At 40.4% G+C, this 115,343-nt stretch carries 84 protein-coding genes, 1 tRNA gene and 1 riboswitch (1 of these 86 only partly in view); of the genes, 66 read left to right on the top strand and 19 right to left on the bottom strand.

Annotated elements, in window-relative coordinates; genetic code table 11:
* The 4 genes from carB to I7804_RS14160 form a co-directional block, all read left to right on the top strand.
* Positions 1 to 541: the 3' portion of a carbamoyl-phosphate synthase large subunit gene (carB, locus tag I7804_RS14175; protein WP_248403956.1), read on the top strand. The gene continues 2,684 nt to the left of window position 1, outside the view; 541 of the gene's 3,225 nt are visible here — the last part of the coding sequence; the start codon falls outside the window, past its left edge; it ends in the stop codon at positions 539 to 541.
* A 197-nt stretch (positions 542 to 738) separates the two neighbouring features.
* Positions 739 to 981 (top strand): AbrB/MazE/SpoVT family DNA-binding domain-containing protein, encoded by a 243-nt coding sequence (locus I7804_RS14170; RefSeq protein WP_022752569.1) that lies wholly within the window; start codon positions 739 to 741, stop codon positions 979 to 981.
* Positions 978 to 1,289, top strand: coding sequence for a type II toxin-antitoxin system PemK/MazF family toxin (locus I7804_RS14165; protein ID WP_022752568.1), 312 nt, complete (start codon positions 978 to 980; stop codon positions 1,287 to 1,289). The genes I7804_RS14170 and I7804_RS14165 overlap by 4 nt, the downstream gene beginning before the upstream one ends.
* 199 nt (positions 1,290 to 1,488) lie before the next feature.
* Positions 1,489 to 1,908, top strand: a complete 420-nt coding sequence (locus I7804_RS14160) for a cytidine deaminase (protein ID WP_110073129.1) — start codon at positions 1,489 to 1,491, stop codon at positions 1,906 to 1,908.
* 124 nt (positions 1,909 to 2,032) lie between these two features.
* On the opposite strand, the gene I7804_RS14155 is transcribed toward I7804_RS14160, so the two are convergent.
* On the bottom strand, positions 2,033 to 2,872 hold the full coding sequence (locus I7804_RS14155) for a pyridoxamine kinase (protein ID WP_248403955.1): 840 nt from the start codon (positions 2,870 to 2,872) through the stop codon (positions 2,033 to 2,035).
* Positions 2,873 to 3,239: 367 nt separating this feature from the next.
* Between I7804_RS14155 and I7804_RS14150 the strand changes: the two genes are divergently transcribed.
* Together I7804_RS14150 and I7804_RS14145 are read left to right on the top strand one after the other, a co-directional pair.
* On the top strand, positions 3,240 to 4,955 hold the full coding sequence (locus I7804_RS14150; protein WP_248403954.1) for a PLP-dependent aminotransferase family protein: 1,716 nt from the start codon (positions 3,240 to 3,242) through the stop codon (positions 4,953 to 4,955).
* Positions 4,956 to 5,106: 151 nt separating this feature from the next.
* A tRNA-Lys gene (locus tag I7804_RS14145) sits at positions 5,107 to 5,179 on the top strand.
* 183 nt (positions 5,180 to 5,362) lie between these two features.
* Here I7804_RS14145 and I7804_RS14140 read toward each other — a convergent pair.
* Both I7804_RS14140 and I7804_RS14135 read right to left on the bottom strand, forming a co-directional pair.
* Positions 5,363 to 6,511 (bottom strand): tRNA dihydrouridine synthase, encoded by a 1,149-nt coding sequence (locus tag I7804_RS14140; protein WP_248403953.1) that lies wholly within the window; start codon positions 6,509 to 6,511, stop codon positions 5,363 to 5,365.
* 22 nt (positions 6,512 to 6,533) lie between these two features.
* Positions 6,534 to 7,472, bottom strand: a complete 939-nt coding sequence (locus tag I7804_RS14135) for a D-2-hydroxyacid dehydrogenase (RefSeq protein WP_022756150.1) — start codon at positions 7,470 to 7,472, stop codon at positions 6,534 to 6,536.
* A 283-nt stretch (positions 7,473 to 7,755) separates the two neighbouring features.
* Positions 7,756 to 7,871: riboswitch (FMN riboswitch) on the top strand.
* Positions 7,872 to 8,122: 251 nt separating this feature from the next.
* Here I7804_RS14135 and I7804_RS14130 point away from each other — a divergent pair.
* Together I7804_RS14130 and I7804_RS14125 are read left to right on the top strand one after the other, a co-directional pair.
* Positions 8,123 to 8,887 carry an ECF transporter S component gene (locus tag I7804_RS14130; protein ID WP_248403952.1) on the top strand — a complete coding sequence of 255 codons (765 nt, stop codon included), beginning with the start codon at positions 8,123 to 8,125 and terminating at the stop codon, positions 8,885 to 8,887.
* 348 nt (positions 8,888 to 9,235) lie between these two features.
* The gene (locus I7804_RS14125; RefSeq protein WP_248403951.1) at positions 9,236 to 10,084 is read left to right on the top strand and encodes a DUF6033 family protein; all 849 of its coding nucleotides are present in this window, start codon (positions 9,236 to 9,238) and stop codon (positions 10,082 to 10,084) included.
* A 127-nt stretch (positions 10,085 to 10,211) separates the two neighbouring features.
* On the opposite strand, the gene I7804_RS14120 is transcribed toward I7804_RS14125, so the two are convergent.
* Positions 10,212 to 11,168, bottom strand: coding sequence for an ion transporter (locus tag I7804_RS14120; protein ID WP_248405977.1), 957 nt, complete (start codon positions 11,166 to 11,168; stop codon positions 10,212 to 10,214).
* A gap of 14 nt (positions 11,169 to 11,182) precedes the next feature.
* Positions 11,183 to 11,428: a hypothetical protein gene (locus I7804_RS14115; protein ID WP_248403950.1), complete on the bottom strand. Its 246-nt coding sequence runs from the start codon at positions 11,426 to 11,428 to the stop codon at positions 11,183 to 11,185.
* 313 nt (positions 11,429 to 11,741) lie between these two features.
* Here I7804_RS14115 and I7804_RS14110 point away from each other — a divergent pair, with 313 nt between their 5' ends.
* From I7804_RS14110 to I7804_RS14090, 5 genes are all read left to right on the top strand, one after another.
* Positions 11,742 to 12,035: a hypothetical protein gene (locus I7804_RS14110; protein WP_022756022.1), complete on the top strand. Its 294-nt coding sequence runs from the start codon at positions 11,742 to 11,744 to the stop codon at positions 12,033 to 12,035.
* Positions 12,036 to 12,039: 4 nt separating this feature from the next.
* Positions 12,040 to 12,294, top strand: a complete 255-nt coding sequence (locus I7804_RS14105) for a hypothetical protein (protein ID WP_027218146.1) — start codon at positions 12,040 to 12,042, stop codon at positions 12,292 to 12,294.
* Positions 12,295 to 12,332: 38 nt separating this feature from the next.
* On the top strand, positions 12,333 to 14,024 hold the full coding sequence (locus I7804_RS14100) for a GspE/PulE family protein (RefSeq protein ID WP_027205884.1): 1,692 nt from the start codon (positions 12,333 to 12,335) through the stop codon (positions 14,022 to 14,024).
* 44 nt (positions 14,025 to 14,068) lie between these two features.
* Positions 14,069 to 15,280 carry a type II secretion system F family protein gene (locus I7804_RS14095; RefSeq protein WP_248403949.1) on the top strand — a complete coding sequence of 404 codons (1,212 nt, stop codon included), beginning with the start codon at positions 14,069 to 14,071 and terminating at the stop codon, positions 15,278 to 15,280.
* Positions 15,281 to 15,569: 289 nt separating this feature from the next.
* Positions 15,570 to 16,085, top strand: a complete 516-nt coding sequence (locus I7804_RS14090) for a type II secretion system protein (protein ID WP_248403948.1) — start codon at positions 15,570 to 15,572, stop codon at positions 16,083 to 16,085.
* 209 nt (positions 16,086 to 16,294) lie between these two features.
* Here the strand turns inward: I7804_RS14090 and I7804_RS14085 are convergent, their stop codons facing one another.
* Positions 16,295 to 17,659, bottom strand: coding sequence for a GGDEF domain-containing protein (locus I7804_RS14085; protein ID WP_248403947.1), 1,365 nt, complete (start codon positions 17,657 to 17,659; stop codon positions 16,295 to 16,297).
* A 239-nt stretch (positions 17,660 to 17,898) separates the two neighbouring features.
* Here I7804_RS14085 and I7804_RS14080 point away from each other — a divergent pair, with 239 nt between their 5' ends.
* From I7804_RS14080 to I7804_RS14060, 6 genes are all read left to right on the top strand, one after another.
* Positions 17,899 to 19,875, top strand: coding sequence for an EAL domain-containing protein (locus tag I7804_RS14080; protein WP_282570422.1), 1,977 nt, complete (start codon positions 17,899 to 17,901; stop codon positions 19,873 to 19,875).
* Positions 19,869 to 20,264: an EAL domain-containing protein gene (locus tag I7804_RS18985; protein ID WP_282570421.1), complete on the top strand. Its 396-nt coding sequence runs from the start codon at positions 19,869 to 19,871 to the stop codon at positions 20,262 to 20,264. Before I7804_RS14080 ends, I7804_RS18985 begins: the two co-directional genes overlap by 7 nt.
* Positions 20,265 to 20,707: 443 nt before the next feature.
* Entirely contained in the window at positions 20,708 to 21,031 is a 324-nt protein-coding gene (locus tag I7804_RS14075; RefSeq protein WP_242829457.1) for a PilZ domain-containing protein, read from the top strand.
* A 73-nt stretch (positions 21,032 to 21,104) separates the two neighbouring features.
* Positions 21,105 to 23,642 carry a hypothetical protein gene (locus I7804_RS14070; protein WP_248403946.1) on the top strand — a complete coding sequence of 846 codons (2,538 nt, stop codon included), beginning with the start codon at positions 21,105 to 21,107 and terminating at the stop codon, positions 23,640 to 23,642.
* A 221-nt stretch (positions 23,643 to 23,863) separates the two neighbouring features.
* Complete coding sequence (locus I7804_RS14065; RefSeq protein WP_092043407.1) at positions 23,864 to 24,406, top strand: histidine phosphatase family protein; 543 nt, start codon at positions 23,864 to 23,866, stop codon at positions 24,404 to 24,406.
* A 2-nt stretch (positions 24,407 to 24,408) separates the two neighbouring features.
* Positions 24,409 to 24,969: a hypothetical protein gene (locus I7804_RS14060; RefSeq protein WP_248403945.1), complete on the top strand. Its 561-nt coding sequence runs from the start codon at positions 24,409 to 24,411 to the stop codon at positions 24,967 to 24,969.
* Between the two features lie 31 nt (positions 24,970 to 25,000).
* Here the strand turns inward: I7804_RS14060 and I7804_RS14055 are convergent, their stop codons facing one another.
* Positions 25,001 to 25,759 carry a hypothetical protein gene (locus tag I7804_RS14055; protein ID WP_248403944.1) on the bottom strand — a complete coding sequence of 253 codons (759 nt, stop codon included), beginning with the start codon at positions 25,757 to 25,759 and terminating at the stop codon, positions 25,001 to 25,003.
* A gap of 258 nt (positions 25,760 to 26,017) precedes the next feature.
* On the opposite strand from I7804_RS14055, the gene I7804_RS14050 reads away from it, so the two are divergent.
* The 7 genes from I7804_RS14050 (at position 26,018) to I7804_RS14020 (ending at position 34,457) form a co-directional block, all read left to right on the top strand.
* Positions 26,018 to 27,016, top strand: a complete 999-nt coding sequence (locus I7804_RS14050) for an asparaginase (protein ID WP_022756095.1) — start codon at positions 26,018 to 26,020, stop codon at positions 27,014 to 27,016.
* 30 nt (positions 27,017 to 27,046) lie between these two features.
* Positions 27,047 to 28,189, top strand: coding sequence for a glycerate kinase (locus I7804_RS14045; protein ID WP_248403943.1), 1,143 nt, complete (start codon positions 27,047 to 27,049; stop codon positions 28,187 to 28,189).
* Between the two features lie 243 nt (positions 28,190 to 28,432).
* Positions 28,433 to 28,750 carry an SCP2 sterol-binding domain-containing protein gene (locus I7804_RS14040; RefSeq protein ID WP_248403942.1) on the top strand — a complete coding sequence of 106 codons (318 nt, stop codon included), beginning with the start codon at positions 28,433 to 28,435 and terminating at the stop codon, positions 28,748 to 28,750.
* 77 nt (positions 28,751 to 28,827) lie between these two features.
* Positions 28,828 to 29,139 carry a glutaredoxin gene (locus I7804_RS14035; RefSeq protein ID WP_022756098.1) on the top strand — a complete coding sequence of 104 codons (312 nt, stop codon included), beginning with the start codon at positions 28,828 to 28,830 and terminating at the stop codon, positions 29,137 to 29,139.
* Between the two features lie 796 nt (positions 29,140 to 29,935).
* Entirely contained in the window at positions 29,936 to 32,188 is a 2,253-nt protein-coding gene (locus I7804_RS14030; protein WP_248403941.1) for a WG repeat-containing protein, read from the top strand.
* 72 nt (positions 32,189 to 32,260) lie between these two features.
* A complete protein-coding gene (locus tag I7804_RS14025; RefSeq protein WP_248403940.1) occupies positions 32,261 to 32,665 on the top strand; it encodes a (deoxy)nucleoside triphosphate pyrophosphohydrolase in 405 nt (134 codons plus the stop codon).
* A gap of 583 nt (positions 32,666 to 33,248) precedes the next feature.
* Positions 33,249 to 34,457 carry a sugar-binding protein gene (locus I7804_RS14020; RefSeq protein WP_248403939.1) on the top strand — a complete coding sequence of 403 codons (1,209 nt, stop codon included), beginning with the start codon at positions 33,249 to 33,251 and terminating at the stop codon, positions 34,455 to 34,457.
* Here the strand turns inward: I7804_RS14020 and I7804_RS14015 are convergent.
* Positions 34,440 to 36,179, bottom strand: coding sequence for an ABC transporter substrate binding protein (locus I7804_RS14015; RefSeq protein ID WP_248403938.1), 1,740 nt, complete (start codon positions 36,177 to 36,179; stop codon positions 34,440 to 34,442). The genes I7804_RS14020 and I7804_RS14015 overlap by 18 nt on opposite strands.
* 254 nt (positions 36,180 to 36,433) lie before the next feature.
* Here I7804_RS14015 and I7804_RS14010 point away from each other — a divergent pair, with 254 nt between their 5' ends.
* From I7804_RS14010 to I7804_RS13995, 4 genes are all read left to right on the top strand, one after another.
* On the top strand, positions 36,434 to 38,491 hold the full coding sequence (locus tag I7804_RS14010; protein ID WP_248403937.1) for a M13 family metallopeptidase: 2,058 nt from the start codon (positions 36,434 to 36,436) through the stop codon (positions 38,489 to 38,491).
* 120 nt (positions 38,492 to 38,611) lie between these two features.
* Complete coding sequence (locus I7804_RS14005) at positions 38,612 to 41,614, top strand: response regulator (protein WP_248403936.1); 3,003 nt, start codon at positions 38,612 to 38,614, stop codon at positions 41,612 to 41,614.
* Between the two features lie 28 nt (positions 41,615 to 41,642).
* Entirely contained in the window at positions 41,643 to 42,095 is a 453-nt protein-coding gene (locus tag I7804_RS14000; protein WP_248403935.1) for a hypothetical protein, read from the top strand.
* Positions 42,092 to 44,035 (top strand): hybrid sensor histidine kinase/response regulator, encoded by a 1,944-nt coding sequence (locus I7804_RS13995; RefSeq protein ID WP_248403934.1) that lies wholly within the window; start codon positions 42,092 to 42,094, stop codon positions 44,033 to 44,035. The genes I7804_RS14000 and I7804_RS13995 overlap by 4 nt, the downstream gene beginning before the upstream one ends.
* Before the next feature lie 106 nt (positions 44,036 to 44,141).
* Here the strand turns inward: I7804_RS13995 and I7804_RS13990 are convergent, their stop codons facing one another.
* A complete protein-coding gene (locus I7804_RS13990; RefSeq protein ID WP_248403933.1) occupies positions 44,142 to 45,560 on the bottom strand; it encodes an MATE family efflux transporter in 1,419 nt (472 codons plus the stop codon).
* 287 nt (positions 45,561 to 45,847) lie between these two features.
* Here I7804_RS13990 and I7804_RS13985 point away from each other — a divergent pair, with 287 nt between their 5' ends.
* The 12 genes from I7804_RS13985 (at position 45,848) to I7804_RS13930 (ending at position 68,876) form a co-directional block, all read left to right on the top strand.
* Complete coding sequence (locus I7804_RS13985) at positions 45,848 to 46,462, top strand: LexA family protein (protein WP_248403932.1); 615 nt, start codon at positions 45,848 to 45,850, stop codon at positions 46,460 to 46,462.
* A 53-nt stretch (positions 46,463 to 46,515) separates the two neighbouring features.
* Positions 46,516 to 46,731 carry a hypothetical protein gene (locus I7804_RS13980; RefSeq protein ID WP_022753028.1) on the top strand — a complete coding sequence of 72 codons (216 nt, stop codon included), beginning with the start codon at positions 46,516 to 46,518 and terminating at the stop codon, positions 46,729 to 46,731.
* A 144-nt stretch (positions 46,732 to 46,875) separates the two neighbouring features.
* The gene (locus tag I7804_RS13975; RefSeq protein WP_248403931.1) at positions 46,876 to 48,825 is read left to right on the top strand and encodes an EAL domain-containing protein; all 1,950 of its coding nucleotides are present in this window, start codon (positions 46,876 to 46,878) and stop codon (positions 48,823 to 48,825) included.
* An 8-nt stretch (positions 48,826 to 48,833) separates the two neighbouring features.
* The gene (locus I7804_RS13970; protein WP_248403930.1) at positions 48,834 to 49,592 is read left to right on the top strand and encodes a prepilin peptidase; all 759 of its coding nucleotides are present in this window, start codon (positions 48,834 to 48,836) and stop codon (positions 49,590 to 49,592) included.
* A gap of 41 nt (positions 49,593 to 49,633) precedes the next feature.
* Positions 49,634 to 51,718, top strand: coding sequence for a pilus assembly protein PilM (gene pilM / locus I7804_RS13965; protein WP_248403929.1), 2,085 nt, complete (start codon positions 49,634 to 49,636; stop codon positions 51,716 to 51,718).
* A gap of 105 nt (positions 51,719 to 51,823) precedes the next feature.
* Positions 51,824 to 52,576, top strand: coding sequence for a hypothetical protein (locus tag I7804_RS13960; protein ID WP_248403928.1), 753 nt, complete (start codon positions 51,824 to 51,826; stop codon positions 52,574 to 52,576).
* 417 nt (positions 52,577 to 52,993) lie between these two features.
* Complete coding sequence (locus I7804_RS13955; RefSeq protein ID WP_248403927.1) at positions 52,994 to 54,322, top strand: prepilin-type N-terminal cleavage/methylation domain-containing protein; 1,329 nt, start codon at positions 52,994 to 52,996, stop codon at positions 54,320 to 54,322.
* 92 nt (positions 54,323 to 54,414) lie between these two features.
* Positions 54,415 to 56,829, top strand: a complete 2,415-nt coding sequence (locus tag I7804_RS13950) for a hypothetical protein (RefSeq protein WP_248403926.1) — start codon at positions 54,415 to 54,417, stop codon at positions 56,827 to 56,829.
* A gap of 45 nt (positions 56,830 to 56,874) precedes the next feature.
* The gene (locus tag I7804_RS13945; RefSeq protein WP_248403925.1) at positions 56,875 to 57,438 is read left to right on the top strand and encodes a pilus assembly FimT family protein; all 564 of its coding nucleotides are present in this window, start codon (positions 56,875 to 56,877) and stop codon (positions 57,436 to 57,438) included.
* Between the two features lie 79 nt (positions 57,439 to 57,517).
* Entirely contained in the window at positions 57,518 to 58,255 is a 738-nt protein-coding gene (locus I7804_RS13940; protein WP_248403924.1) for a type II secretion system protein, read from the top strand.
* A 117-nt stretch (positions 58,256 to 58,372) separates the two neighbouring features.
* The gene (locus I7804_RS13935) at positions 58,373 to 68,266 is read left to right on the top strand and encodes a DUF5057 domain-containing protein (RefSeq protein ID WP_248403923.1); all 9,894 of its coding nucleotides are present in this window, start codon (positions 58,373 to 58,375) and stop codon (positions 68,264 to 68,266) included.
* Positions 68,267 to 68,576: 310 nt separating this feature from the next.
* The gene (locus tag I7804_RS13930) at positions 68,577 to 68,876 is read left to right on the top strand and encodes a hypothetical protein (RefSeq protein ID WP_110073155.1); all 300 of its coding nucleotides are present in this window, start codon (positions 68,577 to 68,579) and stop codon (positions 68,874 to 68,876) included.
* A gap of 104 nt (positions 68,877 to 68,980) precedes the next feature.
* Here the strand turns inward: I7804_RS13930 and I7804_RS13925 are convergent, their stop codons facing one another.
* Entirely contained in the window at positions 68,981 to 70,465 is a 1,485-nt protein-coding gene (locus I7804_RS13925; RefSeq protein WP_248403922.1) for a diguanylate cyclase domain-containing protein, read from the bottom strand.
* 263 nt (positions 70,466 to 70,728) lie between these two features.
* Here I7804_RS13925 and I7804_RS13920 point away from each other — a divergent pair, with 263 nt between their 5' ends.
* The 12 genes from I7804_RS13920 (at position 70,729) to I7804_RS13865 (ending at position 88,104) form a co-directional block, all read left to right on the top strand.
* Entirely contained in the window at positions 70,729 to 72,861 is a 2,133-nt protein-coding gene (locus I7804_RS13920; RefSeq protein WP_248403921.1) for a hypothetical protein, read from the top strand.
* Between the two features lie 73 nt (positions 72,862 to 72,934).
* The gene (locus I7804_RS13915) at positions 72,935 to 73,885 is read left to right on the top strand and encodes a hypothetical protein (RefSeq protein WP_248403920.1); all 951 of its coding nucleotides are present in this window, start codon (positions 72,935 to 72,937) and stop codon (positions 73,883 to 73,885) included.
* Positions 73,882 to 75,687: a DUF2194 domain-containing protein gene (locus tag I7804_RS13910; RefSeq protein WP_248403919.1), complete on the top strand. Its 1,806-nt coding sequence runs from the start codon at positions 73,882 to 73,884 to the stop codon at positions 75,685 to 75,687. Before I7804_RS13915 ends, I7804_RS13910 begins: the two co-directional genes overlap by 4 nt.
* Before the next feature lie 13 nt (positions 75,688 to 75,700).
* A complete protein-coding gene (gene pelF, locus I7804_RS13905) occupies positions 75,701 to 77,104 on the top strand; it encodes a GT4 family glycosyltransferase PelF (RefSeq protein WP_248403918.1) in 1,404 nt (467 codons plus the stop codon).
* 29 nt (positions 77,105 to 77,133) lie between these two features.
* Positions 77,134 to 78,648, top strand: a complete 1,515-nt coding sequence (gene pelG, locus I7804_RS13900; protein ID WP_248403917.1) for an exopolysaccharide Pel transporter PelG — start codon at positions 77,134 to 77,136, stop codon at positions 78,646 to 78,648.
* Between the two features lie 150 nt (positions 78,649 to 78,798).
* Positions 78,799 to 80,586: a CotH kinase family protein gene (locus I7804_RS13895; protein ID WP_248403916.1), complete on the top strand. Its 1,788-nt coding sequence runs from the start codon at positions 78,799 to 78,801 to the stop codon at positions 80,584 to 80,586.
* Positions 80,587 to 80,665: 79 nt separating this feature from the next.
* The gene (locus I7804_RS13890; protein ID WP_248403915.1) at positions 80,666 to 81,409 is read left to right on the top strand and encodes a polyphosphate polymerase domain-containing protein; all 744 of its coding nucleotides are present in this window, start codon (positions 80,666 to 80,668) and stop codon (positions 81,407 to 81,409) included.
* Positions 81,410 to 81,464: 55 nt separating this feature from the next.
* Positions 81,465 to 82,136, top strand: coding sequence for a DUF4956 domain-containing protein (locus I7804_RS13885; protein WP_248403914.1), 672 nt, complete (start codon positions 81,465 to 81,467; stop codon positions 82,134 to 82,136).
* Between the two features lie 32 nt (positions 82,137 to 82,168).
* Positions 82,169 to 82,354: a hypothetical protein gene (locus tag I7804_RS13880; RefSeq protein ID WP_027203491.1), complete on the top strand. Its 186-nt coding sequence runs from the start codon at positions 82,169 to 82,171 to the stop codon at positions 82,352 to 82,354.
* A 491-nt stretch (positions 82,355 to 82,845) separates the two neighbouring features.
* Positions 82,846 to 83,895, top strand: a complete 1,050-nt coding sequence (gene pheS / locus I7804_RS13875) for a phenylalanine--tRNA ligase subunit alpha (RefSeq protein ID WP_248403913.1) — start codon at positions 82,846 to 82,848, stop codon at positions 83,893 to 83,895.
* 86 nt (positions 83,896 to 83,981) lie between these two features.
* The gene (pheT, locus tag I7804_RS13870) at positions 83,982 to 86,402 is read left to right on the top strand and encodes a phenylalanine--tRNA ligase subunit beta (protein WP_248403912.1); all 2,421 of its coding nucleotides are present in this window, start codon (positions 83,982 to 83,984) and stop codon (positions 86,400 to 86,402) included.
* 208 nt (positions 86,403 to 86,610) lie between these two features.
* Positions 86,611 to 88,104, top strand: coding sequence for an aminopeptidase (locus tag I7804_RS13865; RefSeq protein WP_248403911.1), 1,494 nt, complete (start codon positions 86,611 to 86,613; stop codon positions 88,102 to 88,104).
* 73 nt (positions 88,105 to 88,177) lie between these two features.
* Here the strand turns inward: I7804_RS13865 and I7804_RS13860 are convergent, their stop codons facing one another.
* The 5 genes from I7804_RS13860 to iorA form a co-directional block, all read right to left on the bottom strand.
* Complete coding sequence (locus I7804_RS13860) at positions 88,178 to 88,597, bottom strand: ACT domain-containing protein (RefSeq protein ID WP_248403910.1); 420 nt, start codon at positions 88,595 to 88,597, stop codon at positions 88,178 to 88,180.
* A 69-nt stretch (positions 88,598 to 88,666) separates the two neighbouring features.
* Complete coding sequence (locus I7804_RS13855) at positions 88,667 to 89,968, bottom strand: phenylacetate--CoA ligase family protein (protein ID WP_248403909.1); 1,302 nt, start codon at positions 89,966 to 89,968, stop codon at positions 88,667 to 88,669.
* A 19-nt stretch (positions 89,969 to 89,987) separates the two neighbouring features.
* Positions 89,988 to 90,395, bottom strand: a complete 408-nt coding sequence (locus tag I7804_RS13850) for a PaaI family thioesterase (protein WP_248403908.1) — start codon at positions 90,393 to 90,395, stop codon at positions 89,988 to 89,990.
* Between the two features lie 103 nt (positions 90,396 to 90,498).
* Positions 90,499 to 91,077, bottom strand: a complete 579-nt coding sequence (locus I7804_RS13845) for an indolepyruvate oxidoreductase subunit beta (RefSeq protein WP_110073174.1) — start codon at positions 91,075 to 91,077, stop codon at positions 90,499 to 90,501.
* Complete coding sequence (gene iorA, locus I7804_RS13840; protein WP_248403907.1) at positions 91,074 to 92,822, bottom strand: indolepyruvate ferredoxin oxidoreductase subunit alpha; 1,749 nt, start codon at positions 92,820 to 92,822, stop codon at positions 91,074 to 91,076. The genes I7804_RS13845 and iorA overlap by 4 nt, the downstream gene beginning before the upstream one ends.
* Before the next feature lie 300 nt (positions 92,823 to 93,122).
* Between iorA and I7804_RS13835 the strand changes: the two genes are divergently transcribed.
* The 3 genes from I7804_RS13835 to I7804_RS13825 all read left to right on the top strand — a co-directional run bounded on the left by I7804_RS13835 (position 93,123) and on the right by I7804_RS13825 (position 97,532).
* Positions 93,123 to 93,806 (top strand): response regulator transcription factor, encoded by a 684-nt coding sequence (locus I7804_RS13835; protein WP_027203482.1) that lies wholly within the window; start codon positions 93,123 to 93,125, stop codon positions 93,804 to 93,806.
* Between the two features lie 89 nt (positions 93,807 to 93,895).
* The gene (locus I7804_RS13830) at positions 93,896 to 94,951 is read left to right on the top strand and encodes a sensor histidine kinase (RefSeq protein ID WP_248403906.1); all 1,056 of its coding nucleotides are present in this window, start codon (positions 93,896 to 93,898) and stop codon (positions 94,949 to 94,951) included.
* A gap of 118 nt (positions 94,952 to 95,069) precedes the next feature.
* Complete coding sequence (locus I7804_RS13825; RefSeq protein WP_248403905.1) at positions 95,070 to 97,532, top strand: hypothetical protein; 2,463 nt, start codon at positions 95,070 to 95,072, stop codon at positions 97,530 to 97,532.
* A gap of 110 nt (positions 97,533 to 97,642) precedes the next feature.
* On the opposite strand, the gene I7804_RS13820 is transcribed toward I7804_RS13825, so the two are convergent.
* On the bottom strand, positions 97,643 to 98,446 hold the full coding sequence (locus I7804_RS13820) for an FRG domain-containing protein (RefSeq protein ID WP_248403904.1): 804 nt from the start codon (positions 98,444 to 98,446) through the stop codon (positions 97,643 to 97,645).
* Between the two features lie 385 nt (positions 98,447 to 98,831).
* On the opposite strand from I7804_RS13820, the gene queA reads away from it, so the two are divergent.
* The 3 genes from queA to I7804_RS13805 all read left to right on the top strand — a co-directional run bounded on the left by queA (position 98,832) and on the right by I7804_RS13805 (position 103,833).
* Complete coding sequence (gene queA / locus I7804_RS13815) at positions 98,832 to 99,920, top strand: tRNA preQ1(34) S-adenosylmethionine ribosyltransferase-isomerase QueA (protein WP_022752995.1); 1,089 nt, start codon at positions 98,832 to 98,834, stop codon at positions 99,918 to 99,920.
* 87 nt (positions 99,921 to 100,007) lie between these two features.
* Complete coding sequence (locus I7804_RS13810) at positions 100,008 to 100,979, top strand: hypothetical protein (protein ID WP_248403903.1); 972 nt, start codon at positions 100,008 to 100,010, stop codon at positions 100,977 to 100,979.
* A gap of 508 nt (positions 100,980 to 101,487) precedes the next feature.
* Positions 101,488 to 103,833 (top strand): glycoside hydrolase family 2 protein, encoded by a 2,346-nt coding sequence (locus tag I7804_RS13805; RefSeq protein ID WP_248403902.1) that lies wholly within the window; start codon positions 101,488 to 101,490, stop codon positions 103,831 to 103,833.
* A gap of 131 nt (positions 103,834 to 103,964) precedes the next feature.
* Here the strand turns inward: I7804_RS13805 and I7804_RS13800 are convergent, their stop codons facing one another.
* Positions 103,965 to 105,188, bottom strand: coding sequence for an AraC family transcriptional regulator (locus I7804_RS13800; protein ID WP_248403901.1), 1,224 nt, complete (start codon positions 105,186 to 105,188; stop codon positions 103,965 to 103,967).
* Positions 105,189 to 105,561: 373 nt separating this feature from the next.
* Between I7804_RS13800 and I7804_RS13795 the strand changes: the two genes are divergently transcribed.
* The 6 genes from I7804_RS13795 to I7804_RS13770 all read left to right on the top strand — a co-directional run bounded on the left by I7804_RS13795 (position 105,562) and on the right by I7804_RS13770 (position 112,232).
* On the top strand, positions 105,562 to 106,953 hold the full coding sequence (locus I7804_RS13795) for an MFS transporter (protein WP_248403900.1): 1,392 nt from the start codon (positions 105,562 to 105,564) through the stop codon (positions 106,951 to 106,953).
* 97 nt (positions 106,954 to 107,050) lie between these two features.
* Entirely contained in the window at positions 107,051 to 108,775 is a 1,725-nt protein-coding gene (locus I7804_RS13790) for a glycoside hydrolase family 3 protein (RefSeq protein WP_248403899.1), read from the top strand.
* A gap of 226 nt (positions 108,776 to 109,001) precedes the next feature.
* Positions 109,002 to 109,847 (top strand): HAD family hydrolase, encoded by an 846-nt coding sequence (locus tag I7804_RS13785; RefSeq protein WP_248403898.1) that lies wholly within the window; start codon positions 109,002 to 109,004, stop codon positions 109,845 to 109,847.
* Positions 109,848 to 110,177: 330 nt separating this feature from the next.
* A complete protein-coding gene (locus I7804_RS13780) occupies positions 110,178 to 111,338 on the top strand; it encodes a family 43 glycosylhydrolase (protein ID WP_248403897.1) in 1,161 nt (386 codons plus the stop codon).
* Between the two features lie 73 nt (positions 111,339 to 111,411).
* Positions 111,412 to 111,633, top strand: coding sequence for a hypothetical protein (locus I7804_RS13775; protein ID WP_248403896.1), 222 nt, complete (start codon positions 111,412 to 111,414; stop codon positions 111,631 to 111,633).
* 233 nt (positions 111,634 to 111,866) lie between these two features.
* A complete protein-coding gene (locus I7804_RS13770; protein ID WP_022752988.1) occupies positions 111,867 to 112,232 on the top strand; it encodes a PilZ domain-containing protein in 366 nt (121 codons plus the stop codon).
* Between the two features lie 211 nt (positions 112,233 to 112,443).
* Here the strand turns inward: I7804_RS13770 and aroA are convergent, their stop codons facing one another.
* Entirely contained in the window at positions 112,444 to 113,778 is a 1,335-nt protein-coding gene (gene aroA / locus I7804_RS13765; RefSeq protein ID WP_248403895.1) for a 3-phosphoshikimate 1-carboxyvinyltransferase, read from the bottom strand.
* Between the two features lie 187 nt (positions 113,779 to 113,965).
* Entirely contained in the window at positions 113,966 to 115,057 is a 1,092-nt protein-coding gene (locus tag I7804_RS13760) for a prephenate dehydrogenase/arogenate dehydrogenase family protein (protein ID WP_022752986.1), read from the bottom strand.
* Between the last annotated feature and the right edge of the window lie 286 nt (positions 115,058 to 115,343).

Raw genomic sequence — 115,343 nt, 5'->3', positions numbered from 1 at the left:
GTTCCCTGAAGTAGACCCTGTACTTGGACCTGAGATGAGATCTACAGGTGAAGCACTGGGCCTGTCTGAAGACTGGGGCAGAGCATTCTTCAAAGCTCAGGAAGGAACTAAGACGGAGCTTCCTACAGAAGGAACCGTACTTATCAGCGTCAATGACAAGGATAAGCCTGAGCTTGTAGAGGTTGCACAGAAGTTCCATGATGATGGTTTTAACATCCTTGCAACAGGCAGGACCTATACCATGATAAGTGAAGCAGGTATACCTGCAAAGAGGATCAATAAGATATTCGAGGGAAGACCTGATATCGTAGATGCTATCACCAATGGTGAGATTGACCTTATCGTAGATACTCCTACTACCAAAAAAGATGATGTAAGCGACAGCTACATCCGTAAGAATGCCATCAAGCATCATATCCCTTACATCACCACAATGGCTGCAGCAAGAGCATCAGCAGAAGGAATAGGAGCAGAGAAACTTGGCGAAGGAGTGCCTGTAAGATCACTTCAGGAGTATCATGCAAGTATTGAGGCGCTTTGATCTATTAAAATGAAATGGGATAGAGAAAGGCCTATTCGGGAGTGAATCCTGAATAGGCCTTTATACAATAACAAAATAACGATAAAGAGTTAAAGCGTTTAAAATACCGCATTTATAACGGATTAGAACTACAGCAGGTGATTGCATACACAAAGGATATACGGTATAATGTATATACATACGAAGGAGGTGATCCTATGGAACAGGTTGCAATAAGAAGCTGGGGTAATAGCCAGGGAATACGAATACCTAAGGATATACTGGAAAAATTGCAGTTAAAGGTTTCTGATGTGTTGGATATAGAAATAGAAAATGACAGTATTGTACTTAGAAAGCAGTTTGTTCATAAAACTTTTGAAGAACGACTTGCGGAGTTTAACGGTGAGATAACGGTTTGCGATTTTGATTGGGGTGAACCTGTAGGAAGAGAGATTTTATGAGCGGGTTTTGTCAGGGAGACATTATAAGAATATCAGGTTTCAAAAGACAGTTGTTTGTTATAGTTAGTAAAAATGCTTTTATAAAAGCAACTGGCATATTTCATGTATGTCCTATGCTTTCTAATATTAAGGCTGGGCCTATACATATTCCGGTGTGCGGGAAAAAGGGCGAGTCTGGAACTGTAATTTGCGAGCAGATTAAAGCGATAGATCCTGGGGCAAGAGAATGTAATAGGGTTGATTTTCTAGCGTATGAGGATATCATGAATGTTTCAGATGCCGTGCAAGGAATTTTTGAGTACGATTGATAACACAATTACTGTGAAAAACTACTAACATAATGTACTGATAAATAGTTTGGCTATTTTTGGAATATCTGATATTATATATGTGGGTGTCAAAATGACAGGGGTGTCATTTGGCACCTATTACTGACTTGAAAGATGAACTAATATATAGCAACCTTCAGGTTAGGTGGTAATATCAGCATAAAGGATGGTAAAAGGTATGGATTATACGAAGCTTTTAGATAAGGCCAAAGAGATGCGCAAGATGTCATATGTGCCCTATTCACATTTTCATGTAGGCGCTGCGCTTCTTACAAAAGAGGGTAAGATATATGGCGGATGTAATGTTGAGAACGCTTCATACGGCGCTACTAACTGCGCAGAACGTACAGCGTTTTTTACAGCTATTGCCAATGGGGAGAAAAACTTTAAAGCGATTGCCATAGTAGGCGGTCCTGAGGATGAGAATGGCAATATAGATAAACTCACTGATTCACAGCCATGTGGTATCTGCAGACAGGTAATGAGAGAGTTCTGCGGACCTGATTTTGAGATAATACTTGAAGGGGCTGATGGCAAGGTTACTGTTCAGACTCTTTCAGAGATGCTTCCTAACAGCTTTGGACCAGAAAACTTATAAATAATACAATTATTGTATGAAAGCCTTCGACATTGTCGAAGGCTTTATTGATATACAATCTTATGTAAATTTGATATTCCAATTTGGAAGTTCAAGTATATTTATTTCTATTAGTTTAATAGTATTAATTCTCATTTATGAGCTTAAGAAGATACGGTATCTCAGCTTCGAAGTTTACGGCATAGTTTACGCTGTAAGGGTCTTCGTATGTATTACGGATGCTGGCAGCTGTGAAGTCTGTAGCTATCTTAAGGGCAGTATATACACTCTTGCCAAGAGTAAGAGCACCTGTGAATGCGCTGGCGTATACATCACCTGTTCCGTGAGACTTATAAGGAACCTTGGTGGTGCCATAGCTTATGAATTCGCCATTTTCACTGTTAAGACCTATAAAACCAAAGCTTCCGTTATCAAGAGTAACACCTGTTATCACAGGGAACTTACATCCTGCATTAACAAGTTTTGTTAGAAGGCCTCTGACTACATCTTCATTTGCCTCTTCACCCGGGTACTCTTCACCAAGCATAAGAGCAGCTTCGGATATGTTAGGAAGTGTGATATCTGCCTTGGTGCATAGATTCAGCATCTCTTTGGCAAATGCCTCATCAAAACCAACATAAAGCTTGCCATTATCGGCCATGGCAGGATCGACTATAATGGCTGTGTTTTCACCTTTAAGTGAGTCAAAATATTCTTTTACTATATCTATCTGACGAAGGCTTCCCAGATATCCTGTATAGATTGCATCGAATTTAAAGCCTTCTTTCTTCCAATGCTCCAGAATTGGGAGCATATCATCTGTAAGATCTCTAAATGTAAATCCCTTGAACATAGTGTGTGTGGAGAGTACAGCGGTCGGCACGATCGATGTCTCAACTCCCATGGCGCTGATGATAGGAAGTGCTACAGTAAGCGAGCACTTGCCTACGCAGGAAATGTCTTGAATTGATACGATTCTCTTCATAGCGGGTCTCCAATCTGTCTGTATCTGAGTGTAGTAATTGTCCGGACCTATTCTGGAAAAAATAGAATGAGCCGGTGTGCTTGTAATGTCTAAAGGCAAATGACATTGCCATCACTGATTAAAGAGTATATTATAAAACTGGAATTATTATTATAACCATTTTATGAATTTTGAATAAGACCAGATATACACAAAATTAAAAGAAAAATTAGTAAAAAAACAAGTAAGAAAAACAAGTAAGAAAAACAAGTAAGAAAAACAAGTAAGAAAAACAAGTAAGAAAAACAAGTAAGAAAAACAAGTAAGAAAAACAAGTAAGATATATCGTAACCTGTTCATGTGGATAAGAAACAAGGGGGAAGAATATATGTATGATGTAGAAAAAAGAGGCAATGTACCAATTTATGAGTATCTGTATAAATGTATTCGAAATGATATAGTAAGCGGCAGGATTAGAAACGGCGAGAAGCTCCTTTCTAAGAGACGTCTTGCAAGGCAGGAGGGCGTTGCACTTATAACCGTTGAGAATGCATACGAACAGCTCCTTGTGGAAGGCTATATCGAAAGCAGGGAGAGAAGCGGATATTATGTAAGCTTTGACGCAGGACGATTTGTAATGAGTGACTATAGTGATGATAGCAGCAGATCGTCAAATGGTAATATATATCTTAATCATAGATATGCTAATAATAGTATTGGCAATATCAAAACTGATAATACTAGTAGAAAAGCCAATAATACCAATAGCAAAGCCAATAATACCAATAGTAGAGCCAATAATACTAATAGTAGAGCCAATAATACTAATAGTAAAGCCAATATTACTAATAGTAACAATAATATATCTGGTGTTATTGAAAGAGATATTCCCCAAGTTCCTGATATAGCAGATTTTGTATCGCAGCGTCTTTTTGATGATGCCTTCCCGTTTGATATATGGTCCAAACTCATGCGCAAAGTCTTGTCTGACAGAAATCCGGAATGCCTTGCACCACCAGATCCTTGCGGACTTCCCGTTCTTAGATATGCAATCGCCGGTTATCTTATGAGAAGCAGGGGTATAGATGCAGATCCTGATAATATCATAGTAGGACCGGGTACGGAATATTTAGAAAATATACTTTTGATATTGTCAGGCGGAGGTGCACTTACAGCTGTAGAAGATCCCGGATACAAGAAGATGGGCCTTCTGTGTGAGAGAGCCGGGCACAAGTGTCTTCATATACCTGTTGATAGGGACGGCCTGGATGTATCTGTGCTGGAAGGAACAAGCGTAAGACTTGTTAATATCTCGCCATCTCACCATTTCCCTACAGGTGTTGTCATGTCTGCCGGCAGGAGGGCTCAGCTTGTAGACTGGGCTGAAAGGGAAGATGCCTATATAGCAGAGGATGACTACGATTCAGAGTTTAGATTTTCAGGAAGGCCTATTTCTCCTATTGCTGCTGCATATCCTGAAAGGGTCATTTACATGAATACATTTACAAGAACCCTGGCTCCGTCTATAAGGATAGCCTTCATGGTCCTTCCGGATAAACTAATGGATCGTTACAGGCAGAAATTATCGTTTTACTCAGGGACGGTTTCTTCTTTTGAACAGCTGGTTCTGGCAGAATTTATAAATGGAGGATACTATGAACGTCACCTTTCCAGAATGAGGAATTATTATGGCAAAAGGCGTGAAAGCATCATGAGATTATTTGAATCCAAAGAAAAGGGTTCTATCAATAGGAATGATACTAAAGAAAAATATGATGATACTAAAGAGACTCATGACAATACTCATGCTGACAGATCCTATATCCAAAAACAAAAAGAAAACAGTGAAACAGGTATATTTGTACCGATAAAGGATGTTGCAGGTCTTAGAATAGTCCTAAAGGCTCCTGATAGCCTTGATGATGAGAAGTTTATAAAAGCATTGTCATATAAGGGAATAAAGCTGTCTTGCATAAACGACTATTGTTATAGCCATAACAGCCAATATGATCACCATTTCCTTGTAAGCTTTGGCGCAGCTAGTGAAGCTGATTTTGCAAAAGCTCTACCCTTAATGGAAAAGGCGGCAATGGAATGCATGTAGAAGAATGAATGATCATGAACAATATATATCACAAAAACGTTTGTTATGAATCGAATAAAAGATTTTTCAAAAAAGTACTTGCATTTATCTTAAGGTTGTAGTAAAGTATCTTTTGTTGCAAGGAACGACAGCAACAAAAGATAATAAAGATGCGCTGCTAGCTCAGTTGGTAGAGCACCTGACTCTTAATCAGGTTGTCCAGGGTTCGAGACCCTGGCAGCGCACGCCGAGTACTGTTTCATGAGTATAGCTCATGGGGTGGTACTTTTTTTTTCATGTTTGAGGATTGTCTGAGCTTCTGAGAAACGGAACAATCCGGTAGTCATATGGCGTCAATAGGAACTTTTGACACCTACATCATATTATTAGGTCAATTTAAAAAATCCCAAATGAAAAATCCCCGGTCCTTAGAAGGATACCGGGGATGCATTTGGTCCGCTTTTAATATCACAGTTACCTTCCAGCGTGTTGGCTGCTGCCAGGTACTCTGCATATGATTTTGATTTTAGTATATTCTTTATGTAGCCTTCTGAACCTTCGAAAGACTGTGACATGTAGAACCACATCTCTTTCATCTTGTTGAAGACATTATTGCCGTCTTTAAGATTCTCTTTGTACATAGCTTCCATAGCGCGTCTGAACTCTTTGAACTCAGCCTTGTCCATGTGACTTCCGCCTTTGATCTGGCGAGCAAGAGAAGGATCAGCTACGATGCCTCTTCCGAGCATAACGGAAGATATTTTATTATCTGCAGAACCGGCTGTATTCATATGATAATGCAGAGTGATATCTTTTGATAGATCACCATTTATATCATGAATATCTAAGGTATCTTTGGTCATATCACCTATATCATGAAGACCAGAACCTTCCTTTAGCCCACCACTTACATCATGAAGATCTGAGCCTTCCTTATATCCATATCTATCATTGATATTATTGTAGTCATCCAGAGTAAATACATTGCCGTTGTAGCATACAGGGCAAGAGCTCATCATAAGAGCCTTTTCAAATACTTCCATATCAGGAACACCTTTATAGAACTGTTTCCTGATACGTGGGTGTATAGTCAGCTCCTTGATAGGGTATCTGGCATATATCTTGGACAGATGCTCCATCTCAGATGCGTCAAGATACCCGATCCTGGTCTTAACTGATAGTTTTCGTGCATCATCGCCTAGAGAATCGAATACTTCGTCAAAGAAGGTACCTAGCTTATCAGGCTCTTTTAAAAATCCTGAACCTCTACCCTTAGCTGTAACTGTGCCGGATGGACATCCAAGATTGAGATTGATTTCATCATAGCCCATGGAGGTGAGCTTTTTGAAGATCCATATGAGCTCTTTGGAACTGTTGGCCAGAACCTGAGGTACGACCCTCATCCCTTCGTTGTTGGCAGGATCTATCTCCCTCTCATCACGCTTTTTGATATAGTGATCGGGAAATACACTAATAAAAGGGGTGAAATATGTATCCACCCCTCCAAAATACTTATTGTGAAGCTGTCTGTACAGATATGTTGTGATGCCCTCCATGGGCGCATAATATATGTTCATCTATATAAATCCTAAAAATAACTTATTTACCGGCAAGGAACTTGTCGATGTGATCCTCAATGATCTTCATGAGTCTTGTTCTTGCTTCTACACTAGCCCATGCAATATGAGGTGTTATAAGAAGCTTAGTGCTGTCCTTGATCTTAAGAAGAGGATTGGACTCTTCGATTGGTTCAACAGAGAGTACGTCAAGACCCGCAGCACGGATAGTTCCGTTTTCAAGAGCATCAGCAAGATCCTTCTCGTTAACAATAGGACCACGTCCAAGGTTTAAGAGAATTGCAGATTTCTTCATCTTGGAAAGGGCGTCCTTATTAATCAGGTTGGCGGTTGCGTCATTAAGCGGTGCATGAATAGATATAATATCGGATGTTTCTAATAATTCGTCAAAAGAAACTTCCTTATATTCTGAGTCATGATTTTTACCAGAGGTTGAATAGTAGATTACATTGCATCCAAAAGCCTTGGCAACGCTTGCAACCTGTCTTCCGATAGCACCAAGACCGATTATACCATATGTCTTACCGCAGAGCTCTCCAAATCTTTTTTCAAAATGTGTGAACATAAAATCTTTGGTATATCCGTCTGTCTTAACATAGTTGTCATAGTATGCAAGGTTTTCAAAAAGATAGAACAAAAGAGCAAAGGTGTGCTGTGTAACTGTCTGAGTAGAATATCCTGCAACATTGCGCCATTCAATGCCTTTTGATGCAAGATAGTCAAGATCGAGATTATTGACACCTGTTGCTGTGACACATACAAGCTTTAGATTCTTGGCAGTTCCGATTGTCTTTTCATTGATCGGGACTTTGTTAAGGATGATAATATCTGCATCCTCGACCCTTGCAGGAACTTCCTCCGGCTTTGAGAAGTCATGTATCACAACTTCTCCAAATCTGTTAAAAGGGGTTAGATCAATATCTTCACCTATTGTTTTGCGGTCAAGAAATACGATTTTCATAAGTGGCCTCCATATTCTTAGATTGATATATTTACTTATCAATATTATTTTTAGATTTTGAAATAGACCTATGTCATTCATCATAATATATCGCCCTAAGACCTATTTCAAGATGAAAATACCTGTGGAGCAGTTGTATAAGTAAAAACTGAAAATTCGCCTTACCCCAAATGGTGGCGTATGTTTGGCAAGTGCTAAGTTTGAACAAAAATAAGTTGCAAAAAATTTATTTGACCTATTGACTCATATTACATTGCGTATTAACATAGCATTTGAAAACAAAATAAAACTTCGGGGTTGGGTGAGATTCCCTACCGGCGGTATAGTCCGCGAGCTTTGATAGCATGAACCGGTGTGATTCCGGTACCGACAGTAAAGTCTGGATGGAAGAAGGATATGCAGATCTTATGATCTGTAGGATTATGGATGAATTGTTAGCCCCGGATATATGCCGGAGCTTTTTTTGTATGTAACACAAAAGTCCGATATGTCCCAAACTGTGAATTTATGCTGGCAAAAGATGAAAATGCCCACAAAAATCACGCTTCTAAGGATACGCATTCATCCGGATTCCTAAATTCACAACGCAGGCGTAAAACCAATAATTCCCGAAAATAACACATGTGTACAGACATAGGAGGGATAAAGAAATGACCAATGGATTATTTGCTAGTATTGCAGAAAATGTAGAGTATTTGATAGGTTTTGCGATCATCATCGCAGCGGCCTTTGCAATCGCTATCGTATGTGAGAAGCTGGCACAGAAGATCAACGGAATTAAAGAGCCCATGCTCAGCACCAGAAAGGTAGTAGTTATAGGAACATTTGCAGCTATATCTGTTGTTCTTATGATGTTCGAGATTGCGCTTCCTTTTGCACCATCTTTCTATAAGCTGGATCTTTCTGATCTTCCTGCTCTTATCGGTGCATTTTCATTTGGGCCGATGGCAGGCGTTATGATCGAGTTTGTGAAGATTCTCTTAGAGCTTGTTATTAGAGGAACTTCTACAGCATTTGTAGGAGAACTTGCCAATTTTGTTATAGGATGCTGCTTCATACTTCCGGCATCTATTATCTATACTTTCAAAAAGACCCGCACTATGGCGCTTATATCCTGTATTATCGGAACACTTGTTATCACTATTGTAGGAAGCCTTATGAACGCATTCTACCTGCTCCCTGCGTATAGCGCACTGTACGGAATGCCTATAGATGCATTTGTAGGAATGGGTGCTGAAGCTAATAATAACGTTACAAGTATCTGGACACTTGTATTGTACTGTGTAGTTCCTCTCAATCTTATCAAGGGCGGTATTGATTCTATTATTACAGTATTTGTATATAAGAGGATCAGCGTAATCCTTAAGAATGTTACATTTGTACCGGCTTCAAGAAAGAAAACATATGCAGAATAATTTTTTTGGAGCTTATGATCTGAATTTGATAGATCATCTGTATAGTAGGCAGTGGCAGTTTATAATGTCACTGCTTATATTTTTAGTTAAAGAGAAAAAGGCAGTGTACAAATGCCCCCGGATATTGCACCTACTAAGCAGGAAGCTATAAATAAAGTCTTAGATAATTCCGATATACAAATTGAGATAGTGTCGTCGATTTAGTGTACGGATTCTTTTGTATTTAATTAAATGTGAATGATCCGGCACACTGGTAAAAGTAGTAGTTGCAAGGATGCGTATATAGAGATTGCTTCACCGGATATGATCAGTGATAGAAGCGTATATCTCTTAGGAAAGGAGTCTGTTATGGCATTATCAAATGATATCGCGCGTATAAGCGCGGCACAGTCTATGTATGACACTTCGTCATACAATAAATCCGTCAAAAAAGAAGAGCAGTCAGATAAAACCAAAGCAGCTGAAAACAAGAATACACCAAAGGTTACAGGCAGGACAGTAGGTGATGTTCAGTTAAGTGAAAAGGCTGCAAAGTTCTATGAGAAGTTTAAAGCCAAATTTCCCGGCATGGACTTCGTCCTGGTATCCAAGGATATGAAAGAACAGGTCGAGGCCAATGCTGCTGCATATGGCAAGGCCAATAAGACAGTAGTTCTTATCGATGATGAGAAAATCGAGAGAATGGCTAATGATGAGAAGTATGCAAGCAAGATAGAAGCAACTATCAAAGGTGCAGAAGCTCAGATCAAAGCCCTTAGTAGCGGTCTTGCATCTACAGGAGCAGATGTTCAAGGATACGGCATGAAGATTAATGATGACGGCACAGCTACACTTTTTGCAACATTAAAGAACTCTTCAAAGGCTCAGAAAGCCCGCATTGAGAAAAAAGCAGCCAAGAAGAAGGCGGAAGAAAAGGCAGCCAGGAAACTGGAAGAAAAGAAAGCCCATAAGAAGGATAAAGACAGGGATATCAGCAATAAACATATTAGCGATAAGGATGAAAAAGTTGCAGATAATACTAACAAAACAAGGGACAAAGATAGAATTCCTGATGAAGATGAGTATGTAACAATTACAGCAAATACCGCTGATGAACTCCTAAAAAAGATAGCAGATCAGGCTATGCTCTTTAGAAGCGACAGCGTCAGAACACAGGAAGAAATGATGGTAGGACAGCACTTTGATTTTAACATATAGACTACCGCCAGTATTTTGATTTTTAACTAATACTACCCAACTTGGACGGACCTGCCCCTGCAAAGACTTTGGAGATGCCGGTCCGTTCAAGTGGGTGGTTTTAGTTTTGCAAAAGCAGGGATTGCCTCTACAGATCAATCCCTGCTTTTGTTACGCTATATAGGAATAAGACATCGCCCTCCATAAGCACCAGATTGCCTCTTGGTACGAGGGGCCTATTACCACGTCTTATCATCACGATAAAAGTAGTTCTGGAGATATCAAGCTCATCAATCCTTAGGCCTATCCAGGAGTGCCCGTATTCAAGTTTCATCTCTTTGAAATTGATGAACTTGTCCTTCTGAAGCGGTTCAGATCCCAGAACGAGCTGGTCTCCTTCATGAATAAGGGTATTGCCTTTGGGGATGGAAGTTTTGTTATTTCTTTGAAGAGCAGCGATTATGATGTTGTCAGGAAGATGCAGGTCTTTAATATATTTGCCGGCCCAGTCATCGTTTTCGGTGATCTTGACCTGAATGAAGTTGAGCTCAGTATCAGTAGAATCTCCTACTGTGGATAGATGAGTATACTGCTCGACGAATCCGGCGCTTATGATACCTGTTGGGATAGCTACAATTCCTACCCCAAGAAAAGCAATGATGATACCAAAGAACTTACCAAGTGTAGTCACAGGATATATATCACCATATCCTACAGTCAGAAGTGTGGACATAGACCACCATACACCGGAGAAAGCGTTGGAGAATACTTCCGGCTGTGCGTCATGCTCCAGTGAATACATGCAAAGACTTGAACCCAGCATTAGTACCAGGATTATAAATACAGAAGACATAAGCTGCTGACTTTTACTCTTTATAACATCTGTGATAACATTCAGAGAATCATAATATGCATTGATCCTGAAGAGCCTCAAGATCCTGGCAACTCTGAACATCTTGAAGGCAACAGCGCCGTTTGGAAACATGAAGGGCAGATAGTAAGGAAGGAATGATAGGATATCAATTATTCCGTCCAGTGAAAAGATATATTTTTTTATAGCACCCGCTTCAGTTTCTTTGGGAAAATGGCACTTGGCAGTATATATTCTTAATATACAATCTATTGCAAAAAAGCTACAGTGACAACTTCAATAATATGGAATATGTCTCCATATTGAGCCTGCAGATTGTCAAAAGTCGCCATGACCGAAGCCCCAAGATTAAGTAATAGAGCAGATATGCTTAATATGTCATACATCTGATTGACCGGCTCATCGACAACACCAACCGATACCATCTTGAAGACCCTGTTTCTTATATTTCGCTTTCTTATCATACTTTCGTGTTTGGAATCTGTTTTTTTCACATCAAACCTCGTGTCTGGAAGTTTTAGTTTTATATAGAAAAAAGTATATGAAAAATTTTCTCTTGACTGTATATACTATAGTTTAGCATCTTTTGGACAACTATGATATGCGATAATATCAGATTGTTTGACCGGTACTGAGTTTTCAAATGTACATAAAAGCGATATAATTAAAGATGATAATTAGTTTTATGACTAATTGACCGATATTATCTGTATAAATTATCAACTGAAGCTACCACCTTTTTGTGAAACTGGGGAGTTATCAGATACCCGGTTGATCCATGTATAGCCATAAGTGGCAGGAGGGCGTATGTTTATCTGCATGTCATGTCAGGACAATTCCGAAAAGACTACAACAGAGATCTGTGAATTTCGCGGGATAAGGTATGATAATCGTTATAAGACCGCTGTGATATCAACAGAGCATGAGAACCACGATTACATCGTGCCTATGACTGAGACCAGATATGAACAGCTGGTTGATGAACTTGCCAAGGCTATGAATGAGCATCAGCTTATCTATCTGAAAAATGGTGTTATATTCAGGTGCCGAAAAGGTGAGATTCATAATAGTGAACCCCAGAATATTACAATAGGTTGGTAAGATCATGGTAGATATTCCTATAGAGGTGCAGCTGCGGCCATTTATATTGCTGCTGCTTATTTTATCTATTGTCAATATGGTCATCTTGTTCAATAAGACCAATGAGAATATAGGTAACAAGAGAGAAGTAAGAGCATTTCGCGGAATGCTCTTCTTTTTTATTTTTACCTTGGATATGTTCAAGATTTTAGGAAGTGATGCCGATATAGATATTAGAGTTTTTTGCATTAGTCGAAAGAAAGACCTTAATAAGATTTAAGCGTAGATTCAGTCGTAATGCGCTATGGAGGATAACTCATGGCTTTCATCAGAAAGCGTATCAGGATCGGAGAATGTCTCTTAAATGAGAATTTCATAACTCAGGAAAAACTGGATGAAGCCCTTGCTCTTCAGAAAAGCAGCGGAAAAAGGCTTGGAGAACTCCTGGTTGAGAACGGCTTCGTTACGGGTGAACAGCTTGCAACAGCTTTAAGTAATCAGATGGGTCTTGGAATTGTCAACCTGCAGCTTATAGAGATTCCGGATGACATTCTTAACATGGTCCCGCCCCAGATCCTTAGAAAACACAAGGTTATACCGTTTGAATATAAACCGGGTGCTCCCAATACCCTGCACCTTGCCATGTCAGACCCTATGGACACAGTAGCGATCGATGATATAGGAATCGTTACCAATCTGTCTATAGAGCCTGTACTTAGCACGTCCCAGAGCATCATGCTGGCGCTTGATAAGTATTATGGCAATACAGATCTCAAGAATGCAGCAGAGCAGTATGCCAAGGAAAGGACCCATGTACAGGAAGAGATCAATCAGGAGACTGCGGAAGTTACCAATTCACCTATAGTACAGCTGGTTACCACCATGATAGAGTCAGCTGTGCGTCAGCGCGCATCAGATATACATATAGAGCCCGGTGCAAGGAATCTTCGTATCAGGTTCAGAATAGACGGCGCGTTGTACGAAAGAGCCAATTATAACAATAACCTGCTTGGTGCTATAGTCACCCGTATCAAGATCGTCAGCGGGATGGATATATCTGAGAAGAGAAAACCCCTTGACGGACGTATGACACAGATAGTTGATAAGCTTGAGTACGATATCCGTGTATCCACCCTTCCAACCGTATACGGAGAAAAAGTCGTAATGCGACTTGCCTCCAAACAGGCTCTTAACAGAAGTAAAGATCAGCTGGGACTTAAGCCTGATGAGATGACAGTATTTGACAGAATTTTGTCCAATCCAAATGGAATACTTCTGGTTACAGGACCTACAGGATCCGGTAAATCAACGACCCTTTATACAGCTCTTTCAGAGCTGAACAGAGAAGACGTTAACATAGTAACTGTCGAAGATCCTGTGGAAGCTAATATCAACGGCATTAATCAGGTTCAGGTCAATCCTAAGGCAGAACTCTCTTTTGCCTCAGCACTTAGATCTATCCTGCGTCAGGACCCGGATATCATCATGATAGGTGAGATAAGAGATAGAGAGACAGCTTCTATAGCGGTTCAGGCATCTATCACAGGTCACCTTGTAGTATCGACACTTCATACCAATTCGGCAGCCAGCACAGTTACAAGACTTGAAGACATGGGACTTGAAGCTTATCTTATCGCTGACTCTGTTATAGGTATCATAGCCCAGAGACTTGTAAGACGCCTGTGCCCTGACTGCAAGCAGCCATATGAAGCTTCTGAGCAGGAAAAAAATCTACTGGGCGTAGACCCTGCTAAACCCCTTACTCTATACAAGAGAGTAGGATGCCCTAAATGCAGCGGTACCGGATTTGCAGGACGTACCGGTGTGTATGAGATCATGGAAGTTACGCATGACCTCAAATTGATAATAGAGAGAAAAGGAACTGCAGATGAGATCAAGAATCAGGCGCTCAAGGAAGGCATGAAGACGCTCAGAATGAGTGCTACCAAATATGTTCTTGAAGGAATCACTACAGTTGATGAGATGAAGAAGGTTTCGTTTGATGTATAGCAAATATATAGAAAGTATGATGATTCTATAGGGAAAGGAATACCATGCCTTCATTTGGATATGTTGCATTTGATGCTTCGGGAAAACAAGTTAAAGGCAGTATGGACGGCGACAGCCGTGAATATGTTCTTAGGGAACTCAAGTTTAAAGGCTTAACACCTGTCAAAGTTGAAAGTCAGAATCTTTTGACCAGAGATATAAACTTTGAAGTGGGAGGTGTTAAGACCAAAGAACTTGCTATGTTCTGTAGGCAGTTTGTGAGTATATCCAAGGCCGGAGTTCCTATCATTCAGAACATGCAGCTGTTGTCCGAACAGACTGAAAACAAGGCCCTTGCGAGTGCCATCAGGGAGATGGTTACGGATATTGAAAAGGGCGAGACCCTGACAACTGCTATGGAGAAGCACAAGAAGATCTTCCCAAATCTTCTGATAACTACAGTTGGCGCCGGAGAAGCGTCAGGTAACCTTGATATGGCCTTTGAGAGAATGGCTGTTCAGCTTGAGAAAACTGCCATGGTAGAAGATATGGTCAAAAAGGCCATGGTATATCCTATCATCGTCCTTATCGTAGCTATAGGCGTAGTAGGAGTAATGCTTGTAGTCGTAATCCCGTCATATACGGACATGTTCGATCAGCTGGGAACAGAACTTCCTGCTATCACTAAATTGGTAGTACGGATGAGCGACTTCGTAATATCCAAGTGGTATCTGATAATAGCTGTGGCAGCAGCTGTTATCATCTTCTTCAAGTGGTTTAGCTCTACTCCTGTAGGCCAGCTGACACTTGGAAGACTTCAGATGAAGCTTCCTATAATAGGAGATCTGACTCAGAAGAAAGCCTGTTCTAACCTGTCACGAACTATGTCGACCCTTTTTGCATCCGGTGTAACTATAGTGGATTCACTGGATATCACAGCTAAGACTATGGACAATGTCTTATATAAGAATGCTCTTAATGAGACCAAAGATGCCGTAATAGCCGGTCAGCCTATGTCACTGGCCCTTGAAAATACTAACATGTTCCCACCTATGATGTATCACATGATAAGGATAGGAGAAGAGTCCGGTTCTACAGATGAGATGCTTGAAAAGCTAGCCGAGTACTATGACCAGGAAGTAGAATCCGCAACTGCAGCTCTTATGGCAGCTATGGAACCTATGATCATCATAGTCCTTGCAGGAGTAGTAGGCTTCCTTATTGCAGCTATTATGTCACCAATGGTGACCATGTATCAGTCACTTGATAATCTATAAACATAAAAACTAAATAACGTGAAAAAGTTTCCAAAATTATGTATTGACAAAACGGGGAGGTGGTAATAATATAAATCATGCGCGAAGACAAAAGAAAATGTAAATCTGATTCAAATATATGATATATACGTTTTCTATAGCATGTCTTCATTCCATATTGCAGTTTGGATTTTTATGAAAGACCGATACGACTGATAGTACGGGTAAGAAATGAAGAGTGCCGTGTAAAAGGAATTACGGCGGGTTTGACACCTGCGGCATGTACCAGCAGGAGAAGGAGAAAAAACAAATGATCAAATTCATGCGCAACTACAAAAACAACACAGAAAACAATGAAGAAGATAACAAGGGATTTTCACTTGTTGAGCTTATTATCGTAATTGCTATCATGGCTATCCTGGTAGCTGTACTTGCACCTCAGTTCTTACAGTATGTTGAAAGATCCAGAAATTCAACAGATGCTACTAATGCTACAAGTATCGTATCTGCAGTTCAGACATATGTTGCTGATCCTAGCTATGATATCTCTTCTTGGACTAAGAATAGCAAGGGTATAGTTAAAGTTACAAGCGCCGGATTTAGTACAGATGAAACCGGAGCTGCTGTAATAACAGCTGCACTTAAAGCTGCAGGATATGGTAATACTTCTGATATAACATGTAAGAGCCGTACATCATGGACAGAGTATTCTATAACATTTACTCTTGAAGCAGATGGTTCAGTTGATATTCAGTATGGTACAGGCAGCGATGATTTTGCTAACTACATGGCAAAGGGCAGTGTATCTACAACTAAAGGCGAATAATCCCGGATTACCTCTGAATATATATTGTTAATAACAAGCGAGCCTCGAAAAACGATCATTTGTTTTTCCGGGGCTCGTTTTTTATTCACTATCAAGCTGCATCCCTGAAGGTTCTACAGTAAAGCAAGTACCAAGGGCAGCCAGAATATAAATAATTGCCGTGCTTTAATTGTTTTATAAAAATTCATGAGTATGATAGATGTCGCTTTTTATTCTGCAAAGGGTCCACCTGTTTGCATCTTCCCGCTTAGTTCCAGCATCCTTGAGAAGTAGATAAGATCAGAGAAGTCGGTCTCTGAGAATCTGCAGTTGCTGTTAACTCTGCTTACATACATAAGATATCCGCCATCGGGGACATTACGCATATAATAGACTACAATGATCCTGAAACTATTAAGAAGCATGAATTCAGAGAACTTCAGATAATTGGCCTTCTGAAGATCATACATATTGATGACCTTGATAGGATATGTCTCGAATAAAGGCTGATAGTCAGAAGGATTAAGACTTGACAGATCAATAGCAACATCCTTTCCATCACGCGATATTCCGAAGTTAGAACGACCTGTTTTTTTGTCTACAATATAGACAGTATCCAGCATATAAGTTTCTATTACTTTATTAAAAGCGTCTCTTAGAGATATCTTATTATTTAGAAGGAAACCCTCCATAAGATCCATGATAAGAGCATTCTTGATACGATTCTGCATCGCCCTTTGTGTGATTGTCACAACCTCTGTATCAACTTTGGCATCGCCGTGAACAGACGGTGTGTATATGATATACCGATCACGACCTTTGGCTTTAGCTATATATAGCATCTTGTCGGCAAGCTTGAACATATCCTCATAATTGGAGGCGTCTGTTGGGAACAGGGCTCCGCCAAGAGAAGTGGTTATAGTATAGTTGTTGTCTTCGTCAGCATATTTTTCCCTGACATCATATCTTATATTCCTAAGGACATCGCGAAGTTCCGGTTCTGTATGAATCTTTTCCAGTATCATAAGAAACTCATCTCCGCCGATACGTCCGACAACTCCTTTGTCACCGACACATTTTTTTAGTATACCTGCAACTTCGACTATAACATCATCGCCCTTCATGTGACCATATGTGTCATTGATAGATTTGAAATTATCAATATCCATCAGGAAAAAATAAAATGGCGGAGTATTAGTCTGTTCCATCAGCCTTTTGGCATGATCCGTTATAGCACTTTTGGACAAAAGCCCTGTCATCTCGTCGTAATAGCCTTCTGCCTTGTCTATCTCAAAGGAATGAAGATCGTAGATGTCGAGCTTTATAATAGAAGCATCATGTTTGGATCTATGTACGTTCGCAGACATCCAGTTAAGTCTACCATCTTGGCAGACTGTGCGAAAAACTACAAGAGTATTGTCCCCTTTCTCAAGCGAAGAGATAGCATCTTTAAGATTATTGATATCGCTATCCTTGATAATACTCTCAATATTAAGAAGCTCTTTCCTGCCTATATATACAAGAAAGTCATTACTGCATTTAAGAACCTGACAGTTGCTGTCTATCTCAACATAATAGCGTTTGATTCTGCTCATACTTAACCTCATGAATCCTTTTTTTACACAATACTTCCAATTATTATTATACACTAAAAACGTTTGTAATGATATTACAAATACGATAAGAAAGCATCTTGTTTGTGCCTGAATTAATTAAAGCTATAGTTTTTTTATAATTAGAAGACGTATATTATAATACGTGATACAATATTAATATCTATGAAGAATCGTTAATCAAGTTACCGGACAGATAACATCTTTAGCGGAGAGAATATATGGTTTTATACCTTACAAGTAGTTTTATCCCATATCAGGAACCGGGCGAATATAAGAAAACACCGCCTGAGGATTGTTATGGATTTTTTGATGATCTGAAAAAAGAATGGCCAGATTCTGCCAATGTTCTCTTCGTGCCGGCAGATCCCACACTTACCAAAGACAATGAAAACCAGATACAACAAGTGATCGACGCCTTTGAATACAAAGATCTTAAAGTGGCAGAAGTTAAGACACTAGATGATAACTGTAATGATGCCCTCAAAGGCCTTATCGTCTGGTCTGATGTCATATATATGGGAGGCGGTCATGCGCCTACGCAGCTGGCTTTCATGAAACGTATAGGACTCAAAGATGCGCTGACAGACTATCCCGGCATAATCATAGGACTTAGTGCCGGTTCTATTAATGCTGCATATGATGTATATCTTATGCCGGAACTTGAAGGCGAAGCTGCAGATCCTAACTATGTCCGCTTTACTGATGGACTCGATCTGACCAATATTGACATGATTCCTCATGCCAAGACTATGAAGGATGCAGTTATTGACGGCCTTAGATTCATAGAAGATATCGTACTTCCTGACAGTTATGGCAGGAGATTCTACCTGGTCGAAGACGGCAGCTATTTTAAATCCAAAAACGGCAAGACCAAATTCAAAGGAGTAGGACAGGTCATCGAAGACGGAACTATATCACCCCTCAAGGAAGGTCCGATCATCCCTTATATGGGCGTTATAGAACAGCCCGTTGTCAGAGCGCTTCTATCAGAAGGGTATGACATCGTTATGACTGTCAATACGACCAATGATGTCTGTGAGATATATCATCTTGATGAAAAGCTTCTTAGCGTATTTGAAGGAGCCAAGCTTACGTACAAGGATATCTTTTTCAGGATAGCTCAGAGGATAGTAGATGATGAGAGAGATGCCTTCGTCAATGAAAGCGACTTGTCTTTTATCAGAGATGAGCTTGCAGAAAGAGGCAATTTCGTACGAACGGTTCATATAGATACATCGCTTGGAAGACGTGCCAAGAATATCAGGGTAAAAGAGGTTCCTGGATATCCTGACTGGTTTTTATTTATGTTCCTTGATGTTACGACTGTAATAGATCATGACTGGATGACAGATGAGTATACAAGAACGGGATTCATGGATAGAGCAAGGCTCTTTATATCTGAGATATCACCACTTGGACACTTTTCACTGGTATATACCAATGTCAATGGATTTAAGGCTGTCAATGAACTGTTTGGTGATAAGAATGGTGACCTTGTAATATTCCAGACAAGGGATGTTATCAGACAATATCTAAAGCCTGTCATCATGGGAAGACTTGAAAGTGATCACTTTGTGTTTATCACAGAGGATAAGAACCTGAGCGAAGAAAACCTCAAAGCGCTGTGCAATCAGGTGTTCAGGATAGAGAACAAGGAATATAACTATGAGATCCGTTGTGGAATCTTCTCTATACATAATTCCAATATGGATGTAGCTCATCTCATAGCCGGTGCCAAGCTTGCTGAGAAGAACATCAAGACCGGCAAAGGAAGTCTTCTTTATGCGTATTATGATGACTTTATGAAGGAAAATTATGTTAAGCAGCGTTTCCTTCTGGCGGATTTTGAAAGAGGTCTGAACGAGAATGAGTTTGAACCATATTACCAGCCTATAGTTGATGCTAAGACCGGAGAGATAGTCAGTGCAGAGATGCTCATAAGATGGCATCACAAGGACTTTGGTATGGTATCTCCGGCAGTTTTTATCCCGGTCATAGAATCAGAAGGCAAGATATCGGTTCTTGATAATTTTATAGTCAATCGCGGCATGGAACTTATAGCAAGGAGAGCTTATCAGAAGAAAAAAGTGGTTCCATGTGCTATAAACCTGTCAAGGGTAGACTTCTACGATACTTTATTTATTGAAAGTATTATGAAAGGATCAATGATCTTAACATCAACCCTTCGATGGTAAGGTTTGAAGTAACTGAATCGGCATATACGGACCTTGAAGTTAAGTCTATGGAGTATCTCAACAACATGCAGTCGTATGGCATCAAGATACTTTTGGATGACTATGGTAGTGGAATGAGCTCCTTGTCCATGCTTGAAGATTTCAATTTCGATATTATCAAGCTGGATCTGGGATTTATCAGAAAGATTGGTATTAATGAAAAGGCAGAATCCATAATCATAACTACGATAGGTCTTGCCCATATGATAGGTGCTACGGTTACTGCAGAGGGTGTTGAGACCAAAGAGCAGCTTGATTTCCTTAAAAGCTACGACTGCGACTACATACAAGGCTACTATTTCTATAAACCGATGCCTGAAAAAGAATTTGAAGAAGTATTGGATAAATAAATAAAACTACCCACTTGGACAGGCCTGCCCCAGTAAAGACTTTGGGGATGCCGGCCCGTCTAAGTGGGTAGTTTTAGAAATCAAATACAAATATGCGATTCCCATCAGATGGTTAGAGGCTGATAGGATTTTTTATTGCTTTTGGAAGAAGATTATAATAGCTGTTTTTTAGGGAATGGTTGATTTGTGGAAAATAATTTTTGGAAGTTGAGATTTTAATAAAGTGATTATTACAGAGTTGTTTTTAGGAGATAGTGAGAATTTAAGGAAACTAAATATATGTATACAAGTTCCAAACTCGTAATAATACTGAATTGGCAGAAAACTCCAAAATATATTAAAAATCATCATAAAACACTAAATATTTGTAAATAATATCCGAAATATGATACAACAAACAGAGAATAAATCGTTTATTAGTGTGTGGTCGGAGGGAAGATAAGATGATCAAAGAAAGAAGACAGTTAAACAGAGTAGATTACGAAAGTAAAAGCGTTATAGTACTTCCGGATACAGCTGATAAATACATAGGAACCACAAAAAATATCTCTCCGCTTGGTATAGCAATAATAGTTCCTGAAGATACTCCTTCTCTTTTGGGCAAAAGTGTGATCATAGTAGCAGAGACGCTTATCATGTACGCTGATGCAGTACGTGAGGATCCGTCAGAAAATGGTCAAAGGGTAGTAGCCTTTACAGCCAAGAGATTCACACAGGATGTTCTAGAGTATCTATTCGAACACATATCACCGCAAGATACCAAGTGAGATGTAAGTAACAACTATTTTCTTCATAATGACAAAGTTTCATTATGCCGCCAATTATGAAAGGAGAGACACTATGATGAAGAACAAGAAGGATAACAAAATTATTTTCGCTTTGACTGTAGGAATCTCTACAATGATGGCCTTAAATACAGGGATCACTGCTTATGCAGAAAGTGAAGATGCTGTAGCAGATACTAATACTCCCAGTGAAACTGTAGAGCAGAACGTAGAAGCTCCCGTGACAGAAGTTCAGGAATCCGCTGAGCAGGTTGTAGAGCAGGTACAGGAGACTACAGAAGCAGTTGATACAGCAGCATCAAGTGCAGAAGAGATGATGACTCAGATGAGCGAGACAGTTACTCCTGATGATGGCGGCACTATCGCTTCTCCTGCAGTTGAAAATCTTGCAGAAGAAGTAGCACAGGCTCAGGAAGATCAGCTTGTAGAGAATATCCAGGAAGCTTTAGAGACAGTTGAAGAAGTCAGCACACAGGCCAGTGAAGCAGCAGTATATGATACAACTGCAAATGAAGCAGCAGTAGAGACAGTAGAAGCTGTCAATGAAGTTGTAACTACAGCTGATAACATGGCAGGTCTTGTAGAAGATACAAATGCCAAGGCAGATGAACTTGTTGAAACAATAGAGAATACAGATGACAAAGATGTGGCACGAGATACATATACAGAACTTGAGACTCTTGTAGCTCAGACTCAGGAAACAGTAGATCAGCAGCAGGCGTACATCGATGAGATGACACAGCAGTATGATGACGCTAAGCAAGCGCTCCTTGAAGCAGAAGCTAAGTATGAAGAAGCTGTAAATGCAGCAGAAGGAAACGTAGAAGAAGCAGAAGATGCTCTTGTACAGGCCAAAGAAACTGTTGAGAATATCGAAAGTGCTCTTGAAGAAGCGCAGGACAAGCTTGATTATGAGAAGGCAGCAGCAGATGCAATCAATGATGCAACACTTATATGTGATTGGGGTCCTCAGAGAGCTTATCTAAAGCTTCTGGTAGTTAATTATATCATTCCTCAGATGGAAGGAGAGATGATAGACCCTGATACAGTAGTTGTTAAAAGACCGAATTCTTTCGATACACAGGATTACAATTATTACTCTTTTACCTACACAGATTCTCAGGGCAATGAAGTTACAAGATTCTTCAATTACGACCGTGCTGACAAGAAGCTTTCCAAAAACAGATATAGCAATCTTGGAACCAGCGAGCAGATCGTAGTATATGAGAAGTCTCAAGATGAGATCGAAGCTAATAATCATCTCTTCGAGTATTATGACGGAGCATCTTTTACCAGAAATGAATTAACGAGCATGGCTAATTCAGGCCAATTAGATGTATTCGTATATGAGGATGCTGATAATAAAAAGACATACTGGGTAAGAGAAGAGCTGAATGCAGCTATAGAAAGTGGCGAAATAGTACAGACTTCTGATGGATATGTATTTACGCAGAAAAATGAAGAGCTGGCAGGAACTGTAGTTACAGAAGTAGTACAGGCAGCTAACAGCAAAGTTCGCGGCGGTGAATATATAATCGATACATCCAATGCTCCTGACCTAGAAACATTCCTTGCAAATGCAGATGCTACAGCAGATCAGTATCAGGCACTTAGCTCAGTAGTAACTGACACTAAAGAAGCTATAGAGTCGGCCCAGGATGAAGTAGACGAGCTCAAAGGAGCTATAGGAACACTTAAAAATAAGCATGGCAATCCTGTTCTCAAAGCAGTAGATGCTCTTGGCGTAAACGATGTGGCAACATATCTTGGAATCGAAGTAACACAGGATCAGGCAGATGTCCTTAACAACATGACAGTTCGTGAAGCTATAGCATACCTTGATGCAATGCTTGCAGGAGCAAGTGCAAAAGTAGAAGAGGCTACAGCTACACTTGATACTCTTAATGAAAAGCTTGATGAGATAGCACTTAGCCTTACAGATGATGAAGTTATAGTTGCTGGTACAATCCCCGGCACAGAAGCTCCAAGTGCAGAAACAGCAGGAACTGAAGTGGTTATAGAAGAAGTAGCAGTACCGATGGCAGCAGATGTGATCGCAGAAGATGTAATACCTGCAACACCAGCAGCACCTTCAGATGAGGCTGTTGCAGTAGCTATGACAGCTATAGCACCTTCTGATGAAACTCTTACAGCAGATAACATGGCAGTAGCAGATGCAGAAACCGCAGCACAGGAAGTAACAATAGACCAGGCAGCACTTGAGATGATAGCTATGACTCCTGTTACAGAAACATCGGTTATAGGAGACGCACAGCTAATTGGAGGAGCTACTACAATAGAAGATGGCGAAGCTATACTTGCAGCAGGTATAGAGATGCCTCAGATCGAAGATCTTAACTCTATCGAAGCCGCTATAGAAGAGACACAGACAGCACAGGCGCAAATTTCAGATGCAGTAGTACCAAGAACACCTAAGATCATAGACGACGAAGCAAGTGCTAAGACAGCATTCCCTACAACTCAGAATACTCAGAAGAAAGATCTGTTCTGGTGGTGGCTGTTGATCCTCGCAGGAGCTATAGCAGGATCCAGAAACGTATCTGAAAAGGTTAAAAGAGTCAATGAAAGGTAATATAAGATAGCAAAAGATCATAGAAGCTTATACTTCCCTCCGATAAAAAAGTAAACACACAAGGCAAACAGAATCTGCCGCGTGGCCCCTAGGCCGGCGGCAGATTCTGCGTTATAGTCTTATAAATTAATAAAACATCCTTCTGAACATCCTGGTTGTAAGTATAAGGCGGGCTGTGGTATGCTCATTAAATACAAAGCAAAGCTTTACAGGGAGGATCGATGGATCATTTTTATTTTATAAGACACGGCGAAACTGTCTGGAATGTTGAGAATAAGATATGCGGAGCTACGGATATTGAACTGACTCAAAAAGGGCATGAGCAGGCAATCGAGACCGGTAGGAAGATTCTTGAAATGGGAATAAAGGCAGATATAATACTTACATCACCTTTAGTTCGTGCCAAAGAGACTGCAAGGCATATATCAGAAATAACAGGAATCCCTATGGAAGTTGAGCCAAGACTCAAAGAGCAGAACTTTGGCAAGTATGAATCAACTCCAAGAGACGGCAAGGAGTTTCATGAAGCCAAAAAAGACATGGCAAGCAGGTTTGGAACAGGCGAATCAATGCTTCATCTTGCCCAAAGGATCTATAATCTCCTTGATGATATCAAAGAAGGAGACAGGGAAGTGATACTGGTAGCTCATAACGGGATAACCAGAATGGTCGAATCATACTTCCGCGAGATGAGTAATGAAGAGTTCTCATCATGTGGAATAAAAAACTGCGAAATAAAAAGATATGATTTCGGAGAAAACTGAAAATGTATTTCGAACCTGTAGAAGTATCGCTTGATGAGAACTGCCTGTCAGATCTCATCAGACGATACCATTTTAATGATAATGATAAAAAAGATATAGTGCGTCTCTACAAACAGCTTTATCCACGGGTGCATGCCATCTTCCATTATGTGATCGAAAAAGGCAGCATATATGTCATAGCCAGCCTTGGAAGAGGAATTGACAGCCTTCAGGACAGCTTCCTTAAAAAAGGAGATATCCAAAAGGCATATATCATTGATTGTCTTGGAATACAGCTTCTTGATAAAGCTTATGAGGGCATAGATGACAGAATCCATGAACTGACAGGCATGTATGTTGGAGATTACACCTTTGTGGGAGATGAGAGACTTCCGCTGCAGACTATGCCTGATATCATGCGAAAGCTAGGTCAGAAGAAGATAAGATACAATAATGCATATGTTCTGACACCCAAAAAGAGCGTTCTGTTCAAGGCAGGCCTAAGCAAAGATAAGGTTCACAAAAAAGGCATGTGCAGTATGTGTGGCAATAAGGACTGCGTTAATAGAAGTTGTCAGGTTTGATGCTATGCATGATGGGGATTTCTTTATATCATCATTTCTTTTTGACTTTATAGTCCGGTCTTGACGAGATGCATTTATTATAGAAATCGATTTTAGAATTATATCCAAATACGAAACTGTTGCCAAGAACGATAGAAGGGTTTTCATTCCATGTCTTGAAGTCGGATTGGACGCTGCCATCAGACATCAGCATTATGTTGGAAAAATAAAATGCTGGATAAGCTTCTACTGTTTCAACATCGCCGTTTTTAAGAGTTCTCCCCCATGTGACATGATATGCAAAATAGAGCATATTAGTATCATCATTTTTATTACACAAAAGGTATACTCCTATGCACTCCGGCTCGTCAACCATTGCGATAGTGTCCATAGTAGATAGATATATTGAAGATACTGCTTCTAAAGCCGTATCTTCAAAGCTGTTAAAGGTGTCTTCAGGGATTTCGGATAGTTTTGAAACATAACCTATTTCGTATATATTGGTACTAGCTTCTGTTCCGGTTGCATTCTCGCTATCAGAGAAGTTCATAGCCTGGGTTTTGGAATTAAAACAATAGTAATATATTAATAAGGCACATATGATACCGATAAGTATCCAGGAGACGAGCTTTTGTTTTTTCTGAACTTTGAATCCTTGAGCAGTTGCCTTTGGTTTCGAAATCTTTGTATCTTCAGGATTATACTCTACAGTTAATAGAGTATCACAGTATTTGCAACGCACTATCTTTCTATTGGTCTTAATAACATCTGATCTGCCGCAGCTAGGGCATATGAACTCTTCTGATCTCATGTAAATCTCCGGTAATGATTTTGGGCCAAGAACTATAGTACCACAAAAGTAGCAGAGAAGAAGAGAAGAATATAATTTTTGTTGTATATTTATTGTATAGCTGATTTCTTACATCGTTCGATAAAAGCTTCAGACAGATTTTTTATAAGAAACTCAACCTATTAAGTATTTAGTGGTTTGAAAGAAATGTATTTTTAAAAATCTATAGAATATGATAAAGTCAAGTAAATAGATAAGAAGAATCAAGAAGGATGATCTATGAGTAGAAAAATATTAATAATAAATACAGGCGGTACCCTGTCTTCTGTTATGAAGAAGAACGGGCTTATCCCTGGGCTGTCCATACATGATATGCAAAAAGAGCTTCAGATGGTGTCAGGAGACACTGACATAGAGATTGAAGATTTCTGCTCTGTGGACAGTGCTAATATTTTCCCGGAAGACTGGTGTGAACTTGCAAAGAGGATCAGTGAATGCAGGAATGATTATGACGGAATCGTAGTAATACATGGAACTGATACACTTGCATATACCTCATCCATGCTTTCATTCATGCTACGGAATATCAATATCCCTGTAGTTATCACAGGTTCGCAGCTGTCCATAACTAACCCTGTGGCTGATGCCATGGAGAATTGCAGATGTGCTATCCATATGGCAGCCAGTAGGATCCCCGGAGTATTTGTGGCATTCAACAGAAAAGTCATATTAGGATGCAGAGCTTCTAAAGTAAGGTCGCTTAGTTTCGATGCCTTTGAGAGTATCAATTATCCTAATATAGCAACCATCAGTTCTCTTGGTATGAAGATCGAGACAGCAGCTGTTCCTGAGCGAACAGGAATATTCAAGCTATCCAACACGTATTCTGATAAGGTCTGCATGCTCAAGATGTTCCCAGGTATCCATAGAAGTCTTATCGAATCTATCGCGGGTCAGGGCTATAAAGGCTTATATATCGAAGCTTACGGAATCGGAGGTATGCCATTTATAAAGCATGATTTTATAGGAGCACTTGATAAGGTCATACAGGAAGGCATGACCGTGGTAGTAGGTACCCAGTGCAGATACGAAGGCACCAAGATGGATGTATACGAGACCGGCAAAAGAGCTATGGCAATAGGTGCTCTCGAAGCTCGTGATATGACAAGCGAAGCCGCGCTTACAAAGCTTATGTGGATCTTGGGAATGACTGAGGACGTCAAGGAAATCCGTGACTATTACTCCATCAATATGGCTGGAGAGATGGCTAAGATTTAAAAAATAAAAAAGAAAACCGGGATATGGCCTATGAAAATAGTAGCAGCAATCGATTCATTTAAAGGGAGTATATCATCCCTTGAAGCCGGTTATGCGGTTTCAAGCGGCTTTAGAAGTGTAAATAATAGTGCAGAAGTAGTAGTATGTCCTCTTGCTGATGGCGGAGAAGGTACGGTAGAAGCTCTTGCAGAGGGCATGAATGGACGGCTTTATACGATAACAGTCACAGGTCCTTTGGGAACACCTGTAAGTTGTACTTATGCGGTGATAGAAGAGACGATGACTGCAGTTTTAGAGATGAGCGGAGCCGCCGGCATCACATTAATACCAAAGGATGATCTTGATCCGCTTCATGCAACTACATATGGCGTGGGTGAAGTGATCATAGATGCGATAGATAAGGGCTGTCGCAGATTCATAATAGGAATAGGAGGCAGCGCTACCAATGATGGTGGAGCAGGGATGCTCCAGGCGCTGGGATATGGACTCCTTGATGAAAAAGGAGATCAGATCCCTCGAGGCGCGATCGGCCTAAAAGACCTTAAGACCATTGATGAAGATGGCGTCATCCCTCATCTTAAGGAATGTCAGTTTATGATCGCCTGCGACGTGACCAATCCTCTATGCGGTCCTAATGGCTGCAGCGTGATCTATGGCCCTCAGAAGGGTGCAACACCTTCCATGATCGAAGACATGGATAGATGGCTAAGCCGCTATGCATCAATATGTCGTGATATTAAAGAAAATGCAGACCCGCAATATCCCGGTACAGGGGCAGCAGGTGGAATGGGATATGCCTTCAAGACATTTACAAATGCGACATTAAAGCCAGGTATAGACATAGTCATAGAAGAAACCAGACTTGAAGACTATATACAAGATGCCGACCTTGTAGTCACCGGCGAAGGAATGCTTGACCATCAGACAGCAATGGGCAAGGCTCCTATAGGAGTAGCCAGACTTGCCAAGAAATACAACAAGAAAGTAATAGCATTCGCAGGTGCGGTAAAAATGGACGCTGAAGAGTGCAATAAAAACGGAATAGATGCTTTCTTCCCGATAGTAAGAGGTATAACAACTCTTGAAGAAGCCATGAATCCTCAAAATGCCAAGGATAATCTGACAGCAACAGCCAAGCAGGTTATGAGGCTTATAATGGCATATTATTGCTAAAACGTGATATTGTTCGGAACAAAATCAAAAATACTTTGATATTGTTCCGAACAATGTTTCATAATGGTATTAACCATGTTAGTACCGCTAGCCAAGGGCGGTAGAATGGAGATTGTTATGAATGGTCGGTATATTCCATGGCTTTTCATTATAGTATAATACAAGTGTGGCAGGAAAGGGCGCTGAAGTATATAATAGATATACATGTTTGGGTATAGTAACTATACAAGGGGGTAACATAAAATGAATCTTGAAACTGTTATATCTAAGGTGCGTAAGCTGGCTGCAGATGCGGATGTATCTCATGTTGACTTTATGGCGGTGCAGGTTACTTTGACAGATTGTGATCCGGGTATGTTCTATGTTGAGGTTAAGGATCATAAGGTGAATGTAGAGCCTTATGATTATCATGATAGGAATTGTGCCATATCCATGAAGTCTGATGATTTTGATAAGCTTATATCGGGAGAGCTTGATCCTGTAGCTGCTTTTACTGTTGGTAAGCTCAAGGTCGACGGAGATATTGGTAAGGCACTGGAGTTTTCAAATCTGCTAAAATGATTCTTTTTCTCTCGCAACATGAGGTTAAAGATGTATGAAAATGGAACTGCAGCTATGATTGTGATAAGGAGGCCTATATGATTAAAATCTATGGAATGCCAACTTGCCCGTATTGTGATTTTGTACACGAACAGATCAAGGGTAGAGAAGATGAATTCCAGTATATAAATATTGGTGAGAATATCCGTAATATGAGCGCTTTTACAAGGCTACGTGATACCAATCCTGTGTTTGATCATTGCAAAGAGATTGGAGATGTGGGAATTCCTGCCTTTGTATTTGAAGATGGCAGGGTGTCGATCGATCCTGCAGATGCAGGACTTGTTGAGTATGGGTCTCCGGATGCCTGCTCTATAGACGATCATAAGAGTGGCAGAAAAGGCTGCTGATACAAAAAGAAGCTTAGATAAGACGTCAGGCTCCTGGTATGGTGAATTAATTATCACTATATCAGGAACTTTTGTTATGGCATAACGTAAAGTTGTAAAAAGCAGAAAGTTACGATAGAATATAATGGTTTTATTTATTTAAGTTTTATTGTGGGGACAGGATTTATAACAATGCAACAAAAGAATAATCGAATAGGTCTAATAATCTCTAATGTGGTATCTAAGTGTATTTCACTAATCTATGCCATATACATTCCAATTAGTTTTGTTTTGTACACATATCTCAGTATCACGGATAAGGGAAGCGTGTTGTACGGCTACATAATAGATATAGTAAGGATAATTGTTATCCTTCTTTTTGCGTATAATGTGCTATATGTATTCAGGGCAGATGAAAAGCGTATAAAGTCCAGCAAGTTTTTTATAGTCTACGCAGGTGTTTGTTTACTTGAATTTGTTTTTACAGTGTGTATGCATGGCAAGTACAACTACGGGGGAAATTTTCTATTAGTAGCATATAGTTTATTTTTTTAGTTGAATTTTTGACTGAATCATTGGCTTTATATGTAATGATCAATAAAACTGGTGGAGAATTAAAAGACTGTTTGTTTTTTTGTAATTTAATGGTCGCTCTTTTTTATTTTTGAAGATACTTGAAATAAATATAGATATAAATGATCTCGGCATATATATTGTTATTCTTTTTGCCTTCGCAGTTATTTGTATATTAATATGGCAAATTATAAGGTTATATTACTTGATACGCTATGTAGTGCAGAAAAACTGAGGTTAAAATATGAGTCAGATAAAAAAACAATTATTGGTAAATATAATAATATCGGTTTTTTTTATTATCGCAGCATTTATAATGGGCAGATTTCTGCTATATATGAATTCCTTTGATGCTGGAGAAGAAAGATACATACTTGATAGGGAAGGGAATATTATTGCTTCTATTTCAAGCGCTACTCCTTTGGATACAGAGAATTATCCCAATATAGGATATACTTATTCGAATCATTGGAAAGAAGGAAGTGAATTATACAGAGTTGTAAATGGTAGTTATGATATAGACTCCGATGAAAATAGTATACCTGAAAATATGTCAAATGCAGGATACATACGCTCTTTTTGGGATGATTTCTATTATAATTCCCCTAAGAAAGATGTTATATACCAGATGGCAAAGAAAATTAGTTTTAAATCAGAGGTGGTTGATAATAAATCCTTCGGTATGGATGATGGAAATCTTTTTTTATTTGACATAAAAACAGGGAGATATGGGATAGCTGATATACGCGGGAATTGGATTCTATCCCCGGAGTACCAGGGAATAGATGTCAGTTATGCAGACAAGGGAATCATAATAGTTAACAAAGGATCATATTACCGGAGAGAATTAGGAGTAATTGATCTTGATTATAATATACTGATCGAACCTGATTACGAATATATTGAACTTAAAGATGACTTTATTTTTGCTCATAGTTTTGAAGGCTACACATGCTTTTATTCATTATATGACTATAAAGGAAATGCAATAATAGGGCCGTATTACGGTAATATCGATTTTAAAGATGACTTTATGATTGTAGAAATAGATGATACAGATGGCTCTGATTATGTTGATCCAGAGGATAAACGTTATGGAATATATAATTATAAGGGGCAGGAGCTTCTTGAGCCGGTATATACAAGTATCTCGGTAGAAAAACAAGTTCGGAGAATTGTAGTAGAAGATAAAGAATCTAATTATAGACTTCTTGACTTTGAGCTTAATGATATTCTTGGAGCTTCTTACAAATCCATAAAGCTTGTAAATCAGGTAGAAGATAATGATATGCCATATATTTTCGTAATAGAAGATCAGAATGGTAAGTATTATTTCTGTGATCCGGATGGAAAATTGCTATCGGATAATAGTTATGACTATTTGGAAGATATAGATGGTTCTGGTGATTTTTATATTGCAAAAACTAATGACAAATACGGAGTAATTGATTGCTTTGGCAATATCCGGCTTGATTTCAAATATTCTGAACTTGAATCACAGCATTATGATCAAGGATACATGATTGCCGTCTTAGATGATCAATATGGTGTTATTGATATATGCGGAGAGACTTTGATTGATTTTAATTATAAAAAAATCTTAAGACATAACATGTATACTAAAGAGATGGGTGATAAATACATAGTCATTACGAATGATAACAGGACTGGTGTTGTAACTAAGGATGGTGAAAATGTTATTGAGCCGCAGGACTATAGGTTATATGAAGGCATAAAGGATAATTATGATAAAGGATCTTATCGATATGCTTCTGATGAAGATATGCTGTATTTCGAATTTGCCAATAATAAGTGGGTTGTCCTAAAGCCGGATAGCCTCCCGGAAGAATTCCATTTTGGTAGTTTGGAATATCTTGGAGGAGACCTTTTCTTGGGCAAGAATTATGTAGACTATAAAGAGAAAGATTATGTTATAGATGCAAGTGGAAATATCATTAAGGAATTCAATGACTTTTTATATAATGTGGAGGTAGCAACGGTTTACGACAAAACACTCCTGGTAATGCTCGAAAACAATCATCTGACTATTATGTATGATGGAAGTACAGTGGGAGAGCTTAATGATACAGTTAACTTCGCGCATATAAATAATAATATGATCGAAGTAAGTATTGATGGAATGAGTGGTTACAAGGTATATAACTACAAAGGAGAATACCTTGGAATTACTGATTCTGATATAAGTATGGAGATAGTAGCTGTTAAGGATGAGGCATCAGGATTGTATGGACTTTATGATCAGGACTGTAATCTGTTACTTGACTTTGAATATGAATATATTGAAGTGTTACATTCCGATAACTACAATAAGTTAGAAAAAGGCGAAGTTATGGCTGCTGTAAAGACTACAGATGGGAAATACGGAATAGTCGATGCCAAAGGAAACTGGATATATGAACCTCAATTTGAACTGGCATCTACGTCAAATGGAGTTATTCAAGTGACTTTAAGTAAAGGGCAGGAGATCATAAAATAACTATCTAACTAATCTAGAAAAAACGATATTATGCAAATAAGTTTAAAGAAAAGGCAGGAGACACAGTAGTATATGAAAACAGTAAACGTCGTAGCAGCTATAATCTGCGACAACTATGATAATATATCCAGAATATTTGCAACACAGCGTGGCTACGGCGAGTTCAAGGACGGCTGGGAATTCCCCGGTGGCAAGATAGAAGAAGGAGAGACTCCGGAAGAAGCTATTGTTCGTGAAATCAAAGAAGAACTTGGCGCAACAATAAAAGTTCACAAACTTGCCTGCGTAGTAGACCACGACTACGACACCTTCCACCTCCACATGAGCTGCTTCTATGTGGCAGTAGCTGAGGGCGAACTATCCCTCCTGGAGCACGAAGCCGCCAAGTGGCTTTCCTTAGATGAGCTCTACAGCGTATCCTGGCTCCCTGCAGATATAAAAGTGGTAGATGAAATCTGTAAACACATAGATCACTGATATATAAATAAGTTTACCAACATTCGGATTTGCCGGCGAGGGCTGTTTATAAATAGTTTTAGCATCTTTGAGAGTTTTATTTGCAGACTTCCCACTTGGACGGGCCGGCATCCCCAAAGTCTTTGCAGGGGCAGGCAGTATATAAATCATTTCCACGCTTTTTAATTGTTTTATAGAATTCATGAGCGTGATAGCTGTGGTTTTTTATTCTGCCAGGGGTTCACCTGTCTGAGCGAAGCGAGTTTGGACCCCAGAATAAAAAGCTACAGATATCATGCCATGAATTCATAAAACGATTAACAGCGTGGAAATGATTTATATACTGCCTGCCCCTGTAAAGACTGTGGGGATGCTGGCCCGTCCAAGTGGGAAGTCTGCAAATAAAACTATCAAGATGCTAAAACTATTACTAAACATCCCTCGCCGGCAAATACGAATGCCGCGATAACCTAAATACATACGAAATCTCCCCATAACCTACAGTTATTCGCGTATTAATCCGATATCCATAGCGGTATACTTTTTCTATTGATCATAAATGGAGTGCAAGATCCAGCTTCTTTTACAGAAAGGGTGATCGTATATGGTACTTTCTAATAGGCATTATACAAGATATCTGATAGCTCCCATTACATTAAGCCTTATGGTGTCAGCGTGCTCGACTGCTTCAAAGACTTCCGCGCCGGATAATACAGCACAGTCTGATACAGACGATACAAGAATAGCCGATACCCACTCAGAAGACGGCATAGACAAAATAGGCATAAGTATGCCCACACAGTATCTTGAGAGATGGACCCGTGATGGCAACAATCTAAAAGCATCATTTGAAGCACTTGGATATGAAGTTGATCTGCGCTATGCCGGAAACCTTATAGATACTCAGATTGACGCCATCTATGAGATGATAGATGATGGTGTTGATGTGCTGGTGATAGGTGCGGTTGATGGACTGTCTCTTGGTAAAGTCATGGAGAGAGCCTATGAAGCCGGGATCCCGGTTTTTGCCTATGACAGACTCATATGTAACACAGAGTATGTGAGTGCTTATGTATCTTTTGACAATTATCAGGTGGGAAGACTTCAGGGAGAGTATATAAAGAATGCTCTGGAACTTGATAAAGTTACAGGCAAGATCTATAACATAGAGTTTACAGCAGGAGATTCTGTTGATAATAATGCAAGATTCTTTTTTGACGGAGCAATGGATGTTTTAAGGCCCTATATAGACAATGGGACTTTGAATGTTCCCTCAGGCCAGTGTGATTTCTATACAGTATCAACTTCTCAGTGGTCAACAGAGACTGCTAATGTCAGATTTCAGATCCTGATAGGTTCTTATTATTCCGGTGACAGAAAACTTGATGCTGTGCTGTGTTCCAATGATTCTACATCTATTGGAGTACAGGATGCGATCAGAGACAGTTATAATGGTGGCAATGATGTGGTGATAACAGGTCAGGACTGTGATGTAGAGAACCTGCGCAGACTTATGGATGGAAGACAGTCTATGGATGTTTACAAGAATCTGGCATATGAAGCCTATGTGACTGTCATGGTCGTAGACTCTTTGTATCATGGGGAAGTGATGTCACAATCCTTGATCGATAGCTGGAATCTTGACTATGAATGTGTCTATGATACCCAGTCATATGATAATGGCAAGATAGTAGTTCCTGCATTTCTCCTTGAACCTGTAGAGATAACAAGTGACAATATGGTGCAGGAACTGGTAGACAATTACGGAACATATGTGCTATCTGAAGACGGAAGCTTACAGGTCGCCGAATAGTTTATAATCGTTTCTTCCGTTTTCTTTTACATAATACAGAGCCCTGTCGGCCAGAGCCATGATCTGAGTAGGATCGTTGGTATCAGAAGGATACAGAGCACAGCCTATGCTAAGGGTTATTTCCAGTTTTTTCTTATTAATGACAACTGCATTACGTATTATATTTTGAATCTGCCGGCATATATTGTCGGCATTGTCTATTTCGGGACCTGTTATGAGCATCATGAATTCATCACCACCTATTCTGGCGAAGGTGATATATTTGGATGCTATACTTGAAAATCTGGTACTTATCTCCACGAGAACTTCATCACCCACAAGGTGTCCATAGGTATCATTGATGTCTTTGAAGTGATCTACGTCTATCATGGCGAGTCCGTAAGGCGTGAAAGTAGAATTGAGCTGATCGATCTTCTGATTGATATAATGACGGTTAGGTATCTGAGTCAGATAATCGTTGTTGAGCATACGTTCGTGCTGGCGGTTGGCCTTGGCCTGAATGACTATTATTATGAACAAAAGTATGATAATAAGTATTATCAGGTTCAGGATAAGAGCATTCTCCTGATAGTAGCGGATAGGATTGAATCTTTCGTTGGCAATATAGCTATCTGCCGGAAGCTGGGATGACTTGATACCGAACTCATCCATCTTGTCCTGGTAGAAGTAGCTTTCGGTTATGGTATCACTGATAAGCGCGATATTGTCAGCACTTACACCATTTAATATCTTGCCTGCCATCTTGCCTGCAACTTCTCCGGCATGTGTATACGAATACGATATACCACCTAAGATGTTGTTTGTACAATTGGCCATAGTAAGTCTTATCACAGGCACATTTGTAACATTATTATCAACAAAAGAGGAAGCTGAGTTGATAGTATACAGGTTGCCATCTCCATCCTGAGAGAATTCAAGATAGTAGATTATATTGTTATTATCAAGCTCTGACAGAGCCCTTTTTAGCCCTTTTTGCGTATAATATGAAGCATTAAGGACTCTATAGCTGATCTCGGGGTGATTTTCCGTGAACTTCAAAAATTCCACATACTCGCCGGAACTTGTATTGGATCCGTCACATAATACTACGATCTCATTTCTGTCAGGAAAAAGAGCCTTCATAAGATCATAATTGGATTCGAAATCAAGAGTCTCTGATATACCTGTAACATTGTGAAGAGCAGCAGAAGTTGTGGCATCAGAAACAGAATTGATACCCATGAATACTACAGGAACGTCTCCAAAAAGTTCGCTCCTGTAATTGATCACAAATCTAAGTGCAGTATCATCTATTACGAAAATAAGATCATAGTGTGCATCTATCTTATCAATCTTATAAGAAAGATAGTTATAGAACTCCTGGATATCATCTGCTTCGTAGAATCTTTTGGCATCCATATTTTCATATGTGATCTCATATGAAAGATCGCCAAGTCCTGCTTCTATCCCTTGTATGTGCTGTGGAACAGTATCATAAGAATAGTTATAAGAACATATGCATAGGATGTTAAATGGAATTATAGTATCATTTGAACCTGACGCATGGACATGAGTGAAAGAATTCGAATCATAACTGTAGGCACTTTGTGAATTGCCATCTGAATTAATATTTGCATTTGGGGTAATGATACTATTGAAAACAGGCATGATCAAAAAACATGCTATAAATATACAGCATGTTATGATTACTAACATTGAAATGCCAGATGTGTTCTTTTTCATACGTAGTGTTCCTTTTGAGTGGACTTGGTACGTCTTATATCTATATCGTCATGAATCATAAAAAAATAAGTATCGTATTAAGATATGAATATCAGGCATTTGCTGCAGCAGATATTCAAAATGATTAAAAAGTTTAATTTTAATATACTTTTTTCTTGCAAGCCAATATATATATTGCTAAACTGTAGGTGTAGCGATTATCAATTAACATCTTATGATAGGATGTTATGACATTTTAGAAAGGACAAAGATATATGCTCAGATTATCTAAATCTAAATCACTATTATCAGTGATACTGGCAGCTTCCGTAATGATCGTGCCTCAGGCTTCGATCACAGCATTCGCTGATGAAGTTGCTACAACAAGCATTGAGACTCAGCTCGAAACTCTGTCTCAGGCTACGGGCACAAGCTACAAGGATAACTTCTATGACGTTGTTAATGCAACAACATTCGCTTCTCATGAAATCCCTGCAACAAGTGCACAGTGGTCATGGTTTGGAGAACTTTCTGATGAACAGGACGTTCAGATGGAAGAGATCTTCAATGAAATTAATTCAAAAGAAAATTATGGAAAGGGAACACCTGAGCAGAAGCTTCATGATCTGTATGAACTTTATGCTGATACAGAAGCAAGAAATGCTGATGGACTTGGAGAGTTCCAGTCATATCTGGATGCTATTGTAAATTCACAGAATCTTACAGAATATGTTACTGCTGTAATGAGCCTCTCTGTAGACTGTGGATATGGTTCAATCCTTCCTTCATTTGATGTATCACAGGACGATCTTGACTCTACACAGTATGTAGTTGTAGCTGACGCCGGCGACTCTTTAATGGGCAAGGATTACTATGAGACAGAAGGCTATGAAGCTTATATTGAACTTTATAATCAGTATCTTGGTAATCTTCTTGTTGTAAACGGATTCTCAGAAGCTGATGCTCAGAGAATGGTTGCCAATACTGATAAGGTTGCCAGAGACCTTGCTTCTGTAGAGCTTGAGAGAACTGACTACTATGATATTGAGAAGATATACAATGTATATACAGAAGCAGATATCATAGCTGCATTCCCATCTATTGATATGGCAAGCTATATGCAGGCTCTTGGATTTGCAGGTCAGGACAGATACCTTGTTCCTGATGAAGATAAGTTTGCAGAGTGCGCAAGCCTTCTTACAGAAGATAACCTTCAGGTGCTCAAGGACTATTCTGCAACTGTCCTCGTTTCTGACCTTGCTTCCATAACAACTCAGACAGCTTATGATCTTACAGTAGAGCTTAGCAACAAGCTCAACGGTATTACAGAGGCAAGACCTAACGAGTATTACTGGATGGCTCAGACTGCTGCAGCACTTGAGTGGAACTATGGACTTCTCTATACAGACAATTACTGCTCAGAAGAAGCCAAAAAAGAAGTTACAAACATGATCACAGAGATCATCACTGAGTACAAGAACATCATTGGTGCTCAGACTTGGATGAGTGATGTTACTAAGCAGGCAGCTATTGCCAAGCTTGATACACTTCAGGTTAAAGTTGGATATCCTGATGATTTCAGCTACTACTTAAGCCTTGAAGCTCCTATCGCCGGCAAGGAAGAGGGCGGATCACTTACAGCTAACACAATCACAATGCACCAGAGATACGTAGCTTATGAGCTTTCACTTCTTGGAAAGCCAGTTGATAAGACAAAGTGGATCGCTACACCTCAGACTATCAACGCTTTCTATGATCCTGCTAACAACGGTATCACAATCCTTGCAGGTATCATGCAGGATCCTTTCTACAATCCTGACGCTTCAGAAGCAGCTAACCTTGGTGCTATCGGTGTAGTAATCGGTCACGAGATCAGCCATGCATTTGATTCATCAGGATCACAGTATGATGCTAACGGCAACTACAACCCATGGTGGACAGAAGATGAATACATCACATATACCAATATGTGTCAGGATATCATCGACTACTATGATGTATTCCCTTCAGTAGAGACAGGTTCAACTGTTGATGGTGCTCTTACTATCACAGAGAACATCGCTGACCTTGGTGGTATGTATGCAGTAACTCAGATCATCGGTCATGACAAGGATGCCCTTCAGGAAGCATTTGTATCATATGCTAACATGTGGGCTGAGAAGATGACTTACGAATATGCAAGCATGCTCCTTATGATGGATGTACACTCACCGGGACGTGCCAGAGTTAATGCTGTATTATCCAGCATGGACGCATTCTATGAAGCTTTTGATATCCAGGAAGGCGACGGAATGTACGTAGCTCCCGAAGACCGTGTAGGTATTTGGAAATAATTTTTAATAACTGATGATTTATCAAGCAAACTGCTGTCAGGACGGAAGTTCTGGCAGCAGTTTTTTTGAGCATGTTTTATTATAAGTTTTCAAGTAAGATAAACCGATATATTGCTTGATATGATTAGTAAGACCAAATTCAGTTTTGAATCAATTATATGCTACGTCTTGCTGGTTTTAATTGCAGCTAAGCTCTTTTCAAGTGGTTTGTTTAAATCCAATGACTACATTGAAAATGAGCTTTCTTATAGTGTGCTGTCACAAGGATGGGAACAGGTACTTGCAGATGGAAGTATAGTGCCCGCAGAAGTCCCGGGCGATGCTGTGAAAGACGGAAGTAACAGATTCGAAATACAAAGCACACTCCCTGATTCTATTACAGAGCATTCCTGGTTATCTATAAGAAGCACCCGTCAGAATATCTACATCTATATAGATGGACAACTTAGAAAGTCCTATTACAGGACCTTTGAAGAGTATGGCAGGACTACTGTTCCAAGTTTCTATCTGTTCGTTCAGCTTCACAAAGATGACATAGGCAAAAACATCAGGATAGTCGGATCTTCTGCATACAGTTCTTTTGCCTATAATATCAATGAAGTAGTCATGGGCAATCAGATGGGAATCTGGTATTACTACGCTATCAAGGATTATTCCGGGTTTGTACTGCCTCTTATAGTATTTTTTATAGCGATCGGAGTTCTGAGTATCCTCATTATCGTGAGTATTTATAGTAAGACAAGTCGCAGGTTCATATTCCTGGGACTTGGCGTATTACTTTATTCTTCATGGGAAGTGTGTGATTCCCACCTAAGGCAGCTCCTGTTCTATAATATCAGCGTTGCATCCGATGCTGCCTATATGATCTTTTCACTGATCCCGATTCCTTTCTTATATAGTCTTGATATCCTTTTGCAAAAAAGGTATCACAAGTCCAATATGTTCTGTGCCCTTATGATCGCATCATTATCGTTGGTTACAGGTTATCTTAATGATATGGGGTATGTGGCCTTTATATTCACAATGCCTTATCTTGTAGCCGGAGCAGTCTTGTCTACAATCTACATGCTCATAACTATATTTATAGATATTTTCAAAAAAAGACTTGTGGAAAATAAGATCACGATATCCGGTTATCTTGGATTTGCCTTTTCCGGTATTATTGCGGGAGTATTTTTTGCCATAAAGCCTGACACACCTGCTACTCCTATAGTTAATCTTGGCATGATCATGATCATGGTATGCGCAGTTGTTGATATGATCCATTCTTATGTAATAGACAGAAGGGACAGGATAGTCGCAGAAGAAGTATCATCAGCCAAGTCCCAGTTCATCGCCAGTATGTCCCATGAGATCAGAACTCCCATAAACTCCATCATGGGTATGGATGAGCTGATCCTGCGCGAATCAAGAGAAGAAGAGATAACAGCCTACGCCAGGAATATAAGAGATTATGGTAAGTCACTTCTTAGGCTTGTCAATGAGATCCTTGATTATTCAAGGCTTGAATCAGGCAATGTCAATCTTATAGAAGAAACCTTTGATGCAGAGATAGCTATAACATCTTTGTACAAGATATTCGAACCTATTGCTGACAAAAAAGGTCTGAAAATGGAACTTAGGGAGCACGGCATAAAGGGAAGACTCCTTCTTGGTGACAATGAGAAGATCTGCAAAATGATAGGTGAGATCCTGACCAATGCCATAAACTACACAGATGAAGGTAAGGTTACGCTTGAGGCTTTTATAGAAGATCTGGACAAGACTGATGAGACAGGGCATGATCTTGTCATGCTTTCTATAAGAGTTACTGATACAGGCGTTGGAATAAGTGATACAGACCTTAAGAAGATCTTCGATCCTTTTGAAAACACAGGAGAGAAAGACGGTCAAAGCGGCATGTCCCTTGTTGTTGTTAATAGGATGTTAGAGGCAATGGGCAGCAGATTGAGCGTCAGGTCGAGACTTGGCAAGGGATCTGAGTTTTCTTTTGACATAATACAGAAAAAAGCTGGGGAGATAGAGATTGCAGGATGGAATACCAAGCCTATACAACCGGATCTTAGTATATTAAAAGAAAAAGGAAGATACTATTCGGAGAAACTAAACGTCCTGTGCGTAGACGATTCAACTATGAATCTGTCTGTTATAGAGGGACTTCTAAAAAGAACCGGAGCAAGTATAAAGACTGCAACATCCGGTGAAGAGGCAGTAAGCCTTGCTATATTAGAACAATATGATGTTATCTTCATGGATCATCGCATGCCAGGTATGGGCGGCGAGAAAGCCATGAATATGCTAAGAAAACACTACCAAAGGATTGATCGGAAAATAGTAATAATAGCTCTTACAGGCAATGAATTTGAAGGTGCAAGGAAAGAGTACCTGAAGATGGGATTTGATGATTATCTATCTAAGCCTGTTAAGACATTTGATCTTGAGAAGATGCTGTGGACATATTGTGAAGATATGGCCCAAAGCCCTCCTGAGGTAGTGGATGAGAGCTGCCCTTATGATGATGTCTTTGACAGTATCAAGGGTGTTGACGGAATTAATACTGATAATGGAATAAAATATTGCGGAAGCAAAGAGCTTTTTGTTAATGCTGTTAAGACTTTTGTAGATACTTCTGATGATAATATACAGATGCTTAATGATCTTATCAATTCTAAGGATCTTAAAAACGGTGTCATCAAAGTTCATGCTCTTAAGTCCAATGCAAGAGTCATAGGATGCGGCACCTTGTCAGAGCATGCTGCCTTTCTTGAAGAGCGCGGAGATCAGGGAGACGTGGAGACTTTCTGGAATGGTGTACCGAAGCTTCTTACAGAATATATAGAGCTTACAGACAGATTAAAAGCTATCTGTCAGGAACATGAAGTGGCGACTGATGAGGATAGTCTTATGGAGATAACTCCTGATGAACTAAAAGATGCGTATTCGGCCATAGAAGAGTGCGCCATAAGCCTTGACTATGACAGCATAGAGCAGATACTTAATGAACTTGCAGGATATAAGCTTGGTGATGAAGATAAAAAGAAGGTAGCTCTTATAAAGAAAGGACTTGCAGCAGTTGATAATGACAGAATAATCAAGGCGATCAAGGCGGAAGGATCTGAATAAAGATCTGAATAAGATATGAGGTTTTCGGATGATTACTGATATCAAGAAGACTCCAAAACTGAATTTATATCAGATATTGATGATAGGATGCGTTGTTGCTGTCGTATCTGTAGTTGTCATGCTGGTTGTACGCCAGAGTATAAGGTTCAATGACTTTGGCGACAATGAGTACGAGTTTGTACGCTATAACACCGGATGGAAGCAGGTACAGGATGATAGCTTGTCAGATATACAAGAGCTGCCGGCCAAATTCTCAACTCCTGATGGAAGGGTTGTGATAGTCAACAGACTTCCGGATACGATAGAAGAGGGAAAATGGCTTGCTGTAACAGGTTATATATCTATCGTAAAGATATACATAGAAGATGAATTAAGAACAGAATACTCGCTTAAACCCGGAGAGACCGGTATCGGATCAAGGACAAGTCCCACAGCACATGTTTTTGCCAAATTATATAAAAAGACGCCGGTAAAACTGTGACTATCGAATTCGAATCAGAGTCCATGTTCAAAGGCTGGGTTGGAGAAGTAATACTAGGCTCTCAGGGCGGAATATGGGGATATTATGCCAAGAATACAATGATGTCATCCATGATAACTCTGGTTTTGGGATCGATATCAATAATAACTATACTTATTTCATCATATTTTGCCTTTGTTACAAAGAGACCTTCGGCAGTTCTGTACCTTGCAATGGGAATCTTCTGCGTATGTTTGTGGAGGCTTGGTTCGACACCGTCCAGCAATACCTTTATGCAGTATGAATCTGCTGATTATGCCAGAATGTTTGAGACCTCATGCCAGATCCTTGTAGTTCTTCCGGTACCATTTCTTCTTTTTGCTGACTGTCTTCATGCCGGTAGATACACAAGATTCTATAAGATAATGGAAGATATGTGCTTCGTATATGCTGCTACGGTGTCATTTCTTCATTACACGGGGGTAGTATATTTTGCCGGGACACTTACTTACACCTTTATAGTGATATTGATGTCACTTTCAAGCGTTCTTTTTATCACGATCATAGATATAGTAAGTGGCAGGATCAAAGAGCATAAGGCGGTTATCATGGGACTTATCATCTTCATGATAATGATGGTAATAGAGCTTATAAGAGAGTTCAATGATATAGCTGCAACATCCTCCCTTGTATACGTATTGGGACTTATGCTCCTGCTTATCTCTGTAGTGGTTGAAGCTGCTGTCAGTATGATAAGAGTCCATAGCCAGAAGATAATAGCAGTGGCATCCGGTGAGAGAAAGTCTGAGTTTTTGTCTTTGATGTCACATAGGATCAGGACTCCTATCAATACCATATCCGGAATGGCAGAACTTATTGAAAGAGAGACTAAGAGCCCCGATATCAAAGCCTATGCAAGCAGTATAAGGAATGCTGTACGTATGCTCATGTCACTTATCAACGACATGCTGGATGTGGATAGATCTGCCAAATCCAAAGTTGAACTTGAGGTAGATGAATATAATCTTGCCCCGCTTCTTGTAGACTGTATAAGTCTTCTGATATCAAGAGCAAGACAGGACGGACTTGATTTTGAGAATAAGGTTAGTAAAGACCTTCCATCAATCCTGTATGGTGATTCTGTAAGGATCATGCAGATAATAACCAATGTCCTTACCAATGCTGTCAAGTACACTAACAGAGGTACCATTACCTTTGTGGCAGAAAAAAGATATATAGACGGCAAGTTCAATCTATGCATAATAGTCAAGGATACAGGAATTGGCATCAAACCAGAGGATATAGGAGAGATATTCAACAGTTATAACAGGGCCGATGAAAAAGAAAATCGTCATATAGAAGGAACAGGTCTTGGATTATCTATTACAAAGAGACTTGTGGATGCCATGGGTGGTCAGATAAGCGTAGAAAGCGTCTATGGTGAAGGGTCTACCTTTACAATATTATTGCCACAAGTAGTAATATCTGATGAACCGATAGGCGATCTTGAAGAAGCTATAAGAAAGTATACAGTAAATAATGCGACATACAAAGAACTTTTCAAGGCTCCGACTGCCAATGTTCTCGTTGTTGATGACAACAGGATGAATATTGAAGTGTTCGTAGGACTTCTTAAAAGGACCAAGATCAAGATAGATAGTGCAGGAGGCGGAACGGAAGCTATAGAGAAAGCCAAGAAGAAAAAATATGACATTATATTCATGGATCATATGATGCCGGAACCTGATGGTATACAGACGCTTCACCTTCTAAAGAATGACTATATGGCTCTTAGCTATGCAACCCCTGTTGTAGCTCTTACTGCCAATGCCACGCCAGGAGCTGAGAAGATGTATCTCAAGGAAGGATTCGTATCATATATGTCCAAACCTGTGGATTCTGAGGAACTTGAAAAGCTGCTGCTAAAGCTGCTACCGGAAGAGAAGATCGAACGCGGGTAGTGACCAAAGAAAAAGCCACCCAGCTCTCAGGCACCCGAGAGCTGGGTGGCTTTTTTCTTCGCCTGCCCGAGAGCTGGGACTTGTTTTGGGGGGCTACCGCCCGAAGCTAGTTCCCTGCGTATTTAGTAAGGTCGTGTATCCACTTACCCCTCATTACGATTATGAAACCAATCACAGATTTAAGCAGGTCCATAGACTGAACAGTTAGGAACATCCATATGATAGGCATGTTCGTATAGCGGGATAGTACAAATGCAACAGGAAAAGATACTACCCAGCAAAAGCAACTGTCGAAGAGGAATGTGATAAAAGTCTTGCCGCCGGATCTGATGGTGAAGTATGCGGAGTTTGTAAATGCATACAAAGGCATACATACTGCGTTGACGCGTAGTAGGCCCAAAGCTATGTGCTTGATATTATCTGTAGTGTTATATAGATCCGGGAATACAGGAGCTATTATAAATAACATCAAACCGGATATAGAGCTTAGTATCACAGAGAAGGTCGTAAGTCTTAGTGCATACAGCTTGGCGCCATCCAGTCTTCCTGCACCGAGTTCCTGACCAAGGAGTATGGATGTGGCACTTCCCATTGCTATAAATACTATATTGAATACATTGGCAAGGGAGTTGGATATGTTAAAAGCAGCTACTGCATTAAGTCCTCTTACAGAGTAGCACTGAACGAGCATAGTGGTTCCTATAGACCAGAGTGCTTCATTGGCAAGGAGTGGAGCACCTTTGATTATGAACTTAAATACAAGATCAGAAGGAATATACATACTGCTATAGCATCTTCTGATATAGGGGTTCTTATCAGGATTGTTATGTGTCCAAGAGACAACTATGAACATCTCTATAAATCTTGATATCACTGTAGCAAGAGCAGCACCTGTAACTCCAAGAGCAGGTGCACCAAACTTACCATAAATAAGGATATAGTTACCAATAAGGTTTACAAATACTGCTATGATTCCCGCACTCATGGGTACAAGAGTCTGGCCTGTCTCACGAAGAGTAGAGGCATAGACATTGGTGATAGCCATAGGAAGAAGTCCTGCGTACATTACGAGAAGGTAAGAGATGGCATGTTGCAATGTGAGCTCCAGATCCCCTGTGTCACCACCTTCATGAAGGAACATTCCGATAAGGGATGTTCTGAATATATACAGAACCAGTACGCCTATTATAGTGATTATGAATGCAAGGATCATCTTAGCGCGCATAGTGTACTGCATTCCTTTAAGGTCTTTCTTGCCCCAAAACTGGGCACTGAATATGCCGATTCCGGCAAGTCCTCCAAATATGCACAGATAGAATACAAATAGTAGCTGGTTGACGATTGAAACACCGGACATGGCTTCTGTACTGAGCTGACCTACCATGAGATTGTCCAGCATACCAACAAGATTGGTTATGCCGTTCTGAATCATGATAGGAACAGCAACGGCCAGAACATGGCCATAGAAAGGGCGTGGTGCGATTAGGGATTTTGAATTGTCTTTGTTTGAATAGGTATTAGCCATACAATTATTCTTCCTTGTAATGATTATTTTTAGATAGATGTTTTTGCTTCTGCCTTATATCAAAGAGTATATAAGTGCTGCCTATGATCTGTTCCAATAGGACCAGCCGTTTATAGGTTGCAGCTATCAGTGAATATAGCATAGACCATTATACGTTGTGCGTGATTTAATCGCAACAGTAAAAGAAGATATTGACTTTATATACAAGTATGGTATTATATTTCTATCAGCAACGGGTCGTTGCAGATAGAAAAAGTGTTGCAGTTAACAAAAGGCGGGTGCATTATATGAGATCAAAAAGCCCTGAACTAAAGGAGAAGATCAAGGACTTCATCATACAATTTCATAAAGAGAATATGCGTGATCCCTCTACTGCAGAGATTGGAAGAGGCCTTTCGATAGATAAGAGTACAGCCTACAGATATCTTGTGGCTATGAACAAAGAGGGAATGCTCGATTATAGTGAGGGGCGTATCAGTACAGATTCTACTATGAAGATGGATGAGAACATGACCTCAGCTCCTCTTATGCAGGATGGCATCACTTGCGGCGCTCCGGAGACTGAGAGCAGTGATATAGATAGTTATGTACAGCTTCCTACAGCACTTTTTGGAAGCGGAGAGCTTTTTATACTTCATGCAGTCGGAGATTCTATGATAGATGCAGGCATTGATTCGGGAGATCTTCTTGTAATCAGGAAGGCATCGACTGCAAGACAGGGAGATATAGTAGTAGCACTAAACGAGGATGGAGAGAATACACTTAAGAGACTTAAGTATGATGCGAATCTTAAGAGGCTGGTGCTTCATCCTGAAAATGTTCAAAGAGGATATGACGACATACGACCGGATAAGATCATCATTCAAGGTGTCCTTTCTTCAGTGATCAAGAGATTTGCTTAAAGTATCAGTATCATAGGTATTGGTGTTCTCATAAGAAAGAGGGGTAATAGATTATGAGAAATATTTATGTATCCAGAAGAGTATACAACCTTGTAATGCGTATCATCATGATCCTTACGATCACACTTCTTATCTTTACAATACGTAATCTGTTCGTAGCATCTGCCGGTATAAGGCATATCAATGCAGGAATCGAGACTTGTAGAGACAGTATGAATGATTATTATGCTAATCAAGGGATATTGCTGGCAGAGGATGTAGAATATTGATCCGGTTCAACATTATTATAGTGCAGATATACCATAAACAGACCTTTTAGTTATTTGCCATAAAGCTATTCTTTTTATCACAGTTTTAGCCGATATATTTACGTAAGATATGATAATAAGTTGATGCTTTTATGAGGTGAGCATATGCTATCTGCACTTATCGGGAATTTGGCATATAACGTAGATGTTGAAATAGCATTTTTTATAGTTTCATTTATTTTTTTTATAATGATGATCGGAACTAAGCCACGTAGGACTTCCAGCTATGTTTATGATTTCTTCGGAATGTTCTTCTGTATAGTGGCTCCCTTTCTTATGGTTCTGATCGTATATATGGCTTCTCATATCGAAATATATGGAATCGTAATGCTCCAATGTGTTATGATTGCATATATCTTTGTGTATTCTTTCATATTATTCAATTTGTCTATGTATCTGTGTACACTTCCCTATAGGAACAGGAGCAAGGAAGGAAACTACAGGATATTGTGCTTCTGCTTTGTATTCTTCATGGTTTTCTATTGCATGGTGGCTATCTTCAAAGGCACTATGTTTTCATACTATGGAGGAGAGGTTGCAGATATCTCATTTTTTGTCATCAAGATGGTCAACTGCGGTATGGTCAGCAGTACTGCTTCTATGATCTTCGCACTTACTGTTACCAAGGATATGCCCAAGGTTGTAAGGACTATCATATTTGCAGTATATCCAATTAATGTTCTGCTGCTTCTGGTACAAAGGTCCAATACAGATGACATCATAATCGCGATGACTTATGTTGTTCCGATGTGTATATTCTATATATTATTCCATTCCAATCCATATGATGAGATTCTGGGGCTTCAGAATACGTACTCACTTGAAAGTCGTTTCGAAGACGATATCTTATTAAAAAAGCCATTTTACATCGGTTATCTTATCATTCCATCTTTTAACAGATCGGATATATCCGGCCCGTCTTCCAAGATGGGGATAGGCTATGAAACAATCATAGATTATTGCAGGATGGCAGAATCCAAATATCCAAACCTGCATATATACAAGCAAAGCGCCGGAACCTACACCTTCATATATGAAGCCATGCAAAGTGATGAGCATGACAAGATACTTGACGCCCTTGCAGATCTTGCAGAAAAAAGGCTTAGTGAGATAGATGAACTTGCAAGGATCATAATGGTAGTTCTTCCTTGCTTTGAACAGATCAGATCTATAGCAATGGCCAGAGAGATGGTCAATCAGATTATAAGAAAGAAGCTTAATCCTCTTGAGAATTTTAGATATGTAGCGACCAAAGAAGATAACGAGAAGTTCCAGGAGAGATACAGAATAGAACAGGAGCTCATGGACATAAGATTTAAAAGGGATATGGATGATGCAAGGGTTGTATGCTACGCACAGCCTATATATGAGGTAGAATCAGAATCCTTCAGAACTGCGGAAGCTCTTATGCGACTTGAGCTTGATGGTCAGATTATAAGTCCGGGGCTCTTCATACCGATCGCAGAAGAGACAGACAGTATACATGTTCTGACTCTTATAATGCTCAGTAAGGTTTGCAAGGAACTCAAAGAATTGGAAAAAGAGTATGAATTCCAATGCATCAGTATCAACTGCTCTGCATCAGAGTTCACGCTTCCGGGACTTGCAGATGAGATCCTAAATATCCTTCAGCGATATGATGTTGAGCCACAAAAGATCAGACTTGAGCTTACAGAGAGTGCAGTTGCAGATGACAGCAACAAACTTAGGAACAACATGTATCTGTTAAGGGAAAAGGGTGTATCTTTCTATCTTGATGACTTTGGAACAGGATATTCGGCTATGGCAAGAGTCATAGACCTTCCGTTCAGGATCATTAAGTTCGATAAAACCCTTTTGTATCAGTCAATAGATGATGAGCGTATGGACGGCATTGTCTCAAATATGATAGAAACCTTGAAAAGCAGCGGAATCAATACCCTCGTAGAAGGCGTAGAGTCCGATGCTCACAAGGATTATAGTATCACTCATGGCTTTGACTATATTCAGGGATTCCATTATGCAAAGCCTGTGCCTATCAGCGATCTTAGAAAATACTTTTCCAAGAAAAAGTGAGGACTAATATGCAGGGGATGCTAGTGATATTCTACTTAATACTATTTGTATACGGTATTGTCATAGGCAGCTTTGTAAATGTTCTGATTTACAGGCTTCCTAAACACGAAGATTTCGTGAAGATACGTTCGCACTGCATGAGTTGCGGATACCAGCTTAGATGGTTTGATCTGATACCTATCGTATCATGGGTCATCTACAAAGGCAGATGCAGAAATTGTGGTCAGAAGATCTCAGTCCAATACCCACTTATAGAGGCTCTTAATGGAGTAGTATATGTGCTGGTTGGAATTGTATATGGAATAAGTGTAGATACAGTACTGATATGCCTTGCAGCGTCCGTGCTTATCGCAATATCAGTTATAGATCATCGAACAATGGTAATTCCGGCTGGGTTGAATTATACTATATGTATACTTGGAATTATTAGGATGGCGGTAGATTACAAAAATTTTGCAAATTATCTGCTGGGGTTTGTATCCGTAGCCTTTTTCCTGTTTATCTTGTATACGATATCAAAAGGGCGATGGATTGGAGGCGGAGACATAAAGCTTATGGCAGCAACGGGGCTGCTTGTAGGGTGGAAGCTTAATATTCTTGCTTTTTTCCTAGGATGTATATATGGAAGTGTCATACACATAATCCGTATGAGGGTAAGTCATAAAGGGCATGTTCTAGCGCTTGGACCGTATCTGGCAGGAGGCGTCATGACTGCGATACTTGTCGGAGATAGAATTATCAGTTGGTACTTTGGTAAGATCATGTAACTGTCACAGGTAGTAAACATATTATTCCGGAGGACAAAAGGATGGCAAAAGTCCTAAGTATCGAGATCGGATCTACATTAACAGAAATTGTTGAGATGGATTATAAGGTCAGAAATCCCAAAATCTACAAAAGCCTTATGTTGTCTACTCCCGAAGGAGTCATGGATGATGGAATGCTCTACGGCTTCGAGAACTATGCTCAGGCTCTTAGTAAGATGCTCAAAGCTAAGGGGTTTAAGGCTAAAAGAGCTATCTTCTCTGTATCTTCAAACAGGATAGCCAGCAGAGAAGTGGAGATTCCTTTTCTTAAAGAAAATCAGATAAGGGATTTCGTATTGGCCAACGCCTCGGATTATTTTCCTGTAAACATTGCAGATTATAGCATCACTTATACTGTTCTGGAGAAGCTTCAAAATGAAGAGGGAGCTAAGGCGCTTAGAGTCAATGCGCTTGCTATGCCTTCTGAAATGCTGGAAAGCTATAAGGAATTTGCAAAGGCAGCAGGACTTGAGCTGGAAGCGATTGACTATGATGGCAACTCACTGTATCAGGCTGTCAAAAAAGAATGCAGTGTCGGTAGCCAGATAGTTATCAAGATAGATGAGAAGAACTCTATAGTTACTGTTATGAAGGACGGAGTACAGAGCCTTACAAGAACTGTACCTTATGGAATTGAAGAAGCTGTGGATACTATCATCTACAGCCACGTATATTCAGATAATACGACATACTCTGAAGCTATAGGCTTCCTTAGAGGAATGAAGTGTGTCAATCCTGCTTTTGACATGGAAGCTTATAAAAAGGCTAAGGCAGAAGAGAGGATGAGATTGTTAGAACAGGCCAAAGCCGCAGAAGAAGGCGAAAGCGGTGATGGCGAAGCGGTAGACAATCCTGATGGTCAGGAACCTGGAGCTGATGCGGCAGCAGAACCTGCTACAGAGCCTGCTGCAGTAGCGCAGCAGTATGAGCCTATTCTTCCTCCCGAAGAAGAGGAGGAAGAGCTTTCACCCCAGATGAAAGAGCTCAGAGAGAATGTAACATTCTCTTTTGAAAATCTTGTAAGCGGTCTTTCTACTGTCCTGGATCTGTATTATTCGAGAACCAAAGGCCAGAAGGTCGACAGAGTGGTGATAACCGGTATAGGCGGAACTATCCAGGGAATAGATGATCTTATCGCCAATACTCTTGATGTGCCTGCTAAGCAGATAGAAACACTCGAAGGCGTGCAGCTTGGCAAGGTATTTAAAAACGGCGTATTTGGTGAATACATAGGATGTATAGGCGCTACTATAAGCCCTGTGAATTTCCTTATTACGGAGAAAAAAGCAAAATCCTCCGGAACAGATATAGTAGCTATAGGAAGACTGGTCCTGATAGGATGTGTAGGCTTATCTGCAGTGCTTCTGGCTGTATCGCTCCCGCCTTATATCAGTGCGGGGAACACCAATAAGTCGCTGCGAAGTCAGCTTCAGTCGGTAGTGTCCATCATACCTATATACCAGAAATATACATTGTCCAAACAGGCTTATGAATTTGTAAATGAAGCATATAGATTAAAAGATGAACCGACAGCTCATATAGTCGAATTCCTCGAAGAGATGGAAGAGAAGATGCCTGCAGATATTCTGGTACAAAATATCAGCAGCGATAATACTAGCGTATCCATCAAGATGACAGTTGGCACCAAGGAAGAAGCAGCAGATGTATACGAGCAGCTGTGCATGTTTGAATCAGTAGATAGTGTAGTCATAGACAGGATCTCAGATGATACCTCTGATGAGGGTCAAGGATACGTCACATTTACAGCCGTCTGCGTATATGCTGAAAGAAGTGAAGAAGATACATTAGATACCGTAGAAACTCAAAACGATACAGAAGATATCATACCGGAAGGCAATGAATCAGATAATGCCGGTCAGGAATCTACAGGAGATGATAGCAGCGCTGCTTCAAACGAGGCAACAGGCGATGAAGATGTATCAGGTGCAGGTACAACAGGTGATGAGAGCCCGGACGTATCCGGCGAAGAAGAAACAGACAGTGAAAACGGAGCATCAGAAGATGGAAATGCAGATGATGGAAGTACAGAAGATGCAGGAAGTAATAGCAGCGAGGCTGTAGGCTGATATCCTGCGATCACGTAATCTGATCTGGTGATGAAGTAGTAACGTTATAGTAAATGGTTTATTTCAAAGCTTATTTTGGCTATAGACAGAGATTCGGAGGTTATTATGGCATTAACAATCACTGAGAGAGATAAAGCTCTTCTTATGATATTCGGAGGCGTTGTGATCGCAGGTCTTACCTACTATTATGGCTACTATGGCCTTAATGAGAAGACCAAAGTCATAGAAGATGAGAATGTGACACTAAGCAATCAGGTTCAGCTTCTGACTACGGTTTCTGCCAATAAGGACACCTATGTCAATGATACAGACCGGTATATCCTGAATACCAACAAGATAATGGCAGGATATCCGTCTCTTGTGACTACTGCTGATAAGATCATGTATACAGAGCTTCTGACCAATATCCTTGTTCCTACCTATACCTATGAGGCAGTTTTGAATGAGCCTGTAGCTATGGATATCATGGTTCCGGAGAGAGAAGATCAGCTCTCAGGTGCAGGAGCAGATGTTACAGGTCTTATAGCCCTTAATCAGTACGAATCAGACGGGACCATACCTGATGTTACCGGTCTTATGTTCTATGATTCTGTAGAAGTTATGACCTTTGATACAACATATAACGGACTTAAGCAGATCATCCTGAATGTGATAAACCATGAAGATTTTAAAAATGTTACTGAGCTTGATGTAAGCTACGATTCATCAACAGGACGACTTTCAGGAGAGCTGACGATAGATTATTACTATCTTGAAGGCACTGACAAAGAGTACACTTTCCCAAGTCCTGGCCTTATCAATCATGGAACTGACAATATATTTGGAGACGTGACAGACATTCAGAGCAGCGGACAATGAGCCTTTGCTTATACTTATAAAATTCAAACTTCGCACTTGCCAAACATACGCCACCCTCTGAGGCAGCGCCGATACGGCCCGTTTATAATACATTTTCGTATCTTGAAGGTATTATAATTCAGGGCAAGATATCTGGATCTTTATATTCTAGGGTCCAAACTCGCTTCGCTCAGACAGGTGGACCCTAAGAAGAATATAAAGATCCAGATATCTTGCTCCTGAATTTAATAACACCTTCAAAAGATACGAAAATGTATTATAAACAGGCCGTATCGGCGCTGCCTCAGAGGGTGGCGTATGTTTGGCAAGTGCGAAGTTTGATTTATAAAAATAATATGACACTCATGATATAGGCAGTTATAAGAGAACTTAGTAAAGGAACTTATACTGATCATGGTCGAAGATAAAAGAACTGACATGAGGTTAAAAGATGACAATAGCGGCTTTTCTCTAATAGAAGTCATCATAGCAGTCATCATAGTTGCGATTCTGGTAGTTCCTCTTATGAGGGGCTTTGTAGTCACGCAGAAGCTTAGTAAAAGAGCCGGAGAACTCGAAGAGTACGAAACACTGTCACAGACCATATTCGAAGGAAGCTGGAATTTTACGATAGAAGATATCGCGCTTATGTTCAATGAGGATGCGCCATCACCTTTTATCATCCCAAGTTCCCAGTATTCTAAGTTCAGACCTCTTGGAAACTACTACGCCGAAGATGGAAGCTTTATAGGTTCGGACAATAACATATATGAGTTCGCCATCAATGATCTTATGGTATCTTCCGGCAGTGACAAAAAGTACGATGTCATTGTGAAGTACGATGCCAGTCACTATATGGGCGATGGATCTTCTTCTGCAGCAAGAGACTCATCAGCTTATAATTACAATGCCTTTGAATATAGTACTGCTGCTGTCTATGATGAGAACTTCGACTATATGTTTCTTATGAATGAAGAAGATGATGAGGATGCATATGAAGCTATAAGGGTACTTTTAGATGACAGCACTATTCCAGATGAAGAGCTCAAGAAAAATGTCAGAAGAGAGATAACTATAACAATTGATGATAACTCATCATCCGGAAGCTCTACAGTTACCGCCAATATTAAGTACTACTATCCTGGGGATGCTACGCAGCCATCTTCCGTACTGACATATGCCGGTGGCACCTATCGTCAGAATGCTAAGAATCCTGAAGTTCCGTACCCGAGGAATGTCTTTATATGTTATTATCCTGACTATTATTCTGATTATTCTGCAAGAAATCTGTTGGATTATATCGTTGTTAATAACGATACCAGTCAGAAAATGTCTCTTGTAGTAGCTATGCAGAAAAAAAATGATCAAGATGGAAGCGCTATGACAGCTATAGGTGCGGACAATTATTGGATGCACCTTATTGTCAATGATCCAAACTGCAAGTCCCCGTCAGAAAGTTCCCCTAATGTAACACTCAGAACCAATCTTGGATACAATATCGTGAATCTATCGCAAAGAAGTAAAGACACCAATCAGGCCTTTCTTGAATATTATTACAATTCAGGCTCCATGAATCTTAACTGCTGGCTTAGTGATATGAACCTTATGGAGGTACTGCCTCTTGATGGAGGCCAGGCTATAGGCAATGTTGTCTATGATACTACAGTTGAGTTCTACGAAGACGGCGAGTATGAGAAGTTTACTGAGAATTACAGCCGATCGGTTACACCTGTTGTAGTCATGACAAGTGATGAAGAAGAAAACTGAGATTTAATCAACCTATATGGTGGCAAAAGATACTTTTGACAACTTCTACATATGATCAAAGACGAACATATTAGCATAGATGGGTACAAGATATGAAAGACAGATTCTCATTACATAAATATAATAGTCGTATTCTTTCTTCACTTCAAAAAGTTAAGGATGATGATCGCGGTATGTCCATGGTAATGGCGATAGTAGTTCTTTCATTTGTAGGACTGCTGCTGTCTATTATCATGTATATGTCCTTGTATAACTTTGAGATGAAAAGTCAGCAGTTCAAGATTCAGGAGAACTACTATTCTGCAGAAGTAGCCATGGATGAGATTGCTGCAGGCCTTCAGAAGGAAGCTTCGATCTGCTTCTCCGATGCATATATATCAATAATGCAGAATTATTCGGAATCGTTAACAGACAAAGAGAAGGAAGAATCTTCAAAACTTGTATGGCAAAAATATAAGACAAGCCTTATGTCAAGTCTCTCTACCAAGGATTTCACCAAATTTGTTACAAGAAGTAAAGCTTCAGAGCCAGAGCCGCCATATGTACAGGTTACAAGCCCCTCTGAAATTACTGAATTTGAGGATTTTATCAGAATATCAGGTGTTAAGGTTACCTATACTGATGAGACAGGTGACGTATCTATAATCGAGACTGATATTAATATAAAGTGTCCGGATCTTGGCTTTAATACTAAGTTCTCACTTCCTATAGTGGTAGGATATGCGCTTGTTGCGGACAATTCTATCGAGGTTACAAGCGGAACTACCAAGATATCAGGAGTCAGCGTCTATGCAGGAAGACATGATACAGGAGCTGCTGCTAGTCAGGCTGGTGATGACTATTCTATCAAAATAGATAGCGGAGCAGGACTTGAGATAGTTAATTGTCCTTATATCGTTGCAGGAGGGGACAGAAAAGCGGATGCTGCAGATCCCTATAATACGGTAGGCGGCACTATCGTGACTATAGGAAACGGCTTCTTCCATGTAGATCGTGAGGATAATAGCGCATCTTCAAGTGGCGTTCCTTCTAATGTATGGGCCAGAAATATTAAAGTTGGTGACAGGGATGAAAAGGCATTTCCTGCCAGCAATGGAGCCTATAATTTAGAGCTTCTTGGCAATACTTATGTCAAGGATGATCTTACTATAGGAGGTCGAAAGACTTCCGTGAAACTTGCGGGCAGCTACTATGGTTATGGTCATAGTCAGGATATCGACTCTTCACGCAGTAGTTCCATTATCTTCAATGGAACTGGGGTGAGCGCCGATTTTTCCAAGATTGATAGTTTTGAACTTCTTGGAAATGCATACATCGGTATATCCTATCTTGATGACAAAAAAGACAATCTCCCTATGGGAGAATCCATGACTTCCAAGGCAGGGCAGATCGCTTATCTGGTTCCTTATGAATGTGTGGGCTGGTACTCTTATGTAGATGGTGGGACGACTTACTATTCACCTGTCCTTCAAAGAAATCCGCTGCCTTATGCTGATTATTATGAATACTATACAGATTACAGCGCAGCTACAGGTAAAACTATGCTTCCTGTATATTACGGCGCTACAGTTAGAAGCCTTGGATCGTCTTTGATGGACGAATCTTCATATGGACTAAATGACAAGGCATACTCTACTGTCATCAATCAGGACGGATGGATGTATTTCTATATGGATTTTGGTAAGTCAACTGCAACTGACCCTATGAAGGCAGCAGGAGATTTCTTCAAAGCATATTATGAAGCTAACCCCCAGAAGATGAACAGGTATCTAAGTGCGTATGTGTCTGATTTTAAGTTCCCGACAGGGTCAGATTTTATAAGGCTCAATCTCGCTGGCAATATCCTGATACCTCAGATGGATAGCGCTGGAGGTGTGATAAAAGATGAAAACGGCTATGTATCCTGGCAGATGGTTGATGATTCATATGCTACTTCCGGTCAGTACAGCAGTATCGATACAGACATAGAATCAGAGATATATGAGAAGTCCTACTATACCCTGTGTACCAATCTATCGGTCAATTATGAAGGTCTTACCGGAGATGAGAAGGACAGCGTATATCAGAATCTTATAAGTCAGAAGAATATTGAGAAGTTAAGATCAAGTACCAGTAAAAGCGGTAACTATGTTGTCTTTAAAGATGAGGCTGGCAAGGACAGAGTCAGAGTATATTACGGAGACTGCAATTATAGTTCCGATGTTGACGGACTTAACATGATAATCACTGTAGGCGGAGATGTGAATATCAGTACCAGTTTTACAGGTACCATCATCTGCGATGGCAAGATCACTATGACAGGTGTAAGTGAGATAAAAAATGATCCGGACGCTCTTAGCAGCGTATTTACATTACAAGATGAGTCAACAGGCCTGTGCGTTGCTAACCTTTTTACCTCCGGAGAAGATTTCTCTCTTTTGGAAAAATCAGACAATGCAGATGCTATGGGCGATGCGATCTTCAATACAGCGGATCTTATCACTTATAGCGGATGGAAGAAGTACTAAAACTTTGGGAAGTGTCTGTCAAATGATTGTAATTGGTGACGAGAAATGCATAAGAATCCTTATATTAAAAATAAGAATAAATGCATAAATGATAAAGGTGTATCCCTGGTAGAGCTGATTATTATCATTGCTATTATGGCTGTCTTATCTACAGGTCTTATATCCATGATCGGCATCTTGAACGGCCGGGCAGCAAGAGAGTGTGCGCAGGATACCCTTTCGGCTCTGTCCAAGGTCAGAGTATTAACACTTAGTAAGTCAACCGGCGCGCCGGAATCAGGACTATCAGCTGATGCAGATGTATATCTTGAGATAAAACCTGACGGCGGTGGCCGCATATTGATAATGCAGGTCAATAAGAACAAAGAAGGAGAGACAATAGTAGATCAGATAAGTGTAGGCGCGGCCAATGTAGATATCATAGCAGTTGTAGGCGGAAACGAAGTGAACCTTACAGGAACTGACATAAAAATAGCTTATGACAGAGCCACAGGAGCTTTCCTTAAGTATTCAGATGAAGGCTACATGACTAAACTAACATTCAAACAGGGCAAGAGCTATACCATCTACATGACTCCTGCAACAGGCAAGGCTACGATGGAACAGTAGTAGAGGTGTACAAGGAATGCATCAATAAAGAGCAGGTTATAAATGATTTGCAGTTATAAACGGATGAGCATAGTCACTTATGAATAATAACGATAGAACAGATGAACTGAATAAAGGTTTTTCCCTCGTAGAGCTTGTTATAGTGATCGCGATATTGGCTATAGTGGGCCTGATCCTGGGAACGCTCATAACTACAGGAATCAATCTGTATCAGAGACAGAACAAGGATCTAAACCTACAGACAAGGTCCCAGCTATTGCAAAGTCAGATCACGACTTATATAACTAATGCCGATCTTGGCCTTTATATGCCGGAAGGTGCAGATGAAAGTTCTACTATGTTTGCAGTATTGTCAATTGATAATGATTACTATGATAAAAACGTAGGTTCTGCCCAGAAACAGAGCGATTTTGAAAACGGGACGATTCATGCAAGAGCTGCGATCATCGCATATGACAGTGAACAAAGCAAAATCTATTATGTTGCGGGAGCTGACGGTTCAGCAGATGGAATCCCTGTAATAGCAGAATTTGAAGATGGTAAGGTCAAAAAAGTTACTATTACAGATTCCGAAAGTATGTATTCTGACGATATGACTACCTGGCCTGTACTGTCTGATTATGTTTCTGATTTTAAGGTCAAAGTCGTTGATGATGCTAAGGTTGTAAATGTTGAGATGGCACTTGAGTATTCAGAGAGAATCTATACGTATGACTTCACAGTAGCTCTTAGAAATGATACGAGTATGTATGGGCCTAAAAGCAGTGAAGAATCTGAAGGCAGCACAGAAGGATCTGAAAGTGAATATCGGTATTGAGAGTAGAAAAATATGATAATGGAGAAATAAATATACATAAGAAAATCAGAAGGCTAGTGGCATAAATATTCATAACATTTTCTGATAAGACAATTAATGGCCGGGAGGAAGACGGATTTGAAGTATACCTTTAGTCATATTAAGTCATATATTAAGAAGAATCTTAATAAGAAAGTTGTAAAAAGACGCTCTGCCAAAGTACTTGCAACTGTTGTCGCAGGTAGCGTGGTTGCTGTGCTGCCATTTAGTTCTATGAACAGGTCGCTGGCAGCAGCCGACACCTTCATGGATCTTGATGACAGAATTGCAGGATCGTCTGATTTTAGTCTTGTGGAGATAGCAGATGACTACGAACAGGCTTCCATGGGATATTTTGCTTCCGGGTATGAGCCTTTCAGAGAGTATAAGGATGTTAAGGATCAGACTGATGGTTATGAATACAATCCGACAGTTGGTATAGGAGATGTAGTAACTGCGCTTCAGGAAGAGAGCATCATGTCTGCAGATCCTGATGCAGGTGAGACTGACTATCCTATGACTTATCAGCTCAAAGCTTACAATCATGGTGAGCCTCCTTATGTCATCAATGATGCAAATGGCAATCCTGATGATGACTATTATATCCTTAATGCAGGAGCCGGTCTTATCGGCAGAGAACTTGTGCCGGGTTACTATGTCCAGAGTAATAGCGGATACTATTACGAGGATAAAAGTGTAATTGATATACGTGATGCCAAGACTTCCGATAAGACAGATCTTGAGATGACAGGAACCGGAGCAGGGATTAAAGCTACTGTTGTGGGCAAAGGTAATACCATAACCTTCAGCCTTCCTGAAGGCGCAGTTTCAGATACCTCAAAGGCTGTCATCTGGACTATCGGCAGTACCAAGATCATAAATGTTGCAGAACCGACAACTGGCCTTGTAAGTACAGGTAAGACCAAGGACAATCTGTACTTTTTTACCGGTAAAGATGGTGATAAGCCTCTTACGACTATAACAATTAAGGGCCTTGAGTTTGGTAATACCTATGTATCTGCCAAGGTCGTAAGCCTTAATACTTCTGAGATATCCCAGAGCAATATAGATAATATTGAGAACAGGTATGTGGTCTCTGACACAAACGGAGGCTACAGAATTTATAATGCCATGGTCACATGCGCGGAGCCGGCGGCGGAGATCGTTTATTACCTTGGAATCAGTATAGACGGGGAAAAAGATAGTGATGGCAATCCAATATATTATTATAAAAAAATAAATGAAACAGAGAATAAGAAGATCAATCTCTATATTGGCAAAAAAGACGGTATAAAATTAAACGCCTATATTGGCGTCCTTACATCTGAAGGCAAGTTTAAACCGGTATCTAACTATGATACAGGATTTGAGTATACATGGACGAATGCTTATTATGATAATCTTGATATAAACACTACAGATAATACAAATAGTATTGAGACTGTTAATAATAAGCCAAATCAGATTAGTATTGGAAAAAGTATTACATTAAAAGCAAATGCAGCAAATAAATATACGGGACTAACAGTAGAAGCAAAATACAGCGCAAATAACGAGTACAGATATCCAATGCCCGATGCATTCCCGTTTGATGTAGTGGTAGTTGATACATTTTATGCTGTATATAACTACAAAGGTCAGATAAAGGCAATAGATTCGGGCAACTCATCGGGTATACCTACTATTACTATGTCTGAAGATGACTACAATAGTGATACTAATATGTATACCTATACCATTAAATATCTTGGATGGGACGAGAATACATCTTCATTTATTGAACTGTCGCCTGTTGTAGAAGTGGCAAATATATCGGATTCTACTACGGTAGAAGGAATAAGTACAATTCAATTAAAATCAAATGGAGATAACACATATACTCTAGATCTAAAACCAATTGGAACAGGCAATGCATGGGCTAGAGTATCTCCTGAAAAAACATCAGTATCTGATTCTGATAGACTTAGGTTTGAACTGAATTATATATCTACTGTACGAGATAATAAGAATAATTATTATCATAGCGGCGATTATATAGGGGTGACGGAAAGCGAAACAGTAGAAACACAAGAGGGGCAGAAAATCGCCTATAAAATAGATCTGACTGCAAGTGTGATTAACAAAGATGATACGCTTAATCATGTTTCTAAGAATTCATCTTTATATAGGTTCGAATGGCGTGTTGACAAAAACGATGTATCTAAAGAAATACTTGAAAATAATACGGCGCGTTTTACATATACTGGCAATATTACTGATTATAAAGTAAAAGTTGATGTCGAAGTCTATAATAATGAGACAAACACGCATATTGAGAATTTTGACTCAGTTTATTATCTTTTGTTCAATTTTACCGGAGAGACGTTGTTATATGCGGAATATAACGGCTCCTATTATAATGCGTCTAAAAATCGTGTATCCAGCACTAACCCTATAAAAGTTACCAATAAGGACGAAACAGCAGTAATAACAGGGTGTGTTGGTAGTGTTGTTACTGTTGATAACGAAGAAGTTTTTGTTAAGAAATCCGGTACCTATAGTTATACATGGGTAGTAAATACAGACACAGGTGTTCTTACTAAATTAAACAAATTAGAGGAGAAAAATTCATCAGTAAAGCTTGGCGCAAATGAAACAGGGGTATATTCATTTGATCTTTCAGTAAATGATTCTTCTATTGATCCTAATACAGGAAGGTTTTATATTTCGTTCTCGTTTTATAACGTATACTCTATCTCTGCCTCTGCAACATTTGATTCAGAAGAAGAGATTAGTGGAACCTATTATCCTTCAGAAAAAATGACTTTAGGAACTTTAGGAACATTTTATGTTGGTTCCTCAAATGAGAATTTTGAAGTTAAGCCTTCATCAAAGTTTACAAGTATTTCAAATGTAGACGAGCCATATGAAGGTTATGTTACAGTTAGTGACATGGCAGAGTATGGAGGTAATAATCCTAATATCAAAGCGGCTAAAAAACTAGTAGTTAATCTCTCTAAAAGCGGTATCCTTACTCTTGTATTAGGGCCAGAAAATAGTAGCAATACAGATGATTATCTGACGCTGGTTTTTTCATCGGTTGTTATATATAAAGTAGATGGAGTATTACTTACAGGAGGTGAATCAGGAACAAGTTATACTCTGGATGAAGTTAATTTTGCTAACAGTAAAACGATTATATGTATCATTGGTTCTAACTGCGCAAATTTAGAAAAAGGAGAGATTACGGCAATCTCTGGGGATAGTTCTAAGTGTACGGTTAACATAAAAAATCATACAGCAGTATCAGGCGATTCGGATATACAATATGAAGATATATTATCCATAACAGTTACAGATACTGGAAAATATAATATTAGTATTAGACCAGAAAGTGATACAACTGCAGCAAATGCTCTTACACTTACAATTAGTGCGAATAAGGTAGAGCTTCATACATCCATGTATTACTCCACCTATGACTCAGAAGGTATCGATGACATAGATGACATTGACAGCGCACCTACGACAAGTGAAGAGGAAGAAGATCTCGAAGCAGGTGACGAGCATACTGTTACTATGTCCCTTAGCGAGATAGCTAACTTCGTACTTGAGACCAATATGCAGGTTGATATAGAACAGTCATTTGAGGTTGATGAGAACGCAGGAAGTGGCTCAAATTCAAATGGCGGCTCTGAAGATGACGAAGATGACGAGGATTCTGATAAGAGTAGCTCTGACACAGATACATCAGGTGGAGACAACGGATCCGGAGGAGAAGGTGGCTCATCAGGTGGTGGTAGTGGAGCAGGAGAAAATGGCGACTCGTCAGGTGACGTTAATGAATCCGGAGGAGACCGCGGCTCGTCAGGTGACGGTAATGAATCCGGAGGAGACGGCGGCTCGTCAGGTGACGATAATGGATCTGAAGGAGATGGCGGCTCATCAGGTGGTGGTAATAACAGCGGAGGAGAAGGTGGCGACGACTCATCTGATGGTCAGGCAAGGCTTGATAATTATAGCCAAAACAGTGGCAGACTCTATATGACTGCGACAGCAGCTGGTGAGGGCGGAAGCAGCTCAGGCTCTGGGGATCAAGGCTCATCTGATAATGATGGAGGCAGCGGCTTAGGCTCAGACGATGGTGGTAATGGTTCCGGGTCAGGTGATAATGGCAGCGGCTCGGGTTCTGACGGAAGCGGCTCCGGATCAGGTAATAACGGCGGAAGTAGTGATGGTACAGGATCTTCCGGCTCTGATTCTGGTGCAGATAATACAGGTAATAAAGGCGGATCAAGTTCTGATAACGATTCTAAGATCGGCAATACTGCAGATGACTCTAATAAAGACGATTCCGGTAAAGATGGCTCTGCTAAAGACGACTTTGATACAGAAGATGACGAAGACTTAGAGGATAAAGAAGGTTCCGGCAAGTCAGGAAGTAAAGATATATCCGGAGATACAAGTGTAAAGGAATCATCAGTAGATGATGAGACATATACCTATACTCTTCCAATCATTCCTTCAGAGCCCGGTATATATACTATTACTTTAAAACCAGCTGGAAGTGATGACGAGTCCGAGTATATCACTATCAAGATCGTAGTTATCGCTGATGAAGAAGATGGCGAATCTACCGGCTCTAAGAAGTCTACAAAGTCATCATCATCTGCGTCAGCAAGCACAGGTAGTAGCGACGATGAAGCGGATGCTGCAGGCTCAGCTTCTACAGAGAGTTCTGCGGACTCTTCAAAATCATCTTCCGGTTCATCTGATGAATCTACTAGCTCCGGGTCAGCGTCAACAGGCAAGACTTCTTCGGGATCAGGTGCGGGCGGATCAGGTAGCAGCGCAGGTGGTTCAGGCTCTGGCGGAAGTACAGGAAGTACAGGTTCTGGCGGTAGCTCGGGAAGTACTGGCTCCGGCGGTAATACAGAAGGCTCAGGTTCCGGAGATAATACACAAGAACCAAGTCAGGACAATAATACAGATAATACTACTAATAATAACAATAATACAGACGGCGGATCCGGTGACAATAACAATAATGGAGATGGCAACGAATCAGGCAATAATTCAGGCGGTGATGGAGATGGCGGCAGCTCAGGCGATTCCGGCCTGTCAGGAAGCGCCAATGCATCAGAAGGAAGCGGATCTTCTGATACTATCAATGATCAGGGAACACCTGCGTCTTCCGAGCCTTCAGGACTAAGACACCGCAATGTGATGATAGCTACAGGAACCGGTACAGGCACAGGTACAGACACCGGTTCAGGCACAGGGACCGGAACAAATACCGGATCAGGTACAGACTCCGATACTGACGAGATAGTTGACAGCACACAAAAGTATGACAATGCCAAAGAGATGGAAGGGGGATACTATGTCCTTAGCTGCGCCGAAGATGCTTCGCTACTTAGCGGCGTAGCAGAAACTGACAGGTACAATTTCTCACTTACAAAGCCAAGCAGCGGCAAATATTTTGCAGGATACGGCTACGCCTACTACATCACGATCAATCATGACTGGCTCAAATACTACGTATTTGGTGATGATGAGACTAGGACTGATGACAACAATGTCAATCTGACTTTGTATCTGTATACTCTTTGCGATACTTTTGATAAGGAACGTGAAGGTTATAATGAGGAGATAAATGATATCGTAGGTTCCATAACAGATGCAGATCTTGTATATCTGTCTGCTGATGGTATGACATTAGATGGTAAGAGCGCGATAGGAGATGGTGAATCTGATACCAGGAAGATCTACGATATCCCTGTTGACTGCGCAAGGCAGATACTTACAAGCTCATACTCACAGTCAGGTACTACAGGAGTATACCCACAGGCGGTTATTGTTAATAGAAGTATATATGACAATAATGCAGCTTCTGCCCTTAACTCTAAGGCTTCTACGTATTACGCACTTTCAAGATTTTTGATGACTGATATTAAGGACAATATCATCCTTAATACGCCTGGCCTTTCAAGCGATGATGATGGTACATTTACGTCTTCACTTGCAGGTATTTCAAACTATACCTCTTTTTCTACAGGAAGTAGTAATTATGAGGCTTCCAAGGACGTAACCAAGGTAAACGGAGCATATAATTATAAGAATATATATATTGGAAAATATAATACCGGCGACTTCACCAGCAGTTTCGGTGTAGAGTACAAGAATGTTCCGGAAGTCTTCAACAGAAGTTTCGCCAAGACCTATACCAATCCGATGATATCATCGGGTTTTGAAGAGCTGCTTGAATTCATAATAAGAGAGAACGTATACAGAGGCCGTAAGAGTATAGGCAATATGAGCTATACCATCAGCCCGTCTGTGGTAGTTCAGTATATACTTATTTTCTCAGGAAGTGATCTGACTTTGTATAAGTCGTCAATCCGTGTCCTTGAGCTTGAGCCTTGCTATGCTTTCAAGTACTTCCAGTATGATGACGGCGGAGCAGATGTTGAGTACAGGCAGGCTCAGAGGGCTGAAGTCTTCGCAGAGAAGTTTGCACCTAATCTGTCACTTCTTGAAGACCCTGATTATATGACAGGTACCTTCTCACAGGGAAGTGCTGCCCAGACGACTATCCTTAACAGGATCAAGATAACAGGTATGACAACATCTGAGTTTGCAGGCATAATCGGTGATCCTTGCGAAGATTATGATGTTATCTATATAGGATCACAGACAATTGATACTGCCGTTTATACTTATGGAGTTACTAACCAATCTGTCACTACGTATTATTATGGTATCAAAAATGCGACTAAGGCTATCATGAACATTAAAGATACTACGGAGCAGTGCACGGGAATGCCGGAAACTGTGACCGGAATCGAGGATAATAATGGCAGAACTTGGGAGTGGTACGTTGAAAACAAAGTCAGCGACAGTTCTGGCCGTTGGCGTTTAAGAAACAATAATGGCAATTACAAATCTAATAAGGGAGTACCTTCTACACTTAGCTATACAGCTAATGATGGAACAGTATATAACTGGAATGGTACTAAGTGGTATAAGACAAGTAAGTATTCTGTTTATAACAGTTCTAATATGAATGGTATACTATATACCCACGTTGGCGATTCTATGAATGATAGTGCTATGTATGTCGATGGTGCAGATTTTGGATCAGTTGCTGTCACACATAATACATCTGTGAACCTCAGGCTGTCCGGCAATGATATCACAAGCATTCAGGAAAAAGAGCTTGAGAACTTCTTAGAGCTTGGCTACCCGGTAATAGTATCTGATGACCTTTTTACTTTTAATACAAATCTTAATGGAAATGGACTGGAGTCTATCATTGTACCAAATGGAATAAGTGCAGGTGCTTCTAAATTAACAACTACATCCGGAACATTTGCAGGAAGACTAGATACCAATTCCCAGATGTACAAGTTCGTCAAAGCCGGTATGGGTGATAGCTTTAGCAGCAGGAAGTATACTAATTTCGTGACGGAGACAATGGGATCTAAGTTCACAGATCTTATAACAGAGGGTCTGAATAAGTCTAAGCTTACCGTGGATGTAACATCTGTTCCTACAGAATATGTAGCTGTTACAAATGGTAACATATTAGATCCTAATCAGTGTGTATTTCTATCGCCGGGGTCTGACGGACAGTATTATCTGGATTTTGACTTTATGATCACGGATGTAGCTAACCCGGATCTTTTGGATGCTACATATTCTGTACAGCTATTCCTTGACAGTAATGGCGATGGACGATTTGCAGGATCTACAGATGAGACCAAGTCCAACGATCAGATTGATAAGACTTTTACAGAAGAGATCATGAACCTTTCTATAACTGGCGGTTCTACTACATCTCTTATGCCTTATACAACTTATCATCTGACAAGACAGCTTCCAAACGGATATTATGGAAGTGTTGCATGGAAACTCAAGATTACCAATAACAAGCCCAATAGTGAGAATGCATCTCTGTGTTCGCATGATTCGATAAGCGGTATCTGTGCTGTTATCCCATCAGGTGCAGAAGAGAGAGTTGAGATTAATGTACTGCAAGTATTCCCGTATATTCCTAACAGTACAAGTGCTGGCGGAGGTTCAGATATAGCCAAGACTTATGATATATCCGGAGCTGTAAGCAGAGACTTGTCGTATCAGCAGTATTATAGCCCTTCAAGCGACTGGTACAGTATGCTTGAGAATATACCTGGATATGATGTCAATATTTATTCTATAAGTTCATATGATTTTGGTATAGCTTATGAAAAGAATTATGATGCATCTAAGATCACAGAAGAAAGCGATATCCTTGAAGTAGAACTTGAAGGAGGTCACCTTGTATCGCCGACAACTATAGCAGGTAATTTTAATGAAGCAATAGATAGAAATGGTGACGGAGATACTGATGATGCCAATGAAAGACCGACAGGCCCGACTCAGCTTTCATCTTACGATATGATCATAGTAGGATTTACAGACATGTTCCCTAATATTCCTAATGAGAATGCTGTAAAGTCCCTGGTTACATATGGAAAGAGTGGACGCGCGATGCTCTTTACCCATGATACTACTTCGTGGATATATGATACTTCCTTGTATGGAAGAGCCGGACTTAATGCTAACCTTGCAGGCAGTAGTTACAGGCAGTTTGTAATACAGTCCCAGTGGTCAGATTGGTTTGCAAGTTCATATCTGAGTAACGCAATAAGAGATCTGTGTGGTATGGACAGGTTTGGATATGTAGGTGCCAATAATGTGTATGGAAGTGCCTATAGTACAGTTTATGATCCATCCCCATATCTTCCAAATTCAGGAAATGCGCTTTCCGGATCATATAAACTTGCAACTACTAATCATTCAATATTTGGTTCGAATACTTATAAGAATCTTGCAGTTGGAGGTTACACTAACAGAAACTCTAATAAGAATGCATACTATGTGTCACTTGTTAATGAAGGTACTATTTCCAAGTACCCATATGATCTGGAAGATGAGATGTTCGTAGCAAGTACCCATGGTCAGTACTTCCAGCTGAACCTTGATATGGACAATAATGCTGACGGAGAAAGTGATATCACAGTGTGGTATACACTTGACAGCCGAGATATGGATACCAATGGAAACGGTACTGTAGAGCCCGGAGAACATGTTCAGAATTTCGTATCCACATATACCAAAAACGGAGCCAATGATGTATATGAGGCATCACCTCATGATGTAAGAAACAACTATTATATATACAACAGGGGTAATATATCATATTCAGGTGTAGGGCACAGTGCAGTAACTCAATGTACAACCCCTGAAGTACAGCTCTTTATTAACACCATGATCATGGCATATAACTCCGGTGTTAAGGCTGCAAGTATATCCATAACAGATGAAGCCTTCAGTAAGGAGCTGACAACAGATAAGCTTCCATATGATGCTTATGCACAGGAGATGTATGTAACAGATGAGCAGGCCAATACTGCTATTAATGAAGAAGGGGATACAGTAGATTCACTTAATGTAGATGCATACTATCCTGTATACTTCTCTCTGACTGACCTTAATGTAGGAATTAAGACGCAGAATATCAGAGTCAATTTCAGCTATGGTATGAGAAGCCAGCAATATACGAATTATAATTCACAAACGCTCACCTATGCTCTTGGACCGTATGGAGCATCCTACAGCTCGTCAACAACGCCTGCTGCTCCATATCCTGCATATCTGTGCGCAGATACTAACGGCAATGGAATCATAGAAGATGGAGAGAAGACCAGATTGACGGCAGGAGGAGATGGATACTATCGTATCTATAACGGCGAGCGAACGTCCAATGCCTTTGTGACCTATTACATAGAAGTTGACATTCCTATATATGACCTTAATAACAACGGCTCCGGAGTTGCGATGGGCGAGTCGGACACCCTCGATATCTACGTACATGCAGCCCTTACAGGTGAAGTCAATGGCGTAACATCTACCGTACACAGCACCGACTCCATGTCGCTGCTAAGGCAGGAACTTTATGATCTGGATTAAAGACGGGAGAATAGCCACGATATAAAGAATATAAGAGTAAGTGCCTCAGAACTTGAAAATTGCGGCGATATAAAGATTCAGGTATTTCTTACTTCTGCATGAATACTGGCTTTATCAGGCGTTATCATAAAAACGTTACTACATTACAAAAAACAGATAATTTAAGTGTAGGAATTCGCACTGATGCCATGTATAATGACTTTGGGTCAAGAACATTTTTTGACCCGGTAATCGTAGTGATGATTCCGAAAGATGTTTGGAATTTCGGGATTATCTGGCTTTTTTCCAAGGATGAAAAGGGGGAATAAGGATGTCGACAATAATCGAGAACAAAGAGCAAAGAGTAGCGCAGACCAAAGTTAACGGTATGGGAGATCTTGGTATGGTCATCAAGGGCTACTGTGACAGCATTGGACTTGATAGACCCGAGAAGGTAGTAGAAGTACTTGCAAAGTACGGCGTAGAGATGACACCGGAATGCGTAGAGGATTTCTATAGCGGAGATTATGATCTTACACTTAAGGAGTTTGGAGCATTCCACAGCATTTTAAATCTTAATGGCAACGACCTTTTTGAAAAGGTTGGTAAGCTCCACGGCTTAAATGCATAATTAGCATAATCCCAGAGTAAAAGAATAAAAAGGGCTAATCCTTTAAATACCATTTAATGGAATTTGGGATTGGCCTTTTTCTATTGCTGTATATTGTCAGTGCTTCATGAGACGGCATTCGCTTCATCTGGTATAGCTACAAACATTCCAACATAAGATATAGGAACACCATTGTCTCTTCTGAGAAGTTTGCCGATGGCATGGAATTTGCGCCATTGACCGTCTTTGGTCTTAAATTTATATTCAACATCATAGGTCTTTTGATTAGTATAATCTGCAATTGTATCGTTGAATTCTTTAAGAACTCTTTCTTTGTCATCAGGGTGCAGACGATCAGACCAGGATTCAAGCTCGTTAGGGAAGTCGCTTTCATCGTCAAAGCCTATCATCTTCCGAAACTGCTGGCTCCACTCGACTTTGATCATATTCCCTTCTTCATCAAAATCCATTCCCCACATCCCGGAATTCAGGGCTTCATGAATTACTTCAATAGTAGCTTGCTTCATGGCTGCGATGTTCTTGATATTGGTGTGCTTGATCTGTGCCTTGTTTTTGTACATCTTTTGATCTGCATCAGTCATTGCAGAGTCGATCGTTTCTGATCTGTCTGTCATAGTGTATCCGAAGGCACATACATAAGGTGTCTTGGACAGTTCCTTTTTGATAAGCTCCAGGTCATTTTTGACATAATCTTCATCCTTGGCATAATAGAATATTGCGAATTCGTCGCCGCCTATCCTATATACATTCTTGGCTCTTTCGCGCTTGAAATTAAGGCACCTGCTAACTGTCTGAAGAGCTTCGTCACCGGCTTTGTGGCCCATCGTATCATTGATTTTCTTTAAATCATTCATATCAACTGATGCGACAGCACTTATTCTTTCTCTGCCCTTTTTAGAATCAGCATAGTAGCATTGGCGATTCATAAGCCCTGTAAGCGGATCCATCTTGGAAGTGTTCATGTATAGGAACAGATAATATAGTATCAGAACGGATGCAAAGAGAGTACTGTAGTCAGTATCAACATCTACGACTACGTGTAATATAACTCCCATAAGTGAGAATACAAGCGTGAAGAAGATTCCTTTTCTGGCCTTTCTGTAAAAAAGAGAGAAGTTCTCTATAAGGTAGATTCCAAGAGCAAAGGCATAAAAGAAAAACAGGATATAGGGATAATATCTGAAAAAGCTATTCACAGTTTTATACACATTGTCTTCGGTATACCAGAAAATAAGATGAGTCCACTGAGAAGTATATATAAGAGGGATACTTATTGTAAGAGGTATGTGGATCCACATTTTCTGCTTCCGGATACCTTCACCCATGCCTATTATGCCTATCATTATAGCCGGATGGAGCAGATAGATAGTAGAAGAGAGTATAGGCCTTGCTATAGACAAGGTTTCAAAGCTTCGTGTCCAGAGTTCTAAAGACCATAGAACTGACTCTGTGAAGATCAAAATGATGACAATCCTTGTCGCCAGTATGGTCTTTTTGGTCAGATGGATTCCGGAATCCATCAAAAGCCACAGACCAATAAGTTCAGCAAGCATTATATAATGATCTAGCAAGAACTCTAATATATACATCACAATAACCTCCATAAACTCATGCGACATGCAAAAAGGTGGCCGATGAGCCATCAATGATGGAGCATTACATTATCACAAGATATGATCACACATAGTGCTACTTCTATTTCGACATAAAAAGGGATAATTATTAGTAAAATTTATCATGAAGAAGGGATTTAATTAATGAACTAAATAAATTCCGGGAAAATGCCGAAATAGAAAAGAATACTAATATTTGTTTTTTTATTCAATCAATATTTGTTCATGAAGGGATGGTCATGGATACTTTACTTACCGGTAATGCTAATGCTATTTCTGATGAAAATATTGTAAAGATTTTTGGAGACGATACCGTTATAATCGCAGATCCTTCTGTGACACCTAGAAAAGAAGGACATATCAGGTGGATACCAATTTCTCCATTGGACGACAAATTTAAGAAGCTCTTTCTGACATATGGTTTTGAAAGAGTGATCTTTTTGTCTCGCTATACAGAACCCGGATTTGTTCCTTATGACGAAATCTACAGGCTTGATGCGATATTGTCACTTGTAAGACAGATAAAGCTCAGACAATTCATCTTCATAGCGCCATACCTTTCGGAAGAGGAAGAGGGCAGTGATAAGGGAATCATACTTCGCGGCATTATCGAACTATTGGAATATTACCGCGATACGTATGGCTTTACACTTAAGATAATCTATAGTCCCGGTATAGTGGGACATCTTCACAAGGGAGGCTTTTTTACAGGTTTTTTTACAGATATCAAAAATAAAAAGAAAGTCATACTTGATAAGACTGCAGGCTCAAGGCTTATGTTCATAAGTCATGAGGACTTTTCTACGTTTATGTACAGGCTCCTTGACGACTGGAGAGATGTAAGTGAATCTATACATCTGCTTCCTTCCGGCTATGAGACTACAGATGATCTGATATCTTCTGTTAAGAGCCTTGTCCCTGATGCTGATATTATGCCTGCACCCGGGGCATCAGATAACTATCTTGAGCCTGAAGAAAGGATTGCAAGAGAACGCTACGGCTGGTTTGCCCTTCAGAAAACTACAGATATGGTTCCCGGGCTTTACAAGGAATTTACTGAAAATGAGCAGAAAAAGCTTGGCTTTTTTGAAAGGCTTAGGTCAAGAATACGTCTTCCTCAAAAGATCCTTATGGTGATCGAGCTGATCATAGGAGCATTTATAGTAGAGCTTTTTGTTAATATTTCAAGGTCTAGTGTACAGTTTAGGCTTATCGATTTCAGGCTGGTATTTGTAGTCATAATGTCAACTATATGGGGGTCTACTGCCGGTTTTATCGCAGCGTCCCTTATGGTCGCATCTCTTGCTCTTGCCTATTATATGAACGGAACAGAGTGGCTTATGCTCTTCTATGATCCCGGCAACTGGGTTCCCTTTATATTGTTCTATATCACAGCTGCTATCTGCGGTTATACACGTCAGAGAAAAGAAGACGAGGCAGAATTTGTACGTGATGAGAATACAAAGCTTACAAATGAAAATGCATTCGTATCAGATCTTTATGAAGAAGCTCTTCAATACAAGAATGAATATAAACAGAATCTCACTTTGTCCAGGCAGGGTTTTGGTCGTATATTCGATGTTGTAACAAGGCTTAATCAGTCTAGATCTGAGCTTATATTCGCTGAGTCTATCCCTGTAATAGAAGATATCCTTGATAATCACTCCATAGCTATCTATACGATATATGATGCTGCTGCAAGGTTTGCAAGACTTGAAGTTGCATCCAAAGGCCTGGCAAAGCGGGCCAAGAAATCACTGGATCTGTCAGAATATGCAGATGTGATAGAAACTCTGAAAAAAGGTGAACTATGGATCAACAAAAAGCCTCAGGAAGGACAGCCCTGCTACGTGGCAGGTGTTCTTAATGACGGTCATGTTACTGTTTTCATAGCTATATACAATGTCGCCTTTTCTCAGATGAGTGTGTATTATGCGAATCTTATCCGCGTACTTGCAGGTCTCCTTGAGAACTTCATAGTCAAGGCATGGCAGTACCAAAGTGCTGTAAGACAGCGTGAATTCTATAACGGCGGCGGTATTATGTACGAAGATTACTTCCGTATGCAGCTCAAAGTCCAGCGTGATATGTCTGACAACGAGATCACCGACTACAGACTCTTCAAGATTGACGGAGAAGGAAGAAGCGCAGACGAGTGGGAAGCAATACTTCGTGGCAAGACCAGATACAACGACTCCATCTGCCTTGGCAACGATGGCAACATCTACATCCTTGCAACGCAGGTTGATGAAAAAGGAGAAGAGATCATATTAGGAAGATTCGAAAAAGCAGGACTAAAATGCAGCAAGATCGACGAAATGTATCCGCTAGATGATCCAAAAGAAGGCGGAGAATCAAAAGAAAGTAAATAATCAATTCTTCGGGGGTCCTGCACTGACCAAGCGGCACAACTTAGATATTACAGTTAGAGGGTATTATACGAAGATGCTACTTATATCATTAATACTTGTACACATAGTAGTGGTTGCTATATTTTGTGTACTGTTTACCTTTAACTTAATAAAGATACCCGGACCGTTTCTTGCGGTCGTATTCTGGGTGCCTGTCTTTGGCCCTATATGCGCTTTGGTGATCCATGCCTATTTTGTAAGTGGAAGAGCAGGGGGCAAATATGCCCAGCTTGAGAATATGAAAGCATCTCTTGTACCGCAGGATGACGAACCTTCAAGAGTTGAGGAGTCTGTCAATGACATTCCTTTGGAAGATGCCCTTATCCTTGATGATCCTGCTGTCAGAAGATCTGTCATGCTGGACGTACTTATGGAAAATAACTACAGATATGTTAATGCTCTTAGTAAGGCCCGCCTTAATGATGATGTAGAAGTAGTACACTATGCCACGACTGCAATGGCGGAGTTTTCTAAAGAGTATGAACTAAGACTTCAGCAGTATGCGTCAAGATATGCTCAGGAACCTGCCAATGAAGCATTTATAGAAGAGTATGCATCGTATCTTTCGAGCTATATAGGAAGCGGACTGTGCGTGGGGCAGCTTCTTGAGATCCAGAGGAATACATACCAGCAGCTGTTAAGAGAACTTATCAGGATACGTCCTACCAAGGACCGTTATAAGGAACTTGCATCAAACTATATGGATTCAGGACAGCTGGGGCTTGCAGATGAGCTTACAACTTATTTGTTTGACAAGTATCCCGGTGATGAAGAGGCTTTCCAGCTTAGGGCGCGTTATTACTATGAGACAAGGCAGGGACAGCTTCTTGGTGATCTTATAAAAGAGTATGACATGAAGGAAGAATATAAGTCGATCGAACTTAGAAGGTTTATAGATTTCTGGAAAACTGATGATGGAAATATTGATATAGATAGTCATGAAAGCGTAGATGAAGGTGATGTAAAGGAGAAAACAGGGGCATGAAGAGGAATGTTTTTATTCTGCTTAGAATAATAGCTGCTTTTGCTGCCTTTCTGGTACTCCTTCATATAGAAAGGGCGGGGATTCCTTACAAGGCAGCAGAAGGCAATTCTCTTATTGTAGATAATAGTAATATTACACACTTTAAAGAGTCTAATGGAGACCACAAGTGCCTTTTTATAACAGATTCCGGCGATGATAATGCAGTAGAAGCAAGGCACAATCTGGAACAGATCCTTATAGACATGAGGATTTCTTATGGCATAGCTGATATTGCAGAGGGTATACCTGATCCTACCGGTTATGACAAGGTGGTGATGGGGGTCAAGCATCTGTCTGCATTTGGTGAAAAGATACTTGAGTATACCGATTATGTATATGATGGCGGAAGGCTTATATTCTGGCTCCCTTTGGAAAGAGAAGGCACCCTTGATATCATAAGTGCCAAGCTTGGCATTACCGATCTTAGCTTTGATAACAAGGTTGTAGACTACTTTGATCCTGTTGATGATTTTATGCTGGGATCAAGTGATGTTCCTTTTTCTCTTGAGGATTATTTTAACTCCTCTATGCAGGTCAATGTAGATGAGGAGAGCGAAGTGTTCGCAACCTGCGGTACTACACCTCTTATCTGGAGGAGGAAGTACGGAGAAGGATGCTTTGTAGTATGTAATTTCGGATATTGTGAGAAGGCTTATAGAGGGATCTATAGTAGTGCTTATTCATTACTTGATGATGTATGCATATATCCTGTTATCAACGGCGCAGTCTTTTACCTTGACGACTTTCCATCGCCTGTTCCAAACGGAGATGGCAAGTACATACGACGTGACTATGGAATGGATATAGCGGAGTTTTATACCAATGTATGGTGGCCGGATCTTCTTTCACTTGGATCAAAGTATGACTTTAAGTATACAGGACTTATCATAGAGACCTACGAAGATCAGGTAAGTGGCAAGCTAAAGACTAATACAGATGTTGCTGACTATTATTACTACGGCAATATGCTCCTTAATGCAGGAGGCGAGCTTGGCTATCACGGTTACAATCATCAGCCTTTATGCAATCAGGACTTTGTATATACTGTGGATCTTGGATATAACCTTTGGGCTAACAATAATGAGATACGTGATGCCATGACAGAAGTTTTAAGGTTCTCGACAGGTCTTTTTCCAACAGCAAGGCTTCAGGTCTATGTGCCTCCGTCCAATATTATATCCAAGGAAAGCGTGAAGATACTGGATGATGAATTTGATGATATCACTACTATAGCATCGATATACCTTCCTGAAGGAGATACCTATGGGCAGGAATTTGATGTTGACCCAAGCGGTATGATCAATACTCCCAGGATCGTGTCAGGCGGAGTTAAGGATGATTATATGAGATTTACAGCCTTCTCAGAACTTAACTTCCACTTGGCAGCATCTCATTTTATGCATCCTGATGACTTGTTGGATGAAGACAGGGGAGCGGCTCTTGGCTGGGAATCTGCCAAGGATACAATAGATGAGTACATGAAGTGGCTTAATGAATCTGCTCCTCCAATGAGACATCTTACAGGCAGCGGCATAGCAGGAGCAGTGCAAAGGTATACCAATCTGATACTTGATATAGACCAAAGAGATGACGGCATAACGATAGAAGTAGACGGGCTTATAGACAGTGCCTACTGCATCGTAAGAGTTAACACGGGAATTGTAGGAGACGTAAAGGGCGGATCGCTTACGCCTTTAAAAGGTGATCTGTATCTTCTTGAGATCACAAAGCCGCATGTGGAGATTAGTTACAGCATAGATTAGAAAGGAACTTATCTTGAGAATCTGTCTGATATTAGAGGGTAGTTACCCGTATACTCATGGCGGCGTATCGTCATGGGCACATCAGATGATAAATGCGATGAAAGAGCATGAATTCGTGCTCTGGGTTATAGGTTCGCGCGCCAGTGATAAGGGTAAATACTTCTATGAAGTACCTGATAATGTAGTCAAGATCAAAGAAGTGTTCCTTGATGATGCACTTAGGATAAAGCCTGACAGGAAGAAGCTCCCACCTATGAAGGCAGAAGAAAAAGAAGCTCTAAAAGCTCTTCTTGACTGCGAACATCCTGACTGGGAAGTGCTATTGCACCTTTTTCAGGACAGACATGTTAATCCGTCATCATTTCTTATGAGTCAGGAGTTTCTTGATGTACTGGAGAAGCTGTGTAATGAGAAGTATCCATATGTGCCTTTTGCAAGTACGTTCCATACAATGAGATCTATGCTGCTGCCGGTTCTGTATATGCTGATGCAGGAAGTGCCCGAAGCTGACATGTATCATACCATCTGTACAGGATATGCAGGAATACTTGCTATAACAGCTGGGTATAAGACCGGGAAACCTGTACTTCTTACAGAACACGGTATATATTCTCGTGAAAGAGAAGAGGAGATCATAAGAGCTCAGTGGGTTCAGCCGGCATTTAAAAGGCAGTGGATCAAATTTTTCTACATGCTGTCTGATGCGATATACACGAAGGCGCTTAAAGTCACATCACTTTTTGACAGAGCTATGAAGACTCAGATAGAGCTTGGCGCAGATCCTTCTAAATGCTCTGTTATTCCTAACGGGATAAGATATGAGAGGTTTTGTGATATACCTCTAAAGGAAGAGGACGGGATCATAGACTTTGCAGCTGTTATAAGGATAGCGCAGATCAAGGATGTTAAGAGTCTTATCTATGCCTTCCATGAGCTTAAGAGTAAGAGATCTGATGTAAGGCTTCATATTCTGGGAGGCGTTGATGAAGACGAGTACTACGAAGAGTGCCTTAATCTGGTGGATTCACTGGGACTTAAGGATGACATTATATTTACAGGTCAGGTAGATGTGATCGAGTATCTAAGGAAGATAGATTTTACAGTTCTGACATCGATATCCGAGGGTCAGCCTCTGTCTGTACTTGAGTCGCTTGCTGCCAGAAGACCCTGTGTTACTACTGATGTAGGGTGCTGCAGAGACCTTCTTGAAGGGGGACCTGGTGATGAGTTCGGTGTTGCAGGATACCTTGCACCTCCTATGCATAGAGAAGGTATAGCGAGTGCTCTTCTAAAGATGTGCAGGAGTAGGCAGGACCGTGAGAAGATGGGGATAAGGGGGCAAAAAAGAGTGGATGCTTATTATAGACATGAGGATATGATCAAAAGGTACGAAGAGCTTTATAAGAGCGTTACATGAATACAAAATGGTCACAGAAAGGCTGATATATGGCTGGTATAGGTTTTGAGCTTAAAAAACTTTTTAGAGCTACCGGAGTACTTGGGGTTCTTCGTGCCTACGGTTATACAGGCATGATAACTGCAGGTCCTATGCTGCTGGGTATCTTCTATCTGATGGGCATAGGAGTTATTGGCAATCACTTTGGTCTTGAGCAGCATAGCAGAGAACTTCTTACCAGCATGATATCTTACAACCTTCTTATTTCTCTTATTGTGACAGGTTTTTTTAGCATGGTTGTTACAAGATATGTTTCGGACCTTCTCTATCAGGATAAAGAAGAGGAAGTCATAGGTTCACTTTCGGGATCTTTGTTTGTAATACTTCCTATAGGTTGTCTTCTATATGGAATATTTTTGATGATGTCAGGGAGTAGCCTTATCCAGATACTTTTGAATCTGTCTATGCTTGCAGAGCTTCTGTGTGTATGGATGATGATGAATTATCTGACTGCTATCAAGAATTATAAGGGTATACTTATTGGATATGTTGCCTCTATATCAGTATCTCTTGGCGGTGCATATATAGCGTGTCTTTTTATAGAGGTATCAATTAACTTATTACTTGTATTTGTATGTATCGGATACGGGATCATGATGTGTGTTGATATGGTCCTTTTATACCAGTATTTTCCTGCAAAAGGCAGTGACTTTTTTTCATTCCTTCACTGGATAGATGAATACAGACCTTTGGTGATCGTAGGCGTCTTTTCAAGTATAGGACTGTATTCGCACCTTGTTATAGCCTGGTTCTCGGGAGTCGGCAAGCATATATACGGCCTGTATTATGGAGCTCCACAGCATGACATTGCAGCTCTTTTTGCTTTTTTGACTATACTTATAACCAATATCAACTTTGTAGCTTCGGTTGAGGTTCACTTCTATCCCAAATACCGAAAGTATTATGACCTTTTTAATGGTAAAGGTTCGATAGGGGAGATCCAGGTTGCTGAGAAGGAGATGAAAGAGGTCCTTTTGCACGAGCTTGTATATACTGCAAGGCGCCAGTTCTATACTACAGCGATCATGCTATCTGTTGGGATGACACTTCTTAATAAACTGCCGCTTGGTTTTGATGATCTTATGGATGGATACTTCAGGGTACTGTGCGTGGGATACGGAATATATGCAATTGGTAATGTTATCATGCTGATACTTATGTACTTTACAGATTATGAAGGAGCAGGCATTTCTACAGTTATATTTGCTGTAGTTTCAACTGTTGGTTCAATTTATTCGATAGGACTAAATGTCAGGTTTTACGGCTTTGCCTTTGCATTTGGAGCCTTGGCATATCTTATATTCTGCACTATAAGGCTGTATGACTTTCTTGGTAATATTCCGTATCACATACTTGCGTCGCAGCCTATGGTCAGAAGAGAGAGGCGGAGCGTATTTACATATCTTGGTGAAGAGCTGAATAGATTTTTCCTTGATAAGTACAGGAAGGTAAGGCTGGATCTAAATGAAAAAATGGACAATAAAATGAAAGATAAAAATATGTAAATGGTAAAGAAATAGAATAAGTAACCAGATACAAAAATAGAATAAGTAAAAAGAATAGGGAAATGACCAGATAAGGAAATAGAGTAACAAGACTGTAAAGAAAAGAATCAGCATAAAAACGAAGAAAAATGATCAGGAGGCGATTGCTGTATGAAGGTCAGCCGATTTGTATCTATGTTCATATTGATAGTGGCACTTATAATGCTTGGCATATTCCAGTCAGGTTATGATGCGGTTGTCGAAGAAAACGCGAAAAACAAAGGCTCATCAGAAAAAGCACAGTATGTGGTATTTAGTAGTGATGATATCCTTAAAGATAATATTTCTGATAATTTCGCGCTGTATATAAATGACGATCCTTATGATGTTGTCACTATGTATCTGACTGTAAGGCAGGGCAATGCCGCAGAAGGAACTGATCATACATGGGAAGAGATCAATACCTACAGTGCCTACGAATACGAAGAGCTTGGAATTGACAGATACAAGGTAGCAGGGCTCTTACAGGTTGGAGATGAGAATGGGCCTGTGTTTGGAGAGCTTGGATATGGTGAGACTGCGCCCAATGCTACTGTCAATATCAGAGGTCAGACATCTACAAGTTATGACCAGAAGAACTATAAGATTGAAATAAAGGACAATAGAGGAGATTTTAGAGGCCAGACTACTATAGCTCTTAATAAGCATCAAATGGACGGACTTAGATTCAGGAATAAACTCTGCTTTGATCTTATGACAGGGATAGATCAGATGATGAGCCTTAGAACTCAGTTTGTGCATCTGTATGTCAATGACTTAACTGACGGCTCTGATGACGGATTTGAAGATTATGGTCTTTATACTCAGGTTGAGCAGCTCAATAAGACGGCTCTTAAAACCCATGGCCTTAATAAAAACGGATATCTGTACAAGATCAATTATTTTGAATTCTTCAGATATGAAGATGCTATTAAGCTTGTGGATGATCCTGATTTTGATCTTGCTGAGTTTGAAACTTATATGGAGATCAAGAGTAGCAATGATAATACCAAGCTTATAGAGATGATAGAGGATGTCAATGACTATTCTATTCCTATAGATACGGTGCTTGAAGAGCATTTTAATGTGGAGAATCTTGCCTACTGGCTGGCCTTCCATATACTTACCGGTAATGTAGATACATCTTGTCGTAACTTCTATCTATATAGTCCTGTCAATGTAGATACCTGGTATATCCTGTCCTGGGACAATGATGACAGCTTCATGGTTACAGAGAGAGAGATGAGGGGCAATGTCGAATACGGCGGATGGCAGATGGGCGTTAGTACCTATTGGGGCAATGTGCTGTTCCAAAGATGTCTTAAGTCTGACAAGTTCAGACAGGTACTGGATCAGGCTGTGCAGGATGAACTTGCATATATGACTCCGGAGAGGCTTAGCTCTATGATCTCTGAGTACAGTAAAGTAGTAAGACCATATGTTTTCTCAGGAAGAGATGCTCTTTATACTTCTCTTACCAAGGAGCAATATGACACTTTGGTAAGTAAGATACCTTATGAGCCACAGTATTATTATCAGGAGTATCTAAATTCACTTGAAAAGCCGCAGCCTTTCTATATTGGAGATATATCTTATGAAAACGGGATCTTATCAACCATGTGGGATTCATCATATGATTTTGACCAGGAGACTATAACCTATACTGTTACGATAGCAAGAGATTATGAACTCAAAGACGTGATCGCTACCTATAGCGGAGTCTGGACCAATATATCGCAGCAGATAGACTTAGAGCCCGGAAATCAGTACTTTCTGGCTGTGACTGCTACCAATGAGTCGGGATATTCGCAGGGAGCATTTGATTATTATATTGCCAACGACAGCTACTATTATGGCATGAAGAGCTTCTATCTGGATCTTGACGGTAGTGTTATAGCGGATTTTGAGGTTACGGAATAATGGATTATTAAGTGTGTAAGTGGTCTGGTTGATACTCTCTTAAAGATATAAGAAATTTAGATTGTATACGAGGCTTAACATGGGTGAAAAGTACAGGCATGAACTTAAATATTTAATTAAAAGAAGTGATGCAGAGCTTTTGAAGCTTCGCCTGAAGTATCTTATGGAGCTTGATCCTCACGCTGGTGAAGACGGGTATATGATAAGGTCCATATACTTTGATGACTACTGGAATAGTGCTTTTAATGACAAAGAAGCCGGTATCCTTGAAAGAGCAAAGTGGAGGATCAGGATCTATAACTGCTCTGATTCATCTATTAAGCTTGAGAGGAAGAAGAAGTTTGGAAGCTATATCTATAAGGAGGCGGCATCGTTATCAAAAGATGAGGCTATGAGGCTTATAGGAGGCGATTATCTTTTTTTGCTAAAAAAGGATAATGAACTCCTGCGGCAGTTCTATGTGGAATGTATTACAAAGCTTATGAAGCCGCGGGTTATAGTAGATTATGACAGACTTCCTTTTATATTGCCGGAAGGGACAGTGCGAGTGACTTTCGACTCTGACGTTAGAGCTGCCGTACTTTCAAATAATATATTTGATGATGCGCTTCCTTCTATATCCTGTATGGAAGATGGCAGGTGCATCATGGAAGTTAAGTTTACTGAGTTCCTGCCAAGGATGGTGAAGGAGATGATACCGGCAGGGGCAGCAGATATAACTGCATATTCCAAGTTCGGGATATGTGCTATGAAAACAGCTTATCTTCATGGATTTAGTTACTACGAAGAAACCGGTATACCAAGTGATATGATGCGTAAATAGAGGAACGGGCAGTACACTGGAGTCGGCACGCTTTAACTTAACTAGGAGGGATCTTATGAGCGTAAAAGACGTTATTAAAAATTCGTTTTTAAGTAATGACAGTTTTACCAAAACAGATGTAGAGCAGATAGTTGTCTCACTTATTGCAGCACTGCTTTTAGGACTTTTTATATATTTGGTATACAGAGTCTTTTACGCAGGGGTCATCTATTCTAAGAGCTTTGCTGTGACTATAGTGGGCATGACAGTCCTGACCTGCATGGTAACACTGGCAATCAGTACCAATGTTGTTATATCCCTTGGTATGGTCGGTGCGTTGTCTATCGTAAGATTCAGGACAGCTATCAAGGATCCTCTTGACCTTCTGTACCTGTTCTGGGCTATAACTGCAGGTATCACAGCGGGTGCGCAGATGTACCTTCTGGCAGTCAGCAGCAGTATCATAATGCTTGTAGTCATCATAATCTTCTATTCAAGGTCATCTAGTAAGATTGTATATGTGGCAGTTGTCCATTATACCGGGGATGATACTGGCGATAAGATATTGCAGGAACTTGGCAAGCTTAAGTACTGTATTAAGTCTAAGACCTTAAGAGGCCAGGAGACAGAAATGGCTCTGGAAGTATCTGTTAGGAAAAATGATCTGTTCTTTGAAGAGAAGATTAGAAATCTTGAGAATGTAAAGGATATTACACTCATACAGTATAACGGGGAATATCATGGGTGATAAATAAAAAAAGACTGTGGAGGAAAGAATATATGACTTATAAAGAGCAGATGGACATGGAATATAGTCGTGGAAGAGAAGAAGGCATTATTATATTTATTGAAGACAAACTTGAAGACAATGTCCCAGCAGATATAATTGAGCAGAAATTATGCAAGAAATTTGGGCTTACTGAAGAAAAGGCAAAAGCATATATTGACCAGGTGTCGGGTGCTTAGAAATAGTTTTAGAGTATTTTTACCTTGACTTTTGTCATGAGCATATTTAAAATGTAAGACAAATGCAAAGATGGTGTAGCGATTATCGCTAAGAAGATTTGTTTTCCCTAATAAGATTTTGTATATCAGATAGAAAGAGACGGAGGATCACCGGCTGAAAGTCCTTCGGGGTAAAGACATGATCGGAACATTCGCACCGGAGCAGATCTTATGAACGGACCACGATATATTGAGATTGATATTATATCTGGTTTCCAATTAGTTTGATTCGTTACGCGCGTTAAGCGTTTTGAGAGTCTGCCGCTTTATATATAGGCAGGAACACGGGTGGTACCGCGGATTATTATGGTAATTCGTCCCTTGTAGATGCAGAGAGCATTTACAAGGGACTTTTTTGTTGCCTTGATTTGTACAATGAGATCAGATCCAAGGTGAGAGATTAAGAATGTCCAGATAATATAATCATTTTCAGACAGAAACGGAGGAATGAAATGTTAGAGAATGCTGCATTAACAGAGAAGATCGAAGCCATAAGAGCTGAGATCAAAGAAAAAGCTGATAGTCTTGATACATCAAAGCTTGTATATGAAGCAAGAAAGAGCTTTATGGATCCTAAGACCGGCAAAATCAGCGCACTTATGAAGGAGATGAAAAATGTTCCCAAGGAGTCCAAGGCTGAGTATGGTAAGGCTGTAAACGAGCTTAAGGCATGGGCACTTGAGCATTTTGAAGATCTTGATAAGAAGATGAAAGAAAAGGAAGCAAAGCTTCGTTATGAGAGCGAGAAGATCGATGTAACAATGCCTGCTAAGATCAGAAAGCCAGGTAATCTTCATCCTGTAACTCAGATGAGAGAGACTCTTATCGATATCTTTGCAGGTATGGGATTCGAGATCTTCGAAGGTTCTGAGATAGAGAATGACTACTACAACTTCACAGCACTTAATACTCCTGCAGATCACCCTGCAAGAGATATGCAGGATACTTTCTATTTGAGTCCTGAATATCTTCTTCGTACACAGACATCAGCAGGTCAGATCCACGTAATGGAGAATCAGAAGCCACCGATCAAGATTCTGTCTCCCGGTAAGGTATTCCGTTCTGATGATGATGCTACACATTCACCTATGTTCTCTCAGATGGAAGGTCTTGTAGTTGATAAGAATATCAACCTTTGTGACCTTAAGGGTGCTCTTGATCTGTTCGTACAGAAGATATACGGCGAAGGTACTAAGACAAGACTTCGTCCTTCATACTTCCCATTCACAGAGCCGTCTGTAGAAGTTGACTGCAGCTGCTTCGAGTGTGGCGGTAAGGGATGCAGCCTCTGCAAGGGTACAGGCTGGATCGAAGTTCTCGGCGGCGGTGTTGTTAACAAGAAGGTACTTGAGAACTGCGGAATTGATTCTAATGAGTATAGTGGTTTCGCATTTGGTATAGGTATCGAGCGTATCACAATGCTTAAGTATGGTATCAATAACATTAAGCTTTTATTCGAGTCAGATCTTGATGTACTCAATCAGATTAATCATTTCGAGTAAGGCAGTTAAATGCAAGCATTTAACTGCTAGAAGTTATTTCCGTTTACGGAAATAACTTCCACAAAAACTATTAGGAGGAATCAAAAATGTTAGTACCTTTAAGTTGGCTTAAAGATTATGTAGATATAGATATTGAACCCAAAGAACTTGAGAAAAAGCTCTTCTCATGCGGTTTCGAAGTAGAAGAGAGCTGGGAAGTCGGTAAGGACATTTCTAAGGTTGTAGTAGGACAGGTAGAGACCTGCGAAGCTATTCCGGATACACACCTTCATGCATGTACAGTTAATGCCGGCGTGCATGGAACATTCAAGGTTGTCTGCGGTGCTGATAACGTTCAGACAGGTGGCAAGTATCCTCTTGCACTTGACGGCGCTACAGTTATTGAGACTGCCAAGGATCATGTTACTGTTGTAGGCGTTGCTACTATCAAGAAGGGCAAGCTTCGCGGATATGATTCTGAAGGTATGCTCTGCTCAGGTGTTGAGCTTGGTGTAACAGAGGATATGTACGAAGGCGCAGGATACAACGGACTTCTTGTTTTCCCTGAAGATACAGAAGTTGGAGCTGATGTTAAGCCTATCCTGGGCCTTGACGATTGGATCTTCGATGTTTCTATTACAGCTAACAGACCTGACTGTCAGAGTATTTACGGTCTTGCAAGAGAAGTAGCTGCAGTTCTTGAGAAGCCTTTAAAAGAGCCTGACCTTTCTTATACAGAAGATGACACAGAGAACGAGGGCTTTACAGTATCTGTAGAAGCTCCTGACCTGTGCCCAAGATATATCGCTCACTATGTTCATGATGTTAAGATCGGTCAGAGCCCACGCTGGATGAGAAGAAGACTTGCACTTGTAGGTAACAACTCAATCTCCAACATGGTTGATATCACTAACTACATCATGAGAGAGTTCGGTCAGCCTATGCACGCTTTCGACGGAAGCTTCCTTGAAGGCAACAAGATCGTCGTTAGAAGAGCTAATGATGGCGAGAAGATCGTAACTCTTGATGAAAAAGAGTTCACTCTTAAGAATGACAACCTTGTAATCTGCGATGGCGTTAAGCCTGTAGCTCTTGCAGGTATCATGGGCGGTCTCAATTCCGAGATCAGAGATACAACAACTGCTGTAACTTTTGAGTGCGCTAAGTTCGCACGCGACAATATTCGTAAGTCTTCACGTGCTCTTGGACAGTCATCTGATTCAAGTGCAGCATTCTCTAAGGGCGTATACGAGTACACAACCGTTATGGCTATGAAGAGAGCTCTTCATCTTGTTGAGGAGCTTGGCTGTGGTAAGATCTCCAAGACACACGTAGACGTCAACACAGGTAACAGCCTTGAGAAAAAAGAAATGAAGGCATCTATCAAGAAGGTTAACGGAGTTCTTGGTATCACAGTTCCTGATGAAGATATTGTTAGAATCCTTACAAACCTTAACTTCGAGCCAGTAGTAAACGGCGATGAGCTTACTATCAAGGTTCCTGCATACAGAGAGGATATGGAAGATTATCCTGATATCGCAGAAGAAGTTATCCGTATGTATGGCTATGACCACGTACACGGCACATTCCTTGAAGGCGCTGCTGTAACAATGGGTGGCAGAAACCAGAAGCAGAAGGCAGAGCTTAGGATTAAGCGTGCTCTTTGTGCTCAGGGCGCAAATGAATGTATGCATTATTCATTCTTCTCACCTTCAGATCTTAATCTTCTTGGATATGCTGATGATGCTAAGGAAAGAGAAGTAGTTAAGATCCTTAATCCTATCAACGAGGATCTCTCAGTTATGCGAACAACTCTTGCGGCTCAGATGATCCATGCTATATCTAGAAATCAGAAGAAGGGTACCCTTGAAGGAAGACTTTATGAAGTTGGTAACAGATTCTTCCCTAAGAGCCTTCCTCTTACAGATTATCCGGATGAAAAGGTTACACTTTGCATCGGTATCTTCGGACAGGACGAGGATTTCTACACACTTAAGGGCCTTTGCGATAACGTAGCAGATACTCTTCACGTAAGTTTCAAATATGAAGCAGGCAATAAGCCATTCCTTCATCCTTACAGAACAGCTAAGATTCTGTGCGACGGTGTTGAAGTCGGCTACCTTGGACAGATTACATATGAGATCCAGGATGCTGAGGATATGAGAGTTCCTGCATATGTTGCAGAGCTCGACCTTGATGTTCTTTCCAAGTACTATGAGAACGTACCTACATTCGTTCCGCTTTCTAAGTTCGATAAACAGAAGCGTGACCTTGCTCTTATTATGGATAAGACAACAACCTGCGGCGAAGTAGAAGAAGCTATCTACTCTTCCTGCAAGTATGTAACAGATGTTAAACTCTTCGACGTATATGAAGGACTTCCTATCCCTCCTACAAAGAAGAGCATGGCCTTCACTATAACCTTCACTCCTAAGGATGAAGAGCTTACAGATGAAGTTATAAGCGGATATGTAGACAAGATGCTCAGAAAGCTTCAGTTCACAATGGGCATTGAACTGAGAAGCTAACCAGTACTAAAAGATGCTAATAATAAAAAAATTATAAGCTGATCATTAAAAATAGCTGATTATTTCCGAAAACTACTATTGTAGTAGGAAATAATCAGCTATAATATTGAGCTGTAAAAGAGCGAAATTAATATAATTCTTTGAATTTATATTTTGGGTATAACGAAGCATGTTAATTTAGTTCAATTTTTTATAAGGAGAGTGAAATATGCTTAGAACAAATGCGTGGAATACGTACAACAAGACACAGCTTAAAGCTGTAGAAAAATTTGCTGACGATTACAAGAACTTCCTTGATAACGCTAAAACAGAGCGTGAAGCAATTGATACTATCGTTAACGAGATCGAAGCTGCCGGATACAGAGAGCTTAATACTCTTATCGGTGGTAAGACAAAGCTTAAGAAAGGTGATAAGGTTTACAGCGTATGGATGAATAAGTCCATCGTTATGTTCCAGATTGGATCAGAGCCACTTGAAAAGGGTCTCAACATTCTTGGTGCTCACATCGATTCTCCTCGTGTAGACGTTAAGCAGAACCCTCTTTGCGAGAAAGAAGGCCTTGCTTACCTTGATACACACTACTATGGCGGAATCAAGAAGTATCAGTTCGTAGCTATGCCACTTGCTCTTCACGGAGTTGTTGTTAAGAAGGATGGCACAACAGTTCAGCTTAACGTAGGTGAGGATGAGGATGATCCGGTATTCTTCTTCTCAGATCTTCTCATCCACCTTGCTGCAGAGCAGATGGACAAGAAGGCTGCTAAGGTTATCGAGGGTGAAGCTCTTGATCTTATCGTTGGTAGCAGACCTCTGATCGTTCCTGGTAAAGCTAAGAAAGAAGAGAAGGATGATCCTAAGCTTACAGAAGGCGAGAACTACGCTGTTAAATATGTTAAGCAGGAGACTACAGCTTCAATTGATGCAAGCAATGCAGTTAAGAGAGGCGTAATGGCTATCCTCTATGATCTGTATGGTATCGAGGAAGAGGACTTCATCTCAGCTGAGCTTGAGATCGTTCCTGCAGGTAAAGCAAGAGATGCAGGATTTGACAGATCCATGATCCTTGGCTATGGCCATGATGACAGAGTATGTGCATATCCTTCTATGAGAGCACTTCTTGAAACTAAGGATCTTAAGAGAACAGGATGCTGCATCCTTGTTGATAAAGAAGAGATCGGATCAGTCGGTGCAACCGGTATGCAGAGTAAGTTCTTTGAAAATGCTGTTGCAGAGCTTATGAACCTTACAAAAGAAGGTTACAACGATCTTGCACTTAGAAGATGCCTTGCAAATTCCTGCATGCTTTCTTCAGACGTAAGTGCAGCTTATGATCCAACATTCGCATCAAGCTTTGAAAAGAAGAACGCAGCACTTCTTGGCGGCGGTCTTGTATTCAATAAGTTTACAGGCGCTCGTGGTAAGTCAGGTTCTAACGATGCTAACGCAGAGTACCTTGCAGCTATCAGAAGAGTATGCGATGAGAACAAGATCGTATATCAGACAGCTGAGCTTGGTAAGGTAGATGTTGGCGGCGGCGGAACAATCGCTTACATCCTTGCACTTTACGGAATGAACGTTGTAGATTCAGGTGTAGCAGTTCTTAACATGCACGCTCCATGGGAAGCAATCTCCAAGGCTGACCTTTATGAGTCACTTCGCGGATACAAGGCATTCCTTACAGATATGGATCTTGTATATTAATTACATGTTAGTATAGAAAAAGAGCGTCTGAATGATATTATTCAGGCGCTCCTTTTTCATGCCATATTGAGTTCTACATATCATCCTGGCTATAGAGCTTCACATTCTCGTTCTTAAGAACTTCCAGTGTCTTTTCCAGATCATCTGTCTTCATTGCGATAGAAGCGCCATCATCGTTAAGTGACAGGCCGTATACGTATTGTATATTTATATCATTCTGCTCAAGGCTTCTTACCACCTTTTCAAGACTACCGACTTCCTGAGGTATTGATACTACGATGACATCGTTGACCTTAGAAGTGATACCATGTTCTTTTAAAAGTTTATGAGCTTTTGCAGGATCTTCGCAGAGCATACGAAGAACGCCAAATTCGCTTGTATCTGCAATTGAGATAGATAAGATATTAATACCGTTGCCGCTTATAATTGAGAGGACATCATTAAGGCGTCCTGTTTTATTTTCAAGAAATACGGAAAGCTGTTTTACAAACATAGATATTCCTTTCTTTCAAAAAAGATGGCTGTTAGTTGCTTTGCTATATTATGATTTTTGGGCGTAGACTTAGCTATAGAGCTTTCTCTTGTCTATAACATGTTTGGTCTTGCCGTCTGAATGTACGAGACCATTGGGCTCTACTAATTTAACCTTGGCATTAAGACCTATTGCGCTCTTAAGTTTATTATGAATCTCATTTGAAAGTTTCTCAAGTCCTCTTACTTCATCTGTGAAAACTTTTTCTGCAATCTCAACCTGAACTTCAAGTGTATCTGTATTGTCTACGCGGTCTACAACCAGCATGTAGTGAGGAGTTGTGCCATCTATATTCAGAAGAGCAGCTTCTACCTGTGAAGGGAATACGTTGACGCCTCGGATTATAAGCATGTCATCGGTACGGCCTTTAAATCTCTGGATCCTTGCCATGGTTCTGCCGCATTCACACTTGTCGATCTCAAGCGAAGTAAGATCCTTGGTACGATAACGGATAAGAGGCATGCCTTCTTTTGTCAGATTAGTAATAACAAGTTCGCCGTCGCAGCCTGCAGGAAGGTCCTTATGTGTTGCAGGATCGATGATCTCAGGAAGGAAGTGATCTTCCCAGATGTGGAGACCCTTGTGGTACTCGCAGTCGCAGGCAACACCCGGACCGCATATCTCTGTAAGGCCGTAGATATCATGGGCTTTGATATTGAGCCTTTTCTCCATCTGATCACGCATCTCATCTGTCCAGGGTTCAGCTCCGCAGATGGCTGTCTTAAGCTTTATTTTATCAAGAAGACCAAGCTTTTCTATATCTTCTGCTACATGTAGAAGGTATGATGGTGTGCAGGCGATGGCAGTAGCCTTGCAGTCGATCATCATATCAAGGAGCTTTTGTGTGTTACCTGTAGACATAGGAAGGACAAGGGCGCCAAGGTATTCAGCGCCGTAATGAGCACCAAGACCACCTGTGAAAAGACCATAACCGTATCCGACCTGAATTATGTCATCCCTTGTGATACCAGCCATAGACAGACATCTAGCCACACACTCAGACCACATCTCAATATCACGTCTTGTATACACACCAATCTTAGGCTTACCGGTAGTGCCGCTTGATGCATGAACACGTACAAGCTCTGATGTTGGAACAGCAGCAAGACCGAAAGGATAAGTTTTATTAAGGTCTTCATAGGTTGTGAAAGGGAGCTTTTCAATGTCTTCAATTCCTCTGATATCTCCTGGTTCAAGACCCAGTTCCTGCATCTTCTTGCGATAGTATTCTACGTTGTGATATACCTTGTTGACCACTTTGACGAGTCTTGCACTTTGAAGATTAGCAAGTTCATCTCGTGACATACATTCTTTGGTTTCATTCCATATCATGAGTTTCTCCTCCGTATAATTACTTTTTTCTTATCTTGCTTCCGGTTGTTATGACTCTGCATAGTTCAATATCATCTGAATAGATGCATATTTCATATACACAAGTGGATTTGCCTTCTCTTACGACATTTGCTTTGGCAGTTAAAGTTCCTGTTTTTACAGTTCTCATAAAGCTTATAGAACTTTGAAGCGTTACGGTTACATATTCCGAATCGATATCTGAATTAACTGCAACTGCAAAAGCGAAGTCTGCCATAGTAAAAAAGACTGCGCCCATGAGTCCGCCAACAGCATTTATATGCCGATCATCTATTTTGAGTCTGACTTCACTATGTCCGGGATCTGCTTTGACTATTTCAATTCCCGTAACCTGTGTTGCGTATTTGTCATTTGCAAAAAAATCACGAACTTCATCTAGTGTTTTCAATGCTATCTCCAGTTTGAGTTAAGAATTTTAATGATCCATATATTAGAACTAAACTTTTAAAATAATCAAAATACCCATCACTAAAATGTGATGGGCATTATAATTATGCCTTACGTCCTAAGTCGAAGGCTTTTTTATTAAGTTCGATGAATTTTGGTGGTACGCATTCTTCCAATGCTTCAAGCCATTCTGCTTCTGTCACATCGGTAAAATATGTTGAAAAGCGTCCCATAAGGACTACGTTTGCAGCCTTGGCGCTTCCGGCTTCCATGGCGATTCCAAGGGCATCGATGGCATCAACCTTAGCCCCTGCATCCTTCATCTTGTCGATGAGGCCTTCAGGATAGGTTGCTGCACCTGTGATTACAGGCATTGGATCCATCTGCTGGTTGTTGACGATAACCTGTCCGCCGGGCTTTAAGTTGGCCATATAGCGGGCTGCTTCAAGAGTTTCGAAAGAGATGATATAGTCAGCTTCTCCTTTATCAATAATAGGAGAGTAGACCTTATCGCCAAATCTTACATATGTTACAACGCTTCCGCCTCTCTGGCTCATGCCGTGAACTTCTGAAACCTTAACATCTACGCCCTTTTTAAGCATTACGTGTCCCAGGAGCTTACTTGCAAGAAGGGAGCCCTGTCCTCCGACACCGACTATCATTACATTTGTTGTATTGTTCATTTTATTGTTACCCCCTCCTGTGTTTCAAAAGCTTCGAAGTGGCACAGCTGAGTACATACATTGCAGCCTACGCAGAGAGTAGGATCAACGTGGGCTTTGCCATTCTTCATAGAGATTGCAGGACATCCTATCTTCATACAGGATTTACAGCTCTTACACTTGTCTGTGTTGACTTTGATAGGAGGGTTATGCTTGACCTGTTTTAAAAGTGCGCATGGACGACGGCTGATGATGACAGAAGGAGCCTCTTTGGCAAGTTCTTCTTTAACAGCAGTCTCGCACTCAGAGATGTTATATGGATCTACAACGCGCACGTTCTCTATACCCATAGCACGGCACAGGGCTTCAAGATTGATCTTACCTGCAGGATCACCTTTGATGTTATAGCCTGTTGTGGGATTCTGCTGATGTCCTGTCATACCGGTTATGGAGTTATCAAGGATGAGTACTGTAGAGTTGGTCTGGTTATAAGCGATATTGGCAAGGCCTGTCATACCGGAGTGCATGAAAGTTGAATCGCCGATAACAGCTACGGTGCGACCTTCACTTTCTTTGCCAAGAGCCTTATTAAATCCGTGGATGGAGCTTACTGATGCGCCCATACACTCTGTTGTATCAACGGCATTAAGTGGCTGTGCAGATCCAAGTGTGTAGCAGCCGATATCGCCAAGGACTGTGATCTTGTTCTTGGAAAGGGCATAATACATGCCTCTGTGAGGGCAGCCTGCGCACATAACAGGTGGACGGACAGGGAGGTTCTCGATAGGAGTGCAGTGCGTTTTCTCCTCTAGTCCCATCTTGGAAGCAATTAGGCCTTGAGAGAACTCATCTATCATTGGGAAAACATCCTTGCCGGTTACTGTAAGACCTAATACTTTGCAGTGAGTTTCGATGATAGGATCAAGCTCTTCGATTACTACAAGCTTTTCAACTTTGGCTGCGAAGTCCTTGATAAGCTTAACAGGAAGAGGATTAATAAGACCAATTTTAAGAACGCTTACGCTGTCCCCATATACTTCTTTGACATACTGATAAGAAGTAGAAGAGGTGATGATACCTATCTTGGTATCTGCCATCTCTACTCGGTTAAGGTCACATGTTTCAGCATACTCGATAAGCTTTTTGGTACGCTCTTCAACGAAAGTATGGCGTCTTTTGGCATTAGCGGGCGTCATGATATATTTTGAGGGATTTTTTTCATAAGTTTTGACAGGAAGTTCTACTCTGTCATGAAGTTCTACGATGCTCTGAGAGTGAGCAACTCTTGTGCACATCTTAAGAAGGACAGGAGTATCGAACTGTTCTGAGATCTCATAAGCTCTTTTGGCAAAATCAAGGGCTTCCTGAGAGTCAGATGGCTCGAGCATCGGGATCTTGGCTGCTATTGCATAGTGACGTGAATCCTGCTCATTCTGAGATGAGTGCATGCCCGGGTCATCAGCTACATTGATAACAAGACCTGCATTAACTCCTGTATATGCTATTGTAAAAAGGGGATCTGCCGCAACGTTAAGACCTACGTGCTTCATGGCGCAATAGCTTCTCTTACCTGCAAGGGATGCACCAAAGGCTGTCTCCAGCGCTACCTTCTCATTTGGTGCCCATTCACAGTAGATTTCATCATACTTGGCAGCTTCCTCCGTGGTCTCGGTACTGGGTGTACCGGGATAGCTGCTGGCAACGCATACACCTGCTTCGTACAGACCGCGAGCAAGGGCTTTATTGCCTAACATTATTTCTTTCATGTCCGTTCTCCTCCTAATATATTTAGAATATACACGCTATATTGCCCCGCGCGTGTATCCTTTTTGCCAATACTTCTTTCTATTATATATTAAAGCGTTAAAGTATGGAAGTGCCAATTGCAAAATTCTGTATTCTGACCTTCGCTTACTATGTCTTAGAGGATGTTGATCCTCAAAAGTGCGTTGTTAATTATGTTCACAGAATTGTCGAAATATTTATGTAACATTACCGGATATGAAATATAAGTGGAAGTCTTAACATAAAAAAAGAGAAATAGAAGAATAGAGGTGTCTTTTAAGATGAAATTATTGCTGGTAGAAGATGAACTTAAGATGCAGTCTGCTCTAAAAGAGATATTAAAAAGAGAGGGATATGATGTAACTGCAGTAGAAGATGGTGAGAGTGCTCTTTCTGAGATTCTTACCGGTGTCTATGATGCTATTGTCCTTGATGTGATGATTCCGAAGCTTTCAGGAATTGAAGTTGCAAGAAAGACACGCGCTAATGGGATCAAGACGCCGATATTGATGCTGACTGCCATGAGCGAACTTGATGATAAGGTCAACGGTCTTGACAGCGGGGCGGATGACTATCTTACTAAGCCCTTTATGACAAAGGAGCTTCTTGCAAGACTAAGGGCGCTATTAAGAAGGAATGTTCAGTCTACAGATGGAAGTCTTACTGCAGGAGACTTGTCGCTGGATGTGCAAGGCTGCAATCTTTCCTGTAGTAAAACCTCTCAGACAGTAAGGCTTAGTGAAAAAGAATTAAGGATCATGGAATATCTTATTTCTAATCAGGAACAGATAGTATCAAGAGAGCAGATAGCTACTAAAATCTGGGGATTTGAAAATGAGGCTGAATATAACAATGTGGAAGTCTATATCTCTTTTACCAGAAAAAAGCTTGCATTTATAGGAACTGATATGGAGATAAAGGCTCATAGAGGAATCGGATACCGGATTCAGCCAAAAAACGGATGATAGATACAAACTTTAGGGATGCCATAGTACTTAAGTGGTGAGCTCTAGTGAGTATATTTATAGTAAACAAATTTAGAAGGTATACAGATATGTTTAAAAGGACAAGGCTTAAGATAATGATCTTCATAACGACGACAGTTATGCTGCTGCTAGTAGGAACAGTTGGGGCGATAGCACTGTCTTCATATATAGAAGAATATAACCAGACGGTGGGAGCTGATAAGAACGGGCTATTGGAGCTGTTCGAATATTCGGTGCCGGATGAGGACGCTGCTACAAAAACAGGTAGTGAGGATAGCGGTGAAGAATCAGGTACTGAGTGGGGCTATGATCATAGTAGTCTTCCCCGAAAGGATATGGAGGCTCAGCTTAGCATCATAAAGCGCTTTGTAGGTGTTCTTATCAGGAATACTTTTAGAATAGGTCTGTTCATAGTCATCCTCGTGTTCTCTTTATCTTATTTCATCGCAGGATGGATATTGAAGCCTTTGGAAGAGAGCTATAAGAGGCAGAAACAGTTCATATCTGATGCAGGACATGAGCTTAAAACTCCGGTTGCAACTATAGATGCTAATGCAGAGCTTCTATACAGTGATATCGGAGACAATAAGTGGCTTGACAACATCCGCTATGAAAGCAGGCGCATGACTGAGCTTATCAGGCAGCTGTTGGATCTTGTAAGGACTGAGACTGTTAAGAATATCAAGGAAGATGTTGATCTTGGACGGATAGTTATGGGAAGCGCTCTTGTTTATGAAGCTGTTGCCTTTGAAAAAGGGTATCTTATCGAGACAGATATAGATGATGATATAGTGATACATGCAGACAAAGGGCAGATGGAGCAGCTTGCAGCGATACTTATTGACAATGCCATAGACCATGCAAGCGGTGATGGAGCTATTAATATATCTTTAAAAAAAGACAGGTCACGGGTTATCTTAAGCATTAGTAATCCCGGAGATGAGATCACAGATGAAGATATGAAGAATCTGTTTGAAAGATTCTATAGAGCAGATAAAGCTCATAGTGATAACGGGCACTATGGACTTGGCCTTGCTATTGCAAAGGTTATAGTAACTTCTCATAAAGGGTCTATCAGTGTTAAGAGCGGTGGCGGCGTAAATGTGTTTACTGTAGAACTGTGAAAGCTTTATTATTCTTTAAGAAAACTTCAATGTTACTTCAATGTTCGTATAGATAATGTAGATATAAGCAAATGAGAAATACATGCGAGTTATCGCAATATATTATTTGGAGGCGTATATGAAGAAAAAGAAACTTCTTACTCTTTTAACAACATCAGCACTTACAGCATCTATTGTAGGATGCTCAGGTGCTGCATCTACTACGACATCATCTGATACTACCAGTAGTGCAAATGAGTCATCTGCAGATGAAGCAGAAGATCTTGCTCAAACAGCCGCACAGGAGACCTCTGATGAGTCAGAAAGCACAGCTACTTCATCACTTGAAGCTACATCAGCTGAAGATAGAGCATATATCGAAGAGACACTTAACCTTGCCAATAATGAAGAGGTTACCTGGACCTATGATGCTGATGCAGATGCATGGATCATGAGCATAGTAACAGCAGTTGCATATGCAGAGATTGAAGATGAAGAGGGCGTATCTGTATGTATTCCCGGAGCATATATTAAAGGTATAGATACAGACGGCGACGGTGAAGCTGATATCACAGCTGATTCCTATACAGAAGCTGTGCATGGACAGCTTGTCATAGACTACGAAGCTGAGGTTACAAGCTCAAATGGTCAGGTGTATACAGCATCTACCGCGCCTGTGATACTCAATACAGGAGCTGCAGGCTATAGCTCATCAACTAATACTACTGCAGCTACATCATATGCATCAGAAGGCTATATCAATGTATCCTGCGGTAACAGAGGTAAAAATGATACTGTTACTGATGAGGATGGCAATGAATCCTATACAGGTGATGCGCCTTCATGTCTTGCAGATCAGAAGGCAGCAGCAAGATTTGTAAGATACAATATCCTTCTTGGAAACCTTCCCGGAAGCACAGAGTACTGGGTATCAACAGGAGGCAGCGGCGGCGGAGCTCATGCGACAATGTTTGCAGCTACATCCAACAGCTCAGATTTTTATGACTATCAGATCGAGGTTGGATCAGTTGGTGTATATGTCAATGAAGATGGTACATATGATACAACTGTTACGATTGATGGTGTAACCTATGATCTGTCTGACGGAGCCTGGGGAGCAGTTGCATACTCACCTATCACTTCTTTATACGAAGCTGATATGGCTATGGCTTTTGAGTACTACATGGATACTGATTATGACTTCAATACATCGTTCCAGGAGCAGATGGCTAAGTACCTCTCTGAAGAGTATATGACTTATATCAATGACCAGAATCTTACAGTCAGTGAAGCTGATGTAGAACTGGACATCAATGGCGACGGTGACATGGAGGATACCATAGATCTTTATATAGAATATGATCTGGAAAAATATGCTGATACCAACGGATATGGCGGAACATATCTTGATCTGTATCTTGCGGAGTTTGAATCCAATCTTCAGTGGTACCTTGATAATCTTGACTATGCTGATGGCTGGACATGGTTTGATGAAGATGGCAATGCTCTGTCTGATGAAGAAGTTGCAGCTATGACTTCTGAGGATAAAGCTACAGCATTTATAGAAGGAAGATATGCTAAGAGCAGCTCATCTCAAGGCGGAATGGGAGGCCCCGGCGGCGGAATGGGCATGATGAACGGTGAGAAGCCGGATGGAATGACAGGCGGCCCCGGCGGCGACATGGGTCAGGCTCCTGATGGTGACATGACAGGTGCGCCTGAAGATATGACAGAGGCAGCAGATACTGATAATACAGAAGCTTCTGATATAGAAAACTCTGATACAGAAAACTCAGATGTAGAAACTGCAGATGCTGAATCTGAAGATGACAGAAGCTTTGCAAACTCAGATGTAGCTGCAAACTCTGCAGGAGATACCATGGACGTAGGAACTCCTGATGAGGGTACAACCCAGTCAGCAGGCAGTACAACAGACTCTTCTAACTACTCAACATATGCTGAGATGCTCGAAGCATACCAAAATGATGTTGCAGAAGTTTATGCAGGCGATGAATATGGCAATGTATCGGTAGAACTCTACAATCCTCTTAACTATATAGGAGATGAGGACGGAGATGACCCTGTATGGATCAGAATGGTATGCGGCGCGGCTGAGGGCGATATCTCGATGTTCAATTCACTTAACCTGCAGCTTGCATTCTTATCAAGCGGCGTAGACGCAACAATAGAGTGGCAGTGGGATGGCGGACATGTACCATCAGAAGTACTTGGTGAGTCCCTGGCACTTACTGTAGATACTATGTACGGCGAGTACGTAGAAGGCGCAGTTAAGATCACTAAGTCTGAAGCGCAGACCCAGACCCAAAATGGCGATGCAACTGAGGCAACAGGAACAGATATCAGCAGCTGGGTAGATTATGATGATACATCAGCAGTATCATTCAGCCTTGCAGATGCAGTAAGCTATAGAACAAAAGGCGCAAGCAAGTCAACTCCCGGATTTGACGTAATAGATTATGGTCAGGAAGATTATGTATTCGGAGACTCCGACAGCGATGCAAGACACTGGAGTGTATGGGTACTAAAGGTACTTGAAGAGCACCAGGATGAACTTGAAGAGCTATTTAACAGCGGAGAGTAAGATGATAGCTTAATAGAATATTTGATCAGTAATATCTGAATAATAAAAGCAGGTGGCAGTATCTAATAAGTTAGAAACTTCCACCTGCTTTTGGGCTGTTCAAAAAAGTATTATTTTACATAGTAGTGTCTTGCGATCCACTTGGACAAGCCTTCAAGGCCGGGATAGACGATTCGCTCACTCATATTGAGCTGATCCAGCATATCTCTTACGCGCCATCTAAGAGACTTGTCTATTACATATTTGACTGTGTCCTTAGTATTATCAGCAAGGAACTTCTCGATATCTTCAATTCCTGTAGGTACTACTGCAAAGAATGAATGCTGGTTGATGATCCTTTGATTAAGTGACGGAGGCTCTATGATGACCATTGCATTATCTTTCATGTCGCTGTCGTACTGCTTTAAGCTGTTGCCTGTAAGGGATTTGAGCATATCTACTGTGAAGATGGATGAGTGCTTTTTCTTAACCGCATATTTGTATGGGTCAGGAAGGATCTCTACCATCTCATGCATATTGATACGCCATACTATGCAGTCATGCTTGTCCATCTCTTCAAGAGACTCTTCTGTTGTAGCGAAGTTAAGAGCTACAAGTGCTGACTGTGTCCAGTCAAGAAGCCTTGTGGGAAGGCCATAGTGCTGACCCAGGATCATCTGTCTCCAGACAGAGTGACCGATGTTGGGGTCTTCCTGGATGGCATATTTGGCAAAATTCTCAAGAATAGCCGGTTCTAAGCTTTTCTGAAGACCTTTGCAGTTCCTGCTAAGACTTGTATACATCTTGAAAGATGAGTCTGACATTCCTCTATAGACATAAGGACTTCTGTTTCTGTCAAGGTCAGGCCTGTATTCCTGTTCTGTAAGCAGTGGCAAAAGATGTTCTAATGTTTTTATCTGTACTTCTTTGATCATAAAAACCTCTTTATTTTTCCTAATAACTCTTTATGTACTTGGAGAGTATATCACATCTTTAGTAAAATAGTTACTTTAATTATGACAGAGTAAACGGCGTTTGAACATATCCTGGCATGAGCTTATAATAAATAATAGTATATCGGAAGGATGGGTGGGCTGTTCGAAGAGGTACGAGAATAATTTGATAGTGCTAATAAAAAATATGAGTGTAAAATTCAAAGAAATAGAGTATAATTAGAATTTCGAGACAATGATTGTTAAATGATGTTCATAAATATGGCTCTTAGTGTCAGCATACCAGTATACTGACTCGTTCATATTTATGGATTGATATCATAAGTATTAGAGATATTCAGGCTAATACGGTAAGGAAGTAATAGATATGAGTACCAATGAGATTAACAACAAAGAAAATGATCCGATGCTCGGACTTCGCACATCGGATTATTATTTTGACCTTCCACAGGAGCTTATAGCACAGGATCCCCTTGAGGACCGTGCTGCATCAAAGCTTCTTGTTATGGACAAAAAAACCGGAGAGATCCAGCACCATGTTTTCAAAGATATCATAGATTATCTTGAGCCCGGAGACTGCCTTGTTCTTAATAACACCAAGGTTATCCCTGCAAGACTTCTTGGAACCAAGGAAGAGACCGGTGCTGCAATTGAGATCCTCCTTCTTAAAAGAAGAGAGAATGATGTCTGGGAGACTCTTGTAAAGCCCGGTAAGAAGATGCGCCCCGGTGCCAGAGTGACATTTGGCGACGGAAGGCTCAAGGCTGAGGTTCTTGAAGTAATAGAAGATGGTAACAGACTCGTTAAGTTCTATTATGACGGTATTTGGGAAGAAGTGCTTGATTCTCTTGGCGAGATGCCTCTTCCTCCATATATCACACATAAACTTCAGGACAAGAATATGTACCAGACTGTTTATGCCAAGTTTGACGGATCAGCAGCTGCTCCTACAGCAGGGCTTCACTTTACACGTGAGCTTCTTGATGCCATTGAGAAAAAAGGCATAGACCTTGCATACGTAACTCTTCACGTAGGTCTTGGAACTTTCAGACCTGTTAAGGTTGATAACGTTCTTGAGCATCATATGCATACAGAGTGGTATCAGGTAACACAGGAAGCTGCTGATAAGATTAATAAAGCAAAAGAGTCCGGACACAGAGTTATCTGCGTAGGAACTACAAGTTGCAGGACTATTGAAAGCGCTGCTGATGAGAACGGTCACCTTAAGGAATGCTCTGATAACACTTCAATATTCATATATCCAGGATATAAGTTTAAGGTCCTTGACTGCCTTATCACTAACTTCCATCTTCCGGAGTCAACGCTTGTAATGCTTGTTTCAGCACTCGCAGGAAGAGAACATGTGCTTAATGCATATAATGAGGCTATAAAGCTTAAGTACAGATTTTTCTCATTTGGAGATGCATGCTTTTTTACAGACAAAATGCCAAAGTGAATTTGTAAGTAGCTTAAGTTAATGGTATAGTGGAACAATTCGTTGGGGGTAACATTATTTATTCAATGCAGTTCCAGGAGACACGATATGAAAAAATATGTATTGGCAATGTTACTTGCAGGATCAGTTGTTTTAGAAGGATGCGCGATAGGATCAGCTCCGTATGTAGAAGGCGTGAATCTTACAGATGGTGCTTCTGATGAAAATGTAGAACAAGGTAATGATACAGAAGCTGGTGATGATGCGGTATCTGCAGATGATACAGCAGTTGAAGATAGTGCTGTAACTGATGAATCTGTAGATGGTGATTATGAACAATTCACCAAAGATTATACAGATGATATAAGGGCTAAGGTTACAGAGATTACAGCTTCTTCTAATTCACTGACAGATGAGCTTACAAGTATAGTAGCTCTTTATGATGAGTATGATAGTCTTAGTACGAACGCTCCTAACCAGACAGCAATGAACGAAGTCTGCGGATGGGGAACTGTTGTATGGAAAGAAGAGTGTCTTAGTCTTCTGGGCAGGATGGAAACAAGTGATTCTGCCGGTTATCAGGATGTTAAGTCAGAATATGATAACTGGGAAAAATATGTACCAGCTATGGCCCAGAAGATGAGCGATAGCTATGCAGATGGCAGCATCTACCCGGTGATCTATTCTTATAATACAGCCATGAGATATAAAAGGTATGCTTATATCCTTGCAAGTTCGCTTGCAGATATTCAGGGAGAGGTAACTTTCAGCTTCCCTGACTCTACTATGTGCGGCTATTATGGCGATTATAGTAGTGACAGCTATCTTATCATCACTGAAGGAATGGAAAGCGGATCTTATGACATCGTGATCCATATAGATGATACCAAAGAGATTCGCGGATGGGGCAGCGTAGATGAGAACTCTGATGGTAGTGAAGTAATTGCTTTTACAAGTGATGACGCAGCAGTTGAAGGAACTATCGACTGCTTTGCATTAGGAGCAACATTCTACGTATCTGCAAGTGATGGATCTATAGTAAGTCAGGAAGAATCCTACGACTTTACATTCAAGTACTAAAAGATAATAAATTTTTTTCAGAACATGCCGCTTTACTGATACAGCGGCATGTTTTTTGTTTCGCCAGCGCTGCCCACTTGAACGGCGCGCTATCACCAAAAGCTTTGCTGGGGCAAGCAGTATATAGATCATTGCCATGCTGTTAATCGTTTTAAACTTCATGGCACGATAGCTGGTGCTTTTCATTCTGGGGTCCAAAACTCGCTTCGCTCAGGCAGTTGGACCCCGGGCAGAATGAAAATCTCCATCTATCATGCTCATGAAGTTAATAAAACGATTAAAAAGCATGGCAATGATCTATATACTGCTTGCCCCAGCAAAGCTTTTGGTGATAGCGCACCGTCCAAGTGGGAAGTCTGTAAATTTTCATTATTTATTGTAAGATCGGGGAGAAAACAAATATTGCTATTTGCTGATATATTTTCCTATCATCTACTAATTTGAATATGCTAACATTTAGAATCGAATAAGCAACTAAACTTTCAAAAACATATATGGTGAGGTTTATATGGTACATACAGTAGAATGGAACAATGATTGGTACTTTGGAAAGAAGGCGTGGCAGGAGATTGACCCCTCAAAGCCATTAGATGGTGAGAAGGTTACTGTCCCCCATACCTGGTACAAAGATGGTGATTATTATCAGGGAGAAGCTTTCTATCAGAAGAGATTTGATTATGTCAAAAAAGATAGTCAGAGAGTATTTGTAAAGTTCTACGGAGTAGATAAATTCTGTAAGATATTCCTTAACGGGCATGAGATAGGCAGCCATGCAGGTGGATACAACCTTTTTGCAGTAGAGCTCACAGATAGTCTTATAAATGGTGAGAATATATTCACTGTCCTTGTAAGTACTGACAAGAAGCTGATGGTATCCCCTATTTCAGGCGATTTTGCAGTCTTTGGCGGTATTCATAGAAAGGTTGAATTCATAGAGACTGAGTATAACTGTTTTGACAGAACCTTCTATGGATGTGACGGCGTTCTTTTTAATACTCTTGTAAATGAGAATGGAGACGGAGAGCTTCTTGCAAGAACAATCTGTTCATTGGAATCAGATACAGATAATGCAAAGGTCAGGATCTCTATCCTTGAAGATGGCAGAGAGCTTGCAGCTGATGAAATTGATATTCAGAAAGCTGACGAAACAGCTATTCAGAAGACTTCTGAAACAGATGTTCATATGACTCATGAAATGGACATTCAGATAGCTAATGGTCTGGATCATACAAGCAGCAAGAAATTCTCAAACTATGAGTCTGGCGATAAGCTCTGCAGAGCTGTAACTATCCCTTCTCCAAAACTTTGGAATGGAAGAGATGATGCTCATATGTATACTGCAAGAGCATCTTTATATATAGATGGTATAGAAGTCGACAGGGTTGATAAAGAGGTCGGCTTTAGAAGTATTAAGATGGATGCGGATAAGGGCTTTTTCTTAAACGGTGAGCATGTAAAGCTCCGCGGCGTTGCCAAGCATCAGGATACTGACGGCGTATTCTCGGCAGCTACTATGGATAACTGGAAGAAGGATATGGAGCTTATCCATGAGATTGGAGCTAACGCTGTGCGTCTGTCTCACTATCCTCATCCTCAGGAAGTATATTCTATGTGCGATGAGATGGGGCTTGTTGTATGGGCTGAGATTCCGCTGCTTAAGCTCCCAGAAGAAGATGACATATTTGAAGATGCAAAGCATCAGCTTACAGAGATGATCCTTCAGAATATGCATCATCCTTCCATATGTTTCTGGGGGATTCAGAATGAGATTGCTATATACGGAGAGTTTCCATATATGGCAGACAGACTCCATGTGCTTAATGATATGGTTCATGCTCTCGATGACAGCAGACTGTCTACCTGTGCTAACCTTAATGTGGTTCACTCTGACAGCACTCTTAATCAGGTTACAGATGTTACAGCTTATAACATCTATTATGGCTGGTACTACGGAGAATTCGCTGACCATGGCAAGTTCCTTGACGAGTTCCATAAGGTGAACCCGAACATGCCTCTTGGTATATCTGAGTATGGCGCTGATACCAATACTGCTTATCATAGTGATGATCCTAAGGTAAACGACTATTCAGAAGAGTTTCAGGCTCTGTATCATGAGAGCGTGTATCCTGAGATGGCTGGGCGTGATTTTGTCTGGGGCAGTTTTGTATGGAATATGTTCGACTTTACAAGTCCTGTAAGACAAGCTGCCAATATCAAGAACAGGAATATTAAAGGCCTTGTGACTTTTGACAGACAGACTCGCAAAGACAGCTTCTATTACTACAAGGCAATGTGGTCATCAGATCCTTTCGTATCTATTGCAAGTAAGAGATATGTGAACAGGTGCGCTGATAAGATCACAGTCAAGGTATATTCTAATCTTGAAGAAGTGACTCTTATCGCATCAGGACATGAATATAGTGCCAAGGTAGATAACGGCAGCGCAGTCTTTGATAATATACCTCTTGAAATGGGAGATAATAAGATCGTTGCAAGGGCGAAAGATGTGTGCGATGAAGCTACATTTGTAAGAGTAGAAGAAGCTGATACATCTTATGTATATGTAGATCAGAACCCGGGACTTAACGTACGTAACTGGTTCCTTGATGAGCAGAGTGAGAAGGAACTGTTTCCTGAGGGTTATCTGTCTATAAGAAGTACTATAAATGACCTTCTTGCATCTAAGGAAGCTACTGCAGTTATAGATAAGAGAATGCCTGACGTTGGTGAGGCGCTTAGAGATATGGTAGGAACCTTTACATTGGAGAAGTTTTTCTTCTATGCAAAACCTGATTATACAGAAGAAGAGATGAAAGCTCTTAATGCAGAACTTACCAAGATCATACAAAAGTGATAAAAACCTTTGATACAGAACTTAAAAATATGGCGAACTGTCTCGTTTATCTATAACTCAAATTCCAGATTGGATATGGACTTTTCAAGTGGGAATTATAGAGCTTTAACTATAGTAAACGAGACAGCACATTACTTTTGTGACAGCATCTTACGATACTGTTTTGGGGTCATGCCTTTTTCTTTTTTGAAGATCCTTGTAAAGTATGTTACATCGGGGATCCCGCAGGAACTTGCAATCTCCTGGACCTGAAGATCCGATGAATTCAATAAGAAGATGGCATGATCTATGCGCTTGTCATTAACATAAGTGGTGAAGGTCTTGCCGGTCTCTTTTTTGAAAAGAGTAGCAAGGTAGCTTTTGTTAAGGCCAAGGCTGTCTGCAGTACTTTGAAGAGTAAGATCTGTATCTGTAAGGCTTAGCATTATGTGATTGATGACCTTCTGCATTGTAGGAGAGTAGCCGGTTGTAGAATTGCGCTGAACCATATTACAGTATTTTTTTAGTATTTCTCTATGAACGTCCTGTACCTGATTTGGCGAAGTCATGTTTTCAATCAGTATAGCCATTCTTCGAGACATTTCATCTAGATGGACAGGATGCACATTGCCTCTCTCTGCGCCTTTTCTGCATATTGTGTTGAATGCCAGCATGTTATTTTTTTTACTTCTTAAGGTATTGGTGGATCTGTTGTCGATATTAGTGATCGCTTGATCGGTACTGTATTTCATGGCAGCATTAAAATCGCCTCTGGATATACAATCGATGACCTTCTCTTCAAGTTTATATCTGTATTCCAGGCGTTCCATGATATCTTCATAATTGTCCTTGTCCATGGTGGGCAGATACTCTGCATCGCCGCTTTCCTGCTGCTTTAGATATTCTATCTTGAACAGACCGGGGCCGTATATATTTTCGCCAAGTGTTTCCAGAAAAGCTTCTAATACTGATGAGTCGCTGATCGAGGGGATAGTTGCAAAAAACTGATTGATAAATACTCTTAGGTTTTTAGGAATCCCAAGTTTGTCACAGATTGCTATCGTACGGTGGATTCCTGATATTTCGGTAAGATAAGGGCCTACGAATAAAGCAGTATTGAGTTCCTGCTCGGGAATTGGGATGATAATACTGTGACAACTGTATATATCTGTGAGCATATAGATGATATGCTGATCGATAAAAGACTGGTTTATTCCTTCAAAATCGAGAATTGATTCAGTCTTTTTGGACATAATGGCTTTTCTGAGCCCGAGGTCTATGTCATCCGGAAGTGGTTCACCTACATTTACAATATTGGTTCCAAGATTTAATTTGTTAAAAAAAGAAACAGCATAGTCTAAGTACTGATTTTTCATAAATAACCTCTGATTCCTGCCATAAAATGATTAACAGTGTGATAATGATCCATATACTGCCTGATTCTGTAAAGGCTTTGGAGATGCTGGTTCGCCAAAGTGAGGAGTAATAAGTTTATGAGACGGACTAAATTTTGGAAATATTGTACTATATTTGCCTGAAAAATAAAATGTAAATATTATCCTATTTTTAACAAACATACTCATTGTTCTTATTTCTTGCGAAGTTTATTATAACATAACATCAATGAAAAACCTTATTGGGGATTACAAAGGAGAATTTAAAATGTAACAAGAAAAAAATGGGTTAAATAAGGCTAAATGGTGGCAGATTGCAGGCCTTGCAGTAAATGATATCGCCACAAACCTGTATATGTGGGAGATGATCTTTATATCCTACTATCTTAACGGAATAATCGGAGCAAGCGTTGTCATCGCATCTTCACTTGCTACAGTTATGAGATTATGGGACGGTGTTACAGATCCTATCATCGGAATAATCCTTGATAAGACTAAGGGTAAATTCGGTAAGAACAGACCTTTCCTTGTATGCGGTCAGATTATAATGCTTGTAATGTCAGCATTCATGTTCTTTGTAACACCTAAGTTTCCTAAGGCAGCTCAGTTCTGGATATTCGTTGTATTCTATGCAGTATATATCGTTGGATACACATGCCAGTGTGTAGTTACCAAGTCAGCACAGACATGTCTTACCAATGATCCTAAGCAAAGACCTACATTCGGTATCTATGCAGGTGCCCTTAATACAATATTCTTCACAGTTGCACCTCTTTACTCATATACATATCTTCTTAAGAAACATAACTATCAATTTGGTATGGACTACTTCCAGGAGATGTGGGTAGTTGTAGCAGCGCTTTCTCTTTTCCTTACAGTTATAACTTACATAGCTATAAGAAGTAAGGACAGACCTGAATTCTACGGAACAGGTAATACAGATAAGCAGAAGATTAAGCTTAAAGACTATATAGATGTCCTTAAGCACAACAGAGCTCTTCAGATGCTTGTAGTATCAGCATCCACAGACAAGCTTGCTACACAGATGAATGGTAATGCTACTGTTGCTATCATTATCTATGCTATTGTATGCGGCAATGCAGGTGCTAACGGACTTATCGGAACATATACTATTGTTCCAAGTATACTTATCCTTGCATTTGGTATTGGTTTTGTAGCCAGAAACTTTGGACAGATGAAGGGATTTAAGTTCGCAAGTTATGCAGCACTTATCATCATATGCGTACTTACAGCAATGTTTGTATTTGGTGATCCGACACAGCTTTCACTTCCGGGTGATGGCAAGTTCACTGGATGGAACGCATTCTCAATTGCTTTTGTAGTACTTATGGTGTGCTTCACAGGCTTTAAGCAGATCGCAGGAAGCCTTGTATATCCTATGACTGCTGACTGTACAGATTACGAAGTATATAGAAGCGGAAGATATGTGCCTGGTCTTATCGGAACAATCTTTAGTTTCATTGATAAGCTTATCTCATCACTTGCGCCACTTATCATCGGTATCCTGTGCGCTAAGGTAAGCTCATCAGCTCAGCTTCCTACTGTAGATACACCTTATTCTAAGGGACTTGCAGCAGTTGGTATCTTCTGCATGTTTGGTATTCTTATCTTCGGATACCTTTGTAACATAATAGCAATGCATTTCTATCCTCTTACAAAAGAGAAGATGGAGAGTATTTCAAAGGACATAGCTGATATTAAGGCAAAGTCAATTGAAAAGGAGTAAGTTTGAAAATGTTACGTTTTCAAACCCGAATTGGTGTCGCGAGCTCCATCAATTCGAACCATTAACCACTTGTTTCACTCGCGGCATGAGGTAAGTAATGGTAAATCTTAAAGAAAAACCTTTTAATTTAAACGAAGAAGAACTTTCCTGGGTCAATGAAACTATTAGTTCAATGACTGAAGATGAAAAGATCGGTCAGCTCTTCATAAACCTGACTCTTCAAAGAGATGAAGAGAGTCTTTCAAAGCTTATAAATGAATATCATATAGGTGGCGTTCGTTGGCAGGGCGGAACTTTGGAAGAAATATATGAGCAGAACAAGTACTTCCAGGAGCACAGTAAGGTTCCGGTTCTTATTGCGGCTAACACAGAAGCTGGTGGCAATGGCGCAGTATCAGAAGGCACTATGGTAGCAAGCGGTGCTGCCTGCGGAGCTGCTAAGACAGACAGCGTTGTAAGAGCTATGGCATCTGTAGGTGCTGATGAAGCTAGTGCTATAGGTTGTAACTGGGCATTTGCTCCTGTATGCGATGTTGTCTCTAACTGGCGCAATACTATAGTAAATACAAGAGCTTTCGGAGATGATCCAAAGCTTGTTGCAGATCGATCTCTTGCATATATGGATGAGTATACTAAGAGAGGAATCGCCTGCGCTGCCAAGCATTTCCCCGGAGACGGATCAGAAGAAAGAGATCAGCATCTTGTAATGGGATGTAATGATCTGTCAACTGATGAGTGGGATGAAAGCTACGGATATGTATATAAGTCTCTGATTGATGCTGGTCTTGACAGTATCATGGTGGGACATATCTGCCAGAAGGCTTATTCCAAGAAGTTCAGACCTGATATCAAGGATTCTGAGATCATGCCTGCAACTCTTTCTAAAGAGCTTCTTCAGAACCTTCTTAGAGAGCAGCTTGGCTTTAATGGACTTATCGTTACTGATGCTACTCATATGGTAGGACTTACAGCTACTATGCCTAGGAAGGATTATATACCCGGAGTTATTGCAGCAGGATGCGATATGATCCTTTTCTTCAATGATCCTTCTGAGGATATTGATTATATAAGACAGGCTCTTAGGAATGGAACAATATCCAAGGAAAGACTTGATGATGCTGTTCTTAGGATCCTGGGACTTAAGGCAAAACTTGCTCTTAACAATATGAAGTTCCCGGAAAAGGAAGGTTTGTCAGTAGTTGGATGCGATGAGCATCATAAGAAGGCAGAAATGGCAGCTGACGAGAGTATAACTCTTGTTAAGGATACACAGAATATCCTTCCACTTGATCCTTCTACCAAGAAGAATCTTCGTCTTTATTTTATAGAGAGTGCTCCTGTATCACTTTTAAATGGTGCTGATAAGGCTAAGGCTATGCTTGTGAAAGAGCTTGAGGATGCAGGCTTTAACGTAACTGCTCCTAAAGATTACTACGAGCTTGAGATGGAGAAGCAGAGTCCTTTTAATAAGTTCAGAGTTATGGGACATGAAGGTCGTGAGCAGTTTAAAGAAAATACTGATGTGGTTCTCTTTGTTGTTAACATGAAGGGATATGCTCAGACCAATAATGTAAGACTGTGTTATGATGCATCTCACTCAGCACAGAACCCATGGTTTGCAGGAGAGGTACCTACAATTGCAGTATCTTTAAACTATACTAATCATCTGTATGATATACCTATGATGAAGACTTATATCAATGCATACGGTGACAGCAAGGAATATCTGCATGCACTTGTAGAAAAGCTTACAGGTAAGTCTGAGTTTAAGGGCACTGCCAATGACCTTGTATGGTGTGGCCGCTGGGATACAAGACTTTAATACAGATAATACAAATCCTTATTATGAAGGTTATGAATACTATAGTATGAGATAATGCCCCAAAGGTAGATTTGCAACATACCTCATAGTATACAGACTTCATAATAAGGATTTAATAGCGTATAAAAGTTTTTTATTTAGGAAGGAAAAGTTTGAAGGTGTTCTACTTTCAAACTCAAATTGATGACGCGAGCTCCATCAATCTGAACCATTAGTCACTCGCGACATGAGGTTAAGTATGTCTTTATTTGATTCATTTACTAAAAAGAAAGATTTTATAGTATGCATAGACTCTGATGGATGTGCTATGGATACAATGAATATCAAGCATTATAGATGCTTTGGACCTTGCATGGTAAGAGAATGGGGCCTTGAACAGTGGCAGGATGAGATCCTTACCAGCTGGAACAGGGTTAACCTTTTTACAAAGACAAGAGGAATTAACCGCTTCAAGGGCCTGGCAGTTGCATTAAAAGAAGTTAATGACAGATATAAAGCTATAGAAGGTGTTGAAAAGCTTGTAAAATGGGCAGATGAAGCTCCTGAACTTAGTAATAGGGCAGTAGAAGCTATGATCCCAAACGGTCAGATTTTTGTCAAGGCTCTTAACTGGAGCAGAGCTGTCAACGAAGGCATAGAAAAGCTCCCCAAGGAAGAGATTAAACCCTTTGATGGTGTTAAAGAGACTTTGGAAGAGATTCATAAAAACTGTGATATAGCAGTTGTTTCAAGCGCCAATCCCGAGGCTGTCAAAGCTGAGTGGGAGAGATTCGGTCTCCTTGACTATGTAGATATTCTGTGCACTCAGGATATGGGCAGTAAGGCATACTGTATCGGTGAGATTGCCAAAAAAGGCTATGACAAAAGAAATATCCTTATGTGCGGAGATGCAGTAGGTGATATGAAAGCAGCTAAGTCCAATGGCGTATTATATTATCCTATATGTGTTAATAAAGAAAATCAGTCCTGGACAAAGCTTAGAACAGAATCACTTTCAAAATTTACAGACGGAAGCTTCGATGATGGATACCAACAAAGTCTTATAGAAGAATTCATGGATAATCTTAAATAATTCAAGCTTTGCACTTGGACGGGCCGGCATCCCCAAAGTCTTTGCAGGGGCAGGCAGTATATAAATCATTTCCACGCTGTTAATCGTTTTATGAATTCATGGCATGATATCTGTAGCTTTTTATTCTTCTGGGGTCCAAACTCGCTTCGCTCAGACAGGTGGACCCCTGGCAGAATAAAAACCACAGCTATCACGCTCATGAATTCTATAAAACAATTAAAAAGCGTGGAAATGATTTATATACTGCCTGCCCCTGCAAAGACTTTGGGGATGCCGGCCCGTCCAAGTGGGAGTTAAATAATAATTTATGACATGAGGTAAAAATAAAAAATGAATCCATATTTACCACTTGATGAATATATCCCTGATGCAGAACCCAGGGTATTTGAAGGAAGACTATATGTATACGGATCGCATGATCTTGCAGGAGGAGAAAAAGGATACTGTGCAGGAGATTATATGGTATATTCTGCTCCTTTAGATGATCTGTCTGATTTCAGACTCGATTCGGTAGCTTTTAGAAGACAGGACTGCCCGGATCTTACTGAAGGTGATGCAATGGCTGCACCTGACTGCGTAAAAGGAATTGACGGAGCATACTATCTGTACTTTAATACCAACAGGCAGAAAGTATGCCGTATCGCAAAAAGTGAAAGCCCTGCAGGCCCTTTTACCTACTATGGTGAAGTGCAAAGAAGTGATGGAACAGCATATGATGATTATAAGATGTTCGATCCCGGAGTCTTGGTGGATGATGGGCATGTGTACTTATATGTAGGCTTCTGTATGCCAGGACCTGTTCCGGAGAAATACAGGGGACTTAAATCTCCCTTTGCTCCTACAAGTATCGGATATGAACTTGCGTCTGATATGAAGACGATCATAAGTGGACCATTCCCGATCATACCGGGAGGTAATGTTTCTGAAGGTACCGGTTTTGAAGGGCATAGTTTCTATGAAGCATCAAGCCCCAGAAAAATAAATGACAAGTATGTAATGGTATACTCGAGTGAGCAAAAGCATGAGTTGTGCTATGCTGTATCGGATAAGCCGCTTGAAGGTTATAAGTACAAGGGAGTTCTTATAAGTAACTGTGATCTTGGATATGAAGGTAATACAGAACCTGTTATGCCTTATGGCAATAACCATGGAGGACTTGTCATGATAAATGGAGATTATTATATCTTCTATCACAGGCAGACTCATGGAATAGAATGTTGCAGACAAGGATGTGCACAGAAGCTTATTATAGATGAAAATGGCGATTTTATGCAGGCTCAGGTTACATCGGGCGGATTATCGGGAACGATAAAGGCTAAGGGAGTTCTAAATAGTGCTTATTGCTGCGGTCTTGCAAGTCCTGATATTCCTAATGACAGTCTTCATGAAAAAAGCGATAGAATGCTGTCAGAACCTCATATCTATGAAGATCCTGATACCAAAGAGCACTATATTAAAAGAATAAAAAAATCATACAAAGGTAACTTTTAAATATTTTGATATTGAGGATTTAAAGGCGATAAGCCTTTCGCTTAAAGGAGAGAGCGAGTGTAAGGTATCTGTTATGATCTTAAAAGATGGGAATATTGTATCCCAAAGTAGTAAAGATATTAGATTATCAGCTAAAGATTCTTTTGTATCTGGCGGATCATCTGCAGATGGCGAGACTGATTGGAAGTCATATGTTATAGAGCTTCCGGGAAAAGTGAGTGAGACAAAGTGCAGCATTGAAGTATGCTTTGATGCTGATAAGGAGATCTGTTTTAAGGAAATAGAGTTTATATGATGGTAAGCAATACGCAATAACGTATATTACTTGCCATTGATGCGTATTTGCGATATATTAAAAATAGGAGCTGATCTGTTTTCTTAGAGTGTGCCAAAGCATGAGAATATTCAATTTTCATATCCAAAATGGTGCTGCGAGCTCCAACAATTTGAACCAAATGCCACTTTCTTTGCACGTGACATGAAGTTGGGTTTAGAACACGATTATCAATAAATACGGGAGATTACATTATGAATGAGAGACGTAAGAGTAAGAGATTATCAATGACAGGAAAGCTTATGCTCAAGGCGCTTAGTGGTGATGGTCCGGAATCTGAAGTAGCTATTGATATTCAGAATTGTTCAAGACATGGATTGGGTTTTAATTGCGCAAAACAGCTTATGATAGGCGATAACTATCAGGCAGAGCTTACAATATGGACCAAAGAGGTTATCAATGTATTCCTGCAGATAGTTCGTTCTGAAAAAAGAGAAGATGATACCTATAATTATGGATGCATCTTCATAGGAATGCCTGATTCTGACAGGCAGCGTATAGCAGTCTATGAGACAGTAGAAGAGCTGGTACCTCATGACGATGATGATGACGAAGAGTAAGTATTTTAGAGAGATTTAAGCCAAGCATTATCGCTTCTTAGGCTTATACTGTATGAACATGTTTATTTTGTTATAAATAAAAAGTGGTGCAGCTAGGATGTTTATCTTAGTTGTACCACTTTTCTTGATTCAAAGTTGGAGGTATGAAAATATACCGTTTTCATACCGGAATTGATGTCGCAAGCTTCATCTATTTGAACCTTTACATCAGTTAATTGTTCTTAAGATTGTTAAAGTCTCTGAAGAAAGTAGGATAGGAGATATCTACGCACTTCTCATCCTTGATCTTGGTCTCGCCATTTGCTACAAGTGATGCTATAGCAAAGCTCATGGCGATTCTGTGATCCTTGTGAGAATCAATGACAGCGCCGTGAAGAGGTTTGCCGCCATTTATGATCATACCATCTTCTGTAGCAGTGATATCTGCGCCCATAGCTTTAAGATTATCAACTATAGCATCGATTCTGTTACTTTCCTTGACTTTGAGCTCAGCAGCATCTTTTATAATAGTCTTGCAATTAGCTACTGCTGCAAGGACTGCAAACATCGGGATCTCATCGATCATAGTAGGTATCATCTTGCCGCCAAGTTCAAAGGTATCATTGTTGGGGCTTTTTAGTTCTGAGTATCTTACAAGGATATCAGCTCTTGGCTCCATGTCATTATTTTCATTAAGAAGTGTAATATCAGCCCCCATCTGCTTGAGAGCAGCAAGGAATCCTGCACGTGTTCCGTTTATGCCAACGTTATGTATAAGGACTTCTGATCCCGGTACGAGGAGAGCGGCTGCTATAAAGTATGCAGCTGAGCTTATGTCTCCGGGGACATTGATCTTTCTTCCATACAGTGGCATTCCAGGATGAAGTACGGCTGCGGATGGGCCGTAGCGTGTAGCGTCATTGTGAACATCTACGCCAAAGTACCTTAACATGATCTCGGTATGGTTTCTGGATAGAGCAGGCTCGTGGACTACAGTATCTCCCTGAGCATAGAGTCCGGCAAGGAGAATACAGGACTTGACCTGAGCAGAAGCTACCTGATTATGGTATACGATTCCGCGAAGGTTATGACCGCCTTCTATGTGAAGAGGGCAGCATCCGTTATCTTTAACGCTTGTGACGCTTGCACCCATGTCTGACAGAGGTCTTATGATCCTGCCCATGGGTCTTTTTTCAATAGATTCGTCACCGGTGATATCGGTGTCGAATTTCTGGGCAGCAAGGATTCCTGACATGAGTCTTGTGGTTGTACCGCTGTTACCGGTATATAGAGTAGTTGTAGGCTCTTTTAGTCCATGAAGTCCCTGTCCATGTACGGTGATAGTAGGAACGCCGTTAAGCGGCCTGTCGGAGCGCTCGATGAGTACTCCCATCTTCCTGAAACAATCAATTGTTGACAGACAGTCGGCACCTTCAAGGAAGCCTGTAATCTGTGAGGTGCCTTCTGCAAGAGCAGCGAACATAATGCTGCGATGGGAGATGGACTTATCTCCGGGGACGTATACCTCACCTTTGAGTGGTTTTGGTGCACTTGTTAATTTGATCATAGTAACCTGCCTTATTGTGAGATTATATTTATTGCATTGATTTAATAGTCATGATATACACCTATAAGTATATAGGTATGTTTGGTCTGAACTTATCATAATCAAGATGGCTTTAGCTGTAAGCTTGTATATCTATAACTTTGTATATCTGTTATATTGGATGAATATAAACGAGATAGTACAATTATCAGTTAACGATATAGCCATGTGACTTAAGAAGTGCGATAGATTCGAGCTGATCGTGCTCATCTCCAAACTCTATCTGCAGACTTCCGCTTTGGTACTCGCGGTTATGAATAATGCCAATATTCTTGATGTTGATATTGTGAACAGCAAGGAGCGTAGCAACTGTGGCAAGGACGCCGGGCTGATCGGCAATATCAATATGAATGGTATATACCTTTTTGATAGGTCCGCCTGAAGAGTCGATGAAGGATTCGCGGTATTCTCTTGCATCTTTGAAAAAACTTATAATGCTGTCTCCATCACCCTTGTCGATCTTATCTTTGATATCCTGAAGAGAATCTATATATTTTCCCAAAAGGCTTGAAATATTCTCAGTATTGGTAAGACATATCTGTTGCCACATGACAGGAGATGAAGAGGAGATCCTTGTTATATCCTTAAAACCGCCTGCTGCAGTTAGCTTCATAAGGCCGTTCTCAGAATCGGAATTCCTGACAAGATTCACAAGTGAAGCTGAGATCACATGAGGAACATGTGATATGGCAGCTACGATATAGTCATGTTGCTTGTGATCCATTACAAGAGGAATGGCACCCATACTCTTGACAAGATCGTAGAATGCGTTCAGCTTCTTATCAGAAGTTTTTGGAGTCTTGGTAAGGATATAATAAGCATTTTCAAGTATTATAGGTTTAGAATTGATATACCCTATTCGCTCTGTTCCTGCCATAGGATGACCGCCTATGAACTTATCATCAAGGGAAAGTTCATGGATGCGTTCATGGATCTTCGTCTTTACAGATCCTATGTCAGTCAGGATAGCATCTTCTTTTAAGTATTTACATATCTTATCAATATTGGCTATATTGACCTTTACAGGTGCACACAAAAAGACATAGTCACATTTTAGAAAACGTTCATCTATTTCAGTGCATATCTCGTCTGTGATGCCGTCTGCGCGGGACATCTCCAGGGTTTCAAGGTTTACATCATAAGCTATTATAGTAAGATTTTTGTTGCCGTTTTTGAGAGCCTTGGCCATAGATCCGCCGATAAGGCCAAGTCCTATAAATCCACAAGTTAAGTTTTCCATATTAAGTCCAGATATTATTCAAAGATTTTTATTAAATGACATTTTTAATACTATAACACTTTAAACTGCGAAAGACAACTGTAAAATAGATATTTCTGTGATGACTATTGCAGTAAATATCGGTCAATAACAATTATGTACGATATTGAGTAAGTCATATTTTTATTATTAAAAATATTAAAAGTATATTGATGTAATTTGACTATTATTCACTTATTTAAGATTTTATCATAATTATATATAAGAAAACACTAGTATTTGAAAAAACGTTTTATTGCAAATGCAC

Source organism: Butyrivibrio fibrisolvens (genome assembly GCF_023206215.1).
In the GTDB taxonomy this organism is placed as follows: domain Bacteria; phylum Bacillota; class Clostridia; order Lachnospirales; family Lachnospiraceae; genus Butyrivibrio; species Butyrivibrio fibrisolvens_C.
Note: the sequence above shows the minus strand (reverse complement) of the source record. Positions and strands in the feature narration are given on the sequence as shown.

Excerpts from the sequence above, each read along its gene's own strand:
- I7804_RS14170 (WP_022752569.1), top strand. The coding sequence starts at position 739 with ATGGAACAGGTTGCAATAAGAAGCTGGGGTAATAGCCAGGGAATACGA.
- I7804_RS14165 (WP_022752568.1), top strand. The coding sequence starts at position 978 with ATGAGCGGGTTTTGTCAGGGAGACATTATAAGAATATCAGGTTTCAAA.
- I7804_RS14160 (WP_110073129.1), top strand. The coding sequence starts at position 1,489 with ATGGATTATACGAAGCTTTTAGATAAGGCCAAAGAGATGCGCAAGATG.
- I7804_RS14155 (WP_248403955.1), bottom strand. The coding sequence starts at position 2,872 with ATGAAGAGAATCGTATCAATTCAAGACATTTCCTGCGTAGGCAAGTGC.
- I7804_RS14150 (WP_248403954.1), top strand. The coding sequence starts at position 3,240 with ATGTATGATGTAGAAAAAAGAGGCAATGTACCAATTTATGAGTATCTG.
- I7804_RS14140 (WP_248403953.1), bottom strand. The coding sequence starts at position 6,511 with ATGAACATATATTATGCGCCCATGGAGGGCATCACAACATATCTGTAC.
- I7804_RS14135 (WP_022756150.1), bottom strand. The coding sequence starts at position 7,472 with ATGAAAATCGTATTTCTTGACCGCAAAACAATAGGTGAAGATATTGAT.
- I7804_RS14130 (WP_248403952.1), top strand. The coding sequence starts at position 8,123 with ATGACCAATGGATTATTTGCTAGTATTGCAGAAAATGTAGAGTATTTG.
- I7804_RS14125 (WP_248403951.1), top strand. The coding sequence starts at position 9,236 with ATGGCATTATCAAATGATATCGCGCGTATAAGCGCGGCACAGTCTATG.
- I7804_RS14110 (WP_022756022.1), top strand. The coding sequence starts at position 11,742 with ATGTTTATCTGCATGTCATGTCAGGACAATTCCGAAAAGACTACAACA.
- I7804_RS14105 (WP_027218146.1), top strand. The coding sequence starts at position 12,040 with ATGGTAGATATTCCTATAGAGGTGCAGCTGCGGCCATTTATATTGCTG.
- I7804_RS14100 (WP_027205884.1), top strand. The coding sequence starts at position 12,333 with ATGGCTTTCATCAGAAAGCGTATCAGGATCGGAGAATGTCTCTTAAAT.
- I7804_RS14095 (WP_248403949.1), top strand. The coding sequence starts at position 14,069 with ATGCCTTCATTTGGATATGTTGCATTTGATGCTTCGGGAAAACAAGTT.
- I7804_RS14090 (WP_248403948.1), top strand. The coding sequence starts at position 15,570 with ATGATCAAATTCATGCGCAACTACAAAAACAACACAGAAAACAATGAA.
- I7804_RS14085 (WP_248403947.1), bottom strand. The coding sequence starts at position 17,659 with ATGAGCAGAATCAAACGCTATTATGTTGAGATAGACAGCAACTGTCAG.
- I7804_RS14080 (WP_282570422.1), top strand. The coding sequence starts at position 17,899 with ATGGTTTTATACCTTACAAGTAGTTTTATCCCATATCAGGAACCGGGC.
- I7804_RS18985 (WP_282570421.1), top strand. The coding sequence starts at position 19,869 with ATGGTAAGGTTTGAAGTAACTGAATCGGCATATACGGACCTTGAAGTT.
- I7804_RS14075 (WP_242829457.1), top strand. The coding sequence starts at position 20,708 with ATGATCAAAGAAAGAAGACAGTTAAACAGAGTAGATTACGAAAGTAAA.
- I7804_RS14070 (WP_248403946.1), top strand. The coding sequence starts at position 21,105 with ATGATGAAGAACAAGAAGGATAACAAAATTATTTTCGCTTTGACTGTA.
- I7804_RS14065 (WP_092043407.1), top strand. The coding sequence starts at position 23,864 with ATGGATCATTTTTATTTTATAAGACACGGCGAAACTGTCTGGAATGTT.
- I7804_RS14060 (WP_248403945.1), top strand. The coding sequence starts at position 24,409 with ATGTATTTCGAACCTGTAGAAGTATCGCTTGATGAGAACTGCCTGTCA.
- I7804_RS14055 (WP_248403944.1), bottom strand. The coding sequence starts at position 25,759 with ATGAGATCAGAAGAGTTCATATGCCCTAGCTGCGGCAGATCAGATGTT.
- I7804_RS14050 (WP_022756095.1), top strand. The coding sequence starts at position 26,018 with ATGAGTAGAAAAATATTAATAATAAATACAGGCGGTACCCTGTCTTCT.
- I7804_RS14045 (WP_248403943.1), top strand. The coding sequence starts at position 27,047 with ATGAAAATAGTAGCAGCAATCGATTCATTTAAAGGGAGTATATCATCC.
- I7804_RS14040 (WP_248403942.1), top strand. The coding sequence starts at position 28,433 with ATGAATCTTGAAACTGTTATATCTAAGGTGCGTAAGCTGGCTGCAGAT.
- I7804_RS14035 (WP_022756098.1), top strand. The coding sequence starts at position 28,828 with ATGATTAAAATCTATGGAATGCCAACTTGCCCGTATTGTGATTTTGTA.
- I7804_RS14030 (WP_248403941.1), top strand. The coding sequence starts at position 29,936 with ATGAGTCAGATAAAAAAACAATTATTGGTAAATATAATAATATCGGTT.
- I7804_RS14025 (WP_248403940.1), top strand. The coding sequence starts at position 32,261 with ATGAAAACAGTAAACGTCGTAGCAGCTATAATCTGCGACAACTATGAT.
- I7804_RS14020 (WP_248403939.1), top strand. The coding sequence starts at position 33,249 with ATGGTACTTTCTAATAGGCATTATACAAGATATCTGATAGCTCCCATT.
- I7804_RS14015 (WP_248403938.1), bottom strand. The coding sequence starts at position 36,179 with ATGAAAAAGAACACATCTGGCATTTCAATGTTAGTAATCATAACATGC.
- I7804_RS14010 (WP_248403937.1), top strand. The coding sequence starts at position 36,434 with ATGCTCAGATTATCTAAATCTAAATCACTATTATCAGTGATACTGGCA.
- I7804_RS14005 (WP_248403936.1), top strand. The coding sequence starts at position 38,612 with ATGATTAGTAAGACCAAATTCAGTTTTGAATCAATTATATGCTACGTC.
- I7804_RS14000 (WP_248403935.1), top strand. The coding sequence starts at position 41,643 with ATGATTACTGATATCAAGAAGACTCCAAAACTGAATTTATATCAGATA.
- I7804_RS13990 (WP_248403933.1), bottom strand. The coding sequence starts at position 45,560 with ATGGCTAATACCTATTCAAACAAAGACAATTCAAAATCCCTAATCGCA.
- I7804_RS13985 (WP_248403932.1), top strand. The coding sequence starts at position 45,848 with ATGAGATCAAAAAGCCCTGAACTAAAGGAGAAGATCAAGGACTTCATC.
- I7804_RS13980 (WP_022753028.1), top strand. The coding sequence starts at position 46,516 with ATGAGAAATATTTATGTATCCAGAAGAGTATACAACCTTGTAATGCGT.
- I7804_RS13975 (WP_248403931.1), top strand. The coding sequence starts at position 46,876 with ATGCTATCTGCACTTATCGGGAATTTGGCATATAACGTAGATGTTGAA.
- I7804_RS13970 (WP_248403930.1), top strand. The coding sequence starts at position 48,834 with ATGCAGGGGATGCTAGTGATATTCTACTTAATACTATTTGTATACGGT.
- pilM (WP_248403929.1), top strand. The coding sequence starts at position 49,634 with ATGGCAAAAGTCCTAAGTATCGAGATCGGATCTACATTAACAGAAATT.
- I7804_RS13960 (WP_248403928.1), top strand. The coding sequence starts at position 51,824 with ATGGCATTAACAATCACTGAGAGAGATAAAGCTCTTCTTATGATATTC.
- I7804_RS13955 (WP_248403927.1), top strand. The coding sequence starts at position 52,994 with ATGAGGTTAAAAGATGACAATAGCGGCTTTTCTCTAATAGAAGTCATC.
- I7804_RS13950 (WP_248403926.1), top strand. The coding sequence starts at position 54,415 with ATGAAAGACAGATTCTCATTACATAAATATAATAGTCGTATTCTTTCT.
- I7804_RS13945 (WP_248403925.1), top strand. The coding sequence starts at position 56,875 with ATGCATAAGAATCCTTATATTAAAAATAAGAATAAATGCATAAATGAT.
- I7804_RS13940 (WP_248403924.1), top strand. The coding sequence starts at position 57,518 with ATGAATAATAACGATAGAACAGATGAACTGAATAAAGGTTTTTCCCTC.
- I7804_RS13930 (WP_110073155.1), top strand. The coding sequence starts at position 68,577 with ATGTCGACAATAATCGAGAACAAAGAGCAAAGAGTAGCGCAGACCAAA.
- I7804_RS13925 (WP_248403922.1), bottom strand. The coding sequence starts at position 70,465 with ATGTATATATTAGAGTTCTTGCTAGATCATTATATAATGCTTGCTGAA.
- I7804_RS13920 (WP_248403921.1), top strand. The coding sequence starts at position 70,729 with ATGGATACTTTACTTACCGGTAATGCTAATGCTATTTCTGATGAAAAT.
- I7804_RS13915 (WP_248403920.1), top strand. The coding sequence starts at position 72,935 with ATGCTACTTATATCATTAATACTTGTACACATAGTAGTGGTTGCTATA.
- I7804_RS13910 (WP_248403919.1), top strand. The coding sequence starts at position 73,882 with ATGAAGAGGAATGTTTTTATTCTGCTTAGAATAATAGCTGCTTTTGCT.
- pelG (WP_248403917.1), top strand. The coding sequence starts at position 77,134 with ATGGCTGGTATAGGTTTTGAGCTTAAAAAACTTTTTAGAGCTACCGGA.
- I7804_RS13895 (WP_248403916.1), top strand. The coding sequence starts at position 78,799 with ATGAAGGTCAGCCGATTTGTATCTATGTTCATATTGATAGTGGCACTT.
- I7804_RS13890 (WP_248403915.1), top strand. The coding sequence starts at position 80,666 with ATGGGTGAAAAGTACAGGCATGAACTTAAATATTTAATTAAAAGAAGT.
- I7804_RS13885 (WP_248403914.1), top strand. The coding sequence starts at position 81,465 with ATGAGCGTAAAAGACGTTATTAAAAATTCGTTTTTAAGTAATGACAGT.
- I7804_RS13880 (WP_027203491.1), top strand. The coding sequence starts at position 82,169 with ATGACTTATAAAGAGCAGATGGACATGGAATATAGTCGTGGAAGAGAA.
- pheS (WP_248403913.1), top strand. The coding sequence starts at position 82,846 with ATGTTAGAGAATGCTGCATTAACAGAGAAGATCGAAGCCATAAGAGCT.
- pheT (WP_248403912.1), top strand. The coding sequence starts at position 83,982 with ATGTTAGTACCTTTAAGTTGGCTTAAAGATTATGTAGATATAGATATT.
- I7804_RS13865 (WP_248403911.1), top strand. The coding sequence starts at position 86,611 with ATGCTTAGAACAAATGCGTGGAATACGTACAACAAGACACAGCTTAAA.
- I7804_RS13860 (WP_248403910.1), bottom strand. The coding sequence starts at position 88,597 with ATGTTTGTAAAACAGCTTTCCGTATTTCTTGAAAATAAAACAGGACGC.
- I7804_RS13855 (WP_248403909.1), bottom strand. The coding sequence starts at position 89,968 with ATGATATGGAATGAAACCAAAGAATGTATGTCACGAGATGAACTTGCT.
- I7804_RS13845 (WP_110073174.1), bottom strand. The coding sequence starts at position 91,077 with ATGAACAATACAACAAATGTAATGATAGTCGGTGTCGGAGGACAGGGC.
- iorA (WP_248403907.1), bottom strand. The coding sequence starts at position 92,822 with ATGAAAGAAATAATGTTAGGCAATAAAGCCCTTGCTCGCGGTCTGTAC.
- I7804_RS13835 (WP_027203482.1), top strand. The coding sequence starts at position 93,123 with ATGAAATTATTGCTGGTAGAAGATGAACTTAAGATGCAGTCTGCTCTA.
- I7804_RS13830 (WP_248403906.1), top strand. The coding sequence starts at position 93,896 with ATGTTTAAAAGGACAAGGCTTAAGATAATGATCTTCATAACGACGACA.
- I7804_RS13825 (WP_248403905.1), top strand. The coding sequence starts at position 95,070 with ATGAAGAAAAAGAAACTTCTTACTCTTTTAACAACATCAGCACTTACA.
- I7804_RS13820 (WP_248403904.1), bottom strand. The coding sequence starts at position 98,446 with ATGATCAAAGAAGTACAGATAAAAACATTAGAACATCTTTTGCCACTG.
- queA (WP_022752995.1), top strand. The coding sequence starts at position 98,832 with ATGAGTACCAATGAGATTAACAACAAAGAAAATGATCCGATGCTCGGA.
- I7804_RS13810 (WP_248403903.1), top strand. The coding sequence starts at position 100,008 with ATGAAAAAATATGTATTGGCAATGTTACTTGCAGGATCAGTTGTTTTA.
- I7804_RS13805 (WP_248403902.1), top strand. The coding sequence starts at position 101,488 with ATGGTACATACAGTAGAATGGAACAATGATTGGTACTTTGGAAAGAAG.
- I7804_RS13800 (WP_248403901.1), bottom strand. The coding sequence starts at position 105,188 with ATGAAAAATCAGTACTTAGACTATGCTGTTTCTTTTTTTAACAAATTA.
- I7804_RS13795 (WP_248403900.1), top strand. The coding sequence starts at position 105,562 with ATGTGGGAGATGATCTTTATATCCTACTATCTTAACGGAATAATCGGA.
- I7804_RS13790 (WP_248403899.1), top strand. The coding sequence starts at position 107,051 with ATGGTAAATCTTAAAGAAAAACCTTTTAATTTAAACGAAGAAGAACTT.
- I7804_RS13785 (WP_248403898.1), top strand. The coding sequence starts at position 109,002 with ATGAGGTTAAGTATGTCTTTATTTGATTCATTTACTAAAAAGAAAGAT.
- I7804_RS13780 (WP_248403897.1), top strand. The coding sequence starts at position 110,178 with ATGAATCCATATTTACCACTTGATGAATATATCCCTGATGCAGAACCC.
- I7804_RS13775 (WP_248403896.1), top strand. The coding sequence starts at position 111,412 with ATGATCTTAAAAGATGGGAATATTGTATCCCAAAGTAGTAAAGATATT.
- I7804_RS13770 (WP_022752988.1), top strand. The coding sequence starts at position 111,867 with ATGAATGAGAGACGTAAGAGTAAGAGATTATCAATGACAGGAAAGCTT.
- aroA (WP_248403895.1), bottom strand. The coding sequence starts at position 113,778 with ATGATCAAATTAACAAGTGCACCAAAACCACTCAAAGGTGAGGTATAC.
- I7804_RS13760 (WP_022752986.1), bottom strand. The coding sequence starts at position 115,057 with ATGGAAAACTTAACTTGTGGATTTATAGGACTTGGCCTTATCGGCGGA.